This window comes from Kallipyga gabonensis (assembly GCF_001286805.1).
Taxonomy (GTDB): Bacteria; Bacillota; Clostridia; order Tissierellales; family Peptoniphilaceae; genus Kallipyga; species Kallipyga gabonensis.
This window is the reverse complement of the sequence record NZ_CXYV01000001.1, coordinates 57,672-173,014: the sequence shown is the minus strand read 5'-3', so window position 1 is coordinate 173,014 and position 115,343 is coordinate 57,672. Positions and strand designations below refer to the sequence as shown.

General features: G+C 50.4%; 112 protein-coding genes, 4 pseudogenes and 1 riboswitch (1 of these 117 only partly in view). Of the genes and pseudogenes, 98 read left to right on the top strand and 18 right to left on the bottom strand.

Annotation, left to right across the window (positions count from 1 at the left end; all coding sequences use genetic code 11):
- Positions 1–1,466: the 3' portion of a glycoside hydrolase family 13 protein gene (locus tag BN2373_RS00835; protein WP_053942301.1), read on the top strand. The gene continues 196 nt to the left of window position 1, outside the view; 1,466 of the gene's 1,662 nt are visible here — the last part of the coding sequence; the start codon falls outside the window, past its left edge; it ends in the stop codon at positions 1,464–1,466.
- Positions 1,453–2,868 (top strand): glycoside-pentoside-hexuronide (GPH):cation symporter, encoded by a 1,416-nt coding sequence (locus BN2373_RS00830; RefSeq protein ID WP_162200033.1) that lies wholly within the window; start codon positions 1,453–1,455, stop codon positions 2,866–2,868. Before BN2373_RS00835 ends, BN2373_RS00830 begins: the two co-directional genes overlap by 14 nt.
- A 1,378-nt stretch (positions 2,869–4,246) precedes the next feature.
- Here BN2373_RS00830 and BN2373_RS00820 read toward each other — a convergent pair.
- On the bottom strand, positions 4,247–4,780 hold the full coding sequence (locus tag BN2373_RS00820; RefSeq protein ID WP_053942299.1) for a hypothetical protein: 534 nt from the start codon (positions 4,778–4,780) through the stop codon (positions 4,247–4,249).
- A 125-nt stretch (positions 4,781–4,905) separates the two neighbouring features.
- Here BN2373_RS00820 and BN2373_RS00815 point away from each other — a divergent pair, with 125 nt between their 5' ends.
- From BN2373_RS00815 to BN2373_RS00760, 12 genes are all read left to right on the top strand, one after another.
- Positions 4,906–5,568, top strand: a complete 663-nt coding sequence (locus BN2373_RS00815; RefSeq protein ID WP_053942298.1) for a response regulator transcription factor — start codon at positions 4,906–4,908, stop codon at positions 5,566–5,568.
- Between the two features lie 8 nt (positions 5,569–5,576).
- Positions 5,577–6,566, top strand: a complete 990-nt coding sequence (locus BN2373_RS00810) for a sensor histidine kinase (protein WP_053942297.1) — start codon at positions 5,577–5,579, stop codon at positions 6,564–6,566.
- A gap of 54 nt (positions 6,567–6,620) precedes the next feature.
- The gene (locus BN2373_RS00805) at positions 6,621–7,073 is read left to right on the top strand and encodes a hypothetical protein (protein ID WP_053942296.1); all 453 of its coding nucleotides are present in this window, start codon (positions 6,621–6,623) and stop codon (positions 7,071–7,073) included.
- A gap of 175 nt (positions 7,074–7,248) precedes the next feature.
- Positions 7,249–7,938, top strand: a complete 690-nt coding sequence (locus BN2373_RS00800) for an ABC transporter ATP-binding protein (protein ID WP_053942295.1) — start codon at positions 7,249–7,251, stop codon at positions 7,936–7,938.
- Positions 7,935–10,820 (top strand): ABC transporter permease, encoded by a 2,886-nt coding sequence (locus BN2373_RS00795; protein WP_053942294.1) that lies wholly within the window; start codon positions 7,935–7,937, stop codon positions 10,818–10,820. Before BN2373_RS00800 ends, BN2373_RS00795 begins: the two co-directional genes overlap by 4 nt.
- A gap of 178 nt (positions 10,821–10,998) precedes the next feature.
- On the top strand, positions 10,999–12,405 hold the full coding sequence (locus BN2373_RS00790) for a S41 family peptidase (protein ID WP_162200032.1): 1,407 nt from the start codon (positions 10,999–11,001) through the stop codon (positions 12,403–12,405).
- An 18-nt stretch (positions 12,406–12,423) separates the two neighbouring features.
- The gene (gene uvrB / locus BN2373_RS00785; RefSeq protein ID WP_053942292.1) at positions 12,424–14,424 is read left to right on the top strand and encodes an excinuclease ABC subunit UvrB; all 2,001 of its coding nucleotides are present in this window, start codon (positions 12,424–12,426) and stop codon (positions 14,422–14,424) included.
- A gap of 46 nt (positions 14,425–14,470) precedes the next feature.
- Positions 14,471–17,320 carry an excinuclease ABC subunit UvrA gene (uvrA, locus tag BN2373_RS00780; protein ID WP_053942291.1) on the top strand — a complete coding sequence of 950 codons (2,850 nt, stop codon included), beginning with the start codon at positions 14,471–14,473 and terminating at the stop codon, positions 17,318–17,320.
- A gap of 19 nt (positions 17,321–17,339) precedes the next feature.
- Positions 17,340–18,248: a zinc dependent phospholipase C family protein gene (locus BN2373_RS00775; RefSeq protein WP_053942290.1), complete on the top strand. Its 909-nt coding sequence runs from the start codon at positions 17,340–17,342 to the stop codon at positions 18,246–18,248.
- 4 nt (positions 18,249–18,252) lie between these two features.
- A complete protein-coding gene (locus tag BN2373_RS00770) occupies positions 18,253–18,936 on the top strand; it encodes an ABC transporter ATP-binding protein (RefSeq protein ID WP_053942289.1) in 684 nt (227 codons plus the stop codon).
- 1 nt (position 18,937) lies between these two features.
- Entirely contained in the window at positions 18,938–19,717 is a 780-nt protein-coding gene (locus BN2373_RS00765) for an ABC transporter permease (protein WP_053942288.1), read from the top strand.
- Complete coding sequence (locus tag BN2373_RS00760; RefSeq protein ID WP_238379606.1) at positions 19,717–20,322, top strand: nucleoside deaminase; 606 nt, start codon at positions 19,717–19,719, stop codon at positions 20,320–20,322. The genes BN2373_RS00765 and BN2373_RS00760 overlap by 1 nt, the downstream gene beginning before the upstream one ends.
- A 388-nt stretch (positions 20,323–20,710) precedes the next feature.
- Here BN2373_RS00760 and BN2373_RS00755 read toward each other — a convergent pair whose 3' ends face one another.
- From BN2373_RS00755 to BN2373_RS00740, 4 genes are all read right to left on the bottom strand, one after another.
- Positions 20,711–21,856, bottom strand: coding sequence for a CD0519/CD1768 family membrane protein (locus BN2373_RS00755; protein WP_053942287.1), 1,146 nt, complete (start codon positions 21,854–21,856; stop codon positions 20,711–20,713).
- Positions 21,857–21,865: 9 nt separating this feature from the next.
- Complete coding sequence (gene galT, locus BN2373_RS00750; RefSeq protein ID WP_053942286.1) at positions 21,866–22,858, bottom strand: galactose-1-phosphate uridylyltransferase; 993 nt, start codon at positions 22,856–22,858, stop codon at positions 21,866–21,868.
- Positions 22,859–22,870: 12 nt separating this feature from the next.
- Positions 22,871–23,704 carry a Cof-type HAD-IIB family hydrolase gene (locus BN2373_RS00745; protein ID WP_162200031.1) on the bottom strand — a complete coding sequence of 278 codons (834 nt, stop codon included), beginning with the start codon at positions 23,702–23,704 and terminating at the stop codon, positions 22,871–22,873.
- Positions 23,705–23,833: 129 nt separating this feature from the next.
- Positions 23,834–25,789, bottom strand: a complete 1,956-nt coding sequence (locus BN2373_RS00740; protein WP_053942284.1) for a fructose-bisphosphatase class III — start codon at positions 25,787–25,789, stop codon at positions 23,834–23,836.
- 187 nt (positions 25,790–25,976) lie between these two features.
- Positions 25,977–26,153, top strand: a riboswitch (Lysine riboswitch).
- A 79-nt stretch (positions 26,154–26,232) separates the two neighbouring features.
- On the opposite strand from BN2373_RS00740, the gene BN2373_RS00735 reads away from it, so the two are divergent.
- The 43 genes from BN2373_RS00735 (at position 26,233) to BN2373_RS00525 (ending at position 55,124) form a co-directional block, all read left to right on the top strand.
- Entirely contained in the window at positions 26,233–27,804 is a 1,572-nt protein-coding gene (locus tag BN2373_RS00735) for an ABC transporter permease subunit (protein WP_053942283.1), read from the top strand.
- Between the two features lie 9 nt (positions 27,805–27,813).
- Positions 27,814–28,587, top strand: a complete 774-nt coding sequence (locus BN2373_RS00730) for an amino acid ABC transporter ATP-binding protein (protein ID WP_053942282.1) — start codon at positions 27,814–27,816, stop codon at positions 28,585–28,587.
- A gap of 488 nt (positions 28,588–29,075) precedes the next feature.
- A complete protein-coding gene (rpsJ, locus tag BN2373_RS00725; RefSeq protein ID WP_019134724.1) occupies positions 29,076–29,384 on the top strand; it encodes a 30S ribosomal protein S10 in 309 nt (102 codons plus the stop codon).
- Positions 29,385–29,454: 70 nt separating this feature from the next.
- A complete protein-coding gene (gene rplC / locus BN2373_RS00720; RefSeq protein WP_053942281.1) occupies positions 29,455–30,087 on the top strand; it encodes a 50S ribosomal protein L3 in 633 nt (210 codons plus the stop codon).
- An 11-nt stretch (positions 30,088–30,098) separates the two neighbouring features.
- A complete protein-coding gene (rplD, locus tag BN2373_RS00715) occupies positions 30,099–30,722 on the top strand; it encodes a 50S ribosomal protein L4 (protein WP_053942280.1) in 624 nt (207 codons plus the stop codon).
- Positions 30,722–31,018 carry a 50S ribosomal protein L23 gene (gene rplW, locus BN2373_RS00710; RefSeq protein WP_053942279.1) on the top strand — a complete coding sequence of 99 codons (297 nt, stop codon included), beginning with the start codon at positions 30,722–30,724 and terminating at the stop codon, positions 31,016–31,018. The genes rplD and rplW overlap by 1 nt, the downstream gene beginning before the upstream one ends.
- An 18-nt stretch (positions 31,019–31,036) precedes the next feature.
- The gene (rplB, locus tag BN2373_RS00705; RefSeq protein ID WP_053942278.1) at positions 31,037–31,870 is read left to right on the top strand and encodes a 50S ribosomal protein L2; all 834 of its coding nucleotides are present in this window, start codon (positions 31,037–31,039) and stop codon (positions 31,868–31,870) included.
- Between the two features lie 12 nt (positions 31,871–31,882).
- Complete coding sequence (gene rpsS / locus BN2373_RS00700; protein WP_053942277.1) at positions 31,883–32,164, top strand: 30S ribosomal protein S19; 282 nt, start codon at positions 31,883–31,885, stop codon at positions 32,162–32,164.
- Positions 32,165–32,175: 11 nt separating this feature from the next.
- Complete coding sequence (gene rplV, locus BN2373_RS00695; RefSeq protein ID WP_053942276.1) at positions 32,176–32,529, top strand: 50S ribosomal protein L22; 354 nt, start codon at positions 32,176–32,178, stop codon at positions 32,527–32,529.
- A complete protein-coding gene (gene rpsC / locus BN2373_RS00690; RefSeq protein ID WP_053942275.1) occupies positions 32,529–33,302 on the top strand; it encodes a 30S ribosomal protein S3 in 774 nt (257 codons plus the stop codon). The genes rplV and rpsC overlap by 1 nt, the downstream gene beginning before the upstream one ends.
- Before the next feature lie 21 nt (positions 33,303–33,323).
- Positions 33,324–33,755, top strand: a complete 432-nt coding sequence (gene rplP / locus BN2373_RS00685) for a 50S ribosomal protein L16 (protein WP_053942274.1) — start codon at positions 33,324–33,326, stop codon at positions 33,753–33,755.
- Entirely contained in the window at positions 33,755–33,961 is a 207-nt protein-coding gene (rpmC, locus tag BN2373_RS00680) for a 50S ribosomal protein L29 (RefSeq protein WP_053942273.1), read from the top strand. Before rplP ends, rpmC begins: the two co-directional genes overlap by 1 nt.
- Before the next feature lie 4 nt (positions 33,962–33,965).
- A complete protein-coding gene (gene rpsQ, locus BN2373_RS00675) occupies positions 33,966–34,223 on the top strand; it encodes a 30S ribosomal protein S17 (RefSeq protein WP_053942272.1) in 258 nt (85 codons plus the stop codon).
- A gap of 18 nt (positions 34,224–34,241) precedes the next feature.
- Positions 34,242–34,610, top strand: coding sequence for a 50S ribosomal protein L14 (rplN, locus tag BN2373_RS00670; RefSeq protein WP_053942271.1), 369 nt, complete (start codon positions 34,242–34,244; stop codon positions 34,608–34,610).
- 10 nt (positions 34,611–34,620) lie between these two features.
- Positions 34,621–34,932 carry a 50S ribosomal protein L24 gene (gene rplX, locus BN2373_RS00665; RefSeq protein ID WP_053942270.1) on the top strand — a complete coding sequence of 104 codons (312 nt, stop codon included), beginning with the start codon at positions 34,621–34,623 and terminating at the stop codon, positions 34,930–34,932.
- Between the two features lie 11 nt (positions 34,933–34,943).
- Positions 34,944–35,498, top strand: a complete 555-nt coding sequence (gene rplE, locus BN2373_RS00660; RefSeq protein ID WP_053942269.1) for a 50S ribosomal protein L5 — start codon at positions 34,944–34,946, stop codon at positions 35,496–35,498.
- Between the two features lies 1 nt (position 35,499).
- Positions 35,500–35,685, top strand: a complete 186-nt coding sequence (locus BN2373_RS00655; RefSeq protein ID WP_053942268.1) for a type Z 30S ribosomal protein S14 — start codon at positions 35,500–35,502, stop codon at positions 35,683–35,685.
- Positions 35,686–35,703: 18 nt separating this feature from the next.
- On the top strand, positions 35,704–36,096 hold the full coding sequence (rpsH, locus tag BN2373_RS00650; protein ID WP_053942267.1) for a 30S ribosomal protein S8: 393 nt from the start codon (positions 35,704–35,706) through the stop codon (positions 36,094–36,096).
- Positions 36,097–36,111: 15 nt separating this feature from the next.
- Complete coding sequence (gene rplF, locus BN2373_RS00645; RefSeq protein ID WP_053942266.1) at positions 36,112–36,651, top strand: 50S ribosomal protein L6; 540 nt, start codon at positions 36,112–36,114, stop codon at positions 36,649–36,651.
- Positions 36,652–36,663: 12 nt separating this feature from the next.
- Positions 36,664–37,020 carry a 50S ribosomal protein L18 gene (rplR, locus tag BN2373_RS00640; protein WP_053942265.1) on the top strand — a complete coding sequence of 119 codons (357 nt, stop codon included), beginning with the start codon at positions 36,664–36,666 and terminating at the stop codon, positions 37,018–37,020.
- 14 nt (positions 37,021–37,034) lie between these two features.
- Positions 37,035–37,538 carry a 30S ribosomal protein S5 gene (gene rpsE / locus BN2373_RS00635; protein WP_053942264.1) on the top strand — a complete coding sequence of 168 codons (504 nt, stop codon included), beginning with the start codon at positions 37,035–37,037 and terminating at the stop codon, positions 37,536–37,538.
- Positions 37,539–37,548: 10 nt separating this feature from the next.
- Entirely contained in the window at positions 37,549–37,731 is a 183-nt protein-coding gene (gene rpmD / locus BN2373_RS00630; RefSeq protein WP_053942263.1) for a 50S ribosomal protein L30, read from the top strand.
- Between the two features lie 9 nt (positions 37,732–37,740).
- On the top strand, positions 37,741–38,190 hold the full coding sequence (gene rplO, locus BN2373_RS00625) for a 50S ribosomal protein L15 (protein WP_053942262.1): 450 nt from the start codon (positions 37,741–37,743) through the stop codon (positions 38,188–38,190).
- Positions 38,190–39,467 carry a preprotein translocase subunit SecY gene (gene secY / locus BN2373_RS00620; RefSeq protein ID WP_053942261.1) on the top strand — a complete coding sequence of 426 codons (1,278 nt, stop codon included), beginning with the start codon at positions 38,190–38,192 and terminating at the stop codon, positions 39,465–39,467. Before rplO ends, secY begins: the two co-directional genes overlap by 1 nt.
- Positions 39,468–39,483: 16 nt before the next feature.
- Complete coding sequence (locus BN2373_RS00615) at positions 39,484–40,134, top strand: adenylate kinase (protein WP_053942260.1); 651 nt, start codon at positions 39,484–39,486, stop codon at positions 40,132–40,134.
- Positions 40,135–40,148: 14 nt separating this feature from the next.
- Positions 40,149–40,466 (top strand): KOW domain-containing RNA-binding protein, encoded by a 318-nt coding sequence (locus BN2373_RS00610; RefSeq protein WP_074017934.1) that lies wholly within the window; start codon positions 40,149–40,151, stop codon positions 40,464–40,466.
- Complete coding sequence (gene infA, locus BN2373_RS07920; protein WP_019134700.1) at positions 40,448–40,666, top strand: translation initiation factor IF-1; 219 nt, start codon at positions 40,448–40,450, stop codon at positions 40,664–40,666. The genes BN2373_RS00610 and infA overlap by 19 nt, the downstream gene beginning before the upstream one ends.
- Before the next feature lie 9 nt (positions 40,667–40,675).
- The gene (gene rpmJ / locus BN2373_RS07915) at positions 40,676–40,789 is read left to right on the top strand and encodes a 50S ribosomal protein L36 (RefSeq protein WP_008859825.1); all 114 of its coding nucleotides are present in this window, start codon (positions 40,676–40,678) and stop codon (positions 40,787–40,789) included.
- 16 nt (positions 40,790–40,805) lie between these two features.
- Positions 40,806–41,150, top strand: coding sequence for a 30S ribosomal protein S13 (gene rpsM / locus BN2373_RS00595; protein ID WP_053942258.1), 345 nt, complete (start codon positions 40,806–40,808; stop codon positions 41,148–41,150).
- 11 nt (positions 41,151–41,161) lie between these two features.
- Complete coding sequence (gene rpsK / locus BN2373_RS00590) at positions 41,162–41,566, top strand: 30S ribosomal protein S11 (RefSeq protein ID WP_053942257.1); 405 nt, start codon at positions 41,162–41,164, stop codon at positions 41,564–41,566.
- A 12-nt stretch (positions 41,567–41,578) separates the two neighbouring features.
- Positions 41,579–42,166, top strand: a complete 588-nt coding sequence (gene rpsD, locus BN2373_RS00585; RefSeq protein WP_053942256.1) for a 30S ribosomal protein S4 — start codon at positions 41,579–41,581, stop codon at positions 42,164–42,166.
- A 71-nt stretch (positions 42,167–42,237) separates the two neighbouring features.
- Positions 42,238–43,197, top strand: coding sequence for a DNA-directed RNA polymerase subunit alpha (locus BN2373_RS00580; RefSeq protein WP_053942255.1), 960 nt, complete (start codon positions 42,238–42,240; stop codon positions 43,195–43,197).
- Between the two features lie 14 nt (positions 43,198–43,211).
- Entirely contained in the window at positions 43,212–43,592 is a 381-nt protein-coding gene (rplQ, locus tag BN2373_RS00575; protein WP_053942254.1) for a 50S ribosomal protein L17, read from the top strand.
- 72 nt (positions 43,593–43,664) lie between these two features.
- Entirely contained in the window at positions 43,665–44,939 is a 1,275-nt protein-coding gene (locus tag BN2373_RS00570) for a cation diffusion facilitator family transporter (protein WP_053942253.1), read from the top strand.
- A gap of 58 nt (positions 44,940–44,997) precedes the next feature.
- Positions 44,998–45,921, top strand: a complete 924-nt coding sequence (locus tag BN2373_RS00565) for a hypothetical protein (protein WP_053942252.1) — start codon at positions 44,998–45,000, stop codon at positions 45,919–45,921.
- Between the two features lie 89 nt (positions 45,922–46,010).
- Complete coding sequence (locus BN2373_RS00560) at positions 46,011–47,408, top strand: L,D-transpeptidase family protein (protein ID WP_053942251.1); 1,398 nt, start codon at positions 46,011–46,013, stop codon at positions 47,406–47,408.
- 99 nt (positions 47,409–47,507) lie between these two features.
- Positions 47,508–48,332: an energy-coupling factor transporter ATPase gene (locus BN2373_RS00555; protein ID WP_053942417.1), complete on the top strand. Its 825-nt coding sequence runs from the start codon at positions 47,508–47,510 to the stop codon at positions 48,330–48,332.
- Positions 48,329–49,258 carry an energy-coupling factor transporter ATPase gene (locus BN2373_RS00550; protein ID WP_053942250.1) on the top strand — a complete coding sequence of 310 codons (930 nt, stop codon included), beginning with the start codon at positions 48,329–48,331 and terminating at the stop codon, positions 49,256–49,258. The genes BN2373_RS00555 and BN2373_RS00550 overlap by 4 nt, the downstream gene beginning before the upstream one ends.
- Entirely contained in the window at positions 49,251–50,042 is a 792-nt protein-coding gene (locus BN2373_RS00545) for an energy-coupling factor transporter transmembrane component T family protein (protein WP_053942249.1), read from the top strand. Before BN2373_RS00550 ends, BN2373_RS00545 begins: the two co-directional genes overlap by 8 nt.
- Positions 50,042–50,818, top strand: coding sequence for a tRNA pseudouridine(38-40) synthase TruA (gene truA / locus BN2373_RS00540; RefSeq protein WP_053942248.1), 777 nt, complete (start codon positions 50,042–50,044; stop codon positions 50,816–50,818). The genes BN2373_RS00545 and truA overlap by 1 nt, the downstream gene beginning before the upstream one ends.
- A 177-nt stretch (positions 50,819–50,995) precedes the next feature.
- Positions 50,996–52,840, top strand: coding sequence for a C40 family peptidase (locus BN2373_RS08050; protein ID WP_053942247.1), 1,845 nt, complete (start codon positions 50,996–50,998; stop codon positions 52,838–52,840).
- Between the two features lie 128 nt (positions 52,841–52,968).
- Complete coding sequence (gene trpS / locus BN2373_RS00530; RefSeq protein ID WP_238379605.1) at positions 52,969–54,000, top strand: tryptophan--tRNA ligase; 1,032 nt, start codon at positions 52,969–52,971, stop codon at positions 53,998–54,000.
- Positions 54,001–54,044: 44 nt separating this feature from the next.
- Positions 54,045–55,124, top strand: a complete 1,080-nt coding sequence (locus BN2373_RS00525; RefSeq protein WP_154826094.1) for a hypothetical protein — start codon at positions 54,045–54,047, stop codon at positions 55,122–55,124.
- A gap of 56 nt (positions 55,125–55,180) precedes the next feature.
- On the opposite strand, the gene ppdK is transcribed toward BN2373_RS00525, so the two are convergent.
- Both ppdK and BN2373_RS00515 read right to left on the bottom strand, forming a co-directional pair.
- Positions 55,181–57,808, bottom strand: coding sequence for a pyruvate, phosphate dikinase (gene ppdK, locus BN2373_RS00520; RefSeq protein ID WP_053942245.1), 2,628 nt, complete (start codon positions 57,806–57,808; stop codon positions 55,181–55,183).
- 168 nt (positions 57,809–57,976) lie between these two features.
- Positions 57,977–58,792 carry a kinase/pyrophosphorylase gene (locus tag BN2373_RS00515; RefSeq protein ID WP_162200030.1) on the bottom strand — a complete coding sequence of 272 codons (816 nt, stop codon included), beginning with the start codon at positions 58,790–58,792 and terminating at the stop codon, positions 57,977–57,979.
- A 184-nt stretch (positions 58,793–58,976) separates the two neighbouring features.
- Here BN2373_RS00515 and BN2373_RS08045 point away from each other — a divergent pair, with 184 nt between their 5' ends.
- The 7 genes and pseudogenes from BN2373_RS08045 to BN2373_RS00485 all read left to right on the top strand — a co-directional run bounded on the left by BN2373_RS08045 (position 58,977) and on the right by BN2373_RS00485 (position 66,323).
- A complete protein-coding gene (locus BN2373_RS08045) occupies positions 58,977–59,099 on the top strand; it encodes a hypothetical protein (protein WP_274380676.1) in 123 nt (40 codons plus the stop codon).
- 21 nt (positions 59,100–59,120) lie between these two features.
- Positions 59,121–61,784 (top strand): valine--tRNA ligase, encoded by a 2,664-nt coding sequence (locus tag BN2373_RS00510; RefSeq protein WP_053942243.1) that lies wholly within the window; start codon positions 59,121–59,123, stop codon positions 61,782–61,784.
- A gap of 165 nt (positions 61,785–61,949) precedes the next feature.
- Entirely contained in the window at positions 61,950–62,153 is a 204-nt protein-coding gene (locus BN2373_RS00505; RefSeq protein ID WP_019134678.1) for a cold-shock protein, read from the top strand.
- A gap of 100 nt (positions 62,154–62,253) precedes the next feature.
- Entirely contained in the window at positions 62,254–63,189 is a 936-nt protein-coding gene (locus tag BN2373_RS00500; protein WP_053942242.1) for a SurA N-terminal domain-containing protein, read from the top strand.
- 121 nt (positions 63,190–63,310) lie between these two features.
- Positions 63,311–63,592, top strand: a pseudogene (locus tag BN2373_RS00495) (HU family DNA-binding protein); the annotation flags it as partial.
- 101 nt (positions 63,593–63,693) lie between these two features.
- The gene (locus BN2373_RS00490; protein ID WP_053942240.1) at positions 63,694–65,694 is read left to right on the top strand and encodes a bacteriocin-associated integral membrane family protein; all 2,001 of its coding nucleotides are present in this window, start codon (positions 63,694–63,696) and stop codon (positions 65,692–65,694) included.
- A 2-nt stretch (positions 65,695–65,696) separates the two neighbouring features.
- Positions 65,697–66,323, top strand: a complete 627-nt coding sequence (locus BN2373_RS00485) for an ATP-binding cassette domain-containing protein (protein ID WP_053942415.1) — start codon at positions 65,697–65,699, stop codon at positions 66,321–66,323.
- 80 nt (positions 66,324–66,403) lie between these two features.
- Here the strand turns inward: BN2373_RS00485 and BN2373_RS00480 are convergent, their stop codons facing one another.
- On the bottom strand, positions 66,404–66,838 hold the full coding sequence (locus tag BN2373_RS00480; RefSeq protein ID WP_053942239.1) for an Hsp20/alpha crystallin family protein: 435 nt from the start codon (positions 66,836–66,838) through the stop codon (positions 66,404–66,406).
- Positions 66,839–67,135: 297 nt separating this feature from the next.
- Here BN2373_RS00480 and BN2373_RS00475 point away from each other — a divergent pair, with 297 nt between their 5' ends.
- Both BN2373_RS00475 and guaA read left to right on the top strand, forming a co-directional pair.
- Positions 67,136–67,531, top strand: a complete 396-nt coding sequence (locus BN2373_RS00475; RefSeq protein ID WP_053942238.1) for a metal-dependent transcriptional regulator — start codon at positions 67,136–67,138, stop codon at positions 67,529–67,531.
- 164 nt (positions 67,532–67,695) lie between these two features.
- Positions 67,696–69,228, top strand: coding sequence for a glutamine-hydrolyzing GMP synthase (gene guaA / locus BN2373_RS00470; RefSeq protein ID WP_274380677.1), 1,533 nt, complete (start codon positions 67,696–67,698; stop codon positions 69,226–69,228).
- Positions 69,229–69,365: 137 nt separating this feature from the next.
- Here the strand turns inward: guaA and BN2373_RS00465 are convergent, their stop codons facing one another.
- The gene (locus BN2373_RS00465) at positions 69,366–70,013 is read right to left on the bottom strand and encodes a GNAT family N-acetyltransferase (protein ID WP_053942237.1); all 648 of its coding nucleotides are present in this window, start codon (positions 70,011–70,013) and stop codon (positions 69,366–69,368) included.
- A 224-nt stretch (positions 70,014–70,237) separates the two neighbouring features.
- On the opposite strand from BN2373_RS00465, the gene BN2373_RS00460 reads away from it, so the two are divergent.
- The 10 genes from BN2373_RS00460 (at position 70,238) to BN2373_RS00415 (ending at position 78,934) form a co-directional block, all read left to right on the top strand.
- Positions 70,238–71,341 (top strand): threonine synthase, encoded by a 1,104-nt coding sequence (locus tag BN2373_RS00460; protein WP_053942236.1) that lies wholly within the window; start codon positions 70,238–70,240, stop codon positions 71,339–71,341.
- Positions 71,342–71,352: 11 nt separating this feature from the next.
- Positions 71,353–72,090, top strand: a complete 738-nt coding sequence (locus BN2373_RS00455; protein ID WP_053942235.1) for a carbon-nitrogen hydrolase family protein — start codon at positions 71,353–71,355, stop codon at positions 72,088–72,090.
- 38 nt (positions 72,091–72,128) lie between these two features.
- Entirely contained in the window at positions 72,129–72,689 is a 561-nt protein-coding gene (locus BN2373_RS00450; RefSeq protein WP_053942234.1) for a hypothetical protein, read from the top strand.
- 44 nt (positions 72,690–72,733) lie between these two features.
- Positions 72,734–73,297, top strand: a complete 564-nt coding sequence (locus BN2373_RS00445; protein WP_053942233.1) for a TetR/AcrR family transcriptional regulator — start codon at positions 72,734–72,736, stop codon at positions 73,295–73,297.
- Between the two features lie 175 nt (positions 73,298–73,472).
- Positions 73,473–74,333: a patatin-like phospholipase family protein gene (locus BN2373_RS00440; protein WP_053942232.1), complete on the top strand. Its 861-nt coding sequence runs from the start codon at positions 73,473–73,475 to the stop codon at positions 74,331–74,333.
- 18 nt (positions 74,334–74,351) lie between these two features.
- Positions 74,352–74,909: an HdeD family acid-resistance protein gene (locus BN2373_RS00435; RefSeq protein WP_053942231.1), complete on the top strand. Its 558-nt coding sequence runs from the start codon at positions 74,352–74,354 to the stop codon at positions 74,907–74,909.
- Complete coding sequence (locus tag BN2373_RS00430; protein ID WP_053942230.1) at positions 74,897–76,273, top strand: radical SAM/SPASM domain-containing protein; 1,377 nt, start codon at positions 74,897–74,899, stop codon at positions 76,271–76,273. The genes BN2373_RS00435 and BN2373_RS00430 overlap by 13 nt, the downstream gene beginning before the upstream one ends.
- 20 nt (positions 76,274–76,293) lie before the next feature.
- On the top strand, positions 76,294–77,421 hold the full coding sequence (gene metK / locus BN2373_RS00425; protein WP_053942229.1) for a methionine adenosyltransferase: 1,128 nt from the start codon (positions 76,294–76,296) through the stop codon (positions 77,419–77,421).
- Complete coding sequence (locus BN2373_RS00420) at positions 77,412–78,110, top strand: TVP38/TMEM64 family protein (protein WP_053942228.1); 699 nt, start codon at positions 77,412–77,414, stop codon at positions 78,108–78,110. Before metK ends, BN2373_RS00420 begins: the two co-directional genes overlap by 10 nt.
- A 2-nt stretch (positions 78,111–78,112) precedes the next feature.
- Entirely contained in the window at positions 78,113–78,934 is an 822-nt protein-coding gene (locus BN2373_RS00415; protein ID WP_053942227.1) for a glycosyltransferase family 8 protein, read from the top strand.
- 98 nt (positions 78,935–79,032) lie between these two features.
- Here BN2373_RS00415 and BN2373_RS00410 read toward each other — a convergent pair whose 3' ends face one another.
- Positions 79,033–79,956, bottom strand: a complete 924-nt coding sequence (locus tag BN2373_RS00410) for a putative ABC transporter permease (protein WP_053942226.1) — start codon at positions 79,954–79,956, stop codon at positions 79,033–79,035.
- A 195-nt stretch (positions 79,957–80,151) separates the two neighbouring features.
- Between BN2373_RS00410 and BN2373_RS00405 the strand changes: the two genes are divergently transcribed.
- The 8 genes from BN2373_RS00405 to BN2373_RS00370 all read left to right on the top strand — a co-directional run bounded on the left by BN2373_RS00405 (position 80,152) and on the right by BN2373_RS00370 (position 92,105).
- A complete protein-coding gene (locus tag BN2373_RS00405; RefSeq protein WP_053942225.1) occupies positions 80,152–82,653 on the top strand; it encodes an NACHT domain-containing protein in 2,502 nt (833 codons plus the stop codon).
- 159 nt (positions 82,654–82,812) lie between these two features.
- Positions 82,813–85,494: an NACHT domain-containing protein gene (locus tag BN2373_RS00400; RefSeq protein WP_053942224.1), complete on the top strand. Its 2,682-nt coding sequence runs from the start codon at positions 82,813–82,815 to the stop codon at positions 85,492–85,494.
- A gap of 260 nt (positions 85,495–85,754) precedes the next feature.
- Complete coding sequence (locus BN2373_RS00395) at positions 85,755–86,471, top strand: vWA domain-containing protein (protein ID WP_053942223.1); 717 nt, start codon at positions 85,755–85,757, stop codon at positions 86,469–86,471.
- 39 nt (positions 86,472–86,510) lie between these two features.
- Positions 86,511–87,428, top strand: a complete 918-nt coding sequence (locus BN2373_RS00390; protein WP_053942222.1) for a protein phosphatase 2C domain-containing protein — start codon at positions 86,511–86,513, stop codon at positions 87,426–87,428.
- A gap of 28 nt (positions 87,429–87,456) precedes the next feature.
- Positions 87,457–89,058: a hypothetical protein gene (locus BN2373_RS00385; protein WP_053942221.1), complete on the top strand. Its 1,602-nt coding sequence runs from the start codon at positions 87,457–87,459 to the stop codon at positions 89,056–89,058.
- An 80-nt stretch (positions 89,059–89,138) separates the two neighbouring features.
- Complete coding sequence (locus BN2373_RS00380; protein WP_053942220.1) at positions 89,139–90,131, top strand: transglutaminase domain-containing protein; 993 nt, start codon at positions 89,139–89,141, stop codon at positions 90,129–90,131.
- Between the two features lie 117 nt (positions 90,132–90,248).
- Positions 90,249–90,980, top strand: a complete 732-nt coding sequence (locus tag BN2373_RS00375; RefSeq protein WP_053942219.1) for a hypothetical protein — start codon at positions 90,249–90,251, stop codon at positions 90,978–90,980.
- Positions 90,981–90,992: 12 nt separating this feature from the next.
- Positions 90,993–92,105, top strand: coding sequence for an alanyl-tRNA editing protein (locus BN2373_RS00370; RefSeq protein ID WP_053942218.1), 1,113 nt, complete (start codon positions 90,993–90,995; stop codon positions 92,103–92,105).
- 85 nt (positions 92,106–92,190) lie between these two features.
- Here the strand turns inward: BN2373_RS00370 and BN2373_RS00365 are convergent, their stop codons facing one another.
- From BN2373_RS00365 to BN2373_RS00340, 6 genes are all read right to left on the bottom strand, one after another.
- On the bottom strand, positions 92,191–92,625 hold the full coding sequence (locus BN2373_RS00365; protein ID WP_053942413.1) for a flavodoxin: 435 nt from the start codon (positions 92,623–92,625) through the stop codon (positions 92,191–92,193).
- A gap of 15 nt (positions 92,626–92,640) precedes the next feature.
- Positions 92,641–93,189, bottom strand: coding sequence for a DUF3793 family protein (locus tag BN2373_RS00360; protein WP_053942217.1), 549 nt, complete (start codon positions 93,187–93,189; stop codon positions 92,641–92,643).
- A gap of 284 nt (positions 93,190–93,473) precedes the next feature.
- The gene (locus BN2373_RS00355; protein WP_053942216.1) at positions 93,474–95,459 is read right to left on the bottom strand and encodes a C69 family dipeptidase; all 1,986 of its coding nucleotides are present in this window, start codon (positions 95,457–95,459) and stop codon (positions 93,474–93,476) included.
- 69 nt (positions 95,460–95,528) lie between these two features.
- On the bottom strand, positions 95,529–96,713 hold the full coding sequence (locus tag BN2373_RS00350) for a M20 metallopeptidase family protein (RefSeq protein WP_053942215.1): 1,185 nt from the start codon (positions 96,711–96,713) through the stop codon (positions 95,529–95,531).
- Positions 96,714–96,740: 27 nt separating this feature from the next.
- Entirely contained in the window at positions 96,741–97,955 is a 1,215-nt protein-coding gene (locus BN2373_RS00345) for a hypothetical protein (RefSeq protein WP_053942214.1), read from the bottom strand.
- 156 nt (positions 97,956–98,111) lie between these two features.
- Positions 98,112–98,774 (bottom strand): YitT family protein, encoded by a 663-nt coding sequence (locus BN2373_RS00340; RefSeq protein ID WP_053942213.1) that lies wholly within the window; start codon positions 98,772–98,774, stop codon positions 98,112–98,114.
- 521 nt (positions 98,775–99,295) lie between these two features.
- On the opposite strand from BN2373_RS00340, the pseudogene BN2373_RS00335 reads away from it, so the two are divergent.
- From BN2373_RS00335 to BN2373_RS00295, 9 genes and pseudogenes are all read left to right on the top strand, one after another.
- Positions 99,296–100,948: pseudogene (locus BN2373_RS00335) on the top strand (heavy metal translocating P-type ATPase); the annotation flags it as partial.
- A gap of 597 nt (positions 100,949–101,545) precedes the next feature.
- Entirely contained in the window at positions 101,546–102,046 is a 501-nt protein-coding gene (locus BN2373_RS00330; protein ID WP_053942211.1) for a nitroreductase family protein, read from the top strand.
- Positions 102,046–102,525, top strand: coding sequence for a YcxB family protein (locus BN2373_RS00325; RefSeq protein ID WP_053942210.1), 480 nt, complete (start codon positions 102,046–102,048; stop codon positions 102,523–102,525). Before BN2373_RS00330 ends, BN2373_RS00325 begins: the two co-directional genes overlap by 1 nt.
- 15 nt (positions 102,526–102,540) lie before the next feature.
- The gene (gene glmS / locus BN2373_RS00320) at positions 102,541–104,376 is read left to right on the top strand and encodes a glutamine--fructose-6-phosphate transaminase (isomerizing) (protein ID WP_053942209.1); all 1,836 of its coding nucleotides are present in this window, start codon (positions 102,541–102,543) and stop codon (positions 104,374–104,376) included.
- Positions 104,377–104,384: 8 nt separating this feature from the next.
- A complete protein-coding gene (locus BN2373_RS00315) occupies positions 104,385–105,110 on the top strand; it encodes an ABC transporter ATP-binding protein (protein ID WP_053942208.1) in 726 nt (241 codons plus the stop codon).
- Complete coding sequence (locus BN2373_RS00310) at positions 105,097–106,746, top strand: hypothetical protein (RefSeq protein WP_053942207.1); 1,650 nt, start codon at positions 105,097–105,099, stop codon at positions 106,744–106,746. The genes BN2373_RS00315 and BN2373_RS00310 overlap by 14 nt, the downstream gene beginning before the upstream one ends.
- Positions 106,747–106,830: 84 nt before the next feature.
- Positions 106,831–107,139 (top strand): DUF4298 domain-containing protein, encoded by a 309-nt coding sequence (locus BN2373_RS00305; RefSeq protein ID WP_053942206.1) that lies wholly within the window; start codon positions 106,831–106,833, stop codon positions 107,137–107,139.
- Positions 107,140–107,198: 59 nt separating this feature from the next.
- Positions 107,199–108,563: an alanine/glycine:cation symporter family protein gene (locus BN2373_RS00300; RefSeq protein ID WP_053942205.1), complete on the top strand. Its 1,365-nt coding sequence runs from the start codon at positions 107,199–107,201 to the stop codon at positions 108,561–108,563.
- 76 nt (positions 108,564–108,639) lie between these two features.
- Entirely contained in the window at positions 108,640–109,590 is a 951-nt protein-coding gene (locus BN2373_RS00295) for a hypothetical protein (RefSeq protein WP_053942204.1), read from the top strand.
- An 81-nt stretch (positions 109,591–109,671) separates the two neighbouring features.
- Here BN2373_RS00295 and BN2373_RS00290 read toward each other — a convergent pair whose 3' ends face one another.
- Positions 109,672–110,583 carry a Fic family protein gene (locus BN2373_RS00290; RefSeq protein ID WP_053942203.1) on the bottom strand — a complete coding sequence of 304 codons (912 nt, stop codon included), beginning with the start codon at positions 110,581–110,583 and terminating at the stop codon, positions 109,672–109,674.
- 183 nt (positions 110,584–110,766) lie between these two features.
- Between BN2373_RS00290 and BN2373_RS00285 the strand changes: the two genes are divergently transcribed.
- The 3 genes from BN2373_RS00285 to BN2373_RS00275 all read left to right on the top strand — a co-directional run bounded on the left by BN2373_RS00285 (position 110,767) and on the right by BN2373_RS00275 (position 113,208).
- A complete protein-coding gene (locus tag BN2373_RS00285; protein WP_053942202.1) occupies positions 110,767–111,096 on the top strand; it encodes a hypothetical protein in 330 nt (109 codons plus the stop codon).
- Positions 111,097–111,352: 256 nt separating this feature from the next.
- Positions 111,353–111,550, top strand: a complete 198-nt coding sequence (locus BN2373_RS00280; RefSeq protein WP_053942201.1) for a hypothetical protein — start codon at positions 111,353–111,355, stop codon at positions 111,548–111,550.
- 179 nt (positions 111,551–111,729) lie between these two features.
- Complete coding sequence (locus BN2373_RS00275) at positions 111,730–113,208, top strand: WD40/YVTN/BNR-like repeat-containing protein (RefSeq protein ID WP_238379604.1); 1,479 nt, start codon at positions 111,730–111,732, stop codon at positions 113,206–113,208.
- A gap of 137 nt (positions 113,209–113,345) precedes the next feature.
- Here the strand turns inward: BN2373_RS00275 and BN2373_RS07590 are convergent.
- Positions 113,346–113,827: pseudogene (locus BN2373_RS07590) on the bottom strand (MFS transporter); the annotation flags it as partial.
- A gap of 219 nt (positions 113,828–114,046) precedes the next feature.
- Between BN2373_RS07590 and BN2373_RS00270 the strand changes: the two are divergent.
- On the top strand, positions 114,047–114,625 hold the full coding sequence (locus tag BN2373_RS00270; protein WP_053942200.1) for a helix-turn-helix domain-containing protein: 579 nt from the start codon (positions 114,047–114,049) through the stop codon (positions 114,623–114,625).
- Between the two features lie 247 nt (positions 114,626–114,872).
- Positions 114,873–115,268 (top strand): annotated as a pseudogene (locus tag BN2373_RS07585) (N-6 DNA methylase); the annotation flags it as partial.
- Positions 115,269–115,343 lie beyond the last annotated feature (75 nt).

The following is a 115,343-nucleotide window of genomic DNA, read 5'->3' as shown; positions in this document are numbered from 1 at the left end:
CCGACTACTATGCCATCCACTCCGATTTCGGGACCATGGCGGACTTCGACCGCCTGGTGGCTGAAGCGGGCCGGCGGGGGATAGGGATCATCATGGACATGGTCATCAACCACACCTCCACCGACCACCCCTGGTTCCAAAAGAGCATGAGGGGAGAGGAATCCTACAAGGATTTTTACATCTGGCAGCCCGGCAAGGGGGGAAAGAAGCCCAACAAATGGACCGGTTTTTTCGGTGGGGACACCTGGGAATATGTCGAGGAGAGGGGGGAATACTACCTCCACCTCTTTGCCAAGGAACAGGCCGACCTCAACTACCGGAACCCCCTAGTGGTGGAGGCTATGGAGGAAGTTATGACCTTCTGGCTGGACAAGGGGGTCAAGGGATTCCGCCTGGACGTCATCAATATCATCCATAAAGACAGCCTGGAGGATGGAGCCTTCCGCCCGGTCCTCCGGGGCAGCGAGTTCTACCTCTCCCGGCCCGGCCTCCACGTCCTCCTCAAGAACTTTCACCAAAAGATCTGGGCACCGCATGAGGCCTATACGGTGGGGGAGACGGTCTTCGTGGACCCGGATGAGGCCCGCCGCCTGACCGACCCCGACCGGAAGGAGCTCTCGGCCATCTTTGCCTTTGAGCATATGGAAACCGACTGCTTTGGGGTCAAGTGGTTCCCTCGTTCCTTCTCGCCCGGGCGTTTTTTCAAGGTTCTGGCCAAGTGGCAGGCCGCCCTCCCCTGGAACACGGTCTATTTTGAAAACCACGACCAGCCCCGGTCTCTCTCCCGCTTCGGCGACCCGGAGGCCTATCCCCGGGAATCCGGCAAGGCCCTGGCCCTCCTCCTTCTCTCCCTCCGGGGAACCCCCTTCATCTACCAGGGCCAGGAGATCGGCATGACCAACTTCGACTTTACTTCCATGGACCAGGTGGAGGATGTGGAATCCCGCCAGGTCTGGTCCATCATCCGGAAGGCTCATTTTCCCCGGGGCCTCTATTGGAAAGTCATCCGGGCCAAGAGCCGGGATAATGCCCGGACCCCCATGCAGTGGTCGGGGGAGGCCGGGGCCGGCTTTACCACAGGAAAGCCTTGGCTGGGGATCAACCACAACCATGTAACCTGCAATGTGGCCGAGGAGGAGGGGGATCCCGACTCCCTCCTCCACTTCTACCGCCGCCTCCTGGCCTACCGGAAGGGGTCAGCCCCCCTCCTGGAAGGGGACTTCCATGAGGTTTATCGGGAAGGGTCGGTTTGGGCCTTCGAGCGGAGGACGGAGGAAGGGGAGGGCCTCCTCTTCCAGATCAACCTTTCGGCCAAGCCTTCCCGGGCCCATCGGTCCGGCCCCTGCCTCTTTTCTTCCTATGAGGAGGATCGGGTCGGGGAGACCCTCCGCCCTTATGAGGCGGCATTGATGGAGATCCCGGTCGGGGATGATGACCGGAAAGGAGAATCCAATGACAAGGAGTAAGAAGACGTCCAACGCTAAGCATGAGGGAAAAATGTCCGCCCTGGACCGGCGGAACATGGTCCTCTTTGGGGCAGGGACCCTGGGCAGGGATATGTTCTACTCCTTTGAGGCCAATGCCCTGATTTATTATTTATCCAACGTCCTCAACCTCCCTCGCGAGGTCTTTATTGCCACCAGCCTGGTCTTTACCATCCTCCGGGTCTTTGATGCTCTCAATGACCCCCTCATGGGCCTGATCGTGGATAACGTCGACTCCAAGCACGGGAAGTTCAAGCCCCCTATGCTGGTTGGGGCTCTGGGAGCCGCTGCCTTCTACCTCCTTCTCTTTTATGACTTCGGCTTTCGGAACTTCCTCTTTCCTCTGGTCTTCGCTATCGCCTACCTGGGCTGGGACCTCTTCTTCGGCCTCAATGACATCGCCTACTGGTCCATGCTCCCCTCCCTCAGCCTTGATCCCAAGGTTAGGGAGAAGATGGGGGCCTGTGCCCGGATCTTCGCCAACCTGGGCGTGTTCACCATCATGATTGCCTGGCAGCCCGTGACCTCAGCCCTGGGCAACACCCCCCGGGCCTGGTTTACTGTTGCCCTGACCGTGACCGTCATCATGTTACTCTTCCACCTTTTCCCCCTTCTTGGTGTCAAAGAAAAGAGCCAGCTCTTCCAGCGGCAGGAAGAAAAGACCGGTCTCAAGGATATGTGGCATATCCTGACGGGCAACGACCAGCTCCTTTGGACCACCCTGGCCATGTCCCTCTTTACCGTGGGCTATATCACCACCACAACCGTCTCCATTTATTACATGCAATACGTCTTTGGTGACCAGGATCTCTATCCTGTCCTGGCGGCCGTTGTCGGTGTCGCCCAAATCGGTGCCCTCCTCATTTTCCCGGCCGTCTCCAAGGGCCGGACCCGTCGGCAGATGTACCGGTTCTCCACCATTCTGGTCACCATCGCCTACCTCATCATGGTCTTTGCCGAGACCTCCCTCTATGTTCTTTTGGGCGCCGCCCTCTTCCTCTTTGTTGGTGATGCCTTCATCCAGCTCCTCATGCTCATGTTCCTCGAAGACACCGTGGAATATGGCCAGTGGAAGCTGGGGAGCCGGAACGAGTCCATCACCCTCTCTGTACAACCCCTGATCAACAAGATCGGCGGTGCCCTCTCTATGGGGATTGTCTCCCTGGCCCTGGTCCTCTCCGGCATCAAGCAAGGCACTCAAGCCGCCCAATCCATCGATGCCGGCGGCCGGATGGTCATCCGTCTGGTCTTCATCGCAATCCCCCTGGCCTTCATCATGGCCGGTTACCTGGTCTACCATTTCAAATTCAAGATTAATGAGGAACTCTATCAACAAATCCTCCAGGACCTGGAAGATCGCGGGCAAATCCGCCGGGAAAACTAAGAAAAAGAAAAAGAGCCGCTAGTGCGGCTCTTTTTTTGTGGGAGGCGGAGCTGTAATTTGTCTAATGGCGGGGCCGCTGCCCTGGCTGTGGCCCCAATCCGCTGGTAGCCAGGGCAGCCCCTACCCTGGCTGGGGCTCATATTTGCCGATAGCCAGGGAAGCCCCGCCCTGGCCTGGGCTCATATTTTTTGCTAGCCAGGGAACCCCTCACCCTGGCTGGCCCCCAAATTCGCCGATAGCCAGGGGAACCCCGCCCTGGCTGGAGCTCATCATTGCCAGCAGCCAGGGAAGTCCCGCCCTGTCTGGTGCTCATCATTGCCAGTAGCCAGGGTAATCTCGCCCTGGCTGGGGGCTCATAAATGCCAGTAGCCAGGGTCGCCACCCTTGATGGCAGAACAAAATTCGCTTTTCCGGCTTCGCCGACGGCGACGAACTCAACAATCCCTTGTTCTTCCCGTCATTTTTTTATTTTAGCGAATTTTGTCCTTATGCCCTCAAGGGCAAGCCGCCTCCGGCGGTGGCTCCTGCCTCCGGCTCTGAACTCATGAGTTTTCGTTTTCCAGGATGGTGCCCTGCTCCCGGCGAGGGCAGGTTTGGGCGGAGCCCAAGGCTTGGCCCAATACCCCTCCAAGTGGCGAGAACAGCGGGAGAGAGGGGTGTTCCCATGCCCCTCCAAATGGTGTAAATGGCGGGAAGGAGGGGTATCCTCATGCCCCTCCAAGTGGCGAAAACGGCGTGAAGGAGGGGTATCCTCATGCCCCTCCAAGTGGCGAAAACGGCGTGAGGGAGGGGTATCCTCATACCCCTCCAAGTGGCGAAAACAGAGGGAAGGAGGGGAATCCCTGTACCGCCTTAACTCCGCTTTTCGGCAAAGAGGCGGAATCCCTGTACCGCCTTAACTCGGTTTTTTGGCAAAAGGATGGTATCCCTATACCGCCCTAACTTTAGGTTTCGCCAAATGAGGTGGTATTATTTTCACCACCCAATTTTCCATTTCGCCAAATGAGGCGGTATTTTTTTCACCACCCAATTTTCCATTTCACCAAATGAGGCGGAATTCCCCCACCACCCAATTCTCATTTTCGCCAAATAGGGTGGAATTTCCACACCGCCCAATTCCCTATTCCGACCAACAGGGCGGAATCCCGGCATCTAGTCCCGGGCTCTTGTGTAGTGGTAAGCTTTTTTTGGACACCTGAGTTTTTCTTTTTAACTCCATTTATTCATTCACATACAGGGAAATTGTATAAAATGGAGACAAAGAGAAAAGAGGAAGACAAGGAGTCCTATTATGACGTATTCCAGAGAAAAAAGATTGGACATTGGTCGACGAATTTATGAGGGTGAGCTTACCACCAAGCAGGCAGCCCTAACCCGCTTATTTCGGCTGGCCAAGGAAATATTGTCCCCAGGCGGCCATGAGGAAGACCATCCATAGAACGACCAGAACTGCTGTCGATAGGACCCGGAGGAATCGAGAAGCTTGGATTTTTTCATTCCGCCGAATCAGGATGGTTAAGGGGAGGGGGAAGAGGAAGATCCAGCCCAGGATCCACAAAAGAGTAATTCCAAATCTGTGGGGCTTGGCCGGAGGAGTGGGTGTGACTTTTCGGCTTGCTGAGGAGTTGGGGCGGGAAGAATTCGCCTTAGGATAAGGGTCATTCGTTCGGGAGTAGATTCCCCGGCCTGTGGTATAACCGCACTGGGGGCAGGCCTTGGTGAAGTATTCTCCGCCACATCGAGGGCAGGTTTTGGACTTTGCCCCCGCCTTCAAACCGCATTGAGGGCAATAGGGGGAGGAAAAGATGGTGCCGCACTGGTTGCAGCGGGTGGAAAAATCGCTGGACCCACAGGATGAACAAACTTCCACCCCGTCCTCGCTGGTATTTCCGCAGTAGTTACAGATTTTCATGGCCCCACGCCCCCTTTCTTCTTTTACTTCTTATTTTACACGATTTTCCGGCCAGGGATAGGTGACCGGACTTTCTTGTCAGAAAAAAACCAATCCGCTACACTAAAAGTAAGAAAGGGGGCAGCATGGACAAAATTCTACTGGTAGAAGACGATGGGGCCATCGTATCCTCCCTGACGGAATACCTGACCGGGAAGGACTTCCTTGTCGTGGCCGTTGGGGGAGAGAGGGAGGCCCGCCTCCGGCTCAGGGAGGAGCCCTTTGACCTCCTTTTAATTGACATTTCCCTCCAAAACGGGACCGGCTTCGGGGTCCTGGAAGCCGCCAAGACCATGGGGGTCCCCGGGATCTTCCTCACCGCCCAGGATGAGGAGGAAACTTTGGTCCGGACCTTTGAGGAGGGGGCCAATGACTACATCGTCAAGCCCTTCCGCCCCCGGGAGCTCCTGGCCCGGATCCAGAATGTCCTCCGCAGGGAGGGGAGGGGGGAGACCCTCCAAATTCAAGACGTCCTGGTCAATCTTGACCGGGGGACCATCACCCGCAAGGGGAAGGAGGAGGAACTCTCGGCCCTGGAATACCGCCTCCTGGAGACCTTTTTGGCCAACCGGGGTCAGGTCCTCCGCCGGAACCAGCTTCTCGAGGATATCTGGGACCTGGCGGGCGATTTTGTCAACGACAACACCCTCTCGGTCTACATCAAACGCCTCCGGGAAAAGCTGGAGGAAGACCCCAAGAACCCCAAGATCATCACCACCGTCCGGGGCATCGGCTACCGGATGGACTAGGAGGGCTCATGAAAAACAAAGACATCCGCCGGGAAGCCTTCCTCTCCCTGGCCGGCCTCCTGGCCATGACCTTGGTTTTGCTGGCCACGAGATCTCAAGCCCTCTTTCCCTTCCTTTTGACTTCGGCCTTCGTGGTCATCCTCCACCTGACCTTCAGCCTCAAGCACTACCGGGACCTGGCCGACCTGGCCCACAAGCTGGACCATGCCCTCTATGCCGACGACCTCCCCCAGCTTTCCGATGCAGAAGAGGGGGAAGTCCCCATCTTGGAAAGCCAGATCCGCAAGCTCCTGATCAAGCTCCATGAGCAAAAGGACCAGCTCCAGGAAGATAAGCTGGTCCTCAAGGAGGCCATCGAAGACATCTTCCACCAGCTCCGGACTCCCCTGACCGTCCTCTTTATCCAGATGGAACTCCTCAAGGACCCCGACCTGACCGAGGACAAGCGGCGAGACCTGGTCCGAAAGATGTCCAAGGAATGCCGGCGGATGGAGTGGCTGGTGGAATCCCTCCTCAAGCTCTCCAAGATCGATGCCGGGACCGTCCGCTTCGAGAAAACCACCGTCCCCCTTCGCCCCCTCCTGGATGAGGCGGTCCGGTCCTTTGAAATCCCCCTGGAGGTCCAGGGCGTTTCCCTGGACCTGGAGGTCGAGGAAGCCTCCTTTGAAGGGGACTACCGGTGGACCCTGGAGGCCCTGGAAAACCTCATCAAAAATGCCCTGGAACATACCTCGGCCGGGGGAGAACTCCAAATCCGGGGCATGGATAACACCCTTTACACGGAAATCACCATCCAGGATGACGGGCCCGGCTTTGATAGCGAGGACCTCCCTTATCTTTTTGACCGCTTTTATAAAGGAAAAGGGGCCAGCGAAAATTCCATCGGGATCGGCCTGGCCCTTTCCCGGGCCATCATTACGGCCCAAAACGGGACCATCCAGGCGGAAAACCAGGATGGCGCCCTTTTCCGGATCCGTTTTTATAAGTCAGTGGTTTAATTTCCAGACAAGAATTGCAGATTGTGAATTCTTTCTTGAAGGAGGTGGTCATCAATGTCCTTATCGCAGAAGCCCAAGGGCAATACGAAATCTCAGCAGGTCATTCAAGTTTTATGCATTATTGCCATAGCTATCCTCATCGCTCTGGATATTTTTCTCTATGCCTACGATGTCTTAATGCCCCCCTTTATTACCTATGGGGTCTTGCTTGTTATCGGGCTTTTCCAAAAGAAAGATCAGCGGGCCAGTCTGGGTTACGGATTCATCACCCTATTGTTGATCCTAGCCTTCTTGTTTTTGAAGCCGAATTACACGATTCCTCAAGCCAAGGAAAAAATTCAAGGAGAGGTCAAGGAGACGATCGAAACCGACAATCAAGGCTATTTCCCCAATCAAAGCCTTTTTTACAGGGGTGGATATGTTTTTCGAACGGAAAGCAACCGCTACCTGGAATTTAATAACCGGACGGGTGACTTTCACTTCATTGAGGATCCCTTAAAGCCATAAATGCATAAATAAGAAAGACGAATTATCCCTGGAATTCCCCAATTCCAGGGATGATTTATTTAGGAGAATTTATTTAATATCTGTCACCGAGATGTCACTTTCCTCCTTTATCATGGATTCAGATTATGAATTTCGACAATCTCATAAGATCATTTCCGCATAAAGGAGGAAATTTATGGAAGTATTGCGCGTTGAAAATCTGACCAAGACCTATGGGAAGGAGCCCCACTTGGTCAAGGCCCTGGCGGGGGTTTCTTTTTCAGTCAACAAGGGAGAATTTGTGGCCATCATCGGTCCCTCGGGCTCCGGAAAGTCCACCCTCCTCCATGCCATCGGCGGGGTAGACCGGCCAACCGGCGGCAAGGTCTTTGTCAACGGCCAAGACGTCTACCAGCAAAGCGATAAAAACCTGGCTATCTTCCGCCGGAGGGAAGTGGGCCTGGTTTACCAGTTCTACAACCTCATCCCGGTTCTGACCGTGGAAGAGAACATGACTCTACCGGTTACCCTGGACGGGAGGGTAGTCAACCAACAGCGTCTGGAAGACCTCATTCAAACCCTGGGTCTGGAAAACTGCCGAGCCGCCCTCCCCAACCAGCTCTCCGGGGGCCAGCAGCAGCGGGCTTCTATCGGCCGGGCCCTCATGAATGCCCCCTCCATTGTTTTGGCCGATGAGCCGACCGGGAACCTGGATTCCAGGAACTCCCAGGCCATCATCGAACTCCTGAAATTCTACAATAAGACCTTCAATCAAACCCTTCTGGTCATCACCCACGATGAGTCCATCGCCCTCCAGGCCGACCGGATCCTCTCCATTGAAGACGGTCTCATCACCCGGGACGAGCAGGTAAGGGGGAGACAATGAATGCCCTATTTGCCTTCACCCGGCGGAGTCTGAAAAAGAACGGAACCCGGACCCTGGTCACCATCCTGGGCATCACCGTCTCCATGATCATGTTAACGGCGGTCACCCTGGGCGGCCATTCCGGACAGAAATTTTTCGAACGGGTCACCCTGGAAAGCGAAGGTGCCTACCACGGCTATTGGCATGGCCTGACCGACCGGGAGGTGGAGGAGGCCCGGAATGTCCCCAACCAGGGGAAGGTCTCCGTCTGGAAGGAGGTGGGCTTTGCCGACATCGGGTCGACCAATGAATACAAGCCCTACCTCCGGATCTTTTCCATCGACAAGGAAGCCCCGAATTTGGTGGCCATCAACCTCACTAGCGGGCGGATGCCGAAAAAGGAGGGGGAGATCCTCCTTCCCGACCACCTCAAGTCCAATGGAGGAGTGACCTTTGACCTGGGTCAGACCCTCCGCTTGGACGTGGGGAAAAGAGAAGTCGATGGCCAGCTGGCTATTAACGATATGGCTCGGGAGCCCCTGGATTTTCAACCGGGCCATGAAAAAATCGTCCAGTCCCGGCCCATGACCTTCACGGTGGTGGGAACCTACCAGCGCCTGTCCTTTGACCTGGAACCGGTATCCATGCCGGCCTATACGGCCCTGACCCGGGGAAGGGCAGAGGGGCCCTCTATGGTTCTTTTCACCTTTGAAGACCGGGCCAAGGGCATTAAGGACTACCAGGACCGGGAGGGGAAAATCAAGCAAGCCATGGAGACCGACCGGGATTGGAACCAAGTGGACAAGAACCTGCCCGGGAACCTCAAATTCATCAACTACCATGAATTCCTCCTCCAGACCCAGGGAAGCGTGACCGGGTCGCCTTTAGTCCGAGCCATTTGGACCCTGGCGACCATCCTCATCGTCATCATCGCCCTGGCCACCATCAGCCTGATCTACAATGCCTTCTCCATTTCCGTCATGGAGCGGACACGCCAGTACGGCATGCTCCGGTCCATCGGGGCCACCAACCGGCAGATTCTCTTGTCCATTCTCTATGAAGGGCTCATCGTCAGCCTGCCTGCGGTCCTCCTCGGAGCGGTTTTGGGTTACCTGGGCCTCTTCCTGGCCTTCAATTTTGCCCGGTCCATGGCCCCGGACTTCACCTATGTCCTCCCCGGTCGAACCATCCAAATTGAGCCGGTCATCAGTCTGGCCCCCCTCCTCCTGGCGGCCCTCCTCTGTATCCTGACCACCCTCATTTCTGCCTTCCTCCCCGCTCGCCGGGCCATGAAGATGACCCCCATCCAGGCCCTCCGGATGGAGAAGGATGTCAAACTCAAGGCCCGTCAAGTCAAGACTTCAGGATTTTGGTCCAAGCATTTTGGCGTAGAAGGCGGGTTGGCGGTTAAGAACCAGAAGCGGGAGAAGGGTCACCAACGGGCAACCGTCTTCTCCCTGGCCCTTTCCGTCATTCTCTTTGTCACTTCCTCTGCCTTCATCGGTCAAGTCCAATCGACCATGAATCGGGCCTCCTTGGGCGACAACCAGGCCGACATCTCCTACCACTTTTGGGATGTTGCCCCGGGTCTCATGGCCCAAGGGAAGGAGGATTCGGGGGAGACGGAGAATGGAGGTCTGGCCCACCAGGAGGACCTTCTGAAAAAAATCCGGACCATTCCCGGTATCGACCGATCCAGTCTTTCCTTCCAAACTGATGCCTATGTCCTCTTTCCCCCGGGAGTCCACCACGACAAGTTGGTAGACGCCAGAAAACGCCAGGCCGAAGAGGGGAGTCAGGTCGACACAGACACCGAACTTTTTCTCGCCCAATGGGACGGGGGAAAAGACCTGAGAGAAGGAATCAAACTGGCCTTCCTGGATGATGCCTACTTCCGGACCTATATCCAGTCCTTGGGTCAGGACCCCAACGCCTATTTTGAAAGTGGAAAGGTTCGGGGAGTCCTCCTGAACCGAACAATCACCTACCAATTCCTGAAATCGGGAGGGGTTCGGTCCGAAGAGACCCCCTATCTGAAGGAAGAAGAAGATCTTACCCTTTCCATCCTTTCTCTGTCCCACCAGAAGGGCTATGTTGAGGCCATCTTAGGGAAGGATCAGAAGGGGAGCCTGGTCTATACCTATATCCCAGATCTTGAGGGGAAAAATACCACAACAAAGGAGAGCCTGGTAAAGAGCCCGGACCAGGTGGAGTCTGCCAAACCGGTGAGCCTGGGCACCATGACGGACCGGGCTCCCTTGGGCGGCGGGGCCGGTCAGGTCTGCATCTACTTCCCCCTGTCCAGGGTCAGGGAGGTCTTCCCGGAAGAAGACCTGGCACACCGGGACTTCCATGGAGCCATCTCAGTCACCGACCAGGAAAATAGCCATGACAGGGTCATGGAAGAAGTCAAGCGGATTTCTGATGAGGATACGCAAAGACATACCACCATTGATGTCCGGAATAATACGGACCTCATGCGCCGGATGGTCACCATGGTCGGTGTCTTTGCCACCCTCTTTATCATCTTCATCAGCCTGATCGTCATCGCCAATATGTTCAACGCCATCTCCACCAACATGATCCTCCGACGGCGGGACTTCGCCATCCTCAAGACCGTGGGCATGGACGACCGCCAGCTCAACCGGATGTTGGTGGTGGAGGGGGCCTACTACGGAATCAAGGCCCTTCTTGTGGCCATTCCCCTTTCCCTCCTGGCTTGTTTGGGAATGGCCAAGGTCATGCAGGAAAAGGCCGACATCGTCAACTTCTACATTCCCTGGGCCTCCCTGGCTATTGCCGTGGGTACGGTGGTGGTCGTGGTCTTTATCACCATCGCTTACGCCAGGAAGAAGCTGGATCTCGACCATCCCATGGCCTGGATCAAGGGGGAGACCTTCTGATTTTCTTCCGGGCTTGAAAGTCTTTACGACTGATCCCTCCTTGCCCTTTACCGGTAAGGAGGGATTTTCTTATGGACCGATTGAAGCCGGCTTGGCATGGTATAATAGTAAATATGTCAAATGGACACAGAAATGACAAAGCCACGGCACTTTTTGAGCCATATAAGGAGTAATGACCATGAAAAAAATCGGTAAAGTTCTCTTGCTCATCATCCTTCTGGTGGGCTTCTCCCTGGGCGGCTACTTCCTGGGAGCAAATTCCCGCTTGGAAACCCCATTAGCCGGCATCATGGGAGAAGAGCCCCGAAGTCAGGAAATGGAGCGAATTCTAAAAAATATTGAAAATTATAGCAAGATTATCAAAAGGGATTATATCTTCGATTACAAGGATGAAGACCTGGAAACCGGCATTTACAAGGGACTCTTTGCCGGCCTGGGCGACCCTTATTCCGAATACTACACCAAAGAAGAATACGAAGCCCTCCTGGAGGATACTTCCGGCTCCTTTGCCGGCATCGGTTTGGTGGTGACGGCGGGGGAGGACAACCTCATCACGGTCGTTTCCCCCATCGAAGGCACACCCGCCGCCAAGGCAGGCATCCGGTCCGGAGATAAGATTCTTGCCGTGGACGGGACCACTTATCTGGGCAGTGAGCTCAATGAGGCCACCAAGGCCATGAGGGGAACCCCTGGAACAGAGGTTACAATCACTATCCGCCGGGAGGGGACCGGGGTCCTGAAAAACGAGGATAAGACCCTGACCCGGGCGGAAATCAACGTCAAAACGGTCAATGCCAAGCTTTTGGAAGACCAGGTGGGCTATGTCCAGGTCACCCAGTTTAATGAAACAACGGCAGAGGAGTTCGACCAGGCCCTCCGCTCCCTCATGGACCAGGGGGCCGAACACCTGGTCCTGGACCTCCGGAACAATCCCGGCGGCCTCCTGGACATGGTCATCACCATGGCCGACAATGTCCTGGGTGAAGGAAAAATCGTCACAACCGTGGACAAGCAGAAGAAGGAAGATGTAGCCACCTCGGATAAGGAGCATATCGGCATACCCATGGTGGTCCTGGTGAATGAAGGATCCGCTTCCGCCTCGGAAATCATGACGGGTGCCCTCAAGGACAACAATAGGGCACTGGTTCTGGGCAAGACCACCTTTGGCAAAGGGATCGTTCAACGCATTTATCCTCTGGGTGCCGGAAAGGGCGGCGGCTTCAAGCTGACCATGGCCGAGTACCTGACCCCCAAGGGGACCCACATCCATGAGGTGGGGATTGCTCCGGACCTTGACCTGGATCTTAATGAGGAAGCCAAGGGGATCGGGCCGGATTTCCTAGACCAGGATAACCAGCTTCGGGCGGCCATGGCCCTGGTCAAGACCCTGACCGGCGACCGAGTCGACCCGGCTAAAGCCAAGTCCTTTGATCTCAAGCCCTTCCTCCCTAAGACCGGGGAAGAAGCCTCTTCTGAACCGGCTTCTTCGGAGGAAACCCGGTCCTCATCGGGTGAAGATTCCGGTCAAGAGTCGTCTTCTTCCCAACCGGAGGAGAAACCTCAGGAAAGTTCAAGTGCAGAGTAACCTTAGGAAGGATTGACCTTGCCTCCATTCAAGATTCATTCCCAATATCAACCCACGGGTGACCAACCCCAGGCCATCGACCGCCTGGTCGATGGGATCCGGCGGGGAGACCACTACCAGACCCTCCGGGGGGTAACCGGGTCGGGGAAGACCTTCACCATGGCCAATATCATCGAGCGGGTTCAAAAGCCCACCCTGGTTATCGCCCATAATAAAACCCTGGCTTCCCAGCTGGCTGGCGAGTTTAAGGAATTTTTTCCCGACAATGCCGTAGAATTTTTTGTTTCCTATTATGACTACTACCAGCCTGAAGCCTATGTGGCGGCGACCGACACCTATATTGCTAAAGATGCTTCGATTAACGATGAAATTGACCGCCTCCGCCATTCAGCCACCACTCAACTCTTTCAGCGAAAGGATGTCATTGTAGTGGCTTCGGTCTCCTGCATCTATGGCCTGGGTGACCCGGAAGACTATCTCAAACTCACCCTCTCCCTTCGTACCGGCCAGGTCATTCCCATTGAAGAAGTCCTCACCCGATTGGTGGACATCCAGTTTGTCCGCAACGACATCGACTTCCAACGGGGGACCTTCCGCCTCAAGGGGGATACCCTGGATATTTTCCCGGCTTCCACTTCGGAGAACGCCATCCGGGTGGAATTCTTTGGGGATGAGATCGACCGGATCCTGGAATTCGACGACTTGACCGGGGAAATTTTGGAAGCCCGGAACTACGTCATGATCTACCCGGCCTCCCACTTTGCCACCACCCATAAGAAAATGGAAAGAGCCGTAGTCACCATAGAAGAGGAATTGGAGGACCGCCTGGAAGAACTCCGGTCTCAGTCCAAGCTGGTCGAAGCCCAGCGCCTGGAGCAAAGAACCCTCTATGACCTGGAGATGATGAAGGAGATCGGCTATTGCTCAGGGATTGAAAACTACTCCCGCCACATTTCCGGCCGAGCCCCGGGCTCCCGCCCCTACACCCTGATCGACTATTTCCCGGATGACTTCCTCATGGTCATCGACGAGTCCCATGCCACCCTTCCCCAACTCCGGGGGATGATCAACGGGGACATCTCCCGGAAGCAAAACCTCATCGACTTCGGCTTCCGCCTGCCTTCGGCCTTGGACAACCGGCCTCTGAAATTTGAGGAGTGGGAATCCCTGGTCAACCAGGCCGTCTTTATGTCAGCCACCCCCGGACCCTATGAAAATGAGCATTCTACACAGATTGTCGACCAGGTCATCCGGCCCACCGGACTCCTGGACCCTCGGGTGGAGGTCCGGCCTACCAAGCATCAGATCGATGACCTCATGGCCGAGATTCGGAAGACGACCGAGCGAGGGGACCGGACCCTGGTCACCACCCTGACCAAAAAGATGGCGGAGGACCTGACCAACTACCTGGAAGAGGCAGGAATCAAGGTCACCTACATGCACTCGGACATTGCCACCATGGAGCGGATGGAGATCATCCGGGACCTCCGGCTGAAAAAGTACGATGTTTTAGTAGGGATCAACCTCCTCCGGGAAGGCCTGGATATTCCCGAAGTCTCCCTTATCTGCATTTTGGATGCCGACAAGGAGGGCTTCCTCCGGTCGGAGACCTCCCTCATCCAGACCATCGGCCGGGCGGCCCGAAACGAAAGGGGAAAGGTCATCCTTTATGGGGACCAAATCACCCGGTCCATGCAGGTGGCCATTGATGAAACTTCCCGCCGCCGGTCCATCCAGGAGACCTACAATGAAGAACACCACATCACTCCCCGGTCGGTCCGGAAAAACGTCCATGACCTTCTTACCACTGCTGTTGCCGCAGGAGAAGTGGGGACCTATCTGGGCGACAAAGAGGAGGATTTCAAGGATAAGGAGACTTTCTCCATCCAGGACATCAAGGAGATTCTTCTTAACATGGAAATGGAGATGCGGAAGGCGGCCGAAGAGCTCGACTTCGAGCGGGCAGCCACGATTCGGGATACGATCCGAAAGATGAAAGAAGACTATAAAATTGACTGATTCGGCCGGGTCAAACCGGCCTTTGAAATAGAGATGAAGGAGACATATGAGTCTAGAAAACATCGTAATTAAGGGGGCCAAGGTCAACAACCTCAAGGATGTGGACCTGACCCTGCCCAGAAATAAGATGATTGTGATGACGGGGCTTTCCGGTTCGGGCAAGTCCTCTTTGGCTTTTGATACCATCTACGCGGAGGGACAGCGGCGATACGTCGAGTCCCTTTCTTCCTATGCCCGGATGTTTTTAGGCCAGATGGACAAGCCGGACGTAGACCTGGTCGAGGGCCTGTCCCCGGCCATCTCCATCGACCAGAAGACCACCAACCGGAACCCCCGGTCCACGGTTTCCACCGTAACGGAAATCAACGACTACCTCCGTCTCCTTTTTGCTAAAGCGGGCCATGCTTTCTGCCCGGTCTGCGGGGCCCCCATCGAAGCCATGTCGGTGGATGAGATTGTGGATTCCATCTTAGCCCTGCCCGACCGAACCCGGATCCTTGTTCTTTCTCCGGTTATTCGGGGCAAGAAGGGAATGCATAAAAACGCCCTGTCCAACCTCCAAAAGCGGGGCTTTTCCCGGGTCCTAGTGGACGGGGCCATGCGGGATCTCATTGAAGACATTGACCTGGAGAAGAACCTCCGCCACGACATCTCCATTGTCGTAGACCGGCTCATTGTCCGGGAAGGAATCACCACCCGCCTGACCTCCTCCGTGGAAACGGCCCTGGCTGAATCCGGGGGGACGATCATTGTGGACCAGCTGGGTCCTGATAGGGAAGTGTTGGATTCCCATACCTATTCCTCCAAGCTGGCCTGCCCCGAGGGCCATATGACCCTGGAAGAAATTGAGCCCCGCCTCCTCTCCTTCAACTCCCCACTGGGTGCCTGTCCCGACTGCTCGGGCCTGGGCTTCCATGCCCAGGTGGATGCCCAGCTCTGCATCCCCAACCCCGACCTCTCCATCGAAGAGGGGGCGGTGGCTCCCTATGCGACTTCGGGCAAGGGAACCTTTTACTATGAGATGATCCGGGCCGTGGCCCAAGCCTACGATTGGTCCCTGGATCAACCCATTGGCCAGGCTCCGGACGAAGTGGTGGACGCCCTTCTCTGGGGGTCCGACCGGATCGTCACCTTCTCCTTTAACTCCCATTTCTCCGGTCAAAAAACCTACAGAGATACTTGGGAGGGGACCATCCCCAACCTGACCCGCCGGTTCAAATCTGGAGGGGAAGGGACCCAGAAGCGGATCCGGGACTTCATGGCGGAGAATACCTGCGAGACCTGCCATGGGGACCGCCTCCGGCCTGAGGCCCTCTCCGTCCATATTGCGGACAAGAACATCGCCGAATTCAACCGGATGTCCATCCAGGAGGCCTATGACTGGACGGAAAAGCTGACCTTCTCCGAGAGCGAAGCCATCATTGCAGCCCCCATCCTCAAGGAGGTCCGGGCCCGGCTCAAGTTCCTCATCGACGTGGGTCTGGACTACCTGACCCTGGACCGCTATGCCGCCACCCTGTCGGGCGGGGAGTCCCAGCGGATCCGCCTGGCCACCCAAATCGGGGCCGGCCTGGTCGGGGTGGTCTATGTCCTGGATGAGCCCTCCATCGGCCTCCACCAGCGGGACAACAACCGTCTCCTGGCTGCCCTCCGGAACCTGACTGACCTGGGCAACACCCTCATCATCGTGGAGCACGATGAGGACACCATGCGGGCGGCCGACTGGATCGTGGATGTGGGTCCGGGGGCCGGCCTCCTGGGCGGGCAGATTGTGGCCCAGGGCCCCTTCGATAAGATTATCCAAACTCCGGGTTCCATCACCGGAGACTACCTGGCCCACCGGAAGTTCATTCCCGTCCCGGAAGAGAGGCGGAAAGCTTCCGGCTGGCTCAAGGTCAAGGGGTGCCGGGAGAACAACCTCAAGGGGATCGATGTCAAGATTCCTCTGGGAGTTCTGACCGCCATCACCGGGGTTTCCGGGTCGGGCAAGTCCTCCTTTGTCGAGGGCATCCTTTACAAGGTCCTGGCCAACCGCCTCAACAAGGCCCACATCCGGCCCGGAAAATATAAAGGAATCGAGGGGTTGGACCAGCTGGATAAGGTCATTGAGATCGACCAGTCGCCCATCGGCCGGACACCCCGGTCCAACCCGGCCACCTACACCAAGGTCTTCGACCTCATCCGTGATGTCTTTGCTTCCTCTAACGACGCCAAGATGCGGGGCTACGACAAGGGTCGATTTTCCTTTAACGTCAAGGGAGGGCGGTGCGAGGCCTGTAAGGGAGATGGGACCATCAAGGTGGAGATGCACTTCCTCCCCGATGTCTACGTTCCCTGTGAAGTTTGCCATGGGGCCCGTTACAACCGGGAGACCCTCCAGGTCCGCTACCGGGGGAAGACCATTGCCGATGTCTTGGAGATGACTATTGAAGAGGCTCTGGACTTTTTCAAAAACCATGCCGGGATCCAACGCAAGCTTCAAACCCTGGTGGATGTGGGTCTGGGTTATCTCAAGGTGGGTCAGCCTTCACCTGAGCTATCCGGCGGGGAGGCCCAGCGGGTCAAACTGGCCGCTGAACTGGGCAAGGTCTCCACGGGAAAAACGATATATATTCTGGATGAGCCCACGACGGGCCTCCATGTCCACGACATCGACAAGCTGGTCAAGGTCTTTGACCGCTTAATCGACCAGGGCAATTCCATCGTGGTCATTGAACACAATTTGGATGTCATTAAGTATGCGGACTACATCGTGGACCTGGGACCTGAAGGCGGGGCCCGGGGCGGAGAAATTGTGACCGAGGGTACGCCCGAAGAAGTCGCAAAAGACCCTTCTTCGTATACCGGAAAATTCCTTGCTCCGGTCCTGGAGAGGGACAGGACTCGGGAAAAATAAGGATCAGAAAGGAGAAGACATGCCTACAACCTATGCCCATTTTCAGTTTGGCCAGGATTGTCTGACCAAGTTGCCCAACGAATGGATCCGGTCCATTGACCGTCGGCCTTCTTTATACAATTTCGGTGTCCAGGGCCCCGACCTCCTCTTCTATTCCAAACCTTGGTCCAGGATTAATCAGGAAAAATTGGGAGGAAAAATCCACGATAAGCCGGCGACGGAAATCTTTGAGAAGTTTCGCCAAGCTTTGGAGAAGAATCCCCGCAAGGAAGAGGAGATCATGATCTACGCCTTTGCCATGCTCTCCCACTTCACCTTGGATTCCACTTGTCATCCCTATATTGAACGCAAGGAGGAGGTTTCCGCTGTCTCCCACAACCTCATTGAATCCCAATATGACGGTTATTTGATGCGGAAAAACGGGGTGGAAGACCCTTCCACCTATCCCCGGGCCTACCTGATCGACCCCAACCGGGAAGATGCCCGGGTGATTGGGGCTGTCTACGGTCTCTCTCCGGATGAAGTCTATTCCTGCATGGAGGGTCAGGCCAAGGTCCTCCGGGTCTTCTCCACCGCCGGCCCCGGCCGTCGAAAGCTGGTACGGGGTTTTCTTGGCATGGTCTCGCCCAAGTCGGCCCTCAAGGACCTCTTTGTGGATAAGGAGGAGAACCCCTCCTGTGCGGATTCCAATCTCCGTCTGGATAAACTACGGGCCTTAGCCCTGGACCGTTACGGAGACCTGGTTCCCCTCCTCAGGTCCTACCTCCTGGAGGGCAAACCCCTGGCGGATTATTTCCGGCGGACCTTCGGCCCCTCTCAAAACTACCGGACCATTCCGGTTCTCTCCCTGGAGGAGGAAAGGAACTACCAACCCGGACAGGAAGAGGCCAGAGGGCTGGACCCGGAAGGTTCGGAGAAAGAGGGATAGAGGGATGGATGCGGCAAAGTCACCGGATGTCCAAAACCCCCTGGTTCTCTTAAACGGGGTTACCGTCAAAGATAAAAAAACGGGCCGGCTTATCCTGGAGGTTTCCCATTTCCGCCTGGGCCGGGGGGAGACGGTGGCTATCACCGGTCCTTCAGGTTCCGGAAAGTCCACCTTTCTCAAGCTCCTGGCTCTTATGACCAATGACAACCTCGAAGTGGAGGGGACCTATCTATTGGAGGGGAGTCCGGTGGGGGACATGGACCCCACCCTCCTACGCCGGGAGGTTTCCTATTGCTTTCAAAATCCCATCCTTTTCGGGGAGACGGTCGCCGACAACCTGGTTTTTCCCTATGAAATCCGGGGTCTGGACTTCGATCGGGACCATGCCCTGGACCTCCTGGCCCAGTCGGGTCTGTCCAGGGAATACCTCTACAAGGGTGTGGGTCAGCTTTCGGGCGGGGAACGCCAGAGGGTAGCCCTAATTCGGAACCTCCTCTTCCTACCCAAGATCCTTCTCCTGGACGAAATCACTTCTTCCCTGGACAAGGAAAACAGCCAAAACATCATGGCCTGGCTCTGGGACCTTCGGGCAAAGGAGGACCTGACCTTCCTTCTTGTCTCCCACAACCCCGAGGACCGGACTATGGCGGACCGGTCCTTTCCGATTCCCATGAGGAAGGAGGCATAAGATGGACCAACTTCAGGTTTCTTGGCCGTCCCTGGCCATGGCTTCCAGTCTGGTCATCTTTGCCCTGGCCCTGTCCAGAAAAATGGACCTGGATATGGGGAAGGATATGTTAGTGGCCGTCCTCCGGATGATTGTCCAACTCTTTGCCGTGGGCTGGATCCTGGGGGGGATCTTCCAGCTGGACCATGTCCTCATCACCCTGGTCATGGTGGCTTTTATTGTCTTCAATGCCGCCTGGAATGCAGCCAAACGAGCCCGGGGCCTGGACCGGGCCCTGGTCGCTGCCCTCCTCTCCCTGGGCTTGACCACGGCGGTCAACCTGTCCGTCCTGGTCCTATCCTCTTCCGTCGCCTTTGTTCCCTCCCAGATCATCCCTATCGCCGGCATGATCGCCGGAAATTCCATGAAGGCGGTGGGCCTGGCCTTCACCAACCTCCGCGCCTACTACAAGGACCGGACCCAGCAGGTCATGGAACGCCTCTCCCTGGGGGCCAGCCCTGCCCAGGCCTCGGAAGAGGTCCTCAAGGATGCCCGAAAGGCCTCCCTCCAGCCCACCATCGACTCTGTCCGGACGGTGGGCCTGGTCACTCTGCCCGGCATGATGTCGGGCCTCATGTTCGCCGGCGTGGACCCCACCAAGGCCATCATGTACCAAATTATGGTCTTCTTCTTTGTCCTTTCCGGCGCCTTCCTCTCGGTTATTCTTTCTACTCGGATTATCCGGGATTCCTTCTTCAATGAAAGGGCCCAGCTCATCGACCTGGGAGAGGGGAGAAGATGATGGATAAGATCAATGTCTGTCATGGGACAATCAATCCCCTTCCCTTTTCGACCTATCAGGGGAGATTCCGTTTGAAAAGCCGGATGCGGGGTTTCAAGGGGAGGAAGAAGCCCAAATCTTGCCAGGTCTTCCCCTCAGACTTTTTGGATATCTTCCATATGAGGGAGGCCATGGCAGAGGCCCGGAAGGCCCAGGCCCGGGGCGAGGTCCCGGTCGGAGCCATCCTGGTCCGCCGGGGGGCTACCCTCTACCGGGCCGGTAACCGGGTGGAGGATCTGGCCTACGGCCTGGCCCATGCCGAACTCCTCCTGATCCAGGAAGCCTCCAAAAAGGAAGGCCGCTATCTCCAGGACTTCACCCTCTATGTGACTCTGGAGCCCTGCCTCATGTGTGCTGCCGCCTTGGTCCATGCCCGCATCGGCCGGGTGGTCTTCGGGGTCCATGACCCGGAAGGGGGAGGGCTGGGGTCCGCCGCCATGGTCCCTGACCTGGGCCGGTCCCTCCACACCTACCCGATCAAGGGCGGAGTCCTGGAAGAGGAAAATCGAAATATCCTCCAGGCGTTTTTTAGGGGACGGAGAAACAAACAAAAAAACTGTGGCTGACCCTGTTGGGTTAAGCCACAGTTTTTTATAGGACCTTTATCTGGCCTTTTCCCTTTGTCGTAGTGGTGGTTTAAGGAAATTGGCCGAACCACCACTAGTTTTTTGGCCTCACGATAGTGGTGGTTTGACGAAATTGGCCTAACCACCATTATTGTTTTGGCCTCACGATAGTGTTGGTTTGACAAAATTGGCCGAACCACCACTAGTTTTTTGGCCTCACGATAGTGGTGATTTAAGGAAATTGGCAGAACCACCACTATTGTTTTAGCCTCATGGTAGTGGTGGTTTGAGGAAATCGGCAGAACCACCACTACTGCCCCATAAAAAATATAGTGGTGGTTTCGCTGAAAATGCAAAATCACCACTATAGGGGCATTAGAAATGACCTTTACAAGACCATAAAAATGAGGTGGGCGGCGATGCCTGCGCAGAGGCCGCCGATGGTATGGCTGAGGATGGACCGTCCGGTCAGGTCCTTGCAGCCCAGGGCTTCCATCATGGCCACGTGGGTGGAGAGGTAGCCCGACCAGCACATGCAGATGGCGGTGAAGACGGCGATGTCATTGCCGGTCACCTGGCCGACCTGGGCCATGGTTTTAACGACGCCGATGGCGGCTCCGCTGGATCCCAGGGCGGTCATGGGGACAGCGATGGCCTGGGAGGAGGAGAAGCCGAAGATGGGGCGGAGGAGGAAGGCCAGCTTCTCTCCCAACCAGGGGAGGAGAGGGACCCCCTCACCGGCCGCGCCGGTGTATACGCCCCCGGCTCCCGGCCCGTTGGTCAGGAGGAGGACGATGGTGCAAATGCCCAGGACTCCCGGGATAATGGCCACCCCCATGTCCACGCCCCGACGGCCCCCGTCCAGGAGGGCTTCGATAAAGCGTTGGCCCACGCTCCCCGGCCGGACAATCCGCATGGTGGTGGGGAGGGTATCCTTCATGTCCATCCCGGGCCCGCTCAGGTCGCCATATTTCTTTTTGGAGGCCCTCAACATGAGGCGGACGCTGACTACGCTACCCACGATGGCCCCCAGGTTTCCGACCAGGGCGGCCTTCATGGCCCCATCCACCGGCAGGGCCATCATGGTCGTCGTGGTGATCAAGCCCATGCCGAAGGCCGTTCCCAGGTTGGTCAGGGCGGGCTTTTGATAGTCCTTGAAATAGCGGATGAAGTTCTCCTCCGTGGCCAGGGTCAAGATGGCCGGGTTGTCTGAGAGATAGCAATTCATCACGCCCAGGGAGGCTGCCCCCGGCAGGTCATAGATGGGCCCCATGATCAGGGAGAGGACCTTATTGACCAGGGCAATCAGGCCGAACTCGGAGAAGAGGCCTGACACCGCACCGGCCAGGACTGAGATGGCCATGATGTAAAAGCAGGTATTCATCAGGCTGTCATAGGCCGTATTCATCAGAGTCATGAGCATATTGGTCGCCCCCATGACACTCCCTATTCCAATAAAAAAACCAAAGAAGCAGAGGAGAAACAAAATACTCTCCCAGCCAACAATCTTCTTTAGGCGATGTTCCCCTTCCACAGGTTCCTCCTATAATGATTGATTAATCAAGCGATATTTCTCCAGGGCCTGCCGAAGTTCCTCGGCCGTTTCTTCCACAATCCGGGGATTGGTCTTGGCCCAGGCGCAGGTTTCGGATGAAGCGTTCCATTTAATCGAGTTCTCTCCGCGGAGAGGGGGGAAGAACTTGAGGTGGAAGGGGTAGTACTTGTCCGCATCCGCATAGTTCTCAGTATGGAGAGGCTTTTGGTAAATCCCCATCATGTAGGGGAAGGGCCTGTTGAAGAGGGTGTCATACATGCCCTGGACTTCCTTGAGGGTGAGGGCAAAGGCCTCAGCGGTTTCTTTGTCGAAATCATCGAAAGAGGTCAGCTTATCCTCCTTGGGGAGGACATAGACCCCGTAGGGCCAGTCCGTATAGAAGGGGAGGAAGACGACAAAGTGGTCATTCTGGAAGATAACCCGCTTCCCGAACTTGACTTCTTCATCCCGGAGCTTGGAGAGGAGGCCCTGGCCGTGTTTTTCATAGTAGGCCTTGGATTGGTCCAGCTCCAGGCGGATCCGGAGGGGGAGGAAGCCGAAGGCGTAGATCTGGCCATGAGGGTGAATTTGGGTGGTGCCGACTTCCTTGCCCCGGTTTTCAAAAGCCAGGACGTACTTGATCTTAGGGTCGGAGGAGAGGTCCCGGAAGCGGTCGATCCAGAGGTCGACCAGTTCCATGAGGTGGTCCTTGGGGAGGTCGTGAAGGGAAGCCTCATGGTCCGGGGAATAAAGAATCACCTCACACTTGCCGTAGGAGGGGGCCGTCTTGAAAAAGGCATTAGCCACCGGGTCGGGCTGGGCCGGCTGGGTGGACATGGAGGGCCAGTCATTGTCGTATTTGAGGACCCGGTAGTGGTCGGGGACCTTGCCGGAACCCGGACAGAAAGCACAGTAGTCCTTGGGCCGGTCCGGCCGTTTTTGCCGGTTTCCGTTGACGATGGTCCAGTCGTCTAAAAGGGGGTTATAGCGAAATTCACTCATGGTAGGTCCTTTCTAGTCTAAAAAGCCGGCTTCTTCCAGGAAGTGGGCGATCCCATCTTCTTCGTTGGTCCCAATGACCACATCCGCTGCCTCCTTAAGGTCCGGGCAGGCATTGCCCATAGCCACCCCGATGCCGGCCTGGCGGATCATGGACAGGTCATTGTTCTGGTCACCAAAAGTCATAATCCGGTCCATGGACAAGCCCAGGGCATCAGCGGCCTTCTCCACCCCATTCCCCTTGGAGGTTCCCTTCTTCATAATCTCGAAGAAGAAGGGCTCGGACAGGACCTGGCTGAAACAGTCGGCGAAGCGGTCGGGCATTTTTTGAATGGCCTCCTGAATGATATCCGGATCCCCGTAGGTGAGGACCTTGAGGGGCAGTCCCTCGATCTCACGGGGGTCCCTGGCGGATTCCACCGAAGCCACCTCGGCCCTTTCCAGGAGGGTGTGGAGGAAGTCTTTTCCCACCTCATCGTCCTGAAGATTGAGGCTGACCAGGTGGTCAGCGAAATAGTAAACAAGAATGACGGGGTAATCCAGCCAAAAATCCACATAATCGGCCAGGTCTCCCTTGTCTTCCAGGGGGGCTTTATAGATGGGGGCGCCGGACATGGTCTCGATCTGGCCACCATTCATCCCGATTAAGGTGGCATCGTCGGCAAAACCCAGCTCCCTGGCATAGCGACGGAAACCGCCAATCCGACGACCCGAAGCAATGGAAACCCGGTAGCCCTTGTCCAGGAGACGCATAACCGCTTGTTTGGTGGCGGGACTGATCTTTTTTTCTTCCGTTACCAGGGTTCCATCAATATCAAAAACAAAATAGCGAATTTTTGAATAATCCAAATAGATCCTCTCTTTCTGAAGCACCCGGGAGGACGCTTCGGCGTTATCCATTCCTGACAAAAAACCATTCCCTCTACCTTTACCCAAAAGGGGCAGGAAGAAGAAATGGTTTTGGACTTTTTTGGGAAATTAGAGGATGACTTCTTCCTTGAGGAGGCCCGCCGTATAGGCATTGATGAGCTGGCGGAGGGCAGTAATCTTGACCTGGTATTCCTTGCCCAGGTCCGTATCGGAAATGAGAACCCGGCGGTCATAACGGTCAACGGTTCGGACATTGGGGGCATAGGTCTCCAACTCGTCAGTAAGGGCATTGTAGTCCACATGCTCAGCAAGGGCGATATGGTGGGAGTTGTAGATAAGGGTGTAGCCTGCAATCCCCGTTTGTTTTTGGTAGGACTTGGCGATGCCTCCGTCAATGACAAAGAGGCGGCCGTTGGCCCGCATGGGACTCTGTCCCTTTTCCTTGATGACCGGAACATGGCCATTGATGATGTGGCCCTTGTCCGGGTCCAAATCAAATTCCTTGAGGATCTTCCTGGCAATGGCCTCTTCCGAGGAGAGGGCAAAGTAGGGGTTCATTTTTTCCTTATGGTTTTTCTTATCGGTGGTGAAGTAGCGTTCGAAGGTGGCCATCTTCCGCTTACCGAACATGGGGGACTTGGGTCCACACCAGAGATACCACATGAAGTCCACCGCATCCCGCTTCCGCTGGGAGGTCTCAGGGGCATAGTAGGCCTGGGTGACGATGAAGTCCAGGTAGTCCATGAGGGCCTTGCCGGACTTGAACTCCCCGTCGATGGTGATGCCGTCGAATTCCCCGTCCTCCGTCATGGGCAGGCAACCATGGTAGAGGAGGTTCCCGTTCATGGTCAGGTAGGAAGAACCCCGGGTGAAGAGGAAGGTGTTGTGGCGTTGAAGGCGTTCGGAGTGGAGGAAGGAGGCCTTGATGTTCCGGAGGAGTTCTTCCTCCTGGTCGGTCAGCTTGAGGGGATCCTTGGGATCGATGGTGGGGAAGTTGGTGTCCGTGAGCTTGTAGCGGCTTCCGTCGATGGACACATATTCCATGGTCTCCCAGTCCACCTTCTTGAGGACGATCCGGTCGGTCATTTCATATTCCGGATGACGTTCGTAGAGTTGGCCCTCCAGCTTGAATTCCAGGATGGCCACGGCCTTATGCATCCGGGCAGCTTGACGCTCATCCACCACATCGTAAATATTTTCATCATAAATCCTGGGCATAAAAATGTCGCAGGGGTCATCTCCGTAGACCTGCCGGGCAAAGTCATCCAGGACCCGGAGGTGGATTCCGTATCCGTCCTCCAGGCAGTCAAAGGTATTGTATTTGATGGCATTTCGCATAACTGCCATCATGCAGACCTCATTGCCCAGGGCAGCTCCCATCCAAACCACGTCGTGGTTGCCCCACTGGACATCCACCTGGTTGCCGAAGTGGATGAGTTCCTCCATGATGGTATGGGGGTGGGGTCCGCGGTCGAAAATATCCCCAACAACATGGATATGGTTGACGCAGATTCGCTGGATCATGAGACAGAGTTCAGTGATAAAGTCCTCCTGAGCCTCCTCATCCAGGATGCCGGAGATGATGGAATAGTAGTAGGTTCTCCGGTCGATCTCTCCATCGTTGGATTCCATGAGCTCATGGAGAGTGGTTCGGTAATTACATGGCATTTTGGAAGATACCTGGTCTCGGGGGTATTTGGAGGCAATAAAGCGGGCCACCTCCACCAGTTGGAGAATGGTATCCCGAACCCAGCGGGAGTCTTGAAGGAGTTCTTGTCGCTTAGCCAGGGCAGTCTGAGGATCATAAATAATGGAGGCCAGTTCATTCTGCCGGTCTTCCGACAGGCGGGACCGGTAGACATCCCGGATCTTTCGACGGATATTTCCGGAGGCTGACCGGAGCATGTGGAGGAAGGCTTTATCCTCGCCATGCACATCAGAAAAGAAATATTCCGTCCCCTTGGGCATGCCCATGATGGTCCGGAGGCGGACAATTTCTCCGGCTGCCGCCATCTTATTGGGGAACATTTTAGAAAGCATATCTATGGTTAAGGATTTTACCATGACAACCTCACAGTCTATCCGAGCCCGGAAAGGTGGCCCCGCTAACGTTTTCAGTCATCTTCATTATTATACAGACCGGTAAAAAAGACAAGCATGGGATTTGACATTCAGGAGATAGTGTCGTATAGTGGATAGAAATTCGAAAGAATATTCTTTTTCGGGTAAGAATATGTACTTTCGATCCATAGATCCAAGTAGAGGCGCGAGGAAAATGATGAGGACCGGGAGGCGGCAGCCGGTGAATGGTCCAAAAGGTTTCCTTGCCGAAATTCGGCTCCGGGCACGGAGTCGTGTTGGGACGGACTTGAATAAGGTCCGGACTGTCACCAACCATCGCTCAAGTTGGTGTTGTGCTACTGTGAGGGAAGATTCACGGAAAGGCACAAGCCTTTCCGTTTTTTGTTTTCTCATAGCCTCTGGGAGCGGCAACAGAGGAGGTTCGTATGAACACTCGCATCAAAAAGACAATCCTGACCGGGCTCCTGGCTTTCGCTCTTCTTTTCGTCGGGGCCTTTCACCGGCCCGCCATAGCGGAGGGGGAGGAGGATACCTTCACCATCGGCATGGAAGTCAACTATGCTCCCTTCAACTGGTCGGAGCCTACGGATGGCCATGGAGCTCTTCCGGTCTCCAACAGTCCGGGGGAGTATGCCCAAGGCTATGACGTATGGATGGCCAAGGAAATTGCCCGGCGTCTGGGCAAGAAACTGGTCATTGTCAAAATTGACTGGGACGGTCTTCCGCCTGCTCTCAAGTCAGGAAAAATTGATGCTATTATTGCCGGGATGAGCCCCACTCCTGAGCGGAAAGAGGAGATTGACTTCACTGCCCCCTACTACCAATCGGACCTGGTCATGGTGGTCCGGAAGGACGGCCCCTATACCCAAGCGAAGAGCTTGGAGGACTTTTCCGGGGCCAAGATCACAGGCCAGCTCTCCACCTTCCACTACACGGTGGTGGACCAGATCCCCGGTGTGGACAAGATGCCGGCCATGCAGGATTTTCCCACCATGATCACCGCTCTCCAGGCCAAGAAAATTGACGGCTACATTTCTGAGCGGCCGGGTGCCCGGTCGGCCATGGTAGCCCACCCCGACCTGACCTTTGTGGAATTCGAAGAGGACAAGGGCTTCGAGGTAGACCTGGACGATGTCTCCGTGGCTGTTGGCCTGGCCAAGGGATCCCCCCTCCGGGAGGAGGTCAACCGGGTCATGGAGGAGATCAGCCAAGAGGACCGTGACCGGGCCATGGATGAGGCCGTCCTCCTCTCCACCGAAAAAGAGGGGGGAGAAGGCTTCTTCTCAACCGTGGCCTTCCTCTGGTCCAACTACTCCGGCCCCTTCCTCCGCGGGACGGGGATCACCCTTCTGATCGCCAGCCTTTCCACCTTTTTCGGTTTCCTGATCGGCCTTCTCGTCCAAACCCTCCGGTCCCTGCCCTCGTCCAAACGGGATCCCTGGCCCTACCGGATCCTGATCGGTTTCGTCCGTGCCCTTCTCACCCTTTATGTGGAAATTTTCCGGGGAACGCCCATGATGGTTCAGGCCATGTTGATCTTCTATGGGTCCAAAATGTTCTTTGATATTGATATGAATGCGGGTTTTGCTGCCATCTTCATCGTTTCTATTAATACGGGTGCCTACCTGTCTGAAACCATCCGAGGGGGAATCGACTCCGTTCCCCAAGGCCAGTGGGAAGCAGCCAAGGCCCTGGGTCTCAGCCATACCCAGACCCTCTTTTCCGTCATCTTCCCCCAGGCCATCAAGGCCATCCTGCCTTCCATCGGCAACGAGCTCATCGTGAATATCAAAGACACATCCGTCCTTAACGTTATCTCCGTGACGGAGCTCTTCTTTATCACTAAAGGCGTGGCCGGGTCCACGCTCAAGACCTTTGAAGCTTATCTGATCGCCGGTGCCATCTACCTCTTTCTGACCCTGGTCCTTTCCTGGGTCCTCCGAAAGATCTTTGCCCACCGTAACCGCAACTTCAGTCTAAAGTCTGTAACCGCCTAGGAGGATTCCATGACTTTCGCCAATCAAACAGCCTATTCTCCATCCGACACTCATCCCATCCTGGAGGTTCGTGACCTGACCATGTCCTATGGGGACAAGGAGGTCCTCAAGGGGGTCAACTTCGACGTGGCTCCCTCCGAGGTCATTACCTTCATCGGAGAATCCGGGGCCGGGAAATCCACCATGCTCCGCTGCCTTAACCTTCTGGAGGAGCCCTTAGGCGGGGACATCCGCTTCCGGGGCAAGTCCATCCTGGAACCCGGTTTTGACCGCAAGGCCTACCGGGCTCGGGTGGGCATGGTCTTCCAATCCTTCTATTTATTTGACAACATGTCCGTTCTGGATAACTGCATTCTTGCACAGACCAAGGTCCTCAAGCGGTCTGATAAGGAGGCCCGGGAGAAGGCCATGGCCCTCCTCGAAGAGGTGGGGATGGCTGATTATGCCAAGTCCTTCCCGGGCCAGCTCTCCGGGGGTCAGGCCCAGCGGGTGGCCATCGCCCGGGCCCTCTCCATGGATCCCGACATCCTTCTCTTTGATGAGCCCACCTCTGCTCTGGACCCCAAGAACGTAGGGGAGGTCCTCCGGGTCATGCAGAAGATTGCCGAGGAGGGGATGACCATGCTGGTCGTCACCCATGAGATGGCCTTTGCCCGGGAGGTGGCCAAGCGGGTCTGCTTTATGGCCCAGGGAAAGATCCTGGAGTCTGCGCCCTCTCATGAATTCTTTGAGCGGCCAAAAACCCAAGAAGCTCAGGACTTTATCCGGACCATCCATTTTTAGAGCGGAGAGGAAGCCTTCGTGTGGAAAAATGCCAGACTCCGCCTTATCCGGGAGAAGAGTCAATAGGGCGGTGACTCTTTTCCACCTTACATGTTTTCTTGACGGATAGGGCGGAAACTTCACATCATGCAATCCAAAGTATAAAAAAAGTGTAAACTACAAGAAAAAATCTTGCATTTCCATTAGAAACCTGTATACTATTAGGAGTGTCCTGAAATACTAGGCGATGAAGCAAGAGGTTGCTCGGACGTCGAAGGACTTCTAAAGGGGTTGTTTTCAACCTACTAGAGGAAACGGCGGTTGCCGAGGTAATTTTTGCTGAGCAGTCCGGCACGACCTGGACGGTCGCACCACGGTATTTCTTTTTTATAGGGCCATGCAGGACACACCCGGCCCCGTGTATCGTGGTACGAAGAGCGTATCCATCTCACGAAAGGATTCCTTTCCTATAAGATAAGACGCTCAAAATAAACCAAGGAGGAAAAGAAATGGCAAATCAGAAGATCAGAATTCGGCTTCGGGCCTATGACCACGAAGTCATTGACGCTTCCGCTCAAAAGATTGTCGAAGCCTGCAAGCGGTCAGGTGCGGATGTTTCCGGACCGATCCCCCTGCCCACCGACAAGGAGATCATTACGATCCTGCGTTCCCCGCACAAGCATAAGGACAGCCGGGAGCAGTTCGAGCAGAGAACCCACAAGCGTCTTATTGACATTGTCCGCCCCAACATGAACACCCTGGAAGCTTTGAAAAAGCTCAACCTTCCTGCCGGTGTGGACATTGAGATCAAGCTGTAATCCCATAGTTAGGATGATCATGGACGGCCAAGGGCCGGAATTGATCCGCTGTAATTAAGGAGGAAAAAACGTGAAAGAGATTTTAGGTAAAAAGCTTGGCATGACCCAAGTCTTTGACGAGGACGGTGTCGTTACGCCGGTGACCGTCATCCAGGCGGGGCCCGTCTATGTCACTCAGGTCAAGACGACCGAGACTGACGGCTACGATGCCATCCAGGTTGGTTTCATTGATAAGAAAGAATCCAGAACCAACAAGCCGGAAAAGGGCCATTTCAACAAGGCGAACATTGCGGTCAAAAGGTACATCCGCGAGCTGCCGATGATCGAAGGCCAGACCTATGAGCTGGGTCAGGAGATCAAGGCAGACATTTTTGAAGAAGGTGAAATTGTCGACGTGATCGGCACTTCAAAAGGCAAGGGCACACAAGGTGCTATCCGACGTTGGAACCAGGGACGGGGCCCCATGGGTCACGGTTCAAAGTCCCACCGGGTTGCCGGTGCTCGTGCCGCAGGTTCTTATCCTGCCCGCGTATTCCCCGGAACGAAAGGCTCAGGGAAAATGGGGCATGACCGGGTAACGGTTCAGAACCTTAAGATCGTCCGTGTGGACGCTGACCAGTCGATCCTCTTGGTAAAAGGTGCCATTCCCGGACCAAAGGGAGGCCTGGTTACCGTCAAGCAGGCGGCCAAGGCAAGCAAATAAGGAGGATGACAATGACCAAGGTGAATATATTAAACCAAACCGGCGAAGTTGTCGGAGAGCTCGACCTATCGGACCGCCTCTTTGATGTCGAAGTGAACGACCACGCCGTTTATACCGTAATTAAGAACATCCGGGCCAACAAACGTCAGGGAACTCACTCGGCCAAGACCCGGGGTGAGGTTCGGGGCGGTGGCCGCAAGCCCTTCCGTCAGAAGGGGACAGGTCGGGCCCGTGCAGGGTCAAGAACCCAGCCCAACTGGAGAGGCGGCGGCATGGTTTTTGCGATCAAACCCAGAGACTATTCCTACACGACGCCGAAGAAGATCCGTCGTTTGGCCTTAAAATCCGTTCTCACCTCCAAAGTGAGAGAAGATCAGTTTACTGTTCTCGATGATCTCAAGCTGGATGCTTACTCCACCAAGGAAGCAGCCAAGGTTTTGGAGGCAATCAAAGCCGGCAAAAAGGCCCTGATCGTGGTCAAGGATGCCTCTCCTGAAACAATCGGCTCCTTCAAGAACATCCCCAGTGTTCAGACCATCTCTGTCGATGAAATGAACGTCTATGACCTCGTCCGGTCAGAATCCCTGATTATGACCCAGGATGCTGTCAAGAAAGCAGAGGAGGTATTTCAATAATGAAGAAATCTCCATATGATGTGATCCAAGCGCCCATCATCACTGAACAGGCCATGGACGCTATGGAACACAACACCTACACATTCCGTGTGGACAAGAAAGCGAATAAAGCGGAGATCCGTCAGGCTGTGGAAGCCGCTTTTGATGGCGTCAAGGTCAAGAGAGTCAACACCATCAACGTCAAGGGCAAGAACCGCCGGATGGGCATGCATGCCTACAAGGATCCCGATTGGAAAAAAGCCATCGTAACCCTGACAGAGGATTCGGAAGCTATCGAATTCTTTGAAGGCATGTAATGGAAACGGGAGGAAGTTATGGGAATTAGGAAATATAAACCAACCTCACCGGGTCGCCGCCTGATGCGGGTCTCCACCTTTGAGGAAGTGACAAAGACAAGACCGGAAAAAACGCTGACTGCACCCCTGAAGAATAAGGGCGGTCGGAACAATACCGGACGGATTACTCTCCGTTTCCGCGGCGGCGGTACCAAGCGTCGCTACCGGATCATCGACTTCAAGCGGAACAAGGACAACATCGTCGCCACTGTTTCATCGATTGAATACGACCCCAACCGGTCCGCCAACATCGCCCTCCTTCATTATGCTGACGGGGAAAAGCGTTATATTATCGCTCCCCGTGGCCTCCAGGTAGGGGATAAGGTGGAATCGGGCGCAGATGTGGACATCAAAATCGGGAATGCTCTTCCCCTTTCTGCTATTCCGGTCGGCACGGTCATTCATAACATCGAGCTTTATCCCGGAAAAGGCGGACAGCTGGTCCGTTCCGCAGGTTCGGAAGCCAGCCTGATGGCCAAGGAAGGGAAATACGCTCAAATTCGTATGCCCTCCGGAGAATTCCGTTTGATCCTCTTGAACTGCAAGGCAACCATCGGCCAGGTCGGCAACATTGATAATGGCTTAGTTCGGATGGGCAAGGCCGGTAAGAAACGCTACAGTGATCGCAAGCCTCACGTCCGCGGTTCAGCCATGAACCCGGTTGACCACCCACACGGCGGTGGTGAAGGCCGTGCACCTGTCGGACGTCCTGTTCCGATGACCCCCTGGGGAAAGAAGAGCCGCGGCGTAAAGACCAGGGATCCGAAGAAGGCCTCCAACCAGTTCATTGTACGCAGAAGAAAGACCAAGTAGTAGGAGGATGTCATGAGCAGATCGCTGAAAAAAGGGCCCTTTGTCGACGACCATCTGATGAAGAAGGTCGATGCCCTCAACCAAGACAATCAGAAAAAAGTCATCAAAACTTGGTCCCGTCGCTCGACCATCTTCCCGGACTTCGTTGGTCATACCATCGCAGTCCACGACGGTCGCAAGCACGTGCCCATTTATATCACAGAAGATATGGTTGGCCACAAGCTTGGTGAATTTGTTCCCACACGGACTTTCCGGGGACACGCCAAGTCGGATAAGTCCGCCGTATTGAAATAAGGAGGAAGAGAATGGAAGCTAGAGCTGAAGCAAAATATGTCCGCATCTCTCCTCGCAAAGTCAACTATATTTGCAACGAGATCCGTGGCAAGAAGGTCGATGAAGCCTTGACCATCTTGAGATTCACCCCGAAGAAGGGGGCTAAGCTCCTGGAAGATGTCCTGAAATCGGCCATCGCCAATGCAGAAAACAACTTGAGCTTAGATCGGGAAGACCTGGTCGTTTCCAAAGCGTGGGCTAACGATGGTCCCACAATGAAGCGCTGGCATCCCAAGGCAAAAGGGGCAGCCTACCCGATTCTAAAACGGACATCCCATATTGGCGTTGTCGTCGCTGAGAAAGAGACAGAGGAGGAAGATAACTAATGGGTCAAAAAGTACATCCAAAGGGTTTACGAGTTGGCGTCATCAAAGACTGGGATTCTCATTGGTTTGCTGATGATAATAACTTTGCCTCTTTAATCAAAGAAGACCACGACATTCGCAATATCATTGAGGAAGACCTCAAAGAAGCCGGAATCTCCGAAATCGCCATTGAACGCACTATGGGTCGGGTTCGCGTCACCGTTAAAACCGCTAAACCCGGTGTGGTCATCGGAAAGGCCGGTGCCTCGGTTGATGCTCTCAAAAAGAAGCTGGATAAGAAAACCGGAAAGACCGTCCTTATTAATGTTGAGGAAGTACGCAATCCGGACCTGGATGCCCAACTTCAAGCTGAGCGGATCGCTGAAGACATGGAAAACCGCGTCTCCTTCCGTCGGGCCATGAAACAAGCCATGCAGCGGACCATGCGGGCCGGAGCTAAGGGAATTAAAACTTCCTGTGCCGGTCGTCTGGGCGGTGCGGATATTGCCCGGGTGGAACACTACAGCGAAGGATCTATTCCTCTGCAGACACTTCGTGCGGACATCCGTTACGGAGAAGCGACCGCTAAGACGCAGTACGGAGCGATCGGGGTCAAGGTTTGGATCTACATTGGTGAAGTGCTTCCCGGCATGAAAGAAGCCGAAATGCCCAAGCCCCAGCCACAAGCCAAGGGCGGACGTCGCCGGAATAACCGGGGTCGGGGAAGAAATGACCGCCAGGACAATAACCGCCGGGGCGGACGTGATAATCGCTCAAACCGGGGCGACCGTTAACCTGCGCAAGGAGGTAGCAATATGTTAATGCCTAAGAGAGTGAAGCATCGCCGGGTCCATCGTGGACGCATGAAAGGCGTAGCCACTCGTGGAAATAGCCTCGCTTATGGTGAATATGGCCTTATGGCCATGGAGCCATGCTGGATGACGGCCAACCAGATTGAAGCGGCCCGTCGTGCCATGACCCGTTACATCAAGCGTGGTGGTAATATTTGGATCAAAGTTTTCCCGGACAAGCCTGTTTCCAAGAAGCCTGCGGAAGTCCGCATGGGTTCCGGTAAAGGAGCTCCCGAGTACTGGGTAGCCGTTGTGAAGCCTGGCCGTATCCTCTTTGAAATGTCCGGTGTTGCTCCTGAGATCGCTCAGGAAGCTATGCGTCTGGCATCTGCAAAACTCCCCATCAAAACCAAGATGGTGACCTCTGATGCGGTAGGACAGGAAGGTGACGAATAATGAAAGCCGTAGACATTCGTAAATTAACCGATGAAGATTTGGTTTCCAAACTGAATGATCTTAAGCAAGAGCTCTTCAACCTCCGCTTTCAAGATGCAACAGGTCAGCTGGAAAACTTCTCGGCCATCGGTTCTGTAAAACAGGACATTGCCAGAGTGCGTACCGTTCAGCGTGAGCGGGAATTGAAATTAAGAAAGGAAGCTTAGTCCAATGGAGAGAACAACAAATCGCAAAACCATTAGCGGAGTGGTGGTCTCTGACAAGATGGATAAAACCATCGTTGTCGAAGTTTCCCAGTTGGTCAAGCATCCTAAGTATAAAAAGATGTTGACCCGGAGCAACCGCTTCAAGGCCCATGATGAAGAGAATGCGGCCAAAGTAGGCGACAAGGTGCTTCTGATGGAAACACGGCCCCTCTCCAAGCAGAAAAGATTTCGTCTCGTCGAAATCCTCGAAGCTGCCAAGTAATCAGGAAGGGAGGACGAGATGATTCAAAAAGAAAGTCGACTCAAAGTTGCTGATAACTCCGGAGCTCGTGAACTCCTGGTCATCAATGTCAACGGATCCACTAAGCGGAAGTACGTGGGCATTGCCGATACGGTTCGCTGCTCCGTGAAGAACGCCATCCCCGGCGGGACCGTCAAGAAGGGTGACATTGTGACTGCTGTGGTTGTCCGCACAAAGGCACCCTTATCCAGAGCAGACGGTTCCGAGATCTGCTTTGATGATAACGCAGCGGTTATTATCAAAGATGATAAGAACCCTGTGGGCACCCGTATTTTCGGGCCTGTTACCAGAGAGCTCCGTGCAAATGGTTATATGAAGATCATTTCGCTGGCTCCGGAAGTACTTTAAGGAGGAGCATATGCACGTAAAAACGGGTGATACCGTCCAAGTGATGACGGGCAAAGATAAAGGCAAGGTAGGAAAGGTCCTTCAGGCTTTTCCTAAGGAGAATCGGGTGATTGTGGAGAATGTCAACATTCAAAAACATCATCGCAAACCTCGCTCCATGGAAGATGCGGGCGGGATTATTGAAAGCGAAGGAAAGATCCACGCTTCCAACGTTCTTCTCTATGATGAAAAAGAAAAACGCGGCGTCCGGACAAAAATTGAGATGGAAAACGGGAAGAAAGTTCGCGTTTCCGTTAAATCCGGCACCAAGTTTGATAAATAAGGGGGCAAGGAATGACTTCTAGATTGCAAGAAAAGTACAAACAAGAGGTAATGCCTGCTCTGATGAATGAATTCCACTATGATAACGTGATGCAGGTTCCCAAGCTGGAAAAGATTGTCATCAACATTGCCGTAGGGGATGCCAAGGAAAATCCCAAGCTGTTGGAATCTGCAGTTCACGAGCTGACCACTATTGCCGGTCAAAAGCCGGTGGTCATCAATGCGAAGAAATCTGTGGCTAACTTCAAGCTGAGAGCCGGGATGCCCATCGCCACCAAGGTTACCCTTCGTGGGGATAAGATGTACTACTTCCTGGATAAGCTGATCAGTGTTGCTCTGCCTCGCGTTCGTGACTTCCGCGGAATTTCCGACACCTCTTTCGACGGTCGTGGCAATTATGCTTTGGGCATCAAGGAGCAGCTGATTTTCCCTGAAATCAACTTCGATGACATTGATGAGATTCGGGGGATGGACATCATTATTGTGACTTCCGCCGAGACGGATGAGGAAGCCAGAGCATTTTTAGCCCACATGGGTATGCCTTTTAAGAGAAGAGAGGAGAACTAATATGGCAAAAAAATCCATGAGATATAAACAGCAGAAGCAGCCTAAGTTCTCAACGCGTGCCTACACACGCTGCTCAATCTGCGGACGTCCCCATGCGGTCTTGCGTAAATACGGCATTTGCCGGATTTGCTTCCGCGAATTGGCCTATCGTGGCCAGATTCCGGGCGTAAAAAAAGCCAGTTGGTAATTTGAGGAGGTAAGCGATATGATGACTGATCCGATCGCGGATATGCTGACAAGAATCCGCAATGGGAATATGAAAAAGCATGAATCCGTTGAGGTTCCTGCTTCCAACATGAAGAAAAACCTCGCTCAAATCCTTCTGGATGAGGGATACATCAAAGGATTTAACGTTGTTGATGATAACCGCCAGGGCATGATCACCATCGATCTTAAATATGTCGATGACGAGCGGTCCATTTCCGGCTTAAAGAGAATCTCTAAGCCCGGCCGTCGCGTCTATGTTCGTGCCAACGAAGTTCCCACAGTTTTGGGCGGTTTAGGCACCGCTATCCTTTCCACTTCCAAGGGCGTAATGACGGATAAGCAGGCTCGGGCTCAAGGCCTGGGCGGTGAAGTCATTTGCTACGTCTGGTAATAGAGGAGGGCGAGCATGTCAAGAATTGGTTTAATGCCGATTGAAATTCCTGAGAAGGTTGAAATTTCAGTCGATGAAAAGAACATCGTAAAAGTGAAGGGCCCTAAGGGAGAACTGGAAAAGCAGATCGGACCTTCCTTTGAAGTCAAGATTGAGGATGGAACCCTTTCGGTTATCCGCCCTGATGAGACGAAGGAAAATCGGTCTAAGCATGGCCTCTATCGTTCCCTGATCGCTAACATGGTGGAAGGGGTGACTCAGGGTTACTCCAAGAAACTTCAGATCGTCGGAACCGGTTATCGTGCCCAGATGAAGGGCAATGACCTCCTGCTCAACCTCGGTTTCTCTCACGATATTACGGTGAAGCCGGAAGAGAATGTGAGCTTTGAGGTGCCTGATGCTCTGACTATTATTGTCAGTGGTATCGATAAGGAAGCTGTCGGCCGGATTGCGGCCAACATTCGCGACTTCCGTTTACCTGAGCCTTACAAAGGCAAGGGAATTCATTACGAAGGAGAACACATCCGTCGTAAAGAAGGTAAGACAGGGAAGTAAAGGAGGGCGTAAATGGCTAAATTTGACAGAAATGCAGGACGTAAAAAACGTCATCTGCGCATACGCAATAAGGTGGCCGGCACGTCCGAGAGACCACGTCTCAATGTCTATAAGAGCAATGCCAATATGTATGCTCAAATCATTGACGATGTTGAGGGGAAAACTCTGGTCTCCGCTTCCACTTTACAAGACAGCGTAGACGGTCATGGTGCGAACATTGAATCCGCCAAGGCAGTGGGAAAAGCCATTGCTGAACGGGCTTTGGAAAAAGGCATCACCAGTGTTGTCTTTGACCGTTCCGGTTATATTTATCATGGAAAAGTGAAGGCGCTCGCTGATGCTGCTCGTGAAGCGGGACTAAAGCTGTAAGGAGAGGAGATAGAATGGCCAAGCAAAATCGCAGACAAAAGTCTGAGTTCGAAGATAAAGTCATATATATCAACCGCGTCTCCAAGACAGCCAAGGGTGGTCGTACCGCTCGTTTTACCGCTTTGGTAGCTGTTGGTGACGGGAAAGGAAATGTAGGCATTGCCATGGGCAAGGCCGCAGAAGTTCCGGAAGCTATTCGTAAGGGAGCTGACCATGCAAGAAAGAAAATGGTCAAACTTCCTATTTATGGCACCACTGTTCCCCACGAAATCGTGGGTCAATACGGAGCAGGCAAGGTCTTGATTATGCCGGCGAAAGAAGGTACCGGAATTATCGCCGGTGGTCCGGTTCGTGCGGTCTGTGAAGTAGCAGGTATTACTGATATTCGTGCCAAGTCACTGGGCTCAGCCAATGCTTTAAGCATTGTGAATGCTCTGATGGACGGGTTCGCCAGAATGAAGACGCCGGAACAGGTTGCCAAGTTACGGGGCAAGAGCGTAGAAGAGTTAATGAGCTAGGAGGTTCTCAATGGGCAAATTAAATATTACCTTAAAGAAATCATTCGCCGGAAGAACCGACAAGCAAATCAATACTGCCCGTGCCCTGGGACTGCATAAACCCGGACAGACGGTTGTCCTGGAAGACCAGGCTTCTGTACGCGGTGCAATCCATAAGATCGACTTCATGCTCGATGTCTCTGAGCAGGAATAGGAGGTTCCGATGAAACTTCATGAACTAAAACCGGCTAAGGGCGGAGCTAAGCAAAAAACCAAAAGAGTTGGACGTGGTCACAGCTCAGGTTGGGGAAAACTCGCCGGCCGTGGCCGTGACGGGCAGAAGTCCCGTTCCGGCGGCGGTGTACGTCCCGGATTTGAAGGTGGCCAGCTGCCTCTCTTCCGTCGGCTCCCAAAGCATGGATTTACGAATAACTTCTCCAAAGTTTATGCCACCGTTAATGTTGAAGATTTAAATATCTTCGAAGATGGTTCGACGATCAATGCGGAAACTCTTCTCGAGCGCGGCATGATTCAGAAGAAGGATTTACAGGATGGTTTGAAAATTTTAGGACGCGGAGAGCTCACAAAGAAGGTAACTGTTCAAGCGGCTAAATTTACCAAATCTGCTGAAGAAAAAATCAATGAAGCAGGAGGAAAGGCGGAGGTGCTCTAATGCTAAGCACGCTCAAGAATGCTTGGAAGGTTGATGAGACTCGTCGAAGAATCATCTTCACCATTTTAATGGTGGTCGTACTTCGCTTAGGTAACGCCCTCCCGATTCCTTTTGCGAACATCTCCTTGATTCGTGAGATTTATAAAGGGGCGGAAGGAAGCCTTCTCGGAATACTCAATATGATTTCCGGTGGTGGTCTGGCGACCCTGAGTGTTCTTGCACTCGGTGTCGGTCCATATATCACCGCCTCCATTGTTGTCCAGCTTTTAACCTTTGCCATTCCTGCCTTGGAAGAAATGTCCAAGGAAGGGGAGGAAGGTCGGAAAAAAATCGGTCAGATCACCAAGTATTTAGGAATTGCCCTTGCCGTTTTACAAGCATTCGCCCTGGTTCAGGGAATCTTCGGTCAGGCTTTTGCCTCCGGTGGTAGCCTGGAAAAAGGGATTGCCATTTTGGTCATGGTGGCCGGGGCTCAATTCACTGTGTGGATTGGTGATCAGATCACAGAATACGGGGTTGGAAACGGCGTTTCTTTTGTCATCTTCATGGGAATTGTCGCCGGTATGCCCGGCCACTTCTATGCCGTGATCAATGCGGCTAAGGCCGGAAAAATCAGCTTCCTGATTCCTGTTCTTTTGCTCTTGATCTTCCTTGCGATTACCGTGATCGTTGTTCTTCTCACGGAAGGTGAGCGTAGAATTCCCGTTCAATACGCAAAACGAGTCGTAGGCCGAAAGATGTATGGCGGACAAGCCACCCATATTCCCATTAAGGTCAATATGGCCGGCGTTTTGCCCATCATTTTCGCTTCCGCCTTGCTCGCTTTGCCCCAGACTATGGCCCTGATTTTTGGCGGTGGCGTCCGGGACTTTGTTCAGAACTATATGACACCCGCCGGTTGGGTTGGATTTATTATTAGGCTGATTGTCCAGGTTGTCCTGATCATTTTCTTCGCCTATTTCTACAACTCCATCCAATTCAACGCCTACGAATACTCTCGAAACCTCCAGCAATCGGGCGGTTTTATTCCCGGTATCCGTCCGGGCAAACCGACTACCGATTATCTGCAGAGAATTGTCAGCCGGATTACTTTGGTTGGGGCGGTTATTTTAGCCGTGCTCTCTATTATTCCTGAGCTTGTTGCCCGGATTTTCGGGGTTCAGCTTGGATTTGGCGGTACATCAATCATCATCGTTGTAGGCGTCGTCCTCGAGCTCATCCGTAGCTTAGAGGCCCACTTGCAGCTCCGTCACTACAAAGGTTTCTTGAACCGTTAAGTTGAAAGGAGTTCTTGTGCGATTAGTATTGCTCGGCCCTCCGGGTGCCGGTAAAGGAACCCAGGCCAAGAAAATCATTAAGGACTGGGAAGTCGTTCATATTTCAACAGGTGACCTCTTCCGGGCCAACATCAAGAACGAAACGGAATTGGGCAAGAAAGTGAAAGCCTATTTGGACCGGGGTCAATTGGTTCCGGATGAGCTGACCATTGCCCTCTTATGGGATCGGCTTGACCGGGATGATACCAGGAAGGGTTACATTCTGGACGGTTTCCCCAGGACCTTGGCCCAAGCCAAAGCCCTCGATGAAGGTCTAAAGGAAAGAGGACAGGCCCTGGATGGAGCATTGGCCTTAGAAGTTCCTTTCGATGTCCTGGTTCCTCGCCTGTCGGGACGGAGAGTATGTCCCGAATGTGGGGCCTCCTTCCATATTAAAGACCAACCACCGAAGAAGGAAGGGGTGTGTGATTTCTGCGGTCATGAGCTTATTCACCGTGATGATGATCAGGAATCCACTGTCGCTCAACGAATTCAAGTCTATGAGAATGCTACTGCACCCTTACTTCACTTCTATAAGGACCAGGGCAAGCTCATTGAAGTGGACGGAAACCAACCGGTTGACCGGGTGGCGGAAGAAGTCCATCAAGCTCTGCAGAAGATTCAATGACGCAGGAAAGGAAGATGAACCGCCCATGCGAACTCGCCATTGGCCAGGTTGTCCGCTCTAAGGCGGGCCACGATAAAGGGAGTGTCATGGTTGTCCTGGAGCAAGTGGATGCCAAGCACGTCCTTGTCGTCGATGGGGACAGCCGTCCCCTGGAAAAGCCGAAGAAGAAGCGGGTCAAGCATTTGCAAGCTTTCCACCATGTACTGCCACTGGAAGAAGCAAGACTGTCAAAGACCGGTTTCCAAAATGCCTGGGTTCGGAAAATGTTGATTCGTTTCCAAGACAAAGCGACCCAAACGAAGGAGGAGAGCGAATGTCATCTAAAGATGTGATTGAGGTTGAGGGCGTCGTCAAAGAGCGTCTTCCGAATGCCATCTTTATTGTCGGTCTTGAAAATGGGCATGAAGTCATGGCCCATATTTCCGGGAAACTGCGGATGAACTACATTCGCATCCTCGAAGGAGACCATGTGACCGTGGAACTTTCACCCTATGATTTGACCAAGGGGAGAATAACATGGAGGAAGAAATAGGAGGAAGCCATGAAAGTGAGACCATCTGTAAAGAAGATGTGTGATAAATGTAAGATCATCAAACGCAAAGGTCGCGTCATGGTGATCTGTGAAAATCCGAAGCATAAACAGCGTCAAGGTTAACGGGGGGTGAAGGAATTTGGCACGTATAGCAGGTATTGATATACCAAAAGACAAACGAGTGGAAATCGGCCTGACCTACATTTTCGGAATCGGTCGTTCCCGCTCCAATGAAATTCTTAAGAATGCAGGGGTCAATCCGGACACTCGCGTCCGTGATTTGACCGATGATGAAGTGCAGAAGATCCGTGAGCAGGTCAACCACTACCATGTGGAAGGAGATCTGCGTCGGGATGTCTCGTTGAACATCAAGCGTCTGCGCGAGATTAATTGCTACCGTGGGATCCGCCACAAAAGAAACCTGCCTGTAAGGGGTCAGAGAACGAAAACCAATGCTCGGACCCGCAAGGGTAGAAAGAGATAAGGGGGGAGAACATGGCTAAAAAACCAGCAAAAACAACCCGCCGTGGCGGGAAGCGTAAGGTAAAAAAGAATATTAGTGCCGGACAGGCTCATATTCTTTCCACCTTCAACAACTCCATGGTGACGATTACTGACTTAAACGGAAACGCCATTTCCTGGTCTTCTTCCGGTCAGTTGGGATTCCAGGGAAACCGTAAATCCACTCCCTACGCCGCCCAGATGGTTGCAGAAACCGCAGCTAAGGAGGCGATTACTCAGGGCCTAAAGACCGTTGAGGTTTATGTTAAGGGTCCGGGTCCGGGTCGTGAATCCGCCATCCGTGCCCTTGAGGCCGCCGGACTTCAGGTTACCCTGATCAAGGATGTCACCCCCATTCCTCATAATGGATGCCGTCCGCCGAAGAGAAGAAGAGTGTAACGGGAGGTAATAATGTCAAGATACACAGGACCAATTTTGAAACGCTGCCGTGCGCTCGAGTTGGAACCCCAGGTTGTGGGCATCAACAAGAAGTCTCGCCGGAATCCGGAACAGCGTCGTCGCAAGCTTTCTGACTATGGTATGCAGTTGCGTGAGAAGCAGAAGGCAAAATTCATCTATGGAATGAACGAAAAGCAGTTCCGCAGACTCTACACCCGTGCTGAACGGATGGAAGGTCAGGCCGGTTGGAACCTGCTCAAGCTTCTTGAGCTCCGTTTCGATAACGTCGTCTACCGGATGGGATTCACCCAAACTCGGGCAGAAGCACGTCAGCTTATCGTTCATGGCCACTTCCTCCTGAACGGAGAAAAGGCCACCATTCCTTCTATGACCCTGGAAGTGGGCGATCAGATCAATGTCAAGCCTTCTTCTCGGCAAAATGGCTTCTTCTCCAATACGGAAGAGAACGTCTGGAACCAGATGCCATGGGTTGAAGTGGACACGGAAAAACTCCAGGGCAAGATCCTGTCTGAACCAATGCGTGAAAATATCGACTATCCCATTGAAGAGACCCAGATCGTCGAGCTTTACTCCAAGTAATCTCCGTAAGTCATCGTGAAAGTTTCGGAAATATTTGGAAAGAAGGCGCAAGAGTAGAGGAGGCTTGATCCGTGGCAGACAAACTCAATACAAAGGTTGAAATTCTTGAGCTGGATGACGACAAACACTATGGCAGGTTCACTATGTCCCCCTTGGAGCGTGGGTATGGGACGACGATCGGGAACTCCCTTCGTCGTGTCCTCCTCTCATCCTTACCGGGGGCAGCCGTGGCTTCCATCAAGTTTGACGAAGGCGTTCCTCATGAATTCTCAACAGTTACCGGCGTCATTGAAGACGTTCCGGAGATCATCCTCAACATAAAAGGGATTGCGATCCGTCGTTTGCAGGGAGAAGGGGAACCGGTTACCCTGCGTCTGGATGTGGAAGGCCCGAAAATTGTTACGGCCAAGGATATCCAGGAGACCACAGAGGTAGAGATTATCAACAAAGATCACTACATTTGCACGGTCAATGGCGAGGGCGAGATTCACATGGAACTCGTTGTCGTGGATGGGTCGGGCTATGCCTTGGCAGATGCTAATAAGAATCCCGATGACCCCATCACGACCATTGCGATCGACTCCTTGTTCACCCCGGTGACCAAGGTCAATTTCTCCATCGAAAACACCCGGGTTCAGCAGATCACTGACTACGATAAGTTGATCTTAGAGGTTTGGACCAATGGGACGATTACCGCTCAAGAGGCGGTAGCCCAGGGTTCCCAGATCCTCATCAGCCACCTGGCCCTGTTTACCGAGCTTCCTGATTTTCATTTGGATGAGGAAGAAGAAGGTGAAGAAGAGAACAATGAGGAAGAAATACTTCTTCAAAAGCCCATCGAGGACTTAGACCTTTCTCTTCGTTCCTACAATTGCTTGAAACGGGCGGGGCTCAACAGCTTAGGTGATATTTTAGCCACCGATGCTCGAGAACTGGCTAAGATCCGCAATTTCGGCAAAAAATCCTATTCGGAAGTGGAGAACATGGTCAAGGCCTATGGCTTTGAGCTCGAGGAAATGGAAGAAGAGTAACAAGGAGGCATGAAATGGCCACTCAGAGAAAATTAGGGAGGAGAAGCGACCATCGGAGTGCAATGCTTCGCAACCAGGTTTCTTCCCTCATTGAACATGGCCGGATTACCACCACGGTGACCCGGGCAAAGGAAACCCGCCAGATGGCGGAAAAGATGATGACCCTCGCTAAGAAGAACGATCTTCATTCCAAGAGGGCAATCTCTTCCTACATCTATGATAAGGATGTAGCAAGAAAGTTAGTTGAGGACCTGGCTCCCCAGTATGCCGGTCGCAACGGCGGATATACCCGAATTTTGAAGCTCGGCCCCCGTCGCGGTGACGGGAGCGAGATGGCTATCCTGGAATGGGTGGAAGAAGGGTCCAAGAAAGAAAAAGAAGATAAGGAAGACTAGTTGAATCAACACAACCCGTCTTGTGACATGCCCTCTTTATGAGGGCATTTTTCACATTTTATGGAGTCAGCCATGTTTGACAAGTGGAAAGAAAGAATGGAGCAATCGCAACTCAATGAAGGCGAATCAAGGAAGCGGCAAGGATTGACCACTTCCTTGGTTGGGCTACTGGTAAATACGATTTTGGCTCTGTCGAAGATTATCATTGGAAATTTGACCGGAGTCCTGTCCATTACCGCTGACGGAATGAATAATTTGTCCGATGGGATTGCTAATCTTATCTCCCTATCGTCCTTTGTAATTTCCGCTCGTCCTTCGGATGAGGGCCATCCTTTTGGTCATGCCCGTTTTGAGTACATTGCCTCATCATTGATTTCCCTTCTCATCCTTTTTCTGGGTTTTCAACTGATTCGTGAGGCGGCTGAAAAGATTCTCCATCCCACCATGGTTGAAGTCCGACCTGTCCAGATTGTCGTTTTGGTTATGTCCATGGCCCTGAAATTCTGGCTGCAAAGTTTCTATACTCGACGGGGAAAGGCGCTGAATTCCTCTGTCCTCATGGCAACAGCCCAGGATTCAGCCAACGACGTTATTATGACGGGTGGAATTCTCCTTTCCCTTATTTTGTCTCATTTCTTCCGGCTTTCCCTGGACGGTCCGATCGCGATTGTCATTGCCATCCTTATTGCCAAGGCCGGTTTGGAAATTCTCAGTCAGAATTATGACCGGCTCATGGGGGAGGAGGCCGATCCCGAATTGGTCAAGAAGATTGAGGATCGGATCTTGGAATCTCCCGAGGTTATTGAGATCCATAACCTCAAGATTCATGATTACGGCCCGGGCCAATCCTATGTTACCTGCGATATTATGGTCGATGCCCGCCTATCTCTATTAAGGGCTCATGGTGAGGCTGATGCCATCGAAAAGTCTCTGGCCAGGGACGGGATTGATATTACCATCCATATCGATCCCATGATTGTAGATAACCCGGCCATCAACGAGGCCAGGGAGAAAGTTCGAAAGCTGGTTGAGGGAAGCCACAGGGGGTGTCATGTCTATGACCTTCAGATCATCCCGGCAAGCGGAACCGGCCCTGATGGCCTGCCCACTCCGACTTCCGAGGGAGAGGACCTTCATAAGGAGCCCCTCAAGATTTCCTTTGGCCTGGCTGTCGCCTATTCCGTCAAAGATGAAGATGACCAGCTCTTGGAGGAGATGGAGGCCATGATTGCGGTTCTTTATCCTCATGCCGAAGTCGATATTCAAATTGAGCGAACGGCATCTCCTTCAATTGATGTGACCCGGCCTGAAGATCGTCATTGGGAAGAAAGTCACCGGCAAGAGTAGTATAATGAAAAGGTAGTTTGTCACTTTGAACAATCAATGGGGAAGAATGGAGGGGACCATGGATCAAAATGCCGCCCTGGATATTCAAAAAATGAACTGGCCGACCCGGGAAATTCTTCTTGAAAATGAGAATCTGGTGGTTCGTCTTTTGCCGGAAGTGGGCTTTAAGATTCGAGAAATATATTATAAGCCTAAAAATTTTGATCTTCTGTATAAACCGAAGGAAGCACGTAATACGCAGGATTTCAGGAAGGGCTATTTTAACCCTTATCCGGGTATGTCTTATAAGTCCTTTGACCGGTCAGGTATTGACGACTGCATTCCTTCCAAGGAAAGCTGTCAGCTTACAAACGTCGGCCATATTCACAATTATGGGGATGTATGGGCAAGGAGCTGGAATGTAAGGGAGAGTGACCTCTCCAAAACGACCTGCACGGCATCAGTCCGACTTTCCGCTATGCCTTTTTTCTTTGAGCGGACGGTAACCTTGTCCGGGTCATCCGTTTTTCTCCACTACCGCCTCCTCAATGAAACAGTTTCTCCCCAGGTCTGGATGTGGTCCTTACATGCCTTAGCTGTGTCCACACCGGATGCCCGGCTGGAGCTTCCGGGTCCCGGGTCCTATATTGACCTTAAGACCTTGAAGGAATTAAATGAAGATTTTTCTCAAGTCTCCGCAATTCCATCAGACCGTGATCTTCACTTTTTCTCACCAAAAGCCATAGAAGATGGCCTGGCCGCCATCCATTATCCCGGTCAGGGATTGGTCTTCCGGCTACGGTGGAATGCCAGGATTCTTCCTTATCTCGCTGGATCCATTCAGACTTCTGCTTATAGTGGGGAGCGGAAACTCTCTCTCCGTCCCACCAATGGCTATTTGGAAAATCTGGAGAAGGCAGTCGAGGCGGCAAAATCAGCCGCTTTGCCTCCTGACGGAGAAGTGAATTGGGATATCGAGTTGAGTCTCGAAAGTCGGGATTAGAACTTGAGCAAAGATAACGACATGAACAAGGGCCATTTGGCCGAAAAAGAAAGGACGGTTCTCGGGGACCCCCTTCCGAGATGATACTAATGGATCAAACAAAAAGCAAAAAGTGGTTTTGGATTATCCTTCTCGTCCTCCTGGTTGCCCTTTATCTTGGGGGAAGTTACTACTTTTCCAAGTATACCTTCCCCAATACGACGGTCAACGGGATGGAGAGATCTTTCCGCCCCCTCAAAGATGTGTTTCAGTCAAGTGAATATTCCGATAAAGTTCAGGTCCAGGGAAGGAATGGGACAGCTGTGTCCATTTCTGCCGAGGATATTCATCTGAAATTAACGAACAAAGGCGTTCAGGCACCCAGTCAAAACGCCTTTCTCTGGCCTAAGGAAGTCTTTCAATCCCATCCTTATACCGTGGAGTACGACATTGGCTATGATCAGGTAAAGTTGGATCGGGCATTAAATAATGCCGGTCTGGTCCCTAATGGCAAGGCACCGGTGGATGCAAAAATCGAAGTCTCCAAGGATGGTGTGCGCATTGTGCCTGAAGATCGGGGCAATAAGTTGGATTATGAGGGATTGAAGACAAGGATTCTGGATGCCTTTCAAAAGGGGTTGAAGGAAACGGACATCAAAGATCTTTATGAAGAACCGGAAATTACGGCGGATTCTCCTTCATTGAAGGAAGAATTTCAGCGTTTAGATAAGATCACTCGAGTAAAAGTCGTTTACGACTTTGTTGATCGGAAATTTACTTTCGGTCCGGAAGAGGTTGTCCAGTGTTTGAAAAAAGAGAAGGACAAGCAAGTATCCATCGATCCGGATGCGGTCTTAAGTTGGGTTAAAGATATGGCCAGGAAGACAGATACCTACGGAACGGACCGGACCTTCAAAACGACGAACCGGGGGACAGTAACTGTTCCGCCAGGAATCTACGGTTGGCAAATTGATACCAAAAAGACCCGGGATAAGCTCATGACACTTCTGAAAGAAGGGGGAAACCATGAGCTGGAACCGGAATATCGTCATAGGGCCCTCCACCGGGAAAAGGATGAAATCGGATCGACCTATATTGAATGCGACCTCTCTCAACAGCATCTCTGGGCCTATAAAGACGGCAAACTCTTTTTGCAGACGGACTATGTATCCGGAACCACGAATGGAGTCCATGAGACGCCGGTCGGGGTCCACAAAATCTGGTCAAGAGAAAAGGATCGGGAGCTTAAGGGAAAGAATTTGGACGGGTCGAAGTATGTGACACCGGTTACCTTTTGGATGCCCATCAACTACGGTGGTGTCGGTCTTCACGATGCCCCCTGGCGGTCCTCCTTTGGCGGGAGGCTATACCGGAGTTACGGAACCCACGGTTGTCTCAACCTGCCTCCAAAGGTAGCGGAGAAGATCTTTAATGCCTATCCTGTCGGGACCCCGGTTATCATCTATGAGTCCACGACTTCTTTCTCTCCGGCTGATTCAACCTATTAATGTTCACCATTGTTAAGATAAAGTTAGGTGGCTATATTGATTAATTCTAGGATACGCCGGCTCGATGAAAAGAATGAAGAGACCGGCACAAGAGAAACCATGATTGACCTTTCCCACGTCACCTTCACTTATCCTTCCGAGGATGGGGAGGCTAGGGAACCGGTCATTCAAGATGTCAGTTTTCAGGTCAAACAAGGTGAATTTATCGCCATCCTGGGTCATAATGGGTCGGGCAAGTCTACACTTGCCCGACTTTTGAATGCCCAGGTTCTTCCCAATGAGGGCGATATTCATATCATGGGCATGAATACCCGAGATGAAGGCCTCCTCTGGGACATCCGGTCCCACTGCGGCATGGTCTTTCAAAACCCCGACAACCAAATGGTGGCATCGGTCGTGGAGGAAGATGTGGCCTTCGGTCCGGAAAATCTTGGTGTCCCCCTGCCGGAACTTCGGGAAAGGGTGGATTCAGCCCTTAAATCGGTGGGGATGTTTGACTATCGGAACCGACCGGTTCACAAACTTTCCGGCGGTCAGAAGCAGCGGGTAGCTATCGCCGGTGTCCTGGCCATGCTTCCCTCCTGTATCATCATGGATGAGCCCACGGCAATGCTCGATCCTGTCGGTCGGCGGGAAATCATGAAGACCATCCATTATCTGAACAAAAAAGAAGGCAAGACCATCCTTCTCATCACCCACCATATGGATGAGGCGGCTCAGGCTGACCGTATCCTGGTTATGGCGGACGGCCGACTTGCCCTGGAGGGGGAACCTCGTGCCGTCTTTGCGCAGGTAGAAACGATGCGAGCCATGGAGCTCGATGTTCCCCAAGTAACAGACTTAGCCCACCGTCTTTGTCAGGCAGGTTTTCCGGTTCCGGACGATTGCCTGAATATTGATGAATTGGTGGAGGCCCTCCTATGATGGAATTTAGAGACGTCAGCTTTGTTTATGATCCGACAGCAAAGGAAGTTGTCAAAGCCCTGGATGGGGTCAGCCTGACCATCGAAGACCATGAATATCTTGGGCTCTTGGGTCATACCGGCTCAGGAAAATCCACCCTGGTTCAGCATATGAATGCCTTAAACCTGCCCACCAGCGGTCAGGTGTTGATCAATGGTCTTGATACGGGGGGGACCAGGAGCCAGGTTCGAAAAATCCGCCAGCAGGTGGGCCTGGTCTTTCAGTATCCCGAAGACCAGCTTTTTGAACCAACAATTTATAAAGATATTGCCTTTGGCCCCAGAAATCTCAAGCTGGACGAGCAGGAGATTGATCGGAGGGTTCGGAAAGCCATGGAAGCCGTGGGTCTGGATTTCAACACCATGAAAGACCGGTCACCTTTTGAACTTTCCGGTGGTCAAAAGAGACGAGTCGCCATCGCCGGCGTCCTTGCGCTGGAACCCCGTTACCTGGTTTTGGATGAGCCAACGGCGGGCCTGGATCCTCAGGGGCGGAAAGAAATCCTGGGGGAGATCCACAAGATTTATGAGGCTAACCCTTCTATGTCCATCATTTTGGTCACCCATTCCATGGAGGACGTGGCGGAGCATGCTAACCGTCTGGTGGTCCTCGATGGAGGACGGATTGTCATGGACGGAAGTCCGAAAGAGGTTTTTTCTCGTGAAGAGGAACTGGAGGCGATCGGTCTCGCCCTTCCTCAAATCACTAAACTCATGCGGTCACTAAAGGCCAGGGGCATGGACGTGGATCCATCGGCTCTAACGGTGGACCAGGCCTTCCGGTCCCTCAACGCCTACCTCCAAACTCACCCTATGAGGCGTTCAGCAGGTGTAGAAGGCCCGACTGTTTCACCGGAGTCCGGATGGAAAGGAGGTCGTCATGAATGAGCGAGTCCTCCTCGGTCAGTTTATGCCGAGAGATTCCTTTGTCCACCGACTGGACCCCCGGGTCAAATTGTTGTTGACGATCCTCTTCATGGTCCTGGTTTTTCAAGTTGACCACTTCATCGGCTATGGTCTTGTCCTGGTCTTTATCCTCATGGTGGTGGCTTTGGCCAACCTTCCTTTTCTTAAGATTATTAAAGGTCTCAAGCCCATCCTGACTATTCTGATCTTCACCACGGTCTTGAATATCTTCACTATCCGTGGAGAGGTTCTCTGGAAGTGGGGCTTTTTCACCTTGACCAAAGAAGGCCTGATTTGGGCCGGTTTTGTTGCCTGTCGAATCATCCTTCTTGTTCTGGGGACAACCATACTCTCTTTGACCACTTCACCGCTCAAGCTGACGGACGGTCTGGAATCCCTCCTTTCTCCCCTTAAGGTCATTCATTTCCCGGCCCACGAACTGGCCATGATGGTTTCCATCGCCCTACGCTTTATTCCCACCCTCTTTGAGGAGACGGACAAAATCATAAAAGCCCAAAAAGCCAGGGGGGCAGACTTCGAATCGGGCAATATCCTGGACCGGGCCAAGGCCATGATCCCTCTCCTGGTCCCTCTCTTTCTCAATTCCCTGGATAGGGCATCCGAACTGGGCGTGGCTATGGAGGCCCGTTGTTACCGGGGTGGGGAAGGGCGAACCCGACTTAATCCTCTTTCCATGAAAAAGACTGACTATATGACACTAGCCGGTGTTTCGGCCCTCTTTGTTTTAGGCATGGTGGTCCTCTGATGTACCAGAATATTCTTTTAACTCTGGCCTACGACGGTCGTAATTTCCATGGTTTTCAGGCACAATCGGGCATGAGGACGGTAGCCGGGGTTCTTACTAAAGCGGTAGAAAAAGTTTTAGGTAAGAAGACCCGGCTGATTGCAGCCGGGAGAATGGATGCCGGTGTCCATGCTCAAGGGCAAATCGTCAACTTCCTGGCGGATACACTGATTCCGGCCTCTGCCTTTGCTTACCACCTCTATCCCTATCTTCCGGATGATCTCCAGGTTCTCTCCTCTCAAGCCCTTCCCTTGAATTTCCATGCCCGCTTTCACTCCATCGCAAAAACCTATCGCTATGACTTTGTGGAAGCCAAGAGAATTCATCCGAAATACCGGGATTTTCTTCCGACTTGCACCTATCCCCTGGACCCGGACGCAGTCGGTCAGGGGGCAAAACTATTCCAGGGCCGTCATAATTTTTCAGCCTTCACTCTTGCCGATGAAGACCGGGATCCCATCCGCACCATTTTTTCCTTTGATCTTGACCGTAAATTCTGGACGGAAGGGGAGGGCTGCCTTTGGACCTTCCGGATTCGCGGAGATTCCTTTCTTCGTGAGCAGGTTCGCCTTATGGTAGGGGCTATGGTAGCACTGGGTCGGGGAAAATGGACCTTGGAGGAAGTCCAATCCCTTATCGATCAGGGAGCCGAACATTCACCCTTTATGGCCGCCCCTCCTCAAGGACTGACCCTTGATGAGGTGGAATGGGTTTTCCCGAAAGAGAACATCCTATAATTTTCATTTAGAAAAAAGGCCGTGTTCCTCTATGTTCAGCGAAAAACTTTCGAAATAAGGGAAAGGTGACAAAAGCCTCAAAATTGTTTATTTTTTGTAACTTTTATCTTGACAACTTGTAGGAAGTAACTTATCATGTATTCAGGTTACAAAGGTAACAAGTCAAGGAGGTGCATTTTGGATAAACGAAAAATTGGGGCGGTCGTTGGCGTCGTAGGGGTAACCGGCGTCATCGCAACAGCCCAGATGATCGGCATAGACAGGTCCACAGCGGACCACATGACCAAAGACCTAACCAACCAATATAAGGACATCCAGGATCAGGCAAAAAAAGAGGACAAGGTCTCCGATGAGGTGAACGTTGTTGAAGAAAAAGTCTTCGATCCTGTTCAGAATGTGGAATACATCGTACAAAAGGAAGAACCGATCAAAAAACAAAAAGTTGTCGCTGATCTTCCTTCTGCGGAGAGCCAACCCGAAGAGGATCAATCGGCTTCTGTCAATTTTGCTCTAAAAACGCCTCAGACCTCTGTGTATACAGCGATTGAAGAAAAAAGGCCGGAAGAGGCTCCGGAGATCGCTAAGGGTTCCAAAGAGGAGAATCCTCTCAATCCTCTGGAAGATATCAAGGATGAGGAGACAACCACTCCTGAGGTTGAAATCGTCGTTGAAAAAAAGAAAAAAATGGAAGAAAGATATGAAGAGGAAGCCCGGGAATTCCGCGGCATCGTTACTGCGGATGTGCTCAATGTCCGTATAGGGGCCGGCTCCAATTATGAAATCGTCGATATTCTCTCCAAAGATGATTTGGTTGTGGGAAATATCAAGGACGGTTGGATTTCCTTCGGTGAAGGAGATGATCTCTCCTATATTAATGCTGAATACGTTGATGAGCTGACTCCTGCGGGATTTGACCAGATGATCGCCCGTCAGAAGACGCAAAGAGAGGAAGCGGAAGCACGTAAGAAGGCTGAAGAAGAGGAAGCCAAGAAGAAGGCCGAAGAAGAAGCAAAAAAAGCGACAGAGAAGAAGGCTGAGGAAGAGAAGGCTTCGGAGAAGGAGTCTTCAGAGAAAAAAGAAACTAAGCCTGAGACGAAGGAAGAATCCCAAAAAGAGTCCGGAGCTGCTTATTCCGGTTATGTTTCCGTTTCTACCGCCAATGTCCGAAAAGGACCTTCCAACTCTGCAGAAATTATCGGCGTAGTCTCCATCAACGATGCAATTCAAGGTGAAGAAGTCTCTTTAGGTTGGATCAAGATCAACTATAAAGGGCAGACTGCCTTTATCCATAAGAATGTACTATCTTTTAAAAAAACAAAGGTAGAAGAAAATAAAAACCAAGAGTCCAAGCCCAAGGATTCGGGGAAGAAGGAAGAGGAAGCTTCGACGAAGGTTTCCGGATATGTTACTGCGTATTCCCTCTTTGTCCGTCAAGGTCCCGGCATGGGCTATGATCAGATCGGTTATCTCCACAGGAATGATCCTGTTCAGGGAACAGACCTCAATAACGGTTGGATTAAGATCGACTATAATGGCAAGGCCGGTTATATCAGCAGTAAATTCTTCTCCACAGAGAAGCAGTCCACCCCTAAAGTTGAGGAAAATACACCCTCTCAGAATGAAGACAAGGGTCAAGTCGGTCAGGGAACCATTGATCAGATTATCCGTTTAGCCAAACAACAGCTTGGAAAGCCATACATATACGGGGCAGCAGGTCCCAACGCCTTTGACTGTTCCGGCTTAACCTCTTGGCTCTATCGCTCTTTCGGGTACACCATTCAACGAAGAGCAGCAGCCCAGACCTCTAACGGATATGCAGTTTCTAAGAAGAATCTCCGCCCCGGCGATCTTGTCTTCTTCTCCAATGAAAGTTCCGGCGGAAGAGTTGCCCATGTCGGGATTTACATCGGTGGTGGTCAGATTATCCATGCTTCTACTCCGCAGTTGGGCGTTCGCACGGATAACTTGAACTCATCCTGGTTCGTCAACCACTACAAGGGTGCTCGCCGTATCATCAACTAATCTCTTACCACGAATACCTATGATGAAAAGTCGCCTCTTCGGAGGCGACTTTTGTTATAATAGGGTTCTAGTGGCCGGCATATTTTCCTGTCGCCAATGATCCGATAACGAAAGAAAGGACTAGCATCGTGTCTGAAGAACGCACAAAGAACATTAACCCACCTGCTTCGCCATCGAAGACAGTCCTCAGCCTTGTTCAACCCTCCGGAGATCTGACTATTGCTAATTATCTAGGCGCTATCCAGAACTTTGTCCGCCTCCAGGAAGATTATCGCTGCTTTTTTGCCGTAGCTGACCTCCACGCTATCACGGTCCACCAGGTGCCCGCGGACCTCCGTCGCCGGTCCCGTGAAGTTCTGGCCTACTATATTGCTGCAGGCCTAGACCCGGATAAGGTGACCCTCTTTATCCAATCCCATGTCCATGAGCATGCCGAGCTGTCCTGGGTGCTTTCTTCCCTCTCCTATATGGGCCAGCTGGAAAGAATGACCCAGTGGAAGGCCAAGTCCCAAAAAAATGAGGAAAATCTGAATGCCGCCCTCTTTACCTACCCGGTTCTCATGGCTGCTGACATCCTTCTTTATCAGGCGGACTATGTTCCGGTGGGGGAAGACCAAAAACAACACTTGGAATTTACCCGGGACATTGCCGAGCGTTTTAACCACCGCTATTCCCCGACTTTTACCTTGCCTGAAGGATGGATGCCGGAATCGGCAGCAAGAATCATGTCTCTCAAGAATCCTTCTGTTAAAATGTCCAAGTCCGATGAGGACCCCAATGCCTATATCCTGATTAAGGATGACCCGGACACCATCCGGCGAAAAATCGCCCGGGCTGTCACCGACTCCGAGGCCCATTTCACCTACTCGGATGACCAGCCGGGCCTGAAAAACCTGATCAACATCTTCTCCGCCTATGACGGCCGCAAGCCCCGGGAGATCGTCGATGACCTGGGCAACATCTCCTATGCGGAGTTCAAGGAACTCCTGGGAGAGACCATCGTAAACACCATGTCGCCCATCCGGGATCGCTTCCTGGAGATCACGGCAGATAAATCTTACCTGGATGAGATCTACAAGAGGGGGGCTGAAGAAGCCGGCCGTGCCGCCCGTCGGACTCTGTCCAAGGTCTACCGGAAGGTGGGCTTTATCGAGCACTAATAGGACTTTCCTATCCTTCTCAAAAAAGAAAGAGTGATAAGAAAATGAGCAGATCAAAAGTTTTTTTTGCAGGTTTTAGCTTTCTAGTGTTTTTTTTCTTTACTGCTTGCGGATATCTATGGGATACGCCCTCCTCCTCTCTAAAAAGAGAGTCGATCGATTTTGGCCTTGTCATTACGAATGAACATAAGTATGATTCAAGGATATGGTGGTTTGATTCAAAACTTCAGGCTATGCAAGAGCAAAAGCTGTCTTATGCCGCACTGGGTTCCTCTTTTTATTCTCCGGCAGAGAATCAGGATGAGTTGTATCTTATTCCTGTGGGGTTGGGCAATCAGAAAGATACAAAAAAAGTCATCAGTGTCAATAAAAAGACGCTCCAAATCACTGAATATCCTTCTCAACATATTAACTTGATTGATATGGCATCTATTGGCGAAAAGGTGTATTCGGTCAGCAACTTAAATGGGATTTCCTATTTGGAGGCATGGGACAAGAAAGAAGGCACCAGTAAGACAGTCGAGTTGCCGGGTTCTTTCTTTCACTGCATTTTTTCCGGTGGAGGCAAACTCTTTGCCTTTGATAAAAATATGGATGGAGATGACTCGGAAGAAAATGGTTATACCATGCGCGTTTATTCTGAGGATCTCCGATTGCTCCACAAAAAGGATGTCTCTTCCTTTGGTTCTCTTTCAGGAATGGCTATGGATGATGGGAGAAACCTATATGCTACGGTTAACTTAGATGAGAAGGGTCATCCGACAGGGAAAATCATTAAAATCAATGAAGAGACCTATGCGATTGAGGAGATAGGAACCTCCTATCTTTGGCCGCATGCGATTTACCGATATGATGACAAGCTAATTGTGACCCATCATGATCCTGTCGCCGCAGAAGGATCAGAAGTTTCTGTCATTGATCCCGATGGGAAGGAAAAGATTGTCGATTTAAAAGTTCCTCTGGAAGCAACCGCCATGATGGGAGACCGCTTCATTGTTGCTAATAGCACGGGGGTCTATCAGTACGCATTACCTTCTTTTCAATTGCTGAATAGCTATCCCTTGCAATTAGAAGACGGTTTTTACTTGACAAATATCCTGCCGGTCAATGAATTGGATAGATAAAAAAAAGGCCATCCCAAATTTTCGGGATGGCCTTTTGTTGGTTCAATTGGAGCTTGTTACTTGTTCTTGGCTTCCACAGTGGCTTGAGCTGCGGCCAGGAGAGCGATGGGGACGCGGTAGGGGGAGCAGGAGACATAGTCAAGTCCGACATTGTAGAGGTACTTGACGGTGGCAGGGTCTCCGCCGTGCTCGCCGCAGATGCCCAGGTGGATGTCCTCACCTTTCACCTTGCGAGCATTCTCAACAGAGAGCTCGACCAACTTGCCGACGCCCTTCTGATCCAAGGAGATGAAGGGGTCACGCTCGAAGAGGTTCTTATCCAGGTATTCCTGGAGGAACTTTCCGGCATCATCACGGGAGAAGCCGAAGGTCATCTGGGTCAGGTCGTTGGTGCCGAAGGAGAAGAAGTCGGAAACTTCCGCAATCTCATCGGAGAGGAGGGCAGCTCTCGGCGTCTCGATCATGGTACCCAGGAGGTAGTCCATCTTCTTGCCCTTTTCTTCAAAGACCATATCGATCTCTTCACGGACCTCATCCATGACGTACTTGAGTTCCTTTTGATCCGTGGACAGAGGAATCATGATTTCAGGAACGAACTTGCAGTTCATTTCTTCCTTGGCACGGAGGGCACCCTGCATGATGGCCCGACCCAGCATCCGGTAGATGGAGGGGTTGGAGATGCCTAAACGCAGACCGCGGTGACCCAGCATGGGGTTAACTTCTGCCAGATCCTCAATGTCCTTTTTCACTTCCTCGACGGAAATGCCCAGGTTCTTAGCGGCAATTTCAATGTCTTTTTCTTCCTTAGGAACGAACTCATGCAGAGGGGGATCCAGGAGACGGATGGTCATGGGACGTTCTTCCATGATCTTGTACATTTCATAGAAGTCCTGCTCCAGGAGGGGTTCAATCTTATCCAGAGCATCTTGTCTCTGGTCATCATTCTGGGCAAGGATCATCTGGCGGACGGTTTGGATCCGGTCTTCAGAGAAGAACATATGCTCGGTACGGCAGAGACCAATACCTTCGCAACCGAATTCGATAGCCTGTTTCGCTTCAGCAGGGGTATCCGCATTGGTCCGAACCTTCATCCCCTTGATTTCCATGACCCAACCCATGAACTCACCGAAGTCGCCGGCCAGTTTGGGAGCTTCGGTTTCAAGCTCACCGACATAGATCTTACCGGTTCCGCCATCAATGGAGATGATGTCTTTCCCGGTCAGGGTCTTATCACCAATGCCAACGGTCTTTGCCTTGCCATCGATCCGAAGTTCATGAGCACCGGTGACGCAGCATTTTCCCATACCACGGGCGACAACCGCAGCGTGAGAGGTCATACCGCCACGAGCGGTCAGGATACCAGCGGCAGAAACCATGCCGGCCAGGTCTTCCGGAGAAGTTTCGTTGCGGACCAGGATGACGGTCTCACCGTTCTCTTTTGCCCGGGTTGCTTCTTCAGCGGTGAAGACGATCCGTCCGGTAGCAGCACCGGGGGAAGCAGCCAGTCCGGTTGCAACAGCTTCTGCCGTCTTAAGGGATTCAGCATTGAAGGCGGGGTGGAGGAGCTGGTCTAAGGACTTGGGCTCGACCATTTGGATGGCTTCTTCCTTGGTAATCATGCCCTCATGGACCAGGTCGACCGCAACCTTAACGGCAGCAGAGGTAGTCCGTTTCCCGTTACGGGTCTGAAGGAGGAAGAGTTCACCTTCCTGGATGGTAAATTCCATATCCTGCATATCTTTATAGTGCTTTTCCAGACGTTCGGAGGTTTCCAGGAATTGTTTATAAACCTTGGGGTTATCTTCTTCAAGATGGCTGATGGGGAAGGGGGTCCGGATGCCGGCCACGACGTCTTCACCCTGAGCATTCATGAGATATTCGCCGAAGAGTTTATTTTCGCCGGTGGCGGGGTTACGGGAGAAAGCAACGCCGGTTCCGGAGTTCTCATCCATATTACCGAAGACCATCTGCTGGACGTTGACGGCGGTTCCCAGAGAATCAGGGATTTCGTTCATCTTACGGTAAAGGATAGCACGGTCGTTGTTCCAGGACTTAAAGACAGCCTCCACAGCCATGATGAGCTGGTCTTGAGGGTTCTGGGGGAAGTCCTCGCCCTGGAGTTCTTTATACTTTACCTTGTATTCTTCAGCCAGTTCTTTAAGGTCATCGGCAGAGAGTTCAAAGTCGTTCTGGACGCCGGCTTTTTCTCTCTTCTTTGCCAGGAGCTCTTCAAAGTGTTCAGAATCGAGGCCCATAGCAACGTTGGAGAACATCTGGATGAAGCGGCGGTAGGAGTCATAGGCCCAGTGGGGGTTGCCGGATTTTTCAGCCACAGCAACGACAGACTCATCGTTCAGTCCCAGGTTGAGGATGGTATCCATCATACCGGGCATGGAAATGGGAGCACCGGAACGGACGGAGAAGAGAAGAGGATCTTCCTTATCACCGAACTTTTTGCCAATATGGTCCTCGACCTGGCTCAGGTGGGCTTGGACTTCGTCCATCAGCTCGGGCCATATCTTCTGCTCCTCCTGGTAGCGGGTGCAGGCTTCAGTAGTAAGAATAAAGCCGTAGGGAACATTGATTCCCATGTTGGTCATTTCAGCAAGGTTTGCGCCCTTGCCGCCGAGAAGGAGACGTTGATCCTTGTTTCCTTCATCGAAGTTGTAAACGTACTTTGTCATTCACTAACCCCTTTCATACAAAAAAATAATATTTACTGCTTTGAATGCATCCGTCCGCCCAAACCGGGTCAATGGATCCTATTGGATTCACAGGCTCCGCTTTGTTTTTTGGCCTGGGATTTTTTTTCGCTGCAGTTCCTTCATAAATAAAAAACCTATAAGTTACTTTTACCCCAAATCTTCCTCATCGTCTCGCAAAGTCAAGATTATTTCAGCAATTTCTTCAACTGCCTTATCCGTCACATCGACAACAGGGCAGCCAATTTGCTTCATGACTTGGTCAGCATATTCCAGTTCTTCACGGATCCGCTTCAATGAGGCGTAAGCAGAATTCGGTGGAAGTCCCAGGCTTTTCAGCCTTTCCTGACGAAGAGCGAGGAGCTGGCCGGGACTGACGGTCAACCCCACTACCTTTTTTGAGTTGATCCGGAAAAGCTCCGCCGGGGGAACAAGTTCAGGAAGAAGAGGAACATTGACCACCCGAATCTTTTGGCTGGCCAGATAGAGGGTGAGGGGAGTTTTCATGGTCCGGGAGATGCCGATCAAAACCAGGTCAGCATAGTGGATCCCGCGTGGATCCTGTCCGTCATCGAAACGGCGGGCAAAATCATAAGCCAGGAGGTGGTCAAGGGTAGCCGGGTCAAGGTCGCGGTGAAGCAAAGAATCGGGGACAAGTTCCCTTTTTCCGGCCTTCATGAGAAAAGTGAGGATGGGTGAGAGCATATCATAGGAAGGTATTCCCTCTCTTATTGAAAACACATGAACCTCTTCTCGAAGACCGCTTTCCTCCAGGGCATGAAAGAGGATGACATTCTTTTCCTCTTCCCTCATCCGGTTCAAAACCTCCTCAAAGGAGGAAGGCTGAATGATGGGGCCGAAGCTATATATCGGACAAGTGAGTCCGGCAAGTTGGCATGCTTTTTCCACAAAGGGAAGAACGTCTTCCTTTCGCCCGTCCGTTAAAAGATAGATCACCTGATCCATGGCTAGGCCCTCCTTTCCCATTACAAGAACCGGTCCACTCTATATTTTATCATATTCCTCCAGGATAGCGGGAGGGCGGAGGAGGAAAGTCTCTTTATTCTCATGAAGGGGGTCGGGTAGTCACTGCAGAATGAGTCATTATATATGTTAAAATAAGAAGGATTATTTGAGGAAGGAGTTTTTCATGAAAAACCCGGAAAACCAGAAGAAAAAATCGAGACGATTAGCAGGACAGGTTATTGCCATCATCCTGGCTCTTACTATGGTAGGAAGTATTATCGCCAGTGTGGTTATATCCCTGCGTTGATGAGGAAGGTGAGGATAAGAAATGAAAAATTTGGATAAGCACTACGATCCCTCCTCTTTTGAAGACCGGATCTATCAATCCTGGGAAAAAGACGGTGACTTTATCGCTGATGTTCACTCGGATAAGACACCCTACACTATTGCCATGCCCCCTCCAAATGTAACCGGCAAGCTCCATATGGGGCATGCTATGGTGTCCACCCTCCAGGACATCATGATTCGTTGGAAGCGGATGAAAGGCTATGAAGCCCTCTGGATCCCCGGAACCGACCATGCCTCTATTTCTACAGAGGCTAAGGTGGTGGCTCATCTTGCTGAACAGGGGCTGTCGAAAAAGGACCTGGGCCGGGAGAAATTCCTTGAGGCCTGCTGGGACTGGACGGAGGAATACGGCGGAAATATTCGTTCCCAGCTCCGGAAAATGGGCGTTTCCTGTGACTGGACCCGGGAGCGGTTCACTTTAGATGAGGGTCTGTCCAAGGCAGTCTACAAGGTCTTTGGTGATCTCTATAACGAGGGGAAAATCTACCGGGGCAACCGGATCGTGAACTGGTGCCCTTCCTGCGGCACAGCCATCTCAGATGCAGAGGTCGACCACGTTGATGACCATGGCCACCTTTGGTATGTGAAGTATCCTCTAAAAGACCAGCCTGATAAAACCCTGATGATTGCGACCACTCGACCGGAGACCATTCTGGGAGACCTTGCCCTGGCGGTCCACCCGGAGGACGACCGTTTCGAGGACTTTGTAGGGAAGACAGTTCTTGTGCCCCTGGTCAACCGGGAGATTCCGGTGATCACCGATGATTACGTCGACCGGGAATTTGGAACCGGAGCCTTGAAAATTACCCCCAGCCACGACCCCAACGACTTTGAGGTTGGCCGTCGCCACGATCTGGGCCAATGCAAGGTCATTACGGAAAAAGCTACGATTGCCGACGGCTACGGGAAGTATTCCGGTATGGATCGTCAGGAGGCCCGAAAGGCCATGGTAGACGATCTTGAGGCCCAAGGCTACCTGGACCATGTTGAAGAGATTGAACACGCTGTGGGCCATTGTGAGCGGTGTGGGACGGTCATTGAGCCCCTCCTCTCCAAGCAGTGGTTCGTGGCCATGGAAGAATACATCCAGGGAGCAAGGGAAGCCCTGGAAATGGGTGAAGTTCAGTTGGTGCCCGACCGTTTTGATAAGATTTATATGAATTGGGTGGATTCCATTCGCGACTGGACCATTTCCCGCCAGCTTTGGTGGGGCCACCGGATTCCGGTCTGGTATTGCCGGGACTGCGGAGAGGTCATTGTCTCCACAGAAGGTGCTCCGGGCACCTGTCCCGCCTGCGGTTCCGACAAGCTTGACCAGGATCCCGACACCCTGGATACCTGGTTTTCCTCTGCTCTTTGGCCCTTCTCTACCCTGGGTTGGCCGGAAGAAACGGAAGACCTGGACAAGTTTTATCCCACTGACACCTTGATCACCGGCTATGACATCCTCTTTTTCTGGGTTATCCGGATGGTCTTTTCCGCTAAGCATTTTACCGGGAAATCTCCTTTCTCCCATGTCTATTTCAACGGCCTTGTCCGGGATGCAGAAGGGCGGAAAATGTCCAAGTCTTTGGGCAATGGCATTGACCCCCTTGATGTCATTGCTCAGTACGGGGCTGATGCCCTCCGTTTTACCCTGGTCACCGGGAACACCCCGGGCAACGATACCCGGTATTCCGAAGCCAAGGTGGAAGCCTCGCGAAATTTTGCCAACAAGCTATGGAATGCGACCCGCTTCGTTCTCATGAGCATGGATGAGGGAGAAGCCGGCCTAAGTCTCGCTGACCTGGCAACTGACCGCCTGGAAGTGGAAGACCGGTGGATCCTGTCCGCCCTCCATGATCTCCTGGAGGAGGTCGACCGGAACCTGTCTAAATTCGAAATTGGTTTGGCCGCCGGTGCCCTCTATGACTTTATCTGGTTCACCTTCTGTGACTGGTACATCGAAATGTCCAAACCCCGCCTATACGGGGAAGATCAGGCACGGAAGGAAGTGGTCCAGACCGTCCTCCAGACCGTCCTGTCCGCCATCGTCCGCCTTCTCCACCCCTTCATGCCCTTTATCACGGAGGAAATCTGGGCTTATCTTCCCTCCAACCAGGGAAAGATCATCCATGCTCCTTATCCTGAATCGGCTGACTATCCCTCCTTCCCCAAAGAGGAAGAGGCCGTTAAGATGACCATCGATGCCATCGTTGCTATCCGCAATGAGCGTCAGAGCCGGAAGGTTCCGCCCAGGAAAAAAGCGGACTTGGTATTCTATGCCCAGGACCCGGAGGTTCGCCATCTTTTGGAGACGTTGGCTTATGAGTTCAGAAACCTGGCTTCCGCCGACAAGGTCAGCGTCTTGGCTGAAGACCCCAGGATGGAAGATGCCGTCGTCATTGTCCGGGATAACCTGAAAATCTACATTCCCTTGGCCGGTTTGATTGATTATAAAGAAGAAGTTGACAAGTTGACCAGGGATCTGGAAAATGCCCAATCCGAGTTGGCAAAGGCGGAGAAAAAACTGGCCAATGAGAACTTTACCGGAAAGGCTCCGGAAGCCGTTGTCCAAAAGGAAAGAGATAAGGCGGATAGCTACCGGTCCATGATTCCGGAGTTGAAAACGGCTCTGGAAGAGGCAAAATCCAAGTTATCGTAAGCTTATCAAGAAACCGGAAAAAACAATGGCGATATTTTATCCTTGTTCCTTGTAATATTTGGGTAAAATTGGAAAAGTGGGACATTTTTCCATTGACAGAAGGATAATTACGTACTACTATTGACAAGTAGCTCGTAAGAGTAATTAAAGTTAAGGAGAATTTACATGGTAAAAGGAACAGTTAAATGGTTCAGCGCAACAAAAGGTTATGGATTCATTTCCACTGAAGATGGCAATGATGTTTTCGTTCATTTCTCGGCACTTCCCGATAATGGCGAATTCCGTACCCTCGAAGATGGTCAAGAAGTCGAATTCGAAATTGTCGAAGGCGAAAAAGGACCTCAGGCAGCAAACGTAGTTAAACTCTAGTCTTCAAGTACTTTCGAGTCACTTTGAAATACAAAAGTTTAGACGGTAGACCGGATGCAATCATCCGGTCTTTTCTTTTATGAACATGGGGAGATTTGTCATGAAGAAAATAGGTGCAATAGTTTTTGCCTGTAGCCTGGCCATTATTCTTGTTGCCTGTGCAAAGCCGGGTGCCGGTGATCTCGCTCAAGTGGGGGATCAGGTGATCGGTCGGGCGGATTTTGATAACCTCTTATCTCTCTACCGGAAAATGCCGAAAAAAGAGGGAAAAGGGTCGGAGGAGGATTCGGACGATCTTGGCAAGAGGCTTTTAGACAACCTGGTCTGGGAGGCCATGGTCCGTGAGGACTGCCAGCATCTGGGCATAGATGAAAGACGAGTCTATGAGGAAAAAAAGCGGGAAGCCATTCAACAGTTTGGTAATGAGGAGGGCCTTCAAAGCCAGCTCAAAAGTTTGAAAATATCCCCGGAGGCTTTTGAGGAGTCCCTTCATCAGGAAGCCTTAACCCAAGCTCATCGGGAGTGGATAGCAAAGGAAGGTACGCCTTCTGAAGAGGATCTCCGCACTTATTATGATAAGCATCCTGATGACCGTATCCTATTAGACATCCAGGAGGCCTGGGTGCCTACGCGAAAAGAGGCCGAGACCATCGCCCAATCCTGGAAGGAAGGAAAAGATCTCACTTCTTATCATATCCTCAATGAGGATCCCTTTGAGAAGACAGGCTATCAGGAATTCAAAAACATTGGCATTCGTGATGATCGACTGGTTAGCCGTAAGGTTTTTACCCAGGATGTCGAAACGGCGGAGGTCTATCCGAAGGAGGGGATCTACTATGTCGTCTATGTTCGTCAGAAACAGGAGGATTACGACTTAGTTAAACCCTACATTCTCGGTCTTTATGAGGAAGATCATTACCGAGTTTACATGGAAAAACTGGCTAAGGATTTGAATGTCCGTATATATTATGAGGCTTTGCCCGATCTGTCTGCCGGTCAAACAGAGTCGAACCAGGAAACATCAAAAGAAAAATAGAAAAAAGTGATTTTTTGGCTAAAGTTTCCCAAAAAATGGGCTAAAATCCTTGATTCTGGGACTCTAATGAGATACTCTATGATAAGTATTCGCAAGATACTAGCAATCATTTAGGGAGGAAAGAATGAATAAATCTGAATTAATTGCAAATATTGCTGAAAAGTCCAACTTGAGCAAGGCTGATGCCACCCGTGCTTTAGATGCCTTCTTGGAGACCGTTCGCGAGAGCCTAATCAATGGCGATAAGGTTCAACTCGTTGGCTTCGGCACCTTTGAAACCCGTCAGCGCAAGGCACGTGAGGGCCGCAACCCCCGCAATCCTGAAGAAACCATCCAGATTCCTGCTTCTACCGCTCCTGTGTTCAAAGCCGGTAAGAACCTGAAGGATGCCGTCAACAAATAAGTTACTGAAATTTTTGTGAATTAAGCATTGGAAGATAGGCCATTCGCTATGCGATTGGCCTATTTTATTAATCGACTCCAGTATTTAGGAAAGGATAAACAATGAAGAGATGGTTTGTCATCATTACATCAATGATCTATATTTCTTTTTTCTGTCTAATCATTGGAGAGAATCCTGATGCGATGCTGTTTACGATGTATCCGAATGTATGGGTTCGCTCTTTGCCGGAAAACGCTGATATGGAACAAATCCAGGATGATCTTGATGCTTTGGGAAAAAGGACAGATAGCCTTATTGCCCTTCGTATTGCACGTCCATCAGATGATAGACAGACCTCTCGCTTCAGTTATGCTTTATTTGGACAAGGTAAAGTACCTGATGGTTTTATTGAGGCGAGTGAAAATGATAAGAAACAGTTGGATCCGGTGAACACGTATAGCATTTTACATGGCAGTTTATCCTTAGAAGAATTGTCAAAGACTTTGGATTCTTATGGGGCTGAAACGATTTATGATTTAGCTGAAAGTTCGCCTGTCTTAATTTCATTAGGATACATCCCTCGCCCATCCATTAGCTTCAGTTTATTATTGTTTAGCCTACTCTTTATTATCCTAACAAGTATGCAGAGAATTAATCAGCTGAGATCTTCAGGAATTCAGGTGCTTTCAGGGATGAATCGAAGTCAGATTTTTAAGAAATCTTTATTGGATGATTCTTTGTCCATTGTACTCGGCTTTATTTTTGCCACATTCCTTTCCATTGCTTTTCTTTATTTCAAAAACCTATGGAATTGGAAATTACTGATTTTTCTTATAACTTGTGCAGGAATCAATGCCTTCCTTTTATTTGTTCTTGCTCTATTCATAGAGTTACTTTTTTGGTTGATCCTTAAGAGAAGCCACTTAATTGACCTAATTAAGGGTCGGATGCCCATTACGTCAGTTTTGACAGTTTTGCTTGTTGGTCAATTTATTGCTTTTTTAGGTGTTGGTTATGGGAGTCATATGGTTACGGAAGTGTATCCATTATACCAAGCAATGAACCTTGGGAGGAAGGCATGGGCCGGTCATCCTGATGCCTTTCAATTCAGTATGAATCTCGGTGCTTTTGACCCCTACCAACAAGAAAGACAAAATCAACGTGATTTGGCCTGGTACGATTTAACCGTCGAAGCGCTGATGAAAGAGGATATCATCTATTGTGAACATTTTTTACAGGAACAAGATCCGATATTACCCACCCTCGAGGAAAGTCGAAAGATTTTAATCGTCAGTCCTTCCTTTTTAAAAAAAGAAATGATCTTAACGAATCAAGATGAACAGGAAAGGATGGAAAAACTGAAACCGGGTGAGTTTGGACTGATCCTTCCAAAGAAATTATCAAAAGAACAAAAAAATGAAGCAGAAAACTCCTTGAAAACCTTCGTTTTCAATCGATACTGGGGAAAGGAATTGGATGATACACCGGAAATACTTCATCCGGTTCTTTTTGAACGCTCAACAGAGGATCCTGTTTTCATTTACAACTATGAAGGAAAACCTCCAATACAGTTTCTGGACGATCCTTATATTATTGTGCTTACGCCAAAAGCGACGGATCGATCTCCTCGTTCTGCCAGTGTATGGTCTTCTCACATTAATTCTTCCCTTCTATTTTCCGATTTTGATCAAACAGAGGAACTTATCCAGAAATATGGTCTAAGTCCTCTCGTTTCTCGAATTCGAAATATTCGAGGTGTATACCTGGAAGAAGTGGAGACCTACCGGTTTGAGGCAATAAGTTTAATGATTGGAAGCATTATTGGAACTCTGGTCGCGGCATTTTCCTTTGTGGTAATGAATCGCCTGTATTTTGAACATTTTCGCAGAGAAATATTTATTCGAAGGATTTCAGGATTCTCATTTTACCAAAACCATTTGACCTATCTGAGGCTTCAGGGATTGGTTTTAACCGGAGGATTGATACTCCTCTTTCTACTGTCGAGAAAGCCCTTGCTAAATTTATTGGTCTACATCATCTTTTTGGTATTAGAGGGGGGCCTTTTATACCGGCAGATGAAGAAGGAAAATCAGAGTGCGGTCACCTTATTGAAGGGGGAATAATGATGATAGAACTATTGAAAGTAGAAAAAAGATACGGAGACCACCTGATTTTCCAGGACTTTTCCTTTCGCTTTGAAGCGGGGAAAATCTATGCCCTCATCGGGAGAAGTGGGTCGGGGAAGACAACACTCCTGAATATGATGGCAAAATTAGAACCATGGAATGGAGGGGATATTATCTATAAGGGAAAAGCCCTCACTGAATATAAGGAACAGGCTTTTTTTCGCCATGAACTGGGGTATCTCTTTCAAAATCTCGGACTCATTGAAAATGAAAGTGTCGCTGCGAATTTAGATTTGGGATTTGTGGGACGACGGATGAGTGTGGAGGAGAAAAAACAGGCATTTCACGAAGTACTGGAAAAGGTGGGATTATCATACCTGCCACTGGATAGAAAAATATATACGCTATCCGGAGGGGAAGCACAGAGGGTGTCTGTGGGAAAGCTTATGCTTAAGAAACCTTCACTACTTTTAGCGGATGAACCCACCGCCTCCTTGGATCCTGCAACTGCGGATGAGGTTTTGCAATTGGTCTTTCAACTTCGCGACCCCAAACGGCTGATTATTATCGCCACCCATAACCCAAATATCTGGAACCGGTGCGATGAGGTCATTTCTTTGACCTAAGGGTTTGGATCAACCATTATTTGTATAAAGATACCCCCGGAAGCCGGCAGTAAAAATTCCGGCTTTCGGGGGCCGATATGCTAGTTAATGGAAATAGATTTTTTTGTTGAGACTTCTTCTTCAAAGGGCATTTTGATGGTGAGAATCCCATTTCCCATTTTTGCCTGGATGGCATTCTCATCTACTCCTTCAAGGGAAATCTGGCGGGTGGAATTAAAAGAGTGTCTTTCTTTATGGACAAAGGTCTTCTTCTCGTCCTCTTCCTTTGATTCTTCCTCCTTGTGGACGGAGATCGTCAAAAGATCATTTTCCACGTCAATATCGATGTCTTCCTTGGTCAGCCCGGGGACTTCCGCGGTGACGAGATAAGCATCCACCGTTTTCTCCACATCAATCCTAAAGGAAACCTCTTTCATTCTTTCCATTCCGGTCCGGAAAAAGGAATCAAACATAGTATCCAAATCGTTGGAGGCTTTTCCAGCAGGCGTTCCATAATAGGGTAATAAACGTAACATTTTTTTCTCCTTTCACTGATACATCTATACTTGGTCGATCAGGGCACTTCCATCTTCCTGATCTCAACTCTTTGTCTTACAATTCAAATTATACCATCTTTGACCATTAAGTCAAGGGAAATTATCACTCAAAGAATAAGAGTGATAACAAAATGATTTTATCGTGATTGTTTCGCCTAAAAGAAGGCTTCCAAGACTTTACTGGCGGAAATGGGTATAATGTTTTCTAATCAGTAAAAAGCGATCGGGGCAGATGATCCAAATTGAAGCCCCGGATAGAGAAATGGGGGAATTAGTTTGCATCAGATTCGTGATTCAAAAGAAAATTATTTGGAGGGGATCTATGTTCTCCAGGAAGAAACGGGGCATGTACGCTCTGTTGATCTTGCCCGTCATCTTAACCTGTCTAGGGCTTCGGTATCCAATGCGGTCAAGAAGATGGAGGAAGAGGGCTACGTCATTATGGAAAAGGACGGAGAGCTTCGCCTGACTGAACAGGGGGCGGCCATTGGTCAAATGATCGATGAGCGCCATAAAACCCTCAAAGACCTCCTCATGTACGTCGGTGTGGATGAGGATCTGGCGGAATACGATGCCTGCCGAATGGAACATGCTATATCCAAGGAAACCTTCCAAATCCTCAAAGACTACCTGGACAAACACGTCCCGGAAGTCCTGGAAAACGTGGAGTAATCAGGAGTAGAGGCTATTCCTTAAAGTAATCATGGGCGCCTTTGGGCGTCCATGTCTTTTTATCGGGGAGAAAGAGGGCCTGCTTTTCCGGACCGGTTTCGTGGTAAAATGAGGAGAATAGTTAGGGACAATCGGTGAAGGAGGACGACTTCATGAAGATGGATATTAAAGAAGAAAAAATACTGATTCTTGATTTTGGTGGGCAATATAAGCAGTTGATCGGACGACGGGTTCGTGAGCAAAATGTTTTTTGCGAAATCAAGCCCTGCACTATTTCCATAGAAGAAATTAAACAAGGGGATTATGCCGGGTTCATCCTGACCGGGGGTCCTTCGTCGGTTTATGAGGAGGGGGCTCCTCAGCTGGATCCGGCTGTTCTTGACCTGGGCCTCCCCATCCTGGGCATCTGCTATGGTGCCCAGTGGCTGGCCTACCACACCGGTGGTAAGGTCGTTTCTGCCGATAAGGCGGAGTTCGGGGTCCATCCCGCCAGCCTAGTGGTCGAATCGCCCCTTTTCCAGGGCCTGGAGGCCGAGACCCCGGTCCTCATGTCCCACAGGGACCGGGTCCAGGACCTGGGCTCAGGGTACCAAGTCCTGGCCCAATCCGATAACTGCCCCATCGCCGCCTTCGGCAATGAGGAGGCCAGGGTTTATGGGGTCCAATTCCACCTGGAAGTCAACGATACCCTCCAGGGGAGGGACATGATCCACAACTTCCTCTACCGGGTTTGCGGCCTGGAGGGGCGGTGGAAGATGGACGAATTTGCCCAGGTCGCCATCCAAAAGCTCAAGGACAAGATTGGAGATGGAAAGGCCCTATGCGCCCTCTCCGGCGGGGTTGACTCCGCCGTTGCCGCCGTATTGGTCCATAAGGCTATCGGACAAAACCTGACCTGCGTCTTCGTCAACCATGGCCTCCTCCGCAAGGATGAAGCCGAGATGGTGGAGGAGATCTTCCACCGGGAGATGGGGATGAAGCTCATCACCGTGGATGCCTCCGACCGCTTCCTGGGCAAGCTTGCCGGGGTTGTCGATCCTGAGAAGAAAAGAAAAATTATCGGGGAAGAGTTCATCCGGGTCTTCGAGGAAGAGGCCAAGAAGATCGGCCAGGTGGACTACCTGGTTCAGGGGACCATCTATCCCGATGTCATCGAATCCGGCGTTGGCGGAGCCGTCATCAAATCCCACCATAATGTAGGTGGCCTTCCTGAACACGTCGACTTCAAGGGCCTGGTGGAGCCACTCCGCGATCTCTTTAAGGATGAGGTCCGGGAGCTGGGCCTGGAGCTGGGCATTCCCGAAGACCAAGTCTGGCGCCAGCCCTTCCCCGGACCCGGCCTAGCTGTCCGGATCCTGGGCGACATCACCCGGGACAAGGTCTCCCTCCTCCAGGAAGCCGACGCCATTTGGCGGGAGGAAATCAAGAAGGCCGGCCTGGCCCGTCAGATCGGCCAGTACTTCGCCGTCCTGACCAACCTCCAGACCGTGGGTGTCATGGGGGATGCCAGGACCTACCACTATGTCCTTGCCCTCCGGGCGGTCACTACCGTGGACTTCATGACGGCCGAGTGGTCCCGGATTCCCCACGAGGTCCTGGCCGCCGCCTCGGAGAGGATTGTCAATGAAGTGCCGGGCATTTCACGGGTGGTTTATGACATTACCGGGAAACCGCCCGCAACGATTGAGTGGGAGTAATACTCAAATGTCCAAAAAGTCTGAAATATGCTGGACTTTTATACCCGGGTATTTCCTCATAACAATTATCTAAGATTATCCAAGAAAAATGAGCGGTCTGACTTCTGTTGGAGAAGTCAGATCGCTCATTTTTTAACTTATTTAATATCAATCCAAATGCCAACATCTCTCATTTCGGAATTTGGAACTGATCTATAGAATCGCTGTGCTTCTTCGTTGCTGGCAGTTAGTGCAATTAGCGTATCAACATTTTGCTTTTTTAATGTATCTAGTAATGTAGCAAGAAGCTTTTGTGCCACACCCCTATGACGGGAACTCTTGAGAACACAAATCCAATCCAGGTAGGCTTTTATTGATCCATCAAAATGTGATGGAATAAGAACGGCATCAATTCGGCCTATCACATGGTTATTCTGATAGGCCAAAAAGGAAAGTGAATTGGAGAAACTGGTGTTTTCAAAACTGGCAGTAACGCTTTTGATATACTCTTCATTGATTTCCCAGCCCCAGAAGTCTTCTTCTGCTCGAAGTGCCTGTTCAAACATCAGCACCTCCGGAATTCTTTGCTTGGTATATGGTTCGATGACGACTATCTTCGCTTGCATCCGGTCGCACCATTTGTCCCATTTTCCTATATAGTCATTTTCAGAGATAATTCTGGGAAGCAGATCTTCGGGCGAAACGATGGCTTGCTTTTTGCAGGCTGTAACCGTTCTCAATTTCTTATCTGAAATATAAAGCTGTGAGGGCTGCAAATCTTTCAACGTTAATTCATTGATATCCAAGATTGTCCCTCCTTATTTGATTTCACACCTTAGTTTTTCCTTTTAGGCCTTAATTATAGCATTTCATACTTTATTAGGCGGCTTAGTTTTAAGTGATAACGTATGGTCTATAGTATCATATACACCATCCCACTTCTTCATCAAATCCTTAGTCATCATGATATGATTAATCATATTGATAATCTTGCGTGCTGCTTCCTTTCACCCAAACCAGGAGATTGCTTATGGAATTCATTTGTTCAAAATGTGGAAAGAGGGCTCCCGCCTCAACCAGGGCCTTTCACTGTGAATGCGGAGGATTGTGGCAACTAGACTACCAGCCACCGAAATTTGACCCTGCCCAGGTGGATAAGGGGGAATGGAGCCAATACCGCTATCGGAAGTTTATGGCCATGGAAGATGACTCTTGGAAAGAAGTGAGCCTGGGTGAAGGAATGACGCCAATCGTCCATTTTGATGACGATGTCCTATTCAAACTGGATTATTGCATGCCGACCCTATCCTTCAAGGACCGGGGAGCGGCGACCTTGGTCGCCCACTGTAAATCGATTGGGGTGGACCATGTGGTCGAGGATTCCAGTGGGAATGCGGGAAATGCGATCGCAGCCTATTGCAGTCGAGCCGGCATTGCCTGTGAGATTTTTGTTCATGAGGGGACTTCAGCGAAAAAAATTCAGATGATCCGGTCCCATGGGGCAAAAGTCCATATTGTTCCGGGTAATCGTGACCACTGCGCCGACCTTTGCCGGGAGCGGGTCAAGGAAGAAGGACTTTATTATGCCAGTCATGTGTATAACCCCTTCTTCTTTGAAGGAACGAAAACCTATATTTATGAGACCTTTGAGCAACTCCGCAGAATTCCGAAATACATTCTACTCCCTGTTGGAAACGGGACCCTTTTTCTTGGGGTCATGCAGGGTCTTGAGCATTTATTGGAGAGTGGCTGCATAGACCATATACCCCAAATTATTGGGGTCCAAAGTGAGCACTGTGATCCGGTCTATAGGGCCGTAAAAGTCCAGGCCGAGGAAGTGGAAGAAATACAACCGGGCCTGACCTTGGCGGAGGGGATCGCTATTGGAAAACCCATGCGTGGATATGAGATCCTGGGCTATGCCAGGAAATACGATGTTCGCTTTGTCCATGCTCCGGAGGAGGAGATTGCAGGTTCTATGGCTCAATTGGCCAAGCGGGGCATTTATTGCGAGCCAACCACGGCTGCCAATTATGCAGGTTATCGGGAGTATTGCCGTCTTTATGGAAGGACTCATGATTGCCTGATTCCTGTTTGTGGTTCCGGATTAAAATCGAACCATTCTTTTTTGTAGGAGAAAAACAAATGAAATTTGCATTAGCTGCCAAAGGATTCATCAATGAGGATCTGGATTTTAATAAAGGGGTCATCCTGAAGACCCTGGAAGACTACCGGGGTAGGGCGGATATGGTCCTTTTCGGGGAGGCCTTTCTCCAGGGCTTTTATGGACCGACCTTTGATCTTGACCACGACCTGAAGATGGCTTTAGCCCTTGACCATCCGGTCTTTGACGAGATTGCAGGGAAAGCAAGGGACAGCTCCATCGCGGTTTCTTTTGGCTTCATCGAGCGGGAGGGGGAGGCCATATACTCCTCCCAGGCCACCATTGATTCTCAGGGGAAGATGGTGGATGTCTTTCGCCGGGTTTCGCCCGGCTGGAAGATAGAGGGGGCCAGTGAGTGCTACCGGGAAGGGGAGGGCTTCCATTCCTTTCTCTTAGAGGGTCGAAAAATGGCTGTGGGTCTTTGCGGTGACCTTTGGTTTGATGAGAACATTCAGCAAATTAAGGATCTTCGGCTTGATCTTCTGTTATGGCCGGTTTATACGGACTTTCCTTTTAAGGAATGGAACTCTTCGATGAAATATGACTATGCGGTTCAGGCCAACCAAGCATGTCCAAGGACTGTGCTGGTCAATTCCTTTTGCCTGGATAAAAGGGATGAAGAAGAGATCGCAAGAGGAGGGGCGGCCTTTTTCCTTCTTGGAAGGATCGGAAAAGACCTTCCGGCGGGTGAAGAAGGGGTATTGTTTGTTGAGGTTTAGGGAATTCAGCTCCTCTAACAACGGAAGAAGGATTTAGGATGTCAGAAATGGAAAATGATAGGCCAGGAGAAAGGAAGAGGGTTGGGAAAATACGACTCTTTTTGATATTAGCCTCCCTGGCCTGGTTGGTCTTTTGCCTCATTCTTCTTATTATCGAAGAGACCGACAAGATGACCATCCTGATCCACATTTTTCCTTTCTTTATCGACAAGACTCTTCTTATCTACAGCTTATTCTTGCTCGGGACCCTATGGTTGATGGCCCTTTTAGCCTTTTTATGGAAGAAAACGAGGAAGAAAGTCGCTAAGGGCTTCCTCCTCCTCTCCAATATCACCTTATATGAAAGGCAAAATCCATTTTTTATCGAGGAGATTGAGGGGGCGGTCATTTTCCCGGATGATGGTTATCTTCCGATTTCCCAAGAGGAATATTGGGTAAAATTGAATAAGAATATTTTTACCCTAGCCGTTGACCGGGGTTATTTGGATGGGTCTTGGGTGAAAATGAAGGTAACCCTGGGAGAAGGGGAAAAGACGGTGGAAGAGGAGATCTTTTATCCCCATAGGAAGCCTCCCGACCACAAAGACGATGAGAGATAGAATGTGTATGGGGGTTCGTCCGCTATTAATATAGAGGGAATGATATGGCCAGGTTTACTCGGAGAGCAATTTTTGACGCTTTTTTGGAGCTTTTGCGGAAAAAATCTCTGGATAAAATTACGGTGAAAGAGATTATTGAAACGGCCGAAATTAACAGAAATACCTTTTATTATCATTTTCAAAATATCGATGATTTGTTAGAAAAAACCTTCCAGGATGCTTCAGATACCTTCCGGGAAGAAAGCAATCCGGACCGGATTTTTTATGAGGAATATGTGCGGACGGCCGAATACCTCCAATCCCATAAGGAAGCCATCCTCCACGTTTATGACTCCAAAAGCCGGGATGTTCTCAGTCAATATCTGGAGTCGGCGATCAGCCACTTTGTCGGTCGTTTTGTGGTCAAGGCTGCGGAAGGAACGCGACTTTCCCAGGCAGGTATCGATTATATTACTTATTTTTACACCTATGCCTTTATCGGGGCCACCCTCCGATGGGTGGAGGACAGGATGCCGGATTATCGGGATGACTTGAACCGAACCATAGCCGGATCTTTTGAAGCAACCATCGACCCTATGATTCAGATGTACATCAAGGGACATTCCTGAATCAGAGAAAAATAGTCAAAATTGATAGACAATAGAAGGCCGAGTGTTCGAATTCGAACATTCGGCCTTCTATTGTCTGTACTCATTTATGCCGGTGAAGGATAGAATGGCCTTACAGTCATATTTAATTTTTTGATGCGTTCAGGAAAGAGCGGGGAAAGTTAGAGAGATTCGCATGCTGGGAATTGTAGATGTTGGTGGAGGAACACGAGGAATTTATGGAGCCGGAGTCCTGGATTTTTGTATGGCCCGGGGGATTCGAGCGGATTACTTCATTGGCGTATCGGCCGGAGCGGCCAATGGGGCCTCCTATGCGGCCGGTCAAAGAGGAAGAAATCTGGTTTTTTATAGCGATTATGCCTTCCGCAAAGACTATATGGGCGTGGGAAACTTCTTGAAGAAGGGGTCCTACATCAACCTGGATTATATTTATTCGACACTGAGTGATGCCGGTGGGGAGAACCCCTTGGACTATCAGGCCCTAAAAACCAGCCCTATGGAATTGGAGATCGTAGTGACCAATGCCAACACCGGCCAAGCTGTCTATTTTACTAAGAAGGATTTGGGGCAGAATTTTTATGATCCCATAAAGGCATCTTGTTGTGTTCCGGTTTTATGCAAGCCCTATCCGGTTGAAGGGATTCCCTATTTCGATGGGGGAATCTCCGATCCCATTCCCTTCCAAAGAGCCTTCCAGGCAGGTTGTACAAAAGTCATTGTGATTTTAACCAAGCCCAGGGACTTTTTTCGAAAAGAGGATGCCGATAGGCGGCTGGTTTTGCTCCTGAAGCGGAAATACCCCAAAGCGGCACAAGCCCTGAAGCGTAGGGCAATGGTCTACAACCAAAGTTTGAGAGAACTCCTGAAGCTGGAAAAAGAGGGAAAGGCGATGATTATCGCTCCCTCCGATACCGGAAATTTACGAACTTTGACTCAGGATCATGATGAGTTACTCCGGCTCTATGAAATGGGCAAAAGCGATGGAGAAAGTCGACTCGGTTCGGAATTTGGACCGGGTGTGGGGATAGAAAGCTAGGATAGCGGAGATGAGAAAATGGAAAAATTAAAAAAGGTAAAAGATATTTATAGTGGATTTGCCATTTGCCTCATTTTTTTAGGCATTTTTTTACTCGTTCAACCCAATATTGCTGCGGATGTCTTTTGTCGTTTATGCGGAGCAATTCTTGTGTTGTTTGGTATTGTTAAATTATTTGGTTATTTTTCAAAGGACCTGCTCCAATTGGCCTTTCAATTCGATTTTGCCATGGGGATCATCTCCATCCTCATCGGTTTGACCATGTGCTTTTGGTCCAGGCAGTTTATGGAAACCCTGATTATTGGGATTGGTTTTTTTATCATCGTGGATGCCTTACTTCGCATTCAAACCGCTCTGGATGCAAAAAAAATCGGAGTGGACAACTGGTGGGTTATCTTGATTATCGCCCTGGTCACCTCAGTCATCGGTGGCTTGCTCTTTTTTCGCCCCTACCAGGGAACTAAAGCGATTGTCATGCTGATCGGGTTAAACCTGATCATTGATGGAATACTCAATTTACTTGTCGTGCGCAGCACAGTAACTACAATAAGGAGGATAAAAGAATGGGAAGCTTAAGTCATTCTGCAACAAGAGCAGCAGCAAGCCTTGGATTAAATATGATTTTGAAGAAAGTGGACAAGGACGAAAGGGAACCGGAAATCATCAAGCTGATCGACCTCATGGAAAAATACATGGATGGGGTGGATCTCGGTGTCGATTATGATAACATGCGGACCATGATTGCGGATAAGGATGGCGCCTTAAACCAGTACGTCAACCGGATGTTGGACGAACTGGATCCTAACGTCATTAAGACGACGGTCCTGAACTTTGGCCTGGAAGCCATGTTGCACGGGACCAAAACCATCCGGGAAATGCGGGAGGTTCACCAGTGCAACATCCCCTGGCTGATCCTTATGGACCCCACCTCTGCCTGTAACCTCCACTGCACCGGATGCTGGGCGGCGGAGTATGGCAACAAGCTCAATCTTACCTATGACGAAATGTCCAGCGTGGTCAAACAGGGGAAGGAACTTGGCGTTTACTTCTATATGTTTACCGGGGGAGAGCCCCTGGTGCGCAAGGACGACCTGATCAAACTCTGCGAGGAGCACAAGGAATGTCAGTTCCTGGCCTTCACCAATGGAACCCTGGTTGATGAGGCCTTCTGCCAGGAGTTAAAGCGGGTGGGCAACCTCATGCTGGCCATCAGCCTGGAGGGTTCACCGGAAGTCAACGACCTTCGTCGGGGCGACGGGGTCTACGGCAAGGTCATGCACGCCATGGACCTCTTGAAGAAGAATGGCCTGGTCTTTGGAACTTCCATCTGCTATACCTCGAAAAACTGTGAATCCGTCACCTCCAAAGAATTCGTCAAGCTCATGGTGGATAAGGGCTGCCGCTATGCCATGTACTTCCACTATATGCCGGTCGGCAATGATGCCTTCCTGGGCCTCCTTCCCACACCGGAACAGAGGGTAGCGACCAAGAACCGAATCCGTGAAATCAGAAAACTCACTACGGGCGAAGGCCTTTTTACCATGGACTTCCAGAATGACGGTGAATTTGTTGGCGGCTGCATTGCCGGCGGAAGAAACTACTTCCATATCAATGCCAATGGCGATGCGGAACCCTGTGTTTTCATCCACTATTCCGGAGCCAATATTCGGACCCACACTCTACTGGAAATTCTGAAGCAGCCCCTCTTTATGGCCTACCACGACAACCACCCTTTCAATGAGAATCACTTGCGGCCATGCCCCATGTTGGAAAATCCGGAGATTCTCCAGCAAATCGTCAAAGAATCCGGGGCAAAGTCCACCGACCTTCAGTCGCCGGAGAGTGCGGAACACCTGTGCGGAAAATGCAAACCCTATGCGGAAGCCTGGAAACCCTGTGCAGATAAGCTCTGGGCAGAAGCCGGCCACCACCAGGAATAAAGACATCAAGGAGGTTTGTCATGCGTACTTTTTTTACTTCTGAAAGTGTATCCGAAGGCCATCCGGATAAGGTCTGCGACCAAATCGCTGATGCTATCCTGGATGCCCATCTTTCTCAGGACCCCAATGCCCATGTGGCCTGCGAAGTGACCGCTACGGTTGACCGCCTCCATATCATGGGTGAGGTCACTTCAAGAGCATCCGTGGATTACGATGCGATAGCCAGAGAACAAATCCGCCGCATCGGTTATACCATCCCCGGAATCGGCTTTGATGCTGACTCCTGCCAAATTACCGTGGACGTCCATGACCAGTCCCCGGATATTGCCATGGGGGTGACCAAGGCCAGCGAGGAGAAGAACGGCGCCGGCGACCAGGGAATGATGTTCGGCTACGCCTGCACGGAAACCGAGAGCTATATGCCCCTGGCCATCGCCCTTTCCCATAAGATGCTGAAGCGGTTGGCTCAGGCAAGAAAAAAGGGAGAAATCAAGGGACTCTTACCCGACAGCAAGGGCCAGATCACTGTTGAGTACCTGGATGGCCGGCCGGTTCATATTGATACTGTGGTTCTTTCCACCCAGCATAAGGAAGAGGTCAATCTCAACCACCTGAAAATGGAATTAGTCAACAAGGTTCTGAAAGATGTCCTTCCTTCCGACCTCTTTGATGAGAAGACGAAGATTTTTATTAATCCGACCGGACGTTTTGTTATCGGCGGACCTGCCGGTGACACCGGCTTGACTGGACGGAAGATTATCGTGGATACCTATGGCGGCTATGCCCGTCATGGCGGTGGTTCCTTCTCGGGAAAAGACCCCTCAAAAGTTGACCGCAGTGCGGCCTACATGGCCCGGTACCTGGCGAAAAACATCGTAGCATGCGGGTTTGCGGATGCCTGTGAGGTCCAGCTGAGTTATGCGATTGGCGTAGCAGAGCCCGTTTCCATCCATGTCGAAACCTTCGGCCGCGGGAAATTGACGGAAGAGGAGATTATCTGCGAAATTGAAAAAAGGGAAGACCTGACACCGACCGGAATCATTAAAAAATTTGATCTGAAACGCCCCATCTACTTGCAGACGGCTTGTTATGGTCATTTCGGAGAAAATACAGCCAGCCTTCCCTGGGAGAAAGTCGCTTGGAAATAAGAAGAAAATCCGACGGTGAGGCAGAGGATCAGAGAGTTGCGGTTAAATTCAGAAGGATCCAGGTCGTTGGCCTGGTTTGCTTTCTCTTTGTCCTACTGGGCATCCATTTCACCATTGACGGGAAGTTTAGCGTGGAATCTCTGGTCGCTCAAGCCTCAGGGAATCCGGTTCGTTCCGTCATCTGGCTTTTGCTCCTTTTTGCCATAAAAAGTCTGACGATCGTCATACCTCTTCTATCCTTATATGTGGCGAGCGGTATCCTGTTTCCTCCGGTCTGGGCAGTCTGCATCAGCTTTTTGGGCCTGGCCGTTACCATGACCCTCCCTTACCTTTTAGGTCGTTGGTCCGGGGCGGAAGAGATGGACTACGTAAAGGCAAAATACCCCAAAATCGACAAGCTGGTGGATATTCAAAAAAGAAATGAATTTTTCGCCAGCTTTATTGTTCGACTGATCGGCTGGTTCCCCTGTGACATCACCAGCTTCTATTTTGGGGCTTCACGGACTGATTACCCCCTTTATTTGTTTTCGGGTCTTCTGGGCAGTGCGATCAGCGTCATCACCAATACCTTGTTGGGAGATGTTCTGATGAACCCCCTATCCCTGCCGTTTTTCCTATTGATGGTGATTAAGGTTTTGACTTCGGCAGGAGCTATCGCCTTCGCCTACTTTTATAACCGAGGGAAATAACTATGCGAATTCCACTTCTGGTAACACTTGATCAACACTATCTTCCGCAGCTGAGGGTTCTTCTTACCTCCATCTACATCAACCATCCGGGTCAGGCTTTCGATGTTTATCTTTTACACCGTCAAATTCCTGAGAAGAATTTGGAGGCCTTGTCCAAAGATTGTGACCGCTATGGCTTTCGTCTGCTGCCCATCAAGGCGGATGGAGAGACCTTTTGTTCTGCCAAGGTTACCGATCGCTACCCCAGGGAGATGTATTACCGGCTGCTGGCGGGAAAATGGCTTCCTCATGACCTTGATAAAATACTCTATTTAGACCCGGATATTCTGGTGATCAATTCGCTCAATGCCCTGTGGGAGAAGGATGTAACCGCTTATCTTTTTGCTGCAGCGGCTCATACCGGAAAGACGGAAATGGCCAACAGTGTGAATAAGATTCGTCTAAAAACCAAGACGGATTACTATAATTCAGGCGTTCTTTTGATCAACCTGGAAGAGGCGAGAAAAGAGATCGTCCCGGATGACCTTTTCCGCTTTGTTGAAGACAATCCCATGTCCCTTCTCTTGCCCGACCAGGATGCCCTGAATGCACTTTACGGATCAAAAATCTTAAGTCTTGACGACGTTCGCTGGAATTATGATGCCAGGAACTATAGCAATTACCTCTTAAGAAGCGGAGGGAAGGAGAATCTGGAGTGGGTGATGGAGAACACTTCCATCCTTCATTTTTGTGGAAAAGATAAGCCCTGGAAAAAGAATTATCGACGACGCTTTGGTAGCTTATACCGCCATTATATGAGTTTGACGGAACGCTATCTTCAATAAGACGCTTAATAAGAAACCGGTCACTTTGATCAGGATGTCCTGAACTAGGTGACCGGTTTTTACATGGAGAAGGATTTGATTCCGGGTGGTGGAATCATTTAGTGGAGTTTTTCTTTTAGCACCTTGATGAGTTCCGGATACTTTCGATGTTTCATTTCGGGAAATGCTTTTAAGAGGTGTCCCTGACCAAAAAAAGAGGCTGAAGTGAGGGAGGAGGAAATACGATCAAATTCCCCTTGAAGGGCGTTAAATTTATCTTTCAAGTCTTTCACCGTGTCTTGCTGTTTTATTGTCTGAACATCCGCTAGCTCAGTTTTTTTCTCGCGGATCACGTCTTTTAACTCTGCCCTGGCGAGTTTTGCCTGTAGCTTACCTTCATCGACGATCTGGGCGGTTTCTAATGTCCTGGTTCCTACCCGCTCGCTGATCCGGTCACTGACGATCCGCATATCCGACCGAATCTGATCCAGTTTTGTCAGGTTTTTGTTAAAGCCCCGGATGATAGCCAGGGTGACCAAAAAGTCCGCAAGATAAATGGCATAGAGAAGAGCCAGGAGAATCCAGCCCTCACGGGGAGCCAGAGATTTCACCGTATGGTGATCGACAAAAGTCTGAAAAATATGGACAACAAAGAGAATAGCCAATCCCCAGATTAAGGAAAACTCAAGGCAAATATACCCTCGGAAGTTGAACGGCTTTGCGGAGTAATCCCACCACCGGGCATGAAAACACCGGTCCAGAAGCCATCCGGCCAGGAGCTCTACCAGGGTAGCTAGAATTACCCCGAACAGAAAAATCTCCAAGGAATTTAATCTTTGACCGTTACTTTGCATGAGATTGATGGCAGCAAAGACAGATAATACGCCAAACCCATAGACCGGGCAAACCGGGCCATTCAAAAAACCTCGGTTAACCACCTTTCCCAAGGTTACGGCATGGAAGATCACTTCTACAATCCAACCCCCAAAAGAATAAATGAGGAAGTACCAGCAAATTTCATAATAGGTCATTCCGGCAACCATCGTTTCCTCCAATTGGCAAGATAGCCATGTTTGTTATCGGATTCCATGGAAAAAATATCTTTTTCATTAATTATGGGGATCCTTTTTATTGTGCAAGAAGATGGATATATTTTATAAAAAAGTCAGCCCATTGTATAATTTAATAAAGAGGCCTTATCCAATACAATTTCTTATTGTGAAAAAGGGGGAGAAGGAATGAATTATTTCACACCGGAAAAGATGCCAAAGAGAGATGAATTTCTATTACTCTTTCTTAATGCCATCTTCCCCGACTTACAAGACTTAGAGTGCACGAAAACAGGATACGGGTATACTTTAGCCTGCGAAATTGCCGCCAAAGAAACAGGGCTTCTTGGTGATGAATGGGAGGAGAGGAAACTGAAAGAAGATACCCCTCTTTTTCGCCTCATGTTTGAGATGGGGAAGGCTAGCAACTTTCTTTTTGATAAAACACCCTATCTCCTGGAAGATCAAGCCTATGAACACTATTCTGAAACCCTCTTTTCTTTTTGCGATCAGACGAGTGGAAGTCTGAAAGGCTGGCTGAGGGAGTCCGGCAGTCGGTCAAAAATCAATAAAAGTTTCGATACCGCCCTTTTTTTTACCTATCTTCTCTTGTCCAGAAAGGCTAGTTTGACAACGAGGAAGGTTTTTTTTGAAAAATGCCTGGAATTTGTTGGAATTGACGATATTGATCCCATCGTAGCCGGTGGTTTGTTTTCTTTTGATTGGGAGGAACTGGGTGAAGAGGCCTCGATCGATGGAAGAAGATTTACCCGTATGGCCAACAAAGGTATTCTCTTCTTTGGCATGGTGACGCTGACCATCTTTGAAATGATCGGGACCTATTCGGTGGAAAAAGATCAGGATACGATAGAAAAACTCCAGGATCATTTTGCCCACACTTTCAAAGAGGGGGTAGAAGCGTCATTAGCCTTGGATAAAGCGGAAGAAGCTCTTTACCGATGCATTCAGTTTTTTGAGCCCCGTTCCATCCAGACGGTCAAAAAGCTTTATCCCCAGGACTTTTATGTCCCCCCGATTTTTGAACAAAATGGGGAGAAAGTAGGAATGCCTCTTTCCACTATGGAAAGGGCATCCAAGAGTCAAAGAGTGAAGATTGTGGCAAAAACCGGCATGGGGAAGAGTGCCTTTCTTCAAATGGCGTCAATTTGCATGCTGGCGGATCGATATGGCCGTGAGAAAAACAATCATTCCCTGAAAGAGGTAACTGATGACTTGGATCCACCGACCAACTTATACCTCATCAGCATACCGGCCCGTTTATTTTCTTTTTGTTACCAGGATGAGCGATACCGTGAATGGACAAAAGATCTTGTTAGCTTGTTTTTCAATAGTATGTGGCGACTATCGGAGGGGCGTAATTTTTTCTCCGGTCAAGTTTCTCCAGGTATCATACCTGGTACGCTTTCTCAGCCACAGGATGGGTTCAAAATCTCCGGTCCTCTGACAGATTACTTGCAGGAATTGGCCAGGGCCGGAAAATTATTGCTCATTTTGGATTCTTTTGATGAAATCTCATCCGGGGATATGCGTAACGCCTATCTTCATGCCATCTCCGCCTTTTACGACAGCTATTGCTGTTTTCCGGAGAGTCATGAGGTCGGTGCCCACGTCATTGTTTCTTCCCGGGAAATGTCATCCCAAACGATGACTGCCTTGGATCATGCATTAGATATGGATCCTTACTGGTCAACTTTTCGAATTTGCCCTCTCAATGAAGACCAGAGAAAGAACCTGGTCATGAAGTGGAACCGCTTTTCCAATATCCCGGAAGAGGAGTCATTAGAACTCCTTGAGGAAATTCGTAGAAATCATTTTTATCAGGATTATTCAGTTAATCCCTATATGCTATCCGTAGTCTGCTTTTATTTTGGTCATGATTTGGGCAGCATCACCCAGCGTTTAATCACAACCCTGGTTGATCGGATGTTAAAAAATAACCGGTCAGCAGATCCGGTAATTTACGATGTTTTAATGAATATCCTTAAGATCCTTCAGGAAGTTGCTCTTGAAACGGTCTCCACAGGTAGTCCCCACTTTTCTCGACAAAAACTCAACCGCTATCTCCACAAGTGGATAGACGAAACCGGTCTCCGTCAAGAGGAGATTGGGATGATCATGGACCGCCTACACGAAATTTTTATTACTGAAGTAGGCTTGATCGTTCCGGCGGATGGGGCGGACAATGACTATCAATTTATCAACCCGCAGATCCGCTTTGAGTTGGCGGCTAAGGGTATCCGAGCCGGATTGATTAATGAGGAAAGTGGAGGTGACGGACTTCATATCCTCTCCTCCATTACCGAACCGGCGGATTATGTAAGCTTACTGGTTCCCTTGGTCTGTGACATCAATTTGGAAAATGTTCAACTGGCAGAGCAACTTATTTTTGACTTGACCACCCGAGACTTTTCTGACCGTGCTGAGGAAAGGATTCTGATTAAGGCTATGGTTGATCTCATTCTCAACCGGTACGGTAATAATATATCTACCGCCGCCATGCCGGGAAATTGGGATGCCAAGTACGTTCGTCGAGCACAAAGACTCCTTCTGATGAGGATTTTTACCTCAGAAATCCTAAAGGAGATGGGTGAGAATAAAGAAGCTTTGTTTCTATCACCGGCCTACCAGGAAAATATCAAGTGGTTTTCCCGAGATTTTCAAATCAAGTAGGAGTGGTTTCTTTTCCCTTTATTTTTGTAATTTTTACTTAGATTCTCTCTTCACAAACGCATAAAATGGAAGCAAAAGTAAAGGGAAAGGTAGGAAAGTTTTCCTTTCAAAAATTGCTGTCATAATTGATATGTTGTCGTTGAATAAAGGTGACTCCCCATGAAAATGACAAAGGAAGAATTCTTATATCGAAAGTCGCTGGAATATTCCCTCAGTCAAATAACGTTTGACCGAGCAAGTGGAATCACTTATCCTTTTGAGCGATTGTTTTATCCCCTGGAAATTGGTGAGGGAAGGAATGCTTTTCAGACTTATGCCGACCAAATAAAAAATGCTCATTGGCTGAAAGAACATTTTTCCGATTCCGATCTTGAAGGGAGAGAACGACAAAAGGATTTGGATAGGATGATAGAATCCTACTTTGAAAAGTATATAATATCCAATTCACCTCCCCATATTTTTCCAGAGAAAGGCGATTCTGACAAAAATCCAATGGATAGTCTATCAACAAATAGCTTGCTCTATGTGGAGAGTCGTTTTGATCCTGCCAGGCTGGTTATTTCTGATCCGGATTGTCCCAGTCGCATCATCTTGATTGCCAGTGCCGGTCATGGGAAAACCACCCTTCTTCGGCGAATTGCTCTTTATTATTCCCATCCCTGGAGTAAAGAGGCAGACCATATCAATTTGGGAAGAAAATATTCACTAACCGGTGACTTCATTCCTTGCCTGATCGAACTCAGGGGAATCACTGGTCCGGCCTTTTCCCTGGTTGAGGTGATAAACGATAGCATTCTGTCCGTCATGGGGAAAAACCGTTATCCCCATCAAAGCCGGCCCGGTATTAGCGAGGAGGAGGTAACATCCTGGCTCCACCAATCTTTGGATAGAATGCTCCTGCTGGTCGACGGATTGGATGAGTGTTCCGAAAAAATGCGGATGACCTTCCTCTCCGCCCTTGATGAACACCTCAAAAAACATCCCAATGCGCCGATTATCATGACATCGAGACCCGCCGGTCTTTCGCATCCGAAAATTCTAAGCCTTTTGGATAAGATGTCTTTTCGTGGACGGTCAATTATTCCTTTGACGGGTGAGGACGCAAAAAAATATTCCTATCACTGGATCGATTTGACCCAGCCCCCTGAATACCGGGATTCTCTCCAATCCACTATGGACAATATCCTGAATCAGGAAAAGTATGAATACTTAAGGGAATTCATGAGAACTCCGCTCGAACTCATTTTTATGCTCAACCAGGTCGCCAATGATTCTCTCTCCTTGAATCGCTATCAACTGTTTCGCGATAGCTTATGGGAATACTTCACCGGCCATGTCAAATCCCATGAAAAAAAACGTTCTGTTTATGAAGATACGATGACCGTTTTAAGCTTTATTGCCTATCAAATGCAGATACGGGATCTGATGGTGATTTCGCTGAGCACGTTCAAAGAAACTTGGGAGGATTTCCGTAGTTTGAGTTTCCATACAGACATCATCAAAAACGGAGACCTGGAGAATTTTCGTGATTTCCTTCATTCCCTTACAAATCATCTAGGTATTCTTGAGAAAGAAGAAAAGGATTCAGGGGTTTACTATACTTTCCCTATCCGGTCCTACCAGGAGTTTCTAACAGCCCACGCTTGCTGCCATCTCCGCTTGAATAAGGAAATGATCAAGCCGGACCCCTTGGGAATTCTCCTTCCCCATATTGATGACAGCAGTTGGACTAATATTATTAATTTTGCACTTTTGGATTTGGAAGAAAATCATCAGGCGGAATTTGATACCTTACTCTATCAGGTTTTTCATGAAGTAAAGAATGTGAACCGCTTGCGTCAAGTTATTGAGACGGATCTGTCCCTGACCAGGGATCACGCCCTGTATTTGACGAAGTCAGTTTTTTCCTCGCCGGTTATGGTAACAGACCAAAAGGACTTGCTGGTTGCCTGCATGAAGGCGCGGTCAGCCTATGCCTTTGTTCTTGCTCTTCGTACCAGCTTTGAGGCGGATCCTTCCGGAGATGGTTTCCTGGAAGCCATGGCCTTAGCTTCCGTTTTATGGGAATGTGACAGAGGAAGGTCTCCTACTGCAAAGGCCCTGTCTTGCCTCTTAAGCGACAACCCCGGTCAGGAAAGGCTTGGGGCAGTAATGATTTCCTGGCTGTCAAGAGCCTTAATGGATGAGCTTTCAGAAGCCTATAAGGATCGAATTAAAAACGATTTTTTAGTAACAGACGAGATGGTGACTGCTCTTGACCGACAAGCCCGAAAGGGGGAGATTTCCAGTATCACGGCCTTAACCGATATTTGGCTTTCCAAAGTGAAAGGGGGAGAAGCGGTGGAAGCCCTCCTGGATAATGAACTGGCAAATCAGGTCATTTCAAAACTGGAAAGTTATCCTTTCGTCATCAGAAGGCTCTGTCTCCTTGGTCGCAAGCGCTTTGACCGACCGGAATACCAACAAGTTCTCCAATGGATATTAACCCTGGGATCTATCCCTTATCGAAAGGCAACATTCGATTTGACTAACCATGGTCGGAAAGATCTTTTTCTATCTTCGCTGATCCAGGCCACCTATTACCGGTCAAAGCATGATCTCTGTTTCGATCATATTGCCCTTGCCACCGCTTGCTTGTATTATTGTTGGGATCTTGATGATTACATGCATGAATGGGTTTTTCATCTTTGTCATTTTCGACCGTCAGGGCATCTCCGTAAGGGGTCCCTGTCAACTCGAGAAATCAATCATTTTGGACTCATTCAACATCAATGGGAGGGCAAAGCAAGGGAATATCGAAGAGGATTAAAACGAGTTCAGAAGTCAGGACAAGATATGTAGAGAGAACAATGAAAGGACGATCAAAAGGAGGCGTTTCGCCTCTTTTTTTTATGTCATCAAAAGTCGGAAAAGAATACCTATTGACCTCCCTGATATTACTTAGGATTGGATCCGGATTTACCTATAACCCGGCCTTTACTTTTCGTAGAATGAAGACGTAGTAAAGATAAGGCAATCGCAAGAAAGAAGGCATGAAAAGTCCTTCATTTAAGAGTTATGCGATCTGCCATCACTTCATGAAATGGCTGAGGAGGTCAATGATGAACGACAAGTATAACTTCAACGATTACGAACTGCCCCCGGAAAATGTTAATGTTCAGCATATGCCGGTTGCCATTCTCTGCGATGTATCAGGATCCATGTCCGGCATGCCCATTCAGAACGTGAATTTGTCAGTCAACCGTTTTGCGGCTGATGTCTGTAAGGATCCCAAAGCCTCAAGACTGGTTGATGTTGCGGTCCTAAGCTTCAATGAAGAGGCTAAGGTTGAACAGGGCTTCCGTCCAATCACCCAACTGGATTCAGTAAATTTTACGGCAGGAGGCGGAACCAATATCACGGCCGGCCTTGATTTAGCGATTAAAAAAATACGAGAACGCTGCACTCTTTATTCCGAGAGTGGGATTGAGATCAAGATGCCCTACATCATTATGATCACCGATGGATACGGAGGTGATGTTTCTGAAATCGCCGAACTCGTTAAGCAAAGGATAGCGGACAAGAAGATGCAACTTTGGATCCTGGCCGTTAAGGGTTATGACAAGGAAACTCTTGCAATGCTGACGGAAGGGAAGCGGGTGTTCGAACTGGTGGATGAGGCCGGCTTCGATTTCTCTGAATTCTTTGATTTCATGGCGATCTCGATTAAGGCAGTCTCCACCTCCAGTCCGGATCAGAAGATTCATGTGGATAACCCTCTTGAAAAGGAGGACACTAACCTTAAAGTGCCGGATCTGGATGACTGGATCAACAATTGAAGTCAATGGGGAGGTTAAGGCCGGAAGAAGGGAGGTATCATGATCCGTTATTATTCAGCAAATATGCCGGGCCCCTACCATATCAAGGAGGGGATTCCCTGTCAGGATGCCTATTTTGTCCGAAGGGATAAAGAAGGGGTAGTCTATGCCGGTGTGGCGGATGGTCTGGGGTCAGAGTATCATTCAGATGACGGGGCTAGGATTGCGGTAAAAGAATCCTGTCTTTATTGTATGGAGCTTTATCAGGGTGGCATGGACTTTCCTGAAGTGAAGAAGATCATGAATAATGCCTTTGTCTATGCCTATAAAGCGGTTTTGGAAGAGGCGGTAGAAGCGGGCAATCCCTCCAATGAATATGATACCACCCTTTCCCTGGTCATCTATGATCAGGGAAAGGTCTTTTATGGTCAATCCGGAGATAGCGGAATTGTCGCCTTGATGTCCAGTGGAGAATATCTTGCTCTCACCAGTCAACAGAGGGATGAAGATGGCCATGTTTTTCCCTTATGCTCCGGACCGGATCGGTGGGTTTTTGGGGAAGTTCTGGATCCGGTATCATCCATTATGGTCATGACAGATGGCGTTTGGGAGGAGATCAATCCTCCCCTTCTCCGTCACCAGGAGGTGACAATTAATGTTGCTCTGACCATGCGTTTTATGGACCGGACAGAAAGAACCCTTAAGGAGGTGAAGGCTCTGGAAAAGGCAGCACGCTGTTATCTTAAGCAATATCCCCAACGTCTGCTCGATGACGATAAGACGATTGTGGTTATCTTTGATCCTTCCCATCCGGCAAAGAGGCTGGGGGAGGAGTATTATAAAATGCCCGATTGGACATCTCTTCAAGAGTCGATTAGAGCCAAACTTTATGCAGATCCTGTCTTGGATGAGAGCGGAAGTCAGGGAAATTCTGCCCTGGTTCCCCAATCCTATTGGGATTATTATCGCCCCGAATAACCGGGAACTTTAGATAGGCGGTAGGAAAATGAACCAGTATTACGATCACGCGGGAAATAGAATCCATCTGGCCGAAGAAGAGCTGAGACATGGTGCAGAGGGCATACTCTTTGAAATAAGCGGTCATCCGAATAAGCTGGTGAAGCTATACCGCCGGGAAGTTGATGCGGAAAGACGGCGGGAAAAGATCCTGGAAATGGTCAAGATTGGAGAAAGCCCCTCTTTTAAGGCCGCCCATCTCGAATCTGATTTAGCATGGCCCTTATCCCCGATCTATAACCAAAGCCATCATTTTATTGGCTTTGGGATGAACAAGATTATTTCTTCCAGGGAATTGGATGACCTTTATGTTTATCCGGCTGAAGACAAGTTCCATGTCACGATAAAGGATCGGATTGATTGTCTGATCAGCCTGTCGGATGTGGTGGACCGGATCCATCAGGCCGGCCTGGTTTTTGGTGATGGCAACCCGGAAAACCTAAAAATCCGGGACGATAATACCGTTTGTTTTGTGGATGTCGATTCCTTTCACTTCATGAGCGGTGGAAAGACCTTCAAGTGTGAAGTATGTGCTCCCGGTTACGTTGCTCCGGAGCTCATCAGAAAATGTAAAGGAAGAACCTACGCAGAATGTCCCGGCGATACGTTTACAGAGGAAACAGATAATTTTTCACTAGCCCTCCACTGTTTCCGAATGCTGATGAATGGCTGCCACCCCTTTAGCAGCCAGTTGAAAACCACTAGAAAAGACCCTGATCCGCCCAAAAAGAGCCTTGACCAACGAGTTGAATACGGAGAAAGTCCCTTTTTTAGGGATCTGCTCAATTTTTCCACTCCCAGCTATACACCGGATATCGAAGCCCTCCCACCTTACATTCAGGATTTATTCAGGCGGGCTTTTATAGGCGGTGTCCACCAGCCAAAGGTCAGACCTGATCCGGCAGAGTGGAAAGATGCTCTAATACGATTCCGGAAGGAGCTAACCCCTTGTCGGAAGAATTCCAGCCATTTTTATTGGAAAAAATACAAATCCTGTCCTTATTGTGAGGCTGACCACCGCCATCACAGTACAATGAAGGGGAGGATTTTTGCCGGCGAAAAGAAAACCAAAGAAAAGAAGGAATCCTCAAGGTCCATCGTAAGGCCTGTCCATGTCAATCCGGCACCTTCTTTTGCAGCTAGTCCGGCAGTTATAACCGGTCCGGCACTTTCCGCTCATTCCGTAGCTGCCAGTCCCTCACAGCCCAGTCTGTTTTCCAGGATCTCCTTTTTTTGGCCCTTTACTTTACTTTTTTCTTTAACGATCCTCTATGTCTTAGGGAGTAAAATTCTACCCCGACTCTATTATTCGGCCACGGGGAATGACCTGGTTACTATGATCGGCACAGCAGGAAGCTGCATTTCCGGCTTCATCGGGACTATCCACTTTAACCGGAAATGGGCTCCCGGTTGTCATACCCACTGCCATCGCTGGTACGAATACCTCCTCTCTCCACTTACCTGCCTTCTCTTCGCCTTTGCCTTCGGGTTAATCATGGCCCTGGCCTTTATCCTGGTGGGGATTTTTATCCGTATTCTGGGCATTATCTTTCTCATTTTCGTTCTTATCGCATTCATAGCAGGTGATTAACACCAGAAAAAACTGATGCTTCAATGTTTAATGGAAGAGGAATATTTTTTTTATTTCATCCGTTCTAAGGGGGTTGTTCTATGGATTTATCCACCTACTTACCTTCCTGCCAGGATCAGTACTATTACAGGACCTTATCTTTGGAAGATCGGGCAATCTATGACCATATGCTAAGCGGATTTCTTGCCTATTCCAAGAAGATTGTCTGCCGTGGGGCCGGTCCATCCCAAGTACAGGCGATCTATGGTTATCTAAAGATGGATTATCCTGAGCTCTTTTTTATCAAGGCTATTTCCCTGGTCTATTCGTCTTTTCCCATTTGCCTCTGTCAGATCACTCCGGTTTATCGATTTCCATTTTCCCGCACTGGGGATACACTTGAGCTGATGGCCGAGAAGTGCCAAGACCTGGTTGATCCATTGAAATCGCTTGATGATTTTCAAAAGGAAAAAGCCATCCATGACTTCCTTATCCGAATTGTCAAATATGGGAATAGCCAAGCGGATTACAGCCACGAAGCCCCCGGAGCCATCCTCTATGGGATTGGGGTCTGTGAAGGGATAGCCAAGGCCTTCAAGTATTTGGCAGACCGGTCGGGACTTGACTCTTTGCTGGTTTTCGGAAAGTCAAAGGAGGAAAATGATGAAAACCATGCCTGGAACCTGGTCGGGCTTGATGGGGCTTATTACCAACTTGATGTGACTTTTGACAGGACAGTTTCCGAAACCTGCATACGATATGACTATTTTAATTTGTCCGACCGAGATATGGCGGCTAGTCATTTTTGGAATGAATCCTTACCGGACTGTCCGATCACATTTGGTGTCTATGAAAAATCAGGACTCTTCTTCCGTCATGGGGGGGACTTAACCGATTACATCAGGAAAAATTCAAGGCGGGAGAACAGGATAGTATTCAAATTGCCTCAAGTTTTATCTCAGGATAGGAACCTGGTCTCATCCCTTCATCAGCTTCTGGAAAAGAACCTTCAATGGTGGGGAAGACAGGGACTTCGATACACATTATCTTATAATTTGGATCAGATGGTATTTCAGATAGATCGAGAGGTATGAGAGATTGGGTCAGGAATGTTGTTTTTTTGACCAAGATAGGGTGTAATAGAGACAAGGGATTAATGAGACTGAAAAAGTAGCTGGTGATGAAGAAATTGCCCGAAAGGAGCAGGCATCATGGGACACGTTTTCGATCAAGTGATTGCTGAATTGATCGAATTGGCATTGGATTCGAGTCTGGAGAAAGAAGAAGCGGAAGTTGTCGATGAATACCTGTCCGGACTAATCGCTCTGAATGAGGAATTTGGGGACGATCTATCTGATGAAGAAATCGTAAAGCATCTCCTGGATTACGGAGTGGACTTTTTACTGGAAGACGGCGAAGATGACGGTGAGGAAGATGACGAGGATAGGATAAGTCTAGAGGACTTTGCCGATACCATTGAACATTTTTTGGAAAATATGGGTTTCATCTATACAAAAGGAGAGCTTTCAGAAGATCTTCTGGTATATCGGATGGGGTTGAAAGAGAAAGACAAACGCCTCAAGATTCGAATCTATTGCCAAATCAATCCCGCCAACTGTCAGATTAAAGCAACTCTTCCTTATACATGCGATCCCCTTTATCAGTATCCTCTTTGTGTCCTTTTAGGCCAAAAGAACAAGGACATCCACTATGGTTCTTTTACATATGATGAAGTAGACGGAAAAGTTGCCTATGTCTATCGTTTTTCTACGCAATGTGGCCTTATGCCGGAAGAACTGTTTGATTATTTCGATACGGCGGTGACATCAGCATTTTTCAGCTATGATGACATTCGAAGATACTGCAGGGGTCAATTCAATCAGGATGAAAAGAAAGAAATTTTGGACAAGGCCCGTTGCTTAATCGAGGACATGGTCGAATAGGGAGGAGAGGGAATGGAGAAAATTTATGATGATTTTTGGCAACTGACCTTGGATACCAAAATCAGCGAAGAAAAAGATGGTGCCTACGCCTTTGAACGAACGGTTTTTTGGGGAGAAAAGGGAGGCATGCCTTCCGATAAGGGAATGATCAACGGATTGCCTGTAACAGAAGTCTACTGGGAAGATGATCGGCTTTGGCACAGGGTAGAGGGAATCCTGACGGATCCCATCCATATGGAAGTGGATCCGGACACCCGATTGACGAATACTTCCGCTCAAAGTTGCCTCCACCTCTTTGATGGCTATTTTGAAAAGAGGGGTCATGTCATTATTGCCATTGGGGCCAGGGAAGGAAACCAGTGGTTTGAGGTGGACCAGAAGGAAGTGACGGACAAGGACCTGGACGACCTCCAGGCCTATATCAATGAGGCCATCCTCCGGGATATTCCTTTAGAGCTAACGTATATTCCCGGGAAGGACTATCCGGACCCCGCCTACCAGGCTTATGATGAAGTCCGGATGGTGAAATATGGGGACCTGGATGAACAACCCTGCTCTACGCCCCATGTCCATTCCACGGGGGAGATCGGGGCTTGCGTGATCTTCAGCGCAGAAAAAACCTCTCGGGGCTCCCGGGTTCATCTAGCGATGGGCCCGACGGTGGGCCGCCTTCTGGCAAAAAAAGAGGCTTTACTCAGGAAGTTGGAAGGGACCCTGCAAGCAAATGAGGCCCAACTCCAGGAACGGGTGGAAGCCCTGGTGGCCGGCAAACTTCAGTTAAAAGAAGAAAAGAAGGCCCTGGAGGAAAGACTGGTTGAGCTGGAGGCTGACCGCTTAGCGGGTCAGGAGGACCTGGTGGCCTGCTTGCCCGGCTACGATGGAGGAGGTCTTCGTCAGTTGGGGCAAAAACTGGTTTTTGAAAAGAAGTTATCCAAGGTCCTCCTTTCTGAAGACCAGGGAAAGTGGAATCTGGTCTTTGCCTCCGCTGAGGGCAAGGCTCGAGACTGGTTGGACCAGGTCCGAGAGCCCCTGGGGATTAAGGGAGGGGGGTCCCCCCAGCTGGTCAATGGCCAGACCCAGGAGAGTCAAGAGACCATCCTGGCCGTCCTTCAGGATCTAAAGTAAAGATGAAAATCCCGGCTGAGGAGTTTTCCTCAGCCGGGATTTTTGGGAAGATAGGTCCAGCAGGGACCTTATTTTACTGGGCTTTTTATGCGCCCAGGGCTTCGCCCAGGGCCTTGCCCAGGTCTTGGCAGGCCTTTTCTGCTTCCTCATCGGGGTGGTCGTAGGCGATGGTCGTGTCAACCACATTGAGCTTGGCATTGGCGCAGCGTTCCTTCCAAAGGATCATCCACTCTCCGTCCGCCCAGGAATAAGAGCCAAAGAGAACGATGGGCTTCTGCTCCAGTTTGTCTTCACAGGCCGTGAAGAGGGGTTCAAATTCATCTTCTTCCAACTCCTCATCGCCCATGGCAGGACAACCGAAGGCGATCCCGTCGAAGGAATCCACCATATCAGCGGTAAAGGCGGATGAGGGGAAGAGAGTGGCCTCGGCGCCGCCTTCCTCAAGACCGGCCAGGACTGCCTCCGCCATGGCCTCCGTGTTCCCGGTCATCGAGTAGTAGACAATTGCAACTTTTTTCATGATCTTTCCTTTCATTTAGCCGAGTGCGGATAGGTCCGCCAGGGCTTCTCCTTGGTGGAAGCGGGCACAGAGCTCCTTCCGGCAATGGTTGTAAAGACAGAAGGTTTCCTTTGCTGCTTCCTCATTGTCATAGACCTTCCAATAGCCAATAAGTTTGGCATTTTTGCCTTGGTGGGTGATGTAGCCCACCACATCGTTAATAGGATAGCCGAGAAAGAGACCCACCTCATGGGGGAAGAGGGCAGGGTTCTTAAAATGGTCTGCCAGCTGGTTCAGGGCACCGGGGATAGTGAAATCTTGGTAGCCGTAGCCAGATAGGAATTGACGGCTTTGTTTCGTATGTAAGAGTTCTTCCAAGGTGCTCCGCCGGTAGATATAGAGGAGGCAGGAGGAAGCATTCTCCCGGAGTATTTTTAGGTCAATCCCGACCCCACAAAGCCTTCGCCTGCATTCGTCCAGATCCTCCTGACAGCAAATGGTCTTGGTCAGGTTGATGAGGTTGGCTACCTTGCAACCGGCTAGAGTAGGTGCTGCGTAATAGACGACCTTCTCTTCGATGGGCATGGATGATGAAAACCTCCCTTCTAAGCCAATGGTTAGTTATGGCTAACTAAACGTGAGGAAGATGTTAGCGTTGACTAACTAAATTGATTATAGCGAAGTGACCGGCAGACTGTCAACAATTTTCTTTTCCTTTTTGAGCCGCCGAGGTATTTTTTTCCAAGAAAAACACAAGCTCCTCAGGAAGAGAAGCTTGTGTTGGTGGTCCTGAAAAGGAAGATTAGATGTTGGTTAACCCGTTATCGGAAACGATGACCTGTTCATACGCAGGGTCATGTCTAACTCCTTTATTTCTTTTTCTTGGACTTGGTGTAAGCAGCATAGCCGCCAATGACAGCACCGAGGACAACGAGTCCGATTATCCAGGTCGGAACGCCGGATGAAGAAGAGCTTGCTGCTTGGGCAGCAGAAGAGGCTTTTTCTGCGGGAGCTTCGCTGGTTTCAGCAGGAGCCTGATCTCCGGCTGCCGCGTAGGTGAAGGCCGTCTGGTCAGTGGAGAAGGTGTAGTTCTCGCCATCTTCTTTGAGTTCAACCGCCTTATCGCCGGCCTTAATTTCCGGTTTTTCAGCAAAAGCGGACTTGGGCAGGGAGAAAAGGACTTCGTTAGCCAGCTTCTCAACGGGGTTGCCGTAGTTATCAACGATCTCGATCTTGCCGGACTTTTCATCCTCCGGGCTGACGGAGAGGTTGAGGTAGGTATCAGCGGTTCCCTTGGGAACAGTGATGGACATGTTGGTGAAGTCAGCGGTCTTTCTCCGGCCATAGAATACGGAAGTGTAGTCCTGGTCCTTGAGGAATTCATCATACTTGACCTGGACCTTGCCGTGGAGATCATTCAGAAGGTCGAAAGCCTGCTGGGCATCCTTCTTATTCTCTTCTGTACGGTCGCCTGTTGCGGCAATATCGGTCTTGGCGATCAATTCATTTTCCAACTTATCCACTTCAGGACGGATAATGTCCATCATGTCCTTGCGGTTAGTTTCCACCATATAGAGGATGTCCATGACTGTCCAATAGTGGGACTTTCCGGGTTCAGGATCATTGGTCGGATTCTGAACCTCAGGAATAGCTTCAGTTTGGTTGGGGTAGTAGGGAACAAAGGGTTGGACCAGGGGAGAGCCCAGGGTTAACCACATGATTCCGGGTTCTTCCTTGGAAGCATTGGCAGGGATCTGGAAGATATGGGATTCCATGGTGTTCCGGTTTCCAATGGGATAGAGGCCGTCCCGACCACGGTCATTCGCTTCTTCCTGAGTGATATTCTCCAGACGGTTCCGAGTGAAGTTCATGGCATCTTTAACGGTAATCTTCCGCTGAGGCCCGTCTTGGAGGAAGTTATAGGTCTTGCTGTCCATGGTGACCTTTGCATCCGGATTAATGGCCAGGATACCGGAGCAGGCTCTGGACTTGTTGGAATCGGACAGGGTTTCTTCGGAGTAAGAAGCAAAGAGGTCGATCGTCCCCTTTTCTTCATCGCCGACTAAGGTCCCGGCTTTCTTCGCCGTTTCAAAAAGACCCTTGGAATAGATGTAGTTATCATCCTTGCTGGTGATGTAGTTGTCGCTTTCTTCGCCCTTTTCCAGGGTGACTTCATTGATCCAGAAGGAGTTGGGGAAGACAGAGAACTTATCCTTGGGATACTTCATGGCAAGGAATTGGTGGCCGGAATAGACTTCCATGTACCAGACCTCATCCTTATCCGCCAGAACAAAGGCATTCCCTTCTGCAGTACCCTTGGTGGCCACTTCATCAGCCACCAACTGGATCCCTTCGCGAGCAGTAGATGCGGTGGAAAGGACAACCGTCGTAATGACAGCCTCGCTAATGCCGACAGGCTTATTCTCATCGCTTCCATCCAGATAAGGATCGACTTCCTGGACTTTTTCGTGGCAGGATGCGGAGACAGTCATATCGGCAATCAGCCCCTGGTCATTGAATCCCGCTTCATCGAAGATCCCGTATTCCGGTGTGGTATCCGAAACGGATGTATAGCGGAAAGAATCGTGGGGCATGGTGAACTCATAGCCCTTATCTTCATCATAAGAAACGTCTTTAATGGTTTCGCCTTTTTTGTGCTTACCTGCTTCATGGATCATGTAGACCTTGTTATGGTTGGTTTCCAGATCCTCAGTTCGAGTGATGATGGTGGATCCGTCTTCAGTGAGATCGGAGCCAACCAAAAGACCTGTGCAGGCTTTCGCAGTTGTTACAGTCCCAAGGACCAGAGCAAGAGTTAGAGCAAGTACAAGTAAAACCTTTGCAAATTTTTCCATAAAAAACACCTCCTGGACATAGTATAGAGGGTAATCCAGGAGGAAGCAAAAAAATTATTATGAAACGAATTATTTCTTATTCTCCGAGACGTAATCAAGGGCATATTGAGCATAGACCCCGGCGCCCCCGACTAAGGCATCCTCATCCATATCAAAGTGGTCGGAGTGGTGGGAGTAAGAGGCTCCCTTATCCGGGTTCCCAACCCCGATAAAGGCGAAGCAGCCGGGCTTTTCTTTGAGATACCAGGAGAAGTCCTCTCCGCCCGTTACCTTCTTCATTTTGACCAGGGCATCCGGTCCCAGGACCTTGCGGACAGCCCCTTCTGCGATTTCTGATGAAGCAGGGTCATTGGCTAGAGGGCCCATGACCTTATTATATTCCAGCTCGTAGCTGGCCCCATAGGCCTCGCAGACCCCCTTGATGATCCGGTCCATATCGACATCAATTCGGTCTGCAATTTCCTGAGTGAAGTAGCGACAAGTGCCGGTAAGCCGTGCTTCACCGGCAATGATGTTAAACCGGGTTCCCGCCTCGAAGGTGCCCACGCTGACGACGACGGAGTCCAGGGGGGAGTAGGTCCGGGAGACCATGGCTTGGAGGGCCTGGACCACGGCAGAGCCGACAAGGACAGCATCCACCGAGGATTGGGGCTCAGACCCGTGGGCCGATTTTCCGTGGATCTTGATCTCGAACATATCCCCGGCAGCCATCCGCTCGCCCGCTTCCACAGAGACGGTACCAACCGGGAGGTGGACCCAGACGTGGGCCCCGAAGATATTGTCCACTTCCTCCAGCCAATGGCCCTGGCGCATCATGTACTTGGAACCCAGACCCAGTTCCTCCGCCGGCTGAAAGATGAGGTAAATTTTTCCGTCAAATTTATCCCGACATTCGTTCAGAAGCCTGGCTGCTCCTAAAAGGATGGCGGTGTGTCCATCATGGCCGCAGGCATGCATCCGGCCCTCAACCCTGGATTTATAGGGGACGTCATTTTTCTCAAAGACGGTTAGGGCATCAATGTCAGACCGAAGGGCAAGGACCTTCCCCGGCCGACCCGAGTCAATGAGGGCAACCAGGCCTACCTTGGGATCTTCCTGAGAGAACTCATAGGGGATCCCCATCTTGTCCAATTCTTTGGCGATGGTTTTGGTGGTTTCAAATTCCTCAAAGGAAAGTTCGGGATTTTGGTGGAAGTGGCGACGCATGGCCACGACATAATCCTTAATTTCCGGTAAGCGGTCTTTAATTGTCATAGAAAGTCCTTTCAAGCAGTTAGTTTTCTATATTCCCGGGGTTAAGAGGTTGGACAGGAATCCGGCGAGAATGACAGAACCGATGGAAACGGTGACAAAACCGGCTACCAACATCTTGGGAAGGATCTGTCCAAGAATGACCTTTTTTTCCTCATCATTTGCGGCCAGGGCTGAGGCCACTTCATTGGAGACAACAAAGGTTCCCGGGAAGCCGAATAGGGCGGTGATCCCGATGGCAAAGGACATCCAGGGGGAAATATGAAGAAGCTTACCCATAATGCCGGAAAGAATGATGATGCCGATGGCACCAAGAATCAGGCAGAGAACCAGAGGGCCGGCCAGGGACAGGATGTCCTGGGGTTGTGCATTGGCCAGGCCCATAAAAATAAGAACGGTCAAGGTAGCCATCCCGAGACCGAAGGAGTTCCCTTTGACCAGGGGCTGGCGTTCCAGGATGTTAAAATGGGCGGCTAAGATACCAAAAATTAGTCCCAGGACATTGGCGTCCAGGTGGAGGAGGACATCCAACCACCCGATCCCCGTGACAATGGATTTAGAAGCGGTGGAAAGAAAAACCGCCAGGGCGGCGATGGCTGCCGTTTTTGCCAGATAGTAATTGGCCGTGCGAAAGCGGTCAGGAAGCTTAAAAACGGAAGGCTTTTCGACTATCTCCGCATCTTCAATTTCTTCAAAGACCTGGCCATGACGGTACCCTTCTACCAGCTTTTTTCCTTCCTGACGGAGGAAGAAGGAGGCCAGGGGATAGCCGATAAAGCCCTGGATGACCACCAAGAGAGAGGCCATCAGTTGAAGATCAGGGCGGTTGATGGCTTCAGCTGCTTTTGACATCTGGAGACCGGCAATTACCCCACCGGAGATGGGAGGCGCAGCGACCAGAACCGTTTCTTCGCCGACCAGGGGTTTTCCGACAAGGAAGAGGAGGACGACGACACCGACGATGCCGGCGGCCCCGATCAATACCGTCTTCCACTGCTGGATCAGCTGGTTGACGTTCAGCATGGATCCCATATGAACCAGGAGCATGGTCATCATAGTGGGACCGAAGACGGCCATGGTGGAGTCGACAAACAGAGTGTTGGGGATCAGACCCGTCCAGAAAGAAAGCAAAAAGAGGACAGAGCAGGTAAAGAGCGACGGAACCAGTGACTTGGTCAGGCTGGCAACAAGATCACCAATGAAGTAGACAATTAAAATAAAGAGCATGGCGTATAAAGGTAACATAAAATCTTCCCTCCTTTGAGAAATAATACGCCTATTTTACCATTTATTGCCGGGAAAATCTCAATATTTATTCGAAATTAATAAAAAAAATCAACAATTAAATGTTTGTCTTAGCAAGAAAGCACTCATAATGGAAAAGACTGGGGTGGGGATTGCTTATTTCGCGCCCGAGCTTGCTGGTTCAGGATAGCGAAGATGGGAAGGCTTAGGGACCCAAGTTTCCACCAGGGAAATGAGATTGGAAGAAACAAGTGTGGATAGTATGGACCAGAAAAAATTCGGCCAGGGCAGGTAAATAAAAACGGAGATGAGGAGGACGACCAAGTCCGACAAAAAGTAGGCCTGGGCAATGGAAAGATGGGTGTATTTTTTCATGATCAGGGCATAGGAGTCATCTCCACCGGCAGCTGATCCCCGGGTGATGACCAAACCGCATCCTAAACCGATCCCTATTCCACCGAAAAGAGAGGCGAGGGCGGGATGTCCTTCCAGTGAGGGGAGGACAGGTCCCATTTCCAAAAAGAGGGCATAGAAGACGGCCGTAGTGAAGGAAGCCAGGATAGACCGACTCAGGAAGCCTTTTTTTAAGAGGAAAAAACCCAAAATGTAGAGAGAAGAGTCAATGATAAAGGATACAATAGCCGGACTAAGGCCGAAGACAGATTTGGCCAAGATGGCAAGGCCAATGACACCCCCTTCGGTGATTTTAGAGGGGATGTGGATGTTGACCAGGGTGAAGGACATGATGATGGCCCCTAAGGTCATGAGAAAAAGATCAAAGTTGTCAAGACGTAAGTTTTTTTTGAAACGGACGAGCATAAATACCTCTACTATTGGTTTTTCGAAAATAGAATTTCGCATTCAAAGGAAAATCACGAATATCATCTTATCATAGATCAGGAAACTATGCGAGGAGGGCAGGCCGACCGGCTATTTTTTGAGAAAATTAACTTTTCCTCTTGAAAATCGTAAGGAGAATGATTATGATATTCATATGAACATTTGAGCAAATGATAAAACAATACTTCGGTTTTGTAGATTGGAGAGTTCATATGGATAAAGAAAAATTAAGGAAGGATCCGGGAGCTTGCGGATCCTGTCAAATTGAAGAAGACTATGGTCATAATCATGACCATGGAGACGAAGAGGAAATGGACCCAAAGAAGCTGGTCATCGGGACCCTGGTCTTTGTTTGTGCCCTGGTCGCCAACCGAATGGAGGCTAAGACTCCGGCCCTGGTCCTCTTCCTGGTTTCCTACATCATACTGGCGGCCCCCATCCTCAAGATGGCCCTGGAGTCCATCCTCCATGGACAGATTTTTTCGGAACACTTCCTCATGGCCCTGGCCTCCATCGGAGCCTTTGCCATTGGACAATATCCTGAAGCCGTAGCGGTCATGCTCTTTTATACGGTGGGGGAGGTCCTCCAGGATAAGGCGGTGGACTCCTCCAGACGGTCGATTAAGGAAGCCCTGGATCTCCGGGCGGATGTGGCCCACCGGAAGACCGACGGTGGGGTGGAGGACATGGACCCCAAGGACCTGGTTCCCGGGGACATCATCCTGGTCAAATCGGGGGAAAGGGTCCCGGTTGACGGGCGGATCCTCGAAGGGTCCACTTATATGGATACGGCAGCCCTGACGGGGGAACCCACCCCCATCCACTTGGAAGAGGGCGATGACCTTCTCTCCGGCTATATCAACAAGGAGGGGGTAGTCACGGTGGAAACTCTCCGTCCCTTCGAGGACTCAGCCTTGGCTCGAGTCCTGAATATGGTGGAGGATGCTTCAGCCAGGAAGGCACCCACAGAGCGGTTCATCAGCAAATTCGCCCGTTACTATACCCCTGTCGTGGTCCTGAGTGCCCTCGCCCTGGCCCTTCTTCTTCCCCTCCTCTTTCCGGCCTTCTCCTTCCGGGATTCCATCTACCGGGCCCTGATCTTCCTGGTCATCTCTTGCCCCTGTGCCCTGGTTCTCTCGGTTCCCCTGGGCTATTTTGCCGGCCTGGGAGGAGCAGCCCGCGAGGGGATCCTGATCAAAGGGGGAAACTTCCTAGAGACCCTTTACCAGGTCAAGACCATGGTCTTCGACAAGACGGGGACCCTGACCCAAGGGAGCTTTAAGGCGCGTGAGGTTTGCCCGGTCGAAGGGGTTACGGAAAAGGACCTCCTTGGACTGGCCTCCCGGGTCGAAGTAGCCTCCAACCACCCCATTGCCCAATCCATCCTCCAAGCCTTTGAGGCCATGGGGGGCCATCGACCGGAAACCCATCCGGAGACGGTCCGGGAGCTAACCGGTCGAGGGATGGTGGCTATGGTTGATGGCCGGGAGGTCCTGGCCGGCAACGCTAAACTTATGGAGGAAAAGGAAATTCCCTACCAACCTGTTGAAGAGGTGGGAAGCCTGGTTTACCTGGCTCAGGAAGGAAGGTACCTGGGCTACATTCTCATTTCCGACCAAGTGAAGGACGGATCCGGCCAAGCCATTCAAGGCATCAAGCAGGCTGGAATAGAGAAGACCATCCTTCTGACCGGGGATGGAGAAAAAGTTGGCCAGGCCATCGGGAAAGACCTGGGAATCGACCGGGTATACGGCGACCTCCTTCCGGAAGAAAAGGTCCGCCATTTCGAAGACCTCCAGAAGGCCAACCCGCAGAGCAAGGTCGCCTTTGTCGGCGACGGAATCAACGATGCCCCGGTCCTGGCTCGTGCCGATGTGGGCATTGCCATGGGGGGATTGGGTTCGGATGCTGCCATTGAAGCCGCCGATGTCGTCATCATGACCGACCAGCCTATGAAGCTGGTCACCCTTCTTCAGCTGGCCCAGAAGACCCGGCGGATCGTCATGGAAAACATCATCCTCTCCCTCGGTGTCAAGGCCCTCTTCCTGGTCCTGGCCGTCTTCGGCCTGACCACCATGTGGGGAGCCGTCTTCGCCGATGTAGGCGTAGCCCTCTTGGCTGTCTTAAACGCTGTTCGGGCCTACCGGCTCTAGGCTGACTTAATAAATAAGGGGTTGTGGCAAAAGTTTTTGCGTCTGCCACAGCTCCTTTTTATTTTGCCTTGCATGCCTCTGTCCGGTCTAGGGTGGCTTACCGTCCGGAAGCGTCCCGACCCTGATAATATTCAAAAGCTCATCATTATCAGGGTCAGCAACCCTGATAATTTGCCAAATAATAAGAATGACAGGGTAAAAAATCACCCTGTTAATCTTCTAGATTGTTTGAATAGCAGGGTATGAAACCCTGATTATTGCAGGAATCGAAAGAATGACAGGGTAAAAAGCTATCCTGTTATTGAAAAGAAAGATGAGATTGTCAGGGTTGGGAATCCTGTTCATTCGTTAGAAGAAAAGTTTGTCAGGGTCAGGGACCCTGACAGTTTGTTTAATCGCAAAATGATCAGGGCAACCTAACTTGCTAGCTCGCCCTGGCTGTAGCCCATTATTGCCATGAGCCAGGGCAGCTTCGCCTCGCCAAGCTCATTTTTTTCGCTCTCCTTCATGAAAGGTCCATCTTCCCTGTTATAATAAGTACTGGAAATGAAGAAGGGGGTGGTCATCTCCGTCTTTTGTAGATAGAAAGGATAAGATATGTTTCAGGATTTGATAGAAAAACGCCGGTCCATCCGAAAGTTTACCGACCAGTCTGTTTCAAGGGAGTTGGTAGAGGATATTTGTAAGGCTGTTTTTTATGCCCCCACCGGTCGGAATGAGGACGATATTCGTTTGATCGCGGTGGAGGATCCGGATAAGATCCGGGGATTATCCACCTTCAAGCCCACCGGAGCAGCCCCTTTGAAGGAGGCCAAGCTCGCTCTATGCGTTCTCTCAGACAGGGAATTGGCCCCCAAGACCCACCGCCAAGATGCCTGCATTGCCACGACCTACGCCCTCTTGAAGGTGGCCGATTTAGGCCTGGGTGCCTGCTGGATCAATGTCAATTCGGCCGAGGGGGGCCAGGAGAGGGTCCATGAGATCCTGGACCTGGATGACCGGTGGAATGTGGAATCCGTCATCGCCATCGGCCATCCCGGGGAGGATAAGGGGCCCAAGGAGCCAAGGGATTATCGGGAAAGAACTCGGTGGATCTGATGGAAGCCCACTTTATCAACCGCTTCACCCTGACCCCCTCGGATAAGAGGGAGTATGTCATGAGGGTCCTGGCTAAGCCGGTTATCACCTGGGGGCCTGTGGTAGGCCTGGTAGGGATCGCCTGCTATTTCCTCATGGAAGGCCCGGTCCGCTTTGTCATGGGGACGGCCGGCCTGATCGCCCTCATCACCAGCTTCCTCACCCCTTTACTGACCTTAAAAGAATTTTCTGCCAGCATGGACCTGGATCCCTCGGAGACCACCATTTTCTTCGGGGAGAAGATCCGGGTGGAAAGCCGGGCCTCCCACATTGACTTGGACTACCAACAGTTCAAAGGAATCAAGGAGACCCCCTCCCTCTACTGCCTCCAGCTTAGATCCAAGGGCAGCCTTTTGGTGAAGAAAAATCACTTTATCCAAGGGCGGGAGGAGGACTTCCCGGCCTTTATTGAAGAAAAAATACAGAAAAAAGAAGATTGAGGAGGCCCATCGCCTATGTGTGGGATTGTTGCGTACACCGGAAAGAATCAAGTCGGCCCCATCCTTCTGGATGGACTGAAAAAATTGGAATATCGCGGATATGATTCCGTGGGGATAGCGGTCGAAGGGGAGGACGGAAAGATCCAGACCGCCAAGACCGTTGGCCGGGTCCAAGCCCTTGTTGACCAGACCCGGGGCGGAACCCTTCTGCCGGGATTTACAGGGATCGGACATACCCGATGGGCGACTCATGGGAGCCCGGATGAGGTCAATGCCCACCCCCACAGCTCGGGGGACGGCCAGGTAGTCGGGGTCCACAATGGGATCATCGAAAACTACCAGGAGCTCAAGACCATGTTGGAGGGCAAGGGCTACACATTTGAATCCCAGACCGACACCGAGGTCGCCATCAAGCTGGTCCACTCCCTCCTCCATGAGGAAAAACAGGGGCCCCTCCATGTCCTCGCCAAGGCCATGCTCCTCATGCAGGGAAGCTATGCCCTGGCCCTCCTCTTCTCCGATCGGCCGGGGGAGATCTATGCCGCCCGGAAGGACTCCCCCATGGTGGTGGCCCAGGCGGAAGACGGAGCCTACCTGGGCTCCGACGTCCCGGCCATCCTCAGCCATTCTCGGGAAGTCTACTATATCGACGATATGGAAATCTGCCTCTTAAGAAAAGGGGAGATCCGCTTCTACAACGTCTATGAGGAGGAAATCCATAAGGACCCGGTCCATATCGACTGGGATGCCCAGGCGGCGGAAAAGGGAGGCTTTCCCCATTTCATGCTTAAGGAAATCTTCGAGCAGCCCCGGGCTGTCCGGGACACTCTCCATGCCTACGTCAAGGGAGGGCAGGTTGACCTGACTGAAGCTGCATCCAATTTGACTTCAGACTTCCTGGCCTCCCTGGACCAGGTCCAGATCGTGGCCTGCGGATCCTCCTACCACGTGGGGATGGCGGCCCAGTACCTGATCGAAGATTGGGCCCGGGTCCCCGTCCGGGTGGAGATGGCCTCGGAATTCCGCTACCGCCGGCCTATCCTGACGAACAGGACCCTGGTTGTGGTCATCTCCCAGTCCGGGGAGACGGCCGACTCCCTAGCGGCCCTCCGGGAAGCTAAGGCCCAGGGCGTGCCCACTCTGGGGATCATCAACGTGATCGGGTCCTCCATTGCCCGGGAGGCCGATGGGGTCCTCTACACTAAGGCCGGTCCCGAGATCGCCGTCGCCACCACCAAGGCCTACTCCGCCCAGCTGGTGGTCTGCTATCTCCTGGGCTTAGCCCTGGCCCAGGCCAGGGGCCAGATGGAAGATGTCCGGCCCATCCTGGATGCCCTGGAAGCCCTGCCGGGCCAGATGGACCGGATCCTTGCGGAACATGAGGATATCCAGTACCTGGCCACCCAGCTGGTGGGCGATAAGCACATCTTCTACATCGGCCGGGGGATCGACTACGCCATCGCCATGGAAGCCTCCCTCAAGATGAAGGAAATTTCCTATATCCACTCCGAGGCCTATGCAGCCGGTGAGCTCAAGCACGGGACCATCTCTTTGGTCGAAGAGGACACCCTGGTCGTGGGGTCCATGACCCAGCCCCGGGTCATGGAAAAGACCTGGTCCAACCTGGTGGAAACCCGGTCCCGGGGAGCCCTCCTCCTGGGCCTGACCATGGAAGGAGAGGACAAGGCAGTAGATGCCGACTACCGTATCACTGTCCCCAAGACTGACCCCCACATCGTCACTTCCCTGGCTATCATCCCCTTCCAGCTCCTGGCCTATTATATTTCTGTCAACCGTGGACTGGATGTGGATAAGCCCAGAAACCTGGCCAAGTCCGTCACTGTAGAATAGGAAGATTCATGAAGTTAATTTTGCAAGAAGTCAGCAAGTCCTTTCCGGGCAAGGAAGTCCTGGAGGAGATCAACTACACCTTCGACCGGAACTGCCTGTACGCCCTCCTGGGACGGAACGGGTCGGGGAAGACCACCCTTTTTAACGTCATCTCCGGCCAGATCCGCCGGGATGGGGGAGAGATTCTTTTGGAAGACGGAGGGGAGAGGCGGCCTCTGACCTCTTCCGACGTCTTTATGATGGTGGCGGAGCCGGAACTTCCGGAATTTCTGACCGGCTATGAGTTCCTGAAATTTTTTATCGAAGCCAACGCCGACCGGATTCAAGAGCCGGCCTCCATCGAAGATTATCTTGACCAGGTCAGTCTGGACCGGGCGGATGCCCTCCGCCTGATCCAGGACTATTCAACCGGGATGAAGAACAAGCTCCAAATGCTCATGTTCCTCATCCTCCGCCCCAAAATCATCCTCATGGATGAGCCCCTGACTTCCTTGGACGTCGTGGTCCAGCTGGAAATGAAGAAGATCATCCGGTCCATCAAAGAGGACCACATCATCATCTTCTCCACCCATATCCTCCAGCTGGCCCAAGACCTTTGCGACCGGATCATCCTCCTTCACGGAAAAAACCTCCACGATGTGGAGGAAAAGATGGCTCGGGAGGAAGGCTTTGAAGACAAGATCATTGCCCTTCTTCAGGAGGAAAGTCAGGAGGATGGCCATGAGGGAGAATAGCCAAGTCCAATCGGTCCCTTCCCTGGGCCCTGCCTGGACCTCCTACAAGACCCACAAAAAAATATCCACCCATGAGAATGTCAATCTTTTTGTCCACCTCATGAGGAAGATCCCCTTCATCGGACCTCGCCTGGGTTCCTCTTATGAATTCTATGGCTTGAAAAAAGCCTTCATCGTTCTTAATCCTCTATTTGCCGGCCTGAAATTCATGGTCGGGACCCTGATCGCCCTTGTTATTGTCAGCATGCTGTTCGCTCAGTTCGGCGACCCTCTTTTTCGTCTTTTGGGCGAAACCGGCCTGCCCCTGGCCCTGACCGGGGAAACCATTCCTGCTTCGAATAAAGCCGGCCTGGTTCTTTTGGCTTATGGGGTGATCGCCATCCTGGATTCGGTCCTGGTGAATGCCTTCCGTACTTTTCCGAATTACCTGGACATCTACCGGGACCGGATGGAGGTCCTCTATCCGGAATACACTCGGATTCGTCCTCTTTATAATCTCTTTTACCGCAGCCTCTTTTTTGCCCTCTTAGGCCACTTTTTCCCGGGATTTACTTTAGGGGAAGGTTTTTTGATCGGACTGACCATTTCCCTTTTTCAGCTTGCCCTGGAAGAGCCCATGGTGGCCTTTTTTGAAAGAACGGGCAAGTCTTTCACCTCCTACAAATGCTTCTGGGCCGTCTACCTCCTTTTTCTATTACTTATTTTGCTGGCCACCTCTCTATTTGATGTCGACTGGGCAGGCCTCCTTCCCTGGACCCTCATCCTCTCTCTCCCGGCCTGCCTTCTTACCTTTCGTCAGGCCTTCCGTCCCAGGTCCCATGCAGATCTGGTAGAGACGATCCGTCAGGCTTCTTCCGACTTGGACAAACAGGTGGAAGAGATCACGGAGAAAAAAGTCCGGGTCAGTCTGAGAACTAAAGAGGCGGAGGGAACCCTCCCGGTCGGATCCGGGGTCACCGGCTATGCCTACATCAACCGTCTTTTTTTCCACCGCTTTCGAAAAAAGCTCCTCCGTCCAGTCCTCATCAAATCAGGGGTTTTAGGTCTTCTTGGGGGCTTCCTGGTCCTTCGGATGGATCTAGGGGTCTTGGGAGAATTTGCGGACATTATCCCTTTCTTCCTCCCCTTCGTCTCCTACATGATTTTTAACCATGGTCAGTTGACCGACCTGATCTACAAGGAGTGGGACCGGCCCCTCAATCACTATGGCTTCTATAAGGAGGGGGATGTCCTTCTTCGTGTCTTCTTCTACCGCCTCCGGTCCACCGCCCTGATGAACCTCCTCCCGGTCCTGGTTATGGCCACTCTGGAAATTGGCCTCCGGTTGAAGGTTGGCCCCGTTTTCCCTCTGGCCCCCGTTCTCATGATCACCCTCCTTTGGGGAGCTTTTTTCACCATCTATCCCTTTTTCACCTACTACGTCTTCCAACCCCACCGCAAGGGATCCCATTTGGGCTTCCTCAAGCCCATCTTTTCCCTCCTTCTCTATGTCCTGGTCTTCTTCGTCTTTCCCAACCTGCCCGGGGTTATTTCTGCCCGGACATTCGGCCTGGTCTCCATCGTCATCCTGACCACCTTCCTTCTTTTAGCCAGCTTTTCCATCTATTTCCTGGCACCCAAGCTCCTTAAAGACTAATTTTCGTCAAATTTTGGGCATTTTTGGACGGAATAAGGTAAAATGAGAAGTATCTTATTTAGTTGGCCTTGAAAGGAGTCGGATATGGATTCAGTAGAACGCATAAAAATGATGGAGGACAAAATGAACCGTCACCAGGAGGTGACCAACCAGCTTTTAGAACTTTTGGAAAAATTTGGGGATTCCTTTGAGGAAAACTACAAGGACCTGGACCACTACTATGGGTCACAGGAATACCAGGATGACCTGGCCGCCTATGACCAAGGCAAGGTCCCCGAGGATGTCTTTTGCGGGGTCCTCTCGGAAGATGGACTCTGGGACCTTTTTGGAGACAACCAGGAAATCCTGGCCGAGTTTCTGGAACTCTCCTGCAAGCTGGTCCGCCGCTATTAAAGCAAGTGTAAGCTCTTTCTTGCCTAGCTCTTGCTACGAAAAACTCTTTGGAGTGATTTATGGATAAGTTCAATGATATTGTCGTTTTGATTGATGACTATGTATGGCTCGTGCTCATGTTCCTTCTGGTTGGATCCGGAGTTTTCTTCTCCATTCGGACCGGCTTCGTCCAAATCCGTCGCTTCGGGTCCGGTTGGCGCCATGTCTTCGGTGGATTGAAGTTCTTCGGTGCCCAAGCCGGGGAAGAGGGCATGTCTTCCTTCCAGGCCCTGGCCACCGCCATCTCTGCCCAGGTCGGGACGGGAAATATCGTGGGCTGCGTGACCGCCCTGGTCTCCGGAGGCCCCGGCGCTATCTTCTGGATGTGGGTTGCCGCCTTCTTCGGCATGGCCACCATCTATTCCGAGGCCACCTTGGCCCAAATCACCAAGACCAAGGACGAATCCGGGGCCGTGATCGGTGGACCGGTCTACTACATAACGAAGGCCTTCCGAGGGAAGCTGGGCAAGGTGCTTTCTGCCGCCTTCTCCATCCTCATTATCCTTGCCCTGGGCCTCATGGGGAATATCGTCCAGTCCAACTCCATCTCGGATGCCTTCTACCAGGCCTTTGGCATACCCAAACTGGCTGTAGGCGTTATTGTTGCTCTTATTGCCGCCTTTATCTTCATTGGGGGGATCTCCCGGATTGCCGCCTTTACGGAGAAAATCGTCCCCATCATGGCCGTTCTCTACCTGGTTGGCGGAACCCTCTGCCTCATCCTCTTTAGAGACAACCTCCTTCCCGCCATCGGGTCCATCTTCACCTACGCCTTCACTCCCTATGCGGTGACCGGAGGCGTGATCGGAATCGCCATCACCCAAGCCATGCGCTACGGTGTCGCCCGCGGCCTCTTCTCCAATGAGGCCGGTATGGGGTCCACCCCCCACGCCCACGCCATCGCCAAAGTTGACCGTCCAACGGACCAGGGCGAAGTGGCCATCATCGGGGTCTTCTTCGACACCTTTATCGTCCTGACCATGACCGCCTTGGTCATCCTATCCTCCGGGATCCTTCCCGACATGATCGCCCAGGGGATCACCGGTGTGACCGTGGCCCAGCATGCTTTTTCGGGGGCCATCGGAGAGAAGGCCGGCCCTGCCTTTATAGCCGTCACCCTTCTTTTCTTCGCCTTCTCCACCATCATTTCCTGGTACTTCTTTGCGGAGCAGAACATCAAGTACCTCTTCGGCCTGGGTGCCCGCAAGCCCTTCGCCCTTCTGGTCGTCATCTGCATCGTTATTGGCTCCACCCTCAAGGTGGATCTGGTTTGGAACCTGGCCGACCTCTTCAACGGCCTCATGGTCGTTCCCAACCTCCTGGCCCTCCTCGCCCTATCCGGCGTCGTCGTCAAGGCTGGAGCCAGGAAGTCCATCGACCTTTAATATTTCATCGAGCGGAGAGGGGGGACACCCCTCTCCTTTTTTATCGCGAACCCTATTTAACCCCGGGAGCTGACAAATGAACTGGATCAATGCCTTTGAACTTCTTTGTTACGCCCTGACCGCCATCCTTCTTGTGGACATCATCAAAGCAAGGAATTGGAAGGAACTCCAGGTCTTTTTATCCGGCGCCCTGGCCGGCTTTACCCTGGAGCTGGGCGCCGTCCGCCTGACGGACATCTACCACTACAGCGACCTCTACTACCTCACCATCGGCATCCCGCCCTACCAATTTCCCTTCTTTGGGGGCCTCATGTGGGGCGGGGTAGCGGTATGCGCCCTCCGGATTGCTGAAAAATTCAATGGGAGCCAGCTGACAACGGCCCTCATCTCCGGCTGGCTGGTCGTCTCCATGGACTTCCTCCTGGATGTTGCGGCCATCCGCCTCAGTGGCGGCTTCTGGGTCTGGGACGGTCGGCCCATCAACCTGAACATCGACCACCACATGTGGATGAGCATCATCTGGGTCAACTTCCTGGGCTACCTCTTCGAAACGCCGGCCCTCATCTACCTGACCCTCCGCCATGAGGACCGCCTAAAGAAAAAAGCCCTAGGGGCTCATGGAGGAGGGGAAACCGGTCGGCCGGGATGGCAAAGAATCCTCATGATGGCCCTCCGGGTGGTCCTCATCGGATGGGGAGCGGTTATTTTTGTAGCCCTGGCCTCAGCGATCGCCCTCTATTTGGACGGGATTTCCGACGAATGGACCAGCTTTCTCGCCTTTGTGGCCCTTTGGCTGGCCATTCTGGGGAAGATCCTGGTCATCCTAAAAGACCAAGCCCACAAGATCTCCTGGAAGGGGAAAAAGGACAAGGTCCTCATCCTCTTTTGGCTGGCTCTCTATGGCTACTGCTTCTTGGCCCTGACCTCCCTGGGTATTTTTGCCGCCCGGCCCCTCTATGGAGTTTTTGTCCTCTGCCTCTGGGCTTTTACCATAGCCCTGAGCTTGGTCCAGGTGAAAGGGGAGTGAGTGGGCTAAGGGAAGAAACTTGAAAAATAGAATCCCCCAAATTGGCGAATGGCCGGTTTGGGGGGATTTTATAGGTCAAATTTAATTCTTAATATCAAAAAGTTCAAGCATGCCTCTTACGGTATCTTGCCCATCATAACAGGTGCCGACCAGGTATCCGGGATCGGTCAGGTATTCTCGCAAACCACGACAATAGAAGTATTTTTTTCGGTCCTCGATGATAAGGGGGACCAGCTTATGGTGGAGGCATTCCTTAAAGGCAATCAGCCGACCAACACGGCCATTCCCATCCTGAAAGGGATGGATGCGTTCGAATCGAAAATGAAAATCAATGATCTCTTCCAAGGAGATTTTTTTCTTTTTATGGTATGCCGCCAGTAGGGCTTTCATATCGGAAGCAACATTCTCAGGGGAGGATGTTTCCATTCCTCTAACAACATTTGGGCGACTTTTATACTCCCCAACCCGAAACCAGGACAGGGTCTCATCTTTTGTTCCTCGCTTTACAAGATAGTGGAGTTTTTTGATGATTTCTTCTGTCAAGGGTTCTTCGGCCATATCAATACAGTAATCAATGGCCCTGAAGTGATTCACCGTTTCGATGATATCATCCACAGGAAGGCCATCGCCACCGTCAAGGGTACTTGTCTCAAAGATCCTTCTCGTTTGTTCTTCGCTTAACGTGCTTCCTTCGATATGGTTCGAATTGTAGGTCATGCGTATTTGAAGCTCGTGGTAGAATCCGCCGGAAATCTTGTAGTCTTTTTCTTCCTTGAGTTGCTGAAGGAGGGGGTTATCGGCAACTATAGTATAAATATCACTTTCATCGCAGGAGAAAAAGTGGGTTAACTTCTTTATGACAAAGGGAGAAAGCGGCTCCGCTTTTGAAATCTTGGCAATGGTCCGTGAGGACATATGAAGCAGGTCGACAAGGTCGGACTTGTTCAAGTTCCTCTGCTTTAATAATTCATATAAACCATCGTAGTTATACATGTTATGCCTCCTGATCTTTACTTATTTTCTCAAAAAAATCCATGTAAGTAAAGATTTTTGCATATCGAAGTAAAGATGATTTCTGTATTCTTCTCTAAAAAAGGGTTTCCAGGACAAGGAATGATAAAATAAAGAAACAGTGAAAGATATACGACGAGATGAAAGAAAGATGAGGTATTGCTCATGAATAGACTCCGGCCCATGGTCCCCTACCTATTGGTTGCTATCCTGGCCTTTTACGTCCTGCCCCTTTTTATTATCGATACCGGGAGTGGGATGGCCATCCTTTTGGTGGCCATCCCTGCCATCATCCTTATTTCTTCCGAGTTTTATGGAATGAAACATTCATGGGACTGGCTTTATCCCTTCCTGGTCATGGTGGTCTTCCTTCCCGCTGTTTTCACCTTCTTTAATGAAACCGCCCTTGTGTATGGCCCGGCCTATAGCATCCTTGCCCTGGTGGGGAGCTTTTTAGGGAGCTTGATTTCTCGGAAAAATAATCAAGAGGAGTGAAGTTAAATGTAATGTAAAAGCACATTAAATGAAATTGTTTGTTGGGTATTTGTTGTGATATATTTTTTTGCTTTGATATCCAAGAAGTGAGAATACGATTGTAGGCGGAGCCAGTGTAATATTTCCTTACAAGCATCAAATATATGCCACTGATTAAGTTGCTAATTCTATTCATGGTTCGCAAAATTTTGTCCTCCTCACAATGATAATCAGAAAAAGAGGCAGGAAGATATTATATTTTGTGGAGGTATAAAAAATGAAAAAAGGATTGCCATACATTTTGGTTGTAATTATATCTGTAGTAATCACTTTCTTTTTCTTTGGGGCTATGAGTTGGTATAATTTTGGCGATAATCCAACACCAGTAGTGCTTATTAGAATGATTTTTTTCTGTGTAACATTGATTTGTTTTATGAGTTTTATTATCTATTTAATCAAGAGAAAGAAACAATAATAAATTCCAGTTTATTGATGAAACAGAAATCAATCTGCTTTTAAAGAATTGCCGATATTGAACTTTTGATTGATCGTAAATTCCAGGACTAACTGAGTCGCTAGCAAGATCTTAGAGATGACTGAGTGGCAACCAGATTGGAGCAAAAACCTCAGACCTGATGGAAAGGGGATACTAATATGAGGCAAAAACTAAAATCTTTAGTTGATTACATAATCCTATTTTTACATTCAATTCTTATGTATAACTTATGGAAACTTTGTAAGTTTGGTGGAACACATTATAGGCTTAAAATTATGATGCCGTTTGTGATTCTACTGATTATCTTACTATTAATCAGATTAATATTAAGACGTAGAGGCTATAGGGCAAGTTATTTTAAACTCCGTTTGGGTTTATATATTGCTATAAGCCTAATATTTGGAGTAATGATAATATATACAGCTATTCCTTATAAAGGAGCTTTATCTTGGAAAATTGATGATTTTTTAAATCATAAAAAGATAAACTTCATTCATAATAATATTTATAAAAATAGTATTGAAGGATTGATAAAGGATATAGGAGAAAAAAATTCTTTACCAGAAAAACTTTATGTATCAGATGATTTCTACATTGAGTTTACAGAGGATGGAACAATTACGAATATAGAAACAACGCTATATGGAGAAAATGATAAAGGGGAGTTGAAAGGTTTTTTAATTACCTATGACCATAAGAAAGATAGAAAATTAAATGTATGGCTTAATGAAGGGGAAGGCCTTAGTATTAATTCAGATAAGTTATTAAAGCCTTTTTTCGCAGTTCTTAAGCAATCGAATTACAAAGAACAAGTTCATCATTGGGAGCAGATCAAACAAAATCAAACATATTCTTTTTTATATACAGGAAAGGAAAAAGTTAATTCAGAAAAAGGAATCTTTCTATTAGATGGAGATGCAGATGGTGATGGAAAATATAATAAAGGATTGACGACTTCTAAACTATCAAGAGGAGGAGAATTTAGTGGCTATATGGCTTCTCTTTATATAAAAAATAATGAAGACATATCTTCTATTAAATATCTTATCGAGCCACAATATATATCACCGGAAATGCTTGAAAACGAACATAATAGCGAAATAATTGAAGATGCAAAGAGTTCAAGAAGCTGGATTACAGATGAGAATAACGGTACAGTATATACTTTTGTTTTAGATGATAAAAAAATAGGATACAGACTTGTGGTTGTTGATGCTGCTGCAGGTTCAAGGTTTTACGCATTGGGAAAATCAATTGATAGTGGGGAAAATTGGAAAATCATTAACAAAGATCCTTTTATGAATAAAACCGGCTCAGCTGAAGGAATAATATTCTTTTCAAATGATTTTGGTTTTATTGGAATTCAAGGGGCATCTGGACAGTACTCTCAAATATATAGTACAAAAGATGGAGGTATCACCTTTAGACAGGTTAATTTACCTATGGATAAGGTGACAGACATACCAAAAGAGGGAAAAGAAATCGGACTGAAATTGAGTGATTATACATATCTATCTATGCCTGAGATTAAGGGAAATAAATTATATATTACTGTAACGACAGGAGAGTATGAATCTAATGGAATTAAATTTTATTCTGATGATGCTGGAGAAAATTGGAATGTTTTAAGAAAATAAAAATAGTTTAAATACCAAATGAATTGAAGCAGAAATCAGCAAACCACCACTACATCTACTCCCGGAATGTTCATATTCTCACGTAATGACAACACCCTACCCTTTTCTCCCATCTCCATGGCGGAAGAAGTGCTGTTCCTGGTCTTCCAGAGGGGAGACTAAATATCAAAATAGCTGTGAGTAAAAGCTGAATGATCGAGATGATCCGATATCCGGCATTCCATTCCAGACCGGCCCCTAGAGCAAGGCCCATAATATAGGGACCGATCGTGGCACCAACTCCCCACATACAATGAAGCCAGCTCATGTGGCGGCTTTCATAATGAAGGGCAACATAGTTATTCAGCGATGCATCGACGCTCCCCGCTCCAAGACCATAAGGAATTGCCCAGAGGCAGAGTTCAAGATAGGTGGAACTGATTGAAAAACCGAATAAGGCAGCAGCGGTCATTCCAACGCTAATGGCTGTAACCATCCCGGTTCCCAGCCGCCTCGTCAGGCGATCACTTTGTAAACTGGAAATGATGGTTCCCAATGCAATAATCATGGAAATCATACCCATGTAGGAGATGGGAACCTGAAGTTGGGGATAGATGGATGGCCAGGCCGCACCCAATAACTTGGTACATGTTTACTTAATGAGTTTGCCAATATTGGCTTAATTCCAGAATTTGCAAAATTGACGACAACAATTCATTCAAAAACAATACTGCTAAATTCAGTGATTTACGTAATGTAAAAAGCTTTTGACACACAAAAAGAGTTAAAGGTAAAGAAGATTTGATAGAAATAGAACAACATCTCCAATATAGTTATCTCAAAAGGAGGTATGAATTTTATGGAACTTGGTCATCAAATTAAATACTACAGAAGTGAGAAAGAACTATCTCAGGAAGAACTTGCAGAAAGAATATTTGTTTCAAGACAAACAATTTCGAATTGGGAGAACAATAAGAATTATCCTGATATCAACAGCATTGTATTACTAAGTGAAATTTTTGGAGTATCAATTGATCATTTAATTAGAGGAGATGTTGAACAAATGAAAAAGGAAATTAATGCAGAAGAAGTTAGAAAAATGAATGGGTATTCTTTAATGATGTTGATTCTTATGCTAGTCGCCATAATTTCCCTGATGCCATTGATTAAATTCATTGGTTTGTATGCGTTTATCCCATATTTAGTGTTAGTAACTTGTGCGTTATTTTTCGCACTCAAAATCGAGAAAATCAAGAAAAACAATGATATTCAAACGTATAAAGAGATTGTAGCCTTCACCGAAGGAAAGAGATTAGACGAGATTCAGCAAATTGAAGAAAAGGCAAAACGACCATATCAAAAAATTATAATAGTATTTTTATTTGTAGCAATTGCTATATTGATTAGTGGAGTTATGATTTTTTTACTTAGGTTATAAGTTTTTATTCTTTGGATCGTGTTGATTTGTTTAATACGCACTATCAACACTAATCCACTCTCACACCGCCCACTCCAGAGTGGGCGTTTTCTTTGAGAATTTCTCTGATTTTTTAGATACTTATGGTATCGATTGTCTTATCGAAAAATCAGGGAAATTCTTATAAAATAAGGGTACTGTGACCAATCCATATGATCACAGGAATCCTTTGCAAAATACGAATTTTGGAAAGGAATAGACAAGTAGCCATGTTCGGGTCCGGGCCAAAGGGGATGAGAACCTCAACGAGACCCTGGAAAAAATCTTCCATTCCATTGAAGAGTCGGCCCAAGGGAGTGAATCGGAAAGCAACTTTGCTGGCCTCTTCGATGACTTTGATGTGAACAACAATAAGTTGGGTTCCACCGTGGCCAAGAGGAATGAGAAACTCTGCAAGCTCCTGGATGGGGTGACGGATATGAATCTGGGTCAGGTGAAGAGCCATGCCATGGATGCCTTCGGCGATGCCTACGAATACCTCATGACCATGTATGCTTCCAACGCCGGGAAGTCGGGTGGGGAATTCTTCACTCCAGCAGACGTATCCGAGCTTTTAACCCGGATTGGGACGGTGGGGAAGACAGAAATCAACAAGGTCTATGAAATGATAATACCGAAATTGATACAATTTAACGATTTCAAAAGAGCGGTTGCTTAGGGTGTTCAAAAGGGTTTTGGG

Coding starts and splice junctions, on each gene's coding strand:
- BN2373_RS00830 (WP_162200033.1), top strand. CDS start 1,453: ATGACAAGGAGTAAGAAGACGTCCAACGCTAAGCATGAGGGAAAAATG.
- BN2373_RS00820 (WP_053942299.1), bottom strand. CDS start 4,780: ATGAAAATCTGTAACTACTGCGGAAATACCAGCGAGGACGGGGTGGAA.
- BN2373_RS00815 (WP_053942298.1), top strand. CDS start 4,906: ATGGACAAAATTCTACTGGTAGAAGACGATGGGGCCATCGTATCCTCC.
- BN2373_RS00810 (WP_053942297.1), top strand. CDS start 5,577: ATGAAAAACAAAGACATCCGCCGGGAAGCCTTCCTCTCCCTGGCCGGC.
- BN2373_RS00805 (WP_053942296.1), top strand. CDS start 6,621: ATGTCCTTATCGCAGAAGCCCAAGGGCAATACGAAATCTCAGCAGGTC.
- BN2373_RS00800 (WP_053942295.1), top strand. CDS start 7,249: ATGGAAGTATTGCGCGTTGAAAATCTGACCAAGACCTATGGGAAGGAG.
- BN2373_RS00795 (WP_053942294.1), top strand. CDS start 7,935: ATGAATGCCCTATTTGCCTTCACCCGGCGGAGTCTGAAAAAGAACGGA.
- BN2373_RS00790 (WP_162200032.1), top strand. CDS start 10,999: ATGAAAAAAATCGGTAAAGTTCTCTTGCTCATCATCCTTCTGGTGGGC.
- uvrA (WP_053942291.1), top strand. CDS start 14,471: ATGAGTCTAGAAAACATCGTAATTAAGGGGGCCAAGGTCAACAACCTC.
- BN2373_RS00775 (WP_053942290.1), top strand. CDS start 17,340: ATGCCTACAACCTATGCCCATTTTCAGTTTGGCCAGGATTGTCTGACC.
- BN2373_RS00770 (WP_053942289.1), top strand. CDS start 18,253: ATGGATGCGGCAAAGTCACCGGATGTCCAAAACCCCCTGGTTCTCTTA.
- BN2373_RS00765 (WP_053942288.1), top strand. CDS start 18,938: ATGGACCAACTTCAGGTTTCTTGGCCGTCCCTGGCCATGGCTTCCAGT.
- BN2373_RS00760 (WP_238379606.1), top strand. CDS start 19,717: ATGGATAAGATCAATGTCTGTCATGGGACAATCAATCCCCTTCCCTTT.
- galT (WP_053942286.1), bottom strand. CDS start 22,858: ATGAGTGAATTTCGCTATAACCCCCTTTTAGACGACTGGACCATCGTC.
- BN2373_RS00740 (WP_053942284.1), bottom strand. CDS start 25,789: ATGGTAAAATCCTTAACCATAGATATGCTTTCTAAAATGTTCCCCAAT.
- BN2373_RS00735 (WP_053942283.1), top strand. CDS start 26,233: ATGAACACTCGCATCAAAAAGACAATCCTGACCGGGCTCCTGGCTTTC.
- BN2373_RS00730 (WP_053942282.1), top strand. CDS start 27,814: ATGACTTTCGCCAATCAAACAGCCTATTCTCCATCCGACACTCATCCC.
- rpsJ (WP_019134724.1), top strand. CDS start 29,076: ATGGCAAATCAGAAGATCAGAATTCGGCTTCGGGCCTATGACCACGAA.
- rplD (WP_053942280.1), top strand. CDS start 30,099: ATGACCAAGGTGAATATATTAAACCAAACCGGCGAAGTTGTCGGAGAG.
- rplW (WP_053942279.1), top strand. CDS start 30,722: ATGAAGAAATCTCCATATGATGTGATCCAAGCGCCCATCATCACTGAA.
- rplB (WP_053942278.1), top strand. CDS start 31,037: ATGGGAATTAGGAAATATAAACCAACCTCACCGGGTCGCCGCCTGATG.
- rpsS (WP_053942277.1), top strand. CDS start 31,883: ATGAGCAGATCGCTGAAAAAAGGGCCCTTTGTCGACGACCATCTGATG.
- rplV (WP_053942276.1), top strand. CDS start 32,176: ATGGAAGCTAGAGCTGAAGCAAAATATGTCCGCATCTCTCCTCGCAAA.
- rpsC (WP_053942275.1), top strand. CDS start 32,529: ATGGGTCAAAAAGTACATCCAAAGGGTTTACGAGTTGGCGTCATCAAA.
- rplP (WP_053942274.1), top strand. CDS start 33,324: ATGTTAATGCCTAAGAGAGTGAAGCATCGCCGGGTCCATCGTGGACGC.
- rpmC (WP_053942273.1), top strand. CDS start 33,755: ATGAAAGCCGTAGACATTCGTAAATTAACCGATGAAGATTTGGTTTCC.
- rpsQ (WP_053942272.1), top strand. CDS start 33,966: ATGGAGAGAACAACAAATCGCAAAACCATTAGCGGAGTGGTGGTCTCT.
- rplN (WP_053942271.1), top strand. CDS start 34,242: ATGATTCAAAAAGAAAGTCGACTCAAAGTTGCTGATAACTCCGGAGCT.
- rplX (WP_053942270.1), top strand. CDS start 34,621: ATGCACGTAAAAACGGGTGATACCGTCCAAGTGATGACGGGCAAAGAT.
- rplE (WP_053942269.1), top strand. CDS start 34,944: ATGACTTCTAGATTGCAAGAAAAGTACAAACAAGAGGTAATGCCTGCT.
- BN2373_RS00655 (WP_053942268.1), top strand. CDS start 35,500: ATGGCAAAAAAATCCATGAGATATAAACAGCAGAAGCAGCCTAAGTTC.
- rpsH (WP_053942267.1), top strand. CDS start 35,704: ATGATGACTGATCCGATCGCGGATATGCTGACAAGAATCCGCAATGGG.
- rplF (WP_053942266.1), top strand. CDS start 36,112: ATGTCAAGAATTGGTTTAATGCCGATTGAAATTCCTGAGAAGGTTGAA.
- rplR (WP_053942265.1), top strand. CDS start 36,664: ATGGCTAAATTTGACAGAAATGCAGGACGTAAAAAACGTCATCTGCGC.
- rpsE (WP_053942264.1), top strand. CDS start 37,035: ATGGCCAAGCAAAATCGCAGACAAAAGTCTGAGTTCGAAGATAAAGTC.
- rpmD (WP_053942263.1), top strand. CDS start 37,549: ATGGGCAAATTAAATATTACCTTAAAGAAATCATTCGCCGGAAGAACC.
- rplO (WP_053942262.1), top strand. CDS start 37,741: ATGAAACTTCATGAACTAAAACCGGCTAAGGGCGGAGCTAAGCAAAAA.
- secY (WP_053942261.1), top strand. CDS start 38,190: ATGCTAAGCACGCTCAAGAATGCTTGGAAGGTTGATGAGACTCGTCGA.
- BN2373_RS00610 (WP_074017934.1), top strand. CDS start 40,149: ATGAACCGCCCATGCGAACTCGCCATTGGCCAGGTTGTCCGCTCTAAG.
- infA (WP_019134700.1), top strand. CDS start 40,448: ATGTCATCTAAAGATGTGATTGAGGTTGAGGGCGTCGTCAAAGAGCGT.
- rpmJ (WP_008859825.1), top strand. CDS start 40,676: ATGAAAGTGAGACCATCTGTAAAGAAGATGTGTGATAAATGTAAGATC.
- rpsK (WP_053942257.1), top strand. CDS start 41,162: ATGGCTAAAAAACCAGCAAAAACAACCCGCCGTGGCGGGAAGCGTAAG.
- rpsD (WP_053942256.1), top strand. CDS start 41,579: ATGTCAAGATACACAGGACCAATTTTGAAACGCTGCCGTGCGCTCGAG.
- rplQ (WP_053942254.1), top strand. CDS start 43,212: ATGGCCACTCAGAGAAAATTAGGGAGGAGAAGCGACCATCGGAGTGCA.
- BN2373_RS00570 (WP_053942253.1), top strand. CDS start 43,665: ATGTTTGACAAGTGGAAAGAAAGAATGGAGCAATCGCAACTCAATGAA.
- BN2373_RS00565 (WP_053942252.1), top strand. CDS start 44,998: ATGGATCAAAATGCCGCCCTGGATATTCAAAAAATGAACTGGCCGACC.
- BN2373_RS00560 (WP_053942251.1), top strand. CDS start 46,011: ATGGATCAAACAAAAAGCAAAAAGTGGTTTTGGATTATCCTTCTCGTC.
- BN2373_RS00555 (WP_053942417.1), top strand. CDS start 47,508: ATGATTGACCTTTCCCACGTCACCTTCACTTATCCTTCCGAGGATGGG.
- BN2373_RS00550 (WP_053942250.1), top strand. CDS start 48,329: ATGATGGAATTTAGAGACGTCAGCTTTGTTTATGATCCGACAGCAAAG.
- BN2373_RS00545 (WP_053942249.1), top strand. CDS start 49,251: ATGAATGAGCGAGTCCTCCTCGGTCAGTTTATGCCGAGAGATTCCTTT.
- truA (WP_053942248.1), top strand. CDS start 50,042: ATGTACCAGAATATTCTTTTAACTCTGGCCTACGACGGTCGTAATTTC.
- BN2373_RS00525 (WP_154826094.1), top strand. CDS start 54,045: ATGAGCAGATCAAAAGTTTTTTTTGCAGGTTTTAGCTTTCTAGTGTTT.
- ppdK (WP_053942245.1), bottom strand. CDS start 57,808: ATGACAAAGTACGTTTACAACTTCGATGAAGGAAACAAGGATCAACGT.
- BN2373_RS00515 (WP_162200030.1), bottom strand. CDS start 58,792: ATGGATCAGGTGATCTATCTTTTAACGGACGGGCGAAAGGAAGACGTT.
- BN2373_RS08045 (WP_274380676.1), top strand. CDS start 58,977: ATGAAAAACCCGGAAAACCAGAAGAAAAAATCGAGACGATTAGCAGGA.
- BN2373_RS00510 (WP_053942243.1), top strand. CDS start 59,121: ATGAAAAATTTGGATAAGCACTACGATCCCTCCTCTTTTGAAGACCGG.
- BN2373_RS00505 (WP_019134678.1), top strand. CDS start 61,950: ATGGTAAAAGGAACAGTTAAATGGTTCAGCGCAACAAAAGGTTATGGA.
- BN2373_RS00500 (WP_053942242.1), top strand. CDS start 62,254: ATGAAGAAAATAGGTGCAATAGTTTTTGCCTGTAGCCTGGCCATTATT.
- BN2373_RS00490 (WP_053942240.1), top strand. CDS start 63,694: ATGAAGAGATGGTTTGTCATCATTACATCAATGATCTATATTTCTTTT.
- BN2373_RS00485 (WP_053942415.1), top strand. CDS start 65,697: ATGATAGAACTATTGAAAGTAGAAAAAAGATACGGAGACCACCTGATT.
- BN2373_RS00480 (WP_053942239.1), bottom strand. CDS start 66,838: ATGTTACGTTTATTACCCTATTATGGAACGCCTGCTGGAAAAGCCTCC.
- BN2373_RS00460 (WP_053942236.1), top strand. CDS start 70,238: ATGGAATTCATTTGTTCAAAATGTGGAAAGAGGGCTCCCGCCTCAACC.
- BN2373_RS00455 (WP_053942235.1), top strand. CDS start 71,353: ATGAAATTTGCATTAGCTGCCAAAGGATTCATCAATGAGGATCTGGAT.
- BN2373_RS00450 (WP_053942234.1), top strand. CDS start 72,129: ATGTCAGAAATGGAAAATGATAGGCCAGGAGAAAGGAAGAGGGTTGGG.
- BN2373_RS00445 (WP_053942233.1), top strand. CDS start 72,734: ATGGCCAGGTTTACTCGGAGAGCAATTTTTGACGCTTTTTTGGAGCTT.
- BN2373_RS00440 (WP_053942232.1), top strand. CDS start 73,473: ATGCTGGGAATTGTAGATGTTGGTGGAGGAACACGAGGAATTTATGGA.
- BN2373_RS00435 (WP_053942231.1), top strand. CDS start 74,352: ATGGAAAAATTAAAAAAGGTAAAAGATATTTATAGTGGATTTGCCATT.
- BN2373_RS00430 (WP_053942230.1), top strand. CDS start 74,897: ATGGGAAGCTTAAGTCATTCTGCAACAAGAGCAGCAGCAAGCCTTGGA.
- metK (WP_053942229.1), top strand. CDS start 76,294: ATGCGTACTTTTTTTACTTCTGAAAGTGTATCCGAAGGCCATCCGGAT.
- BN2373_RS00415 (WP_053942227.1), top strand. CDS start 78,113: ATGCGAATTCCACTTCTGGTAACACTTGATCAACACTATCTTCCGCAG.
- BN2373_RS00410 (WP_053942226.1), bottom strand. CDS start 79,956: ATGGTTGCCGGAATGACCTATTATGAAATTTGCTGGTACTTCCTCATT.
- BN2373_RS00405 (WP_053942225.1), top strand. CDS start 80,152: ATGAATTATTTCACACCGGAAAAGATGCCAAAGAGAGATGAATTTCTA.
- BN2373_RS00400 (WP_053942224.1), top strand. CDS start 82,813: ATGAAAATGACAAAGGAAGAATTCTTATATCGAAAGTCGCTGGAATAT.
- BN2373_RS00395 (WP_053942223.1), top strand. CDS start 85,755: ATGAACGACAAGTATAACTTCAACGATTACGAACTGCCCCCGGAAAAT.
- BN2373_RS00390 (WP_053942222.1), top strand. CDS start 86,511: ATGATCCGTTATTATTCAGCAAATATGCCGGGCCCCTACCATATCAAG.
- BN2373_RS00385 (WP_053942221.1), top strand. CDS start 87,457: ATGAACCAGTATTACGATCACGCGGGAAATAGAATCCATCTGGCCGAA.
- BN2373_RS00380 (WP_053942220.1), top strand. CDS start 89,139: ATGGATTTATCCACCTACTTACCTTCCTGCCAGGATCAGTACTATTAC.
- BN2373_RS00375 (WP_053942219.1), top strand. CDS start 90,249: ATGGGACACGTTTTCGATCAAGTGATTGCTGAATTGATCGAATTGGCA.
- BN2373_RS00370 (WP_053942218.1), top strand. CDS start 90,993: ATGGAGAAAATTTATGATGATTTTTGGCAACTGACCTTGGATACCAAA.
- BN2373_RS00365 (WP_053942413.1), bottom strand. CDS start 92,625: ATGAAAAAAGTTGCAATTGTCTACTACTCGATGACCGGGAACACGGAG.
- BN2373_RS00360 (WP_053942217.1), bottom strand. CDS start 93,189: ATGCCCATCGAAGAGAAGGTCGTCTATTACGCAGCACCTACTCTAGCC.
- BN2373_RS00355 (WP_053942216.1), bottom strand. CDS start 95,459: ATGGAAAAATTTGCAAAGGTTTTACTTGTACTTGCTCTAACTCTTGCT.
- BN2373_RS00350 (WP_053942215.1), bottom strand. CDS start 96,713: ATGACAATTAAAGACCGCTTACCGGAAATTAAGGATTATGTCGTGGCC.
- BN2373_RS00345 (WP_053942214.1), bottom strand. CDS start 97,955: ATGTTACCTTTATACGCCATGCTCTTTATTTTAATTGTCTACTTCATT.
- BN2373_RS00340 (WP_053942213.1), bottom strand. CDS start 98,774: ATGCTCGTCCGTTTCAAAAAAAACTTACGTCTTGACAACTTTGATCTT.
- BN2373_RS00330 (WP_053942211.1), top strand. CDS start 101,546: ATGTTTCAGGATTTGATAGAAAAACGCCGGTCCATCCGAAAGTTTACC.
- BN2373_RS00325 (WP_053942210.1), top strand. CDS start 102,046: ATGGAAGCCCACTTTATCAACCGCTTCACCCTGACCCCCTCGGATAAG.
- glmS (WP_053942209.1), top strand. CDS start 102,541: ATGTGTGGGATTGTTGCGTACACCGGAAAGAATCAAGTCGGCCCCATC.
- BN2373_RS00315 (WP_053942208.1), top strand. CDS start 104,385: ATGAAGTTAATTTTGCAAGAAGTCAGCAAGTCCTTTCCGGGCAAGGAA.
- BN2373_RS00310 (WP_053942207.1), top strand. CDS start 105,097: ATGAGGGAGAATAGCCAAGTCCAATCGGTCCCTTCCCTGGGCCCTGCC.
- BN2373_RS00305 (WP_053942206.1), top strand. CDS start 106,831: ATGGATTCAGTAGAACGCATAAAAATGATGGAGGACAAAATGAACCGT.
- BN2373_RS00300 (WP_053942205.1), top strand. CDS start 107,199: ATGGATAAGTTCAATGATATTGTCGTTTTGATTGATGACTATGTATGG.
- BN2373_RS00295 (WP_053942204.1), top strand. CDS start 108,640: ATGAACTGGATCAATGCCTTTGAACTTCTTTGTTACGCCCTGACCGCC.
- BN2373_RS00290 (WP_053942203.1), bottom strand. CDS start 110,583: ATGTATAACTACGATGGTTTATATGAATTATTAAAGCAGAGGAACTTG.
- BN2373_RS00285 (WP_053942202.1), top strand. CDS start 110,767: ATGAATAGACTCCGGCCCATGGTCCCCTACCTATTGGTTGCTATCCTG.
- BN2373_RS00280 (WP_053942201.1), top strand. CDS start 111,353: ATGAAAAAAGGATTGCCATACATTTTGGTTGTAATTATATCTGTAGTA.
- BN2373_RS00275 (WP_238379604.1), top strand. CDS start 111,730: ATGAGGCAAAAACTAAAATCTTTAGTTGATTACATAATCCTATTTTTA.
- BN2373_RS00270 (WP_053942200.1), top strand. CDS start 114,047: ATGGAACTTGGTCATCAAATTAAATACTACAGAAGTGAGAAAGAACTA.